Below are 110695 nucleotides of genomic sequence, written 5' to 3' on the forward strand. Positions count from 1 at the left end.
GTCAGGGTGGACCCGTCGACGGTCAGCTTGCGCGCGCCGGTCAGCGCGGCCACACCGAGGCGCTCGGCGATCATGTGCGGCATGACCTGGACCCGACCGTCGGTCGACTCGGCGCCGCAGATCACCAGGTCGGCGTTGAGTTGACCGAGGGCGGCGGCGAGCACCTTCGAGGTCGCCACGGCGCAGGACCCGTGCAGGGCGTCGTCCACGACGTGCACCGCCGCGTCCGGCCCCATCGACAGCGCCTTGCGGATCGACTCGGCCGCCCGGTCCGGACCCATGGTCAGGACCGTCACCTCGCCGCCGTGCGCCTCCTTGATCTTCAACGCCTCCTCGATGGCGTACTCGTCCATCTCGTTGATGACGTTGTTCGCCGAACCGCGGTCGACGGTGTTGTCGTCAGGACGCAGGTTGCGGTCCGCGCCCGAATCGGGCACCTGCTTGACGAGTACGACGATGTTCATCGCGCTTCGACGACCCCTCCTGTTGGTGTGGCGATCGCTCGCCAGGTCACGGGCGCAGCCTCCCGCGAAACTTAACGATCGGTCAACCACGGGCTGCTGTGCACTTGCCCACGCGCCAATGTTACCCACAAGTAGCATCGGCTTCCGGGGGCCTCAGGGTGACACAGCTCACGGCGCGCCCGGCCTCCGGGGCGCGCCGCGCAGGCTCAGGCCGGCTCGGCCAGCGCGCCCCGGATCCGGTCGATCACCTCGGCCTCGGCCGGCGTCACCCCCCGGTGCGCCCGCGCCACCCGGTCGGCGGCGGCCAGCACCAGCGACCGGTACGCCGCCACGTCCCCCGGCGACTTCGCGCGCAGGATCTCCACCGCCCGGCCCAGCGCCGGCAGCACCACCGCCTCGACCTCCAGGGCCGAGTCCCGGGGCAGCCTCGGCAGCGGGCCGGTCGTCAGCGCCTCCTTCACCGGGCCGCTCGCCCCGGCCATCGCCCCGGACGCGGCGAAGCTCTCCCGCAGCATCGCGAACATGCCCGGGTCGGCGTTCGACACCAGGAAGACCGCGCCGAACGCGCCCGTCTTCAGGGTGAGTCGTTCCTCGTCCGTCAGCGGCTGCCCCATGGTCACGGAGTGTAGATGTAGGGCGTGGTGGTGGTGACCGGGACGAGGCCCAGCCGCTGGAGGATCGGCCGGCTGTCCTCGGAGGCGTCCACCTGCAACAGGGTCCGGCCCCGCTGGGCGGCCAGCCGCGCCCGGTAGCCGACCAACGCCCGGTAGATGCCCCGGCGACGCCACTGCTTCAGCGTCGAGCCGCCCCACAGCGTCGCGAAGCCGGTGCCCGCCACGTAGCGCACCCAGCCGGCGCTGACCACGGTCTCCCCCGCCTCGGCGACCACCACCGTGATCGCCTGCGGGTCGGCGGCGATCTCCTTCGCCAGGCCCTCGACGAGGTGGCCCCGGGACTCGCCCCAGACCTCCTCCTCCATGACCGCGATGCGCTCCAGGTCGGCGCGGGCGGTGACCTCGCGCAGGCGTACCCCCTCGGGGACCACCGGGAGCGTGGCCGCCAGCGGCGCGACCGGGCCGACCACGACGGTCTCCCGCTCCTGCGGCACGAACCCGGCGGCCCGCAGCCGGTCCGGCAGGTCGGCGGGCTCGTCGTGGCCGTGCAGCTTCCACTCCACCGACTCGCCCCGCGCCCGGAAGAACTCCACCTGGCGACCGATCAGCTCGTCCAGCGCCGCCCCGGCCAGGCCGCCCAGGTCGCGGTACGTCAGGAAGCCCCCGTGGTCCAGGCCGAGGACGCGCACCAGCGGCCCGTCCCGCTCCACCGTCACGCCCTCGGGCAGCGGGTCCGGGGCCCACGCCTTGAGCTGGTTGTCGTACGCCTCGCGCAGCGTCGTCGCATCAAGATCAGTCATCCGTCCAACCTATGCCCTGGACAAAGCGGATAATCGGCGTCGTGTGGGAGACGGTGCGGCGGTGGTTCGACCCGCGGGAGCTGCGGTCGGTGGGCAGCACGCCCGACTACCGCTTCTCCCTGGCCAACGAGCGCACGTTCCTGGCCTGGCTGCGCACCGGGCTGGCCCTGGTGGCCGGCGGGCTGGCCGCCGCCCAGTTCCTCCCGCCGCTGCCGCTGGCGCACCTGCGCGAGGCGATCGCCGTCGCGCTGCTGCTGCTCGGCGGCACCGTCGCCGTGCGGGCCGTGGACCACTGGGCCCGCACCGAACGCGCCATCCGGCTCGGCGAGGAGCTGCCGGCGTCCCGCTTCCCCGCCGTGCTCGCCCTCGCCGTGGGGCTGGGCGCGGCGCTGCTGGTGATCGCGGTGCTGGCCCGCGCGGTCGGCGGCCGGTGACGGTCGGCCCGGACCCGGCCGGCGACCCGGGGCTGCAACCCGAACGCACCCGCCTCGCCTGGCGGCGCAGCCTGCTCGCGTTCACCGTCGTCACCGTGCTGACCGTCCGGCTGGCGCTCACCGGGGACGCCACCGGGGCGGTGCTGGCCGGCGCGGCGGTCGCCGGCTGGGCGGCGGCCCTCGCCCTGTGCTGGGGCCGGGCCGTCGGGTCGGGCCCGGTCCGCGCCACCTCCCGCACCATGCCGGCGCTCGCCCTCGCCGCCGCCTGGCAGGCCACGCTGGGCGTGCTGCTGACCCTGCGCGGACTGGGGTGACGGGCGCGGGTGCGCCATGATGGGGAGATGGCCCGCCTGTACGTCCTGCTCTTCCTGGTCCAGATCGCCCTCGCGGTCTGCGCGCTGATCAGCTGCCTCTCCGCCGAGGAGGGGGCGATCCGCGGGTTGCCCCGGATCGCCTGGGTGCTGATCATCCTGTTCTTCCCGCTGGTCGGCTCGATCGCCTGGTTCCTCGCCGGGCGGCACCGCCCCGCCGGCGGGCCGGGCACGCCCCGGTCGGCCCCCGGCGGCCCCCGCCGGCCGCTCGCCCCGGACGACGACCCGGAGTTCCTCGACTCCCTGGCCCAACGCACCCGGCGGCAGGACGCCGAGCTGTTCCGCCGCTGGGAGGAGGACCTGCGTCGGCGCGAGGACGACCTGCGCCGCCGCGAGGGCGACCCGCCCCGGGAGGAGAACCGCCCCGAGGTGTGACCGGGCCGCCCCCGGCAGGCGTCAGACGCGACGCCGCAGCGCCCGGACCGCCAACGGCGCGAAGACGGCGGCGAGCACGACGGCCCAGATCATCGCCTGGGTCGCCGGGCGGACCACCGGCCCGCCCACCAACAGGCCACGCAGGGCGTCGGCCAGGATCGTCACCGGGTTGACCTCGACCCAGTGCTGGAGCCAGCCCGGCATCCGGTCGGTGGGGACGAAGACGTTGCTGGTGAAGGTGAGCGGGAAGATCACCATGAACCCGAAGATCTGCACCTTGTCGGGCTCGCTGACCAGCACCCCGACCAGCACCGAGATCCACGCCGCGGCCAGCGAGAACGCGAGCAGCAGGGCGAACGCGCCGAGCAGCCCGAGCACCCCGTTGCCGAGCCGGAAGCCGAGGATCGCCCCTACGCCGATCAGCAGCGACACCGACCATGCCTGCTTGACGGTGTCGGCGAGGATCCGCCCGGCCAGCGGGGCCCAGCGGGCGATCGGCAGGGCGCGCAGCCGGTCGAACACCCCCTTGGTGAGGTCGTTGTTGAGCCCGAAACCGGTGGTCATCGTGGCGAACAGGGCGTTCTGCACGATGATGCCGGGCAGGGCGAACGTCAGGTACTCCCCCGGCGAGCCGGAGATCGCCGTGCCGAAGACGTACGTGAAGAGCAGCACGAACATCACCGGCTGGATGCTGAGGTCGAGCAGCTCCATCGGGTTGTGCTTGATCTGCACCAGGCTGCGCCAGGCCAGGGTGAGGGTGTGCCGCAGCCCGGCGCCGACGCCGAGGCGGCGGGCCGGGGCGAGCGGGGCGGTGGCGGTGGCGGCGGTCATGCCGGCGTCCTCTCCAGGTCGGCCCCGGACGGGGTGCCGGCCGACGCGTCGGGCTCGGCGCGGTGGCCGGTGAGGTGCAGGAAGACCTCGTCGAGGCTGGCGCCTCGCAGGGCCAGCTCGGCCACGGGGATCTCGGCGTCGTCGAGGCGGCGGACCACGGCGGGCAGCACCCCGGGGTCGTTGACCGCGACGGTGACGGTGTTCTGGGCGACCTCCGGGCTGGCGGCGGCGGCCTCCCCCGCGATGGCCACCACGGTCGCCAGGTCGGCCGGGTCCACCGGGCGGATCGCGAGGACCTGCCCGCCGGTCTTGGCCTTCAGCTCCTCCGGGGTGCCCTGCGCGATCACCCGGCCGTGGTCGACCACGGCGATCTCGCTGGCCAACTGGTCGGCCTCCTCCAGGTACTGCGTGGTCAGCAGCACGGTCACCCCGTCGGTGACCAGGCCGCGCACCGTGTCCCACAGGTCGTTGCGGCTGCGCGGGTCGAGCCCGGTGGTCGGCTCGTCGAGGAAGAGCACCTGCGGGCGGCCGACCAGGCTGGCGGCCAGGTCGAGGCGGCGGCGCATGCCGCCGGAGTAGGTCTTCGCCGCCCGGTCGGCGGCGTCGGCGAGCTGGAACCGGTCGAGCAGCTCCCGGGCCCGGGCCCGGGAGTCGGCCCGGGAGAACCCGAGCAGCCGGCCGATGAGCAGCAGGTTCTCCGTGCCGGTGAGCGCCTCGTCGACCGAGGCGTACTGGCCGGTGAGGCCGATGAGCTGGCGCACCCGGTGGGCGTCGCGGCGGACGTCGTACCCGCCGACGGTGGCGTGGCCGGAGTCGGCGTCGAGCAGGGTGGCGAGCACCCGCACGGTGGTGGTCTTCCCGGCCCCGTTGGGCCCGAGCAGCCCGTACACGGTCCCGCTGGGGACCGCGAGGTCGACTCCGGCGAGGGCCGTGGTGGCGCCGAAGCGTCGCACCAGGCCCTCCGCCCGGATCGCGTACGTCATGGAAACTCCCGTCGTCTGTGCATGTGTCACGCCACCCTGGCCGACGGCACTGACAAACTGCCGAGCCTCGGTTGACGTTACGACGGCAGACGGCGGGAGTCGCCCGAATTTAGCGGCCGGCGCTCAGGCCAGGTTCGACGAGCGGGGGTACGCGTCGGCCGGGTCGGTGAGCACGTTGACCAGGTACGGCACGCCGGAGGCGAAGGCCCGCTCCAGGGCCGGGGCGAGGTCGGCGGCCTTCTCGACCGTCTCGCCCGCCCCGCCGAGGGCCTCGACCACCCTGTCGTAGCGCAGGCCGGGCTGGAGGTCGGCGGCGACGTCGTAGCCGTACATGGCGCGCATCGGGTGCTTCTCCAGCCCCCAGATGCCATTGTTGCCGACCACGATCACGACGGGGAGCCGCTGGCGCACCAGGGACTCCACGTCCATCAGCGAGAAGCCGGCCGCGCCGTCGCCCATCAGCACGCAGACCTGCCGGTCCGGGTGGCTGACCCGGGCCCCCATCGCGTAGCCCATCCCGGTGCCGAGGCAGCCGTACGGGCCCGGGTCGAGCCAGGTGCCGGGCTGCGCGGGCTCCAGGTACTTGCCCGCGTACGAGACGAAGTCGCCGCCGTCGCCGATGGTGATGGCGTCGGGGGCGAGCACCCGGCGCAGCTCGCCGTAGACGCGGGCCGGGCGGATCGGGTCGGTCTCGGCGGCCATCGCCTCGGCGTCGCGGGCCTTGGCGGCGTCCTCGGCCTCGCGCAGCCGCGCGATCCAGTCGTCGTGGTCGGCCCGGTCGCCGGGGTGCTCGGCGAACGCGGTGAGGATCAGCCGCAGGTCGCCGGCGGGCGAGGCGGCCGGGGTGACGTGGGTGGCGCGCTGGCTGGGCGCGTCCACCACGTGCACGACCCGGGCGTCGCCGAAGTCGCCGAAGGCGAGCCGGAAGTCCAGCGGGGTGCCGACCACGACGACGACGTCGGCGCCGGACAGGGCGGCCCGGCGGGCCTTGGCGAAGGCCAGCGGATGCGACGGGGGCAGCGCGCCGCGCCCCATGCCGTTGGTGAACACGGGCACCCGCAGCGCCTCGGCGGCGGCGCGCAGGGCGTCGACGGCGTCCCCGGCGTACACGTCGGAGCCGGCGATGATCACCGGGCGGTGCGCGGCGGCGATCAGCCCGGCGGCCCGGGCCACCTCCTCCGGGTCGGCCTCGATCGGGGCGGGCGCGACCGCCTCGGGCAGCTCGGCGTCGCCGACGGAGAAGATCGCCTCCAGCGGGAAGTCGAGGAAGACCGGGCCCCGGTGCGGGGTGAGCGCGGTGGTCAGCGCCGCGCTGACCGCGCGCGGGATGTCGTCGACGCCGAACACCGTCTCGGCGTGCTTGGTGACGGGGGCGACCAGCGGCAGGTGGTCCATCTCCTGGAGGCTGCCGGAGCCCCAGCGGAACTGCGGGGCCCTGCCGCCGAGCACCAGCACCGGGGAGGCGTTGAAGAAGGCGCTGGTCAGGCCGGAGACGCCGTTGGTGACGCCGGGGCCGGCGGTGAGCACGGCGAGGCCGGGGCGGCGGTTGAGCTTGGCCACCGCCTCGGCCGCGAACACCGCCGACTGCTCGTGCCGCACGTCGTAGAGCGGGAAGCCGGCGGTGTGCGCCGCGTCGTAGAGCGGGAAGACGTGCCCGCCGGAGAGGGTGAACATCTCGCGTACGCCGTGCGCGCGCAGCGCCGCGAGGGCCAACTGTCCGCCGTGACCCTCGACCCGCTCCGTCATCGCCGCTCCCCTCGCCGTGGCCGGAGTCACACGCTACTGGCCGGTAGGCGAAATGTGAACCTGGCTCGGATCAGCGGCCGGTGAAGTCGGGCTTGCGCTTCTCGACGAAGGCGGCCATGCCCTCGCGCCGGTCGTCGGTGGCGAACAGCGCCGCGAAGAGCTGGGTCTCCCAGGCCAGGCCCGAGGTGAGGTCCATGTCCAGGCCGGCGTCGACCGCCAGCTTCGCCGCCCGCAGCGCCTGCGCCGGCCCGTTCAGGTACGGGGTGACCAGCTCGACGGCGGCGGCGTACACGTCGGCGGCCGGCACGACCCGGTCGGCCAGGCCGATCCGCAGCGCCTCCTGGGCGTCCACCATCCGGCCCGACATGATCAGGTCCTTCGCGCGGGCCGGGCCGACGAGCCGGGCCAGCCGCTGGGTGCCGCCCGCGCCGGGGATGACGCCCAGCTTGATCTCCGGCTGGCCGAGCTTCGCGTCCTCGGCCACCACCCGCCAGTCGCAGGCCAGCGCCAGCTCACAGCCGCCGCCGAGGGCGTACCCGGTGATCGCGGCGACCACCGGCTTGGGGATCCGGGCGAACGCGCCGAGCGCGCTGGACAGGTCCGCCGCCCGCTCCGCCATGTCCACGTAGGACATGACGGCCATCTCCTTGATGTCCGCGCCGGCCGCGAAGACCTTCTCGCCGCCGTACACGATGACGGCGCGGACCCCGGGGTCGGCGGTGGCCTCCGCAGCGGCGGCGCGCAACTCCTCCTGGACCTGCTTGTTCAGCGCGTTCATCGGCGGCCGGTCCAACCGGATGGTGCCGATGCCGTCCCTGGTCTCCAGCCGCACGAACTCGCTCACGCTGCCCTCACTTCCTCGTCGAAGTCGCGTGCCAACACTACGGCCCAGATCGTTGGGGCAGATAGTCTGATGTCCGCCCCGCCCCACCGGAGGCCGCCATGGTCACGTACTACGACGACAGGTCGGTGCAGGTCACCTCCACGGCCGTACGGGTGGACGGCCGGACGTACCCGCTGGCCGAGATCAGCATGGTCTGGCACCTGCGCGGCAGCCGGTCCTGGCGGGTGCTCGCCGGCCGGGGCGCGATCGGCGCGGCGCTCGCCGGCCCGCTGGTCGCCGCCGCGCTGGGGGTGGCGCTCGCGCTGTGGCTGCACCGCTCGCTGACCGTCACGATCGCCATCGTGGGGGCGTCCGTGCTGGTCGGGCTCGCCGTCGGTCCGGTCGCCGACTTCCTCTTCGAGCACCTGGACCGCTCGTACGCCCGGGGCAGCCGCCAGTTGGAGCTGTGGGCCCGTTGGCGGGGCCAGCCGGTGCGGCTGGTGCAGACGGGCGACGCGCTGCGCTTCGGGCAGATCTACCGGGCGGTGCAGCGGGCGGTGGAGGCCGGGCTGGCAAGCCAGGCAAGCCAGGCAGGGCAGGCGGGGCAGGCGGGGCAGGCAGGGCCGGTTCGGTCGGACCGGTAGCCGCTCGCCTGGGAACGTCGTCCGGTCCCGCGCCGCCCCGGACCCCGCCCCTCGCCAGGGGCTTGCGCCGCGGTATGGAGCTGATGTCGTAGATGGATCAGGCCGGTCCCGGCCACGGGTCCGGCCACCGGCCCTCGCCCTGGCCCTGGCCCTCGGGTCCCGACCTCGGGTCAGGCCCTCGGCGACATCGGGACCGGCCCGGGCGATGTCGTGAACGACTCAGCTCCATACGGCGCCGGACGTCCCTCGCGGCTGGGCGAGCGCGCCCCGCGGCGGTTAGGCTTGGTGATGGCCATCTATTACCAGGACGACGCGGTGCAGGTGACCTCCGAGTCGATCCGGGTGGGCGGCCACACCATCCTGCTCGCCGACGTCACCTATGTCTGGCACGCGCGCGGGCGCACCACCCTCGCCGTGCGTGGGCGCGTGATCGGCCGGGGCGTGCTGGTGCTCCTGCTGTCGCTGCCGCCGCTGGTGGCGCTGGTCTGCGTGGTGTCGCTCGCCTGGTCGGCGCAGGACCGGGGCAACTGGACCCTCGCCCTGATCATCCTGGCCGCCTGCGCGGTCGGGGCGCTGGCCCTGGTCCCGTTCCTGGAGGTGCCGCTCGGCTGGCTCGACCGCTCGTACGAGCGGGGCAACCGGGTCAACGAGCTGTGGGTGCAGCACCACGGCCGGGAGGTGATGCTGCTGAGCACGCCGGACGCGCTGCGGTTCGGGCAGATCTACCGCGCCGTGCAGCGGGCCGTGGAGCAGCAGGGCGACCGGGGCTGACCGGGGCTGACCGGGCGGCGCTGGCCCACCCGACGCACACTGGAGGCATGGTGATCCCCCTCCCCCGGCCGTCCGCCGTCGTCGGCCTCACCCGCTCCGCCCTCGACCAGGCGCTCGGCTCGGCGGCCTCCGTCGCCGCCCTCCCAGCCCGCGCCTTCGCGGTGCTCGACGGGGTGGAGGCCCTGCTGGCCCGGATCAACGGGGTGGTGGACCGGATCGAGGGGACGCTGGACCGCACCGACCGGGTGCTCGACAGCGCCACCGAGGTCGCCGCCGCCGCTGCCGTGGTGGTCGCCGAGGCCGACGCGGTGGCCCGGCACGCGGCCGGGACGGTGACCGCCGTCGCCGAGACCGCGACGGCCGCCGCCGGCACCGTGACCGCCGCCGCCGAGGCGGCCGGCACCGCCGCCGAGCTGCTGGCCGCGTACGAGCCGGCGCTGCGCCGGGGCGCGCCGATGGCGGCCCGGTTCGTCGAGCAGCTCAGCCACGAGGAGGTGACCGCCGCCATCCGCCTCGTCGACGAGCTGCCCAAGCTCAAGGAGCACCTGACCGCCGACATCCTGCCGATCCTGGCGACGCTGGACCGGGTGGGCCCCGACCTGCACGACCTGCTCGACGTCACCCGGGACCTGAAGCTCGCCGTGGCCGGCATCCCCGGCCTCGGCATGCTCCGCCGCCGGGGCGAGAAGCTGACCGACGAGTGAGCCGGCCCGCCGGGTGAGGCCGGCGGTCAGCTCAGGCCGGCGGGGCGTAGAGCTGGTCGATCTCGGCCCGGCTGGGCAGGGCCACGGACGCGCCGAGCCGGCGTACGCAGGCCGCGCCGGCCGCCGCCGCCCAGTGCACCGCCGCCCGCAGGTCCCGCCCCTCGCCCCAGGCCACCGCGAGCGCGGCCGTGAACGCGTCCCCGGCGGCGGTCGAGTCGACCACCTCGACCCGCACCGCCGGGACGTGGGCCGGCGCGGCGTCGCGTTCGACGTACCAGGCGCCCTCGCCGCCGAGGGTCAGCACCGCGCGGGGCACCAGCGCGAGCAGGGCGCCCGGGTCGTCGCGCCCGACGCCGGTGAGCGTGCGCGCCTCGTTCTCGTTGACCACCAGCAGGTCCACGGCGTCGAGCAGCTCCGCCGGCACGTGCCGGGCGGGCGCGGCGTTGAGGATCACCCGGGTGCCGGCGGCCCGGGCGGCCAGGGCCGCCTCGGTCACCGTCGCGACGGGGATCTCCAGCTGGGCGACCAGGACGTCCGCGTCGCGTACGGCGGCCAGCTCGCCCTCGGTGAGGCCGGTGAACGCGGCGTTCGCGCCGGGGGTGACCAGGATGGCGTTCTCGCCGTCGGCGCTGACCATGACCAGGGCGACGCCGGACGCCCCGTAGACCACCCGGAGGTGGCCGGTGTCGACGCCCGCCGCCGTGATCCGGGCCCGCAGGGTCACCCCGAACGCGTCGGAGCCGATCGCGCCGAGGAAGGCGCAGGACGCGCCGGCCCGCACTGCGGCGACCGCCTGGTTGGCCCCCTTGCCGCCGGGCACCATGACGAAGTCGCTGCCGAGCACCGTCTCGCCGGGGCGGGGCAGGGCCCCTGCGGTGGCCACCAGGTCCATGTTGGCGCTGCCCACGACGGCGACGCGGGTCTGCCGCACGGTTGCCTCCCTTGCTCCGGCCGATGCGGGCCGCTGCGGGCTCGCGCCTCAGGCGGCGCGGGCCGTCCAGCGGTCGCCGTGGCGCTCGACAGTCAGCGGCAGGCCGAAGGTCTTGGCGAGATTGTCGGCGGTGAGGGTGTCGCCGAGCAGCCCCTGGGCCACCGCGACGCCCTCGCGCAGCAGCAGCGCGTGGGTGAACCCGGGCGGGATCTCCTCGACGTGGTGGGTGACCAGGACCAGCGCCGGGGCGTCGGGGTCGTACGCCAGCTCGGCCAGCCGGGCCACCAGGTCCTCGCGCCCGCCCAGGTCGAGCCCGGCGGCCGGCTCGTCGAGCAGCAGCAGCTCGGGGTCGGTCATCAGCGCGCGGGCGATCTGCACCCGCTTACGCTCCCCCTCGGACAGGGTGCCGAAGGGGCGGTCGGCGAGGTGCCCGACGCCGAGCTGACCGAGCAGGGCGCGGGCCCGCGCCTCGTCGCCGGGGTCGTAGCTCTCCCGCCACCGCCCGACCACCGACCAGGCGGCGGTGACCACCACGTCGGTGACCCGCTCCTCGGCGGGCACCTGCCCGGCGAGGGCGGCGGTGGACAGGCCGATGCGGGTGCGCAGCTCGTTGATGTCGGTGCGGCCGATGCGCTCGCCCAGCACGTGGGCGACGCCGGTCGTCGGGTGCAGCCGGCCGGCGGCCAGGTTCAGCAGGGTGGTCTTGCCGGCTCCGTTGGGGCCCAGCACGACCCAGCGCTCGTCCAGCTCGACCCGCCAGTGCACGTCGTGCAGCAGCGCGGTGCCGGACCGGCGTACGCCGACGCCGTCCAGGCTGACCACCAGATCCGCGTCCACGGGGCTGGCGGGGGCGGCGGCGGGGGCGCCGGGGATCAGGTCACCAGTCACCCGCCCATCCAACCACGCACCGCCACACCGCCCCCCACGGGCGGCGTCCACACCCTAGGGTGGGGCGCCGTGTCGTTGGTCACCGCACGGGGGAGGCGCGGATGTCACACCGGGAGCACGTCGGATGAGCGCGGTCATCGAGATCGAGGGGCTGCGCAAGGCGTTCCACGGCCCGTACCGGAGCCGGCACGTCGCCGTGGACGGCTTCGACCTGCTGGTGGGGCGGGGTGAGGTGCACGGCTTCCTCGGGCCGAACGGCTCGGGCAAGACCACCACCCTGCGCGCCCTGCTCGGCCTGGTCCGCGCCGACTCCGGCCGGATGCGGCTGTTCGGCGAGGACGTCCCGCGCGCGCAGGCGCGGGTGGCCGCCCGGGTCGGCGCGATCGTGGAGACCCCGCAGTTCTTCGGCAACTTCACCGGGCACCGCACGCTGCGGCTGCTCGCCCTGGCCGGCGGGGTGCCGACCCGGCGGGTGGACGAGGTGCTGGCGCAGGTGGGGCTGCTCGACCGGAGCGAGGACGACGTGCGGGGCTACTCGCTGGGCATGCGGCAGCGGCTCGCGGTGGCCTCGGCGCTGCTCAAGGAGCCGGAGTTGCTGATTCTCGACGAGCCGGCGAACGGGCTGGACCCGGCCGGCATCCGGGAGATGCGGGACCTGATGCGGTCGCTGGCCGACGCGGGGGTGACCGTCCTGGTGTCCAGCCACATCCTCGGCGAGATCCAGCTGATCTGCGACCACGTGACGATCGTCTCGGCGGGGCGGCGGGTGGCCTCCGGCCCGGTCGCGGAGGTCCTGGCCGGCCACGACCAGCACGAGTGGCTGGTCCGGGTGCCGGAGCCCGACCGGGCGGCGGAGCTGCTGCGCGCCGCCGACCTGGCGGTGGACGAGCGCCCCGATCACCTGGTGGTCGGCGGGGTGTCCGACGCCGGCGAGGTCAGCCGGCTGCTCGGCGAGCAGGGGCTGTGGGTACGCGAACTGGTCCCGCTGCGGCCGGACCTGGAGAGCGTCTTCTTGGAGCTTACCGACGGCGGCGCGCACGACGGGGAGGCGGGGGCATGAACCTGGTCCGGGCCGAGTGGGAACGGCTGGCGGCGCGCCGGTTCGTGCGGCTCATGCTGGCGCTGCTGGTGCTGGCGTTCGCGATCACGGCGGCGACCACGCTGGTGGGTTCGCACCGGCCGTCGTTCACCGAGATCGCCTCGGCGCGGCACAGCGCCATCGCGGATCGGCAGGCGTTGGAGGAGACGTTCCAGCAGTGCTTGGCGGCCGTACGCGGGACGCTGCCGCCGGAGGAGGCCCAGGACTACCCGCCGGACTGTTCGGTGTTCGACCCGGGGCAGCGCGACCGGCTGCCGGTGGCCGCCGACTATCTCCACGGGGTGTTCACCTTCGCCGACCAGGCCCGGCCGCTGCTCTACCTCCTCGTCTTGTTCCTGGTGCTGTTCGGGTTCCTGGTGGGTGCGTCGTACATCGGGGCGGACCTGTCCACCGGCGGGGTGGTGAACCTGTTGATCTGGCGGCCCCGGCGGCTCGCCGTGCTCGGCGCGAAGCTGGGCACCCTGCTGGGTGCGCTGACGCTGCTGTCGGTGCTGGCGTCGGCGGCGTACCTGGGGGTGTTCTGGCTGATCGGGCAGGGCGCCGGGCTGCCCGGGGAGACGGGCGGCGACTTCTGGCCGACGCTGGCGCTGGTCTGGCTGCGCGGGCTGGTGCTGGTGCTGCTCGTCGCGACGGCCGGCTTCGCCCTGGCCACGCTGGGCCGGCGGACGGCGGCGGCGCTCGGCGCGGTGACCGCGTACGCGGTGGTGTGGGAGCTGGGCCTTCGGGTGGTGGTGGAGGTGGTGAGCCTGCCGCGCGGCGAGGACTGGATGCTCTCCACGTATCTCGACGCCTGGCTGACGGGCCAGGCCCGGCTCTCCGACGCGACCGCCTGTCGGGGGATGAGCAGCTACTGCGACGGCAGCTACCAGATCGGCTGGGGGCTCGGGTTGGCGGTGCTGCTGGCGGTCGTCGGCGCGCTGACGGCGGCGGCGTTCGGCGCGTTCCGCCGCCGCGACCTCGGCTGAGCCGCCCACCAGGCGCGGCACCTGACCTGAGCCGCCCACCAGGCGCGGCAACTCCTTGCAGCCCATCGCCCGGTGGTGAAGAATTCCTTCACATGAGCCGCGCGGGGTCAGCCCACGGTGCTGCCGAAGACCTCGTCGCGCACCGCGTCCAGGGCCGTGCGCAGGGCGCCGTGCAGGATCGGTTCCTCGGTCAGCCCGGTCGGCACCACCCGGGGGCGCACCAGGGTGATCGCGGCCACCTCGTGCTGCACCCGCTCGGCCAGCGCCGCACCGCCGGCCTGGCCGACCTCGCCCGCGAGCACCACCAGCGGCGGGTCGAGCACCACGCAGGTGCTCGCCACGCCCAGGGCCAACCGGCGGGCCAGCTCGTCGAGCAGCGGGCCGCCCGTGGTGCCGGCGGCGATGGCCGCGCGCACCGCGTCCGCCGCCGACTCGGCCGGCAGCCCGTGCTCCCGGGCCACGGCGAGCACCGCGTCCGCCCCGGCGAGCTGCTGGAACGCCGGCTTGGCCCGGCGCGACACGTCGCGCGGGATGGGCACGCCGGGCACCGGCAGGTAGCCGATCTCGCCGGCCGCGCCGCTGCTGCCGTGGTGCAGCCGGCCGCCGAGCATGATCGCCAGGCCGATGCCCGCGCCCACCCAGACCAGCACGAAGTCGCGGTTCTCCCGGGCCGCCCCCGACTGCGCCTCGGCCACGGCGGCCAGGTTGACGTCGTTCTCGAAGACCACCGGGGTGGCCAGGTCCTCGCGCAGCGCGGCGAGCAGGCCCCGGTGCCAGCGCGGCAGGTTGAACGCGAACGTGATGTCGCCGCTGGCCGGGTCGACCAGGCCGGGGGTGCCCAGCACCACCCGGCGCACGCTGGACAGCTCCGCGCCGGCGCCGCTCGCCGCCTGCACGACGGCGTTGTGCACCACCCCGACCGGGTCGTCGGTGTCCCGGGTGGACTGCTCCACCCGGGACACGACCGTCCCGGTGATGTCCGCGCAGGCGGCCACCACCCGCTCGGCGCCGACGTCCACCCCGACCACGTACGCCGAGCCCGGCCGGACGGCGTACAACTGGGCGTTCGGGCCCCGCCCGCCGGCCTGCTCGCCGACCCGGGCGACCAGGCCACGCTCCTCCAGCCGCTCCACGAGCTGGGAGGCGGTGACCTTGGACAGCCCGGTCAGCTCGCCGAGCCGCGCCCGGGTCAGCGGCCCCTGCTCCAGCAGCAGCTCCAGCGCCGCGCGGTCGTTGAGCGCCCGCAACAGGCGGGGGGTGCCGGGCAGCCGGGTCGCACTCATGCCACGTCCTCAATTTTTCGTAAACTTTGCTAACCAAACCGACACGCGGGTGACCGTAGCGTAACGGCCACCCCGAACCTGGGTACTCGGACGACCCGGCACCAGCCGCCGCCTCCGGTACGACGGCCGCGTCCGACCGGGCACGGCAGAGGGGAGACCTCCGTGGGGACCGATCCTGGACTGCGCCGGCTCGCGCTGGGCACGCTGCTCGCCGCGTACCCGGGGCCGGTCCCGCCGGACTGGGCCGTCGACCTGGTCGCCGAGGGGCTCGCCGGGCACACCCTGTTCGGCACGAACGTGCACGACCCGGCCCAGGTGGCGGCGAGCACCGCCGCGTTGCGCGCCGCCCGCCCCGACGTGCTGGTCGCCATCGACGAGGAGGGCGGGGACGTGACCCGCCTCGCCCACGCGACCGGCAGCCCGTACCCGGGCAACGCCGCCCTCGGCGCGGTCGACGACCCGGCGCTGACCGGGCGGGTGTACGCGGCCATCGGCGGCGAGCTGGCCGCCCTGGGGATCACCGTGGACCTCGCCCCGACCGTGGACGTGAACACCGCCGACGAGAACCCGGTGATCGGCACCCGCTCCTTCGGCGCGGACCCGGCCCTGGTGGCCGTCCACTCGGCCGCCGCCGTCGCCGGCCTCCAGTCGGCCGGCGTGGCCGCCTGCGCCAAGCACTTCCCCGGGCACGGCGCGACGGTCGCCGACAGCCACCACGAGCTGCCCACCGTCGACGCGTCCCCGGCGGTGCTGCGCGAGCGCGACCTGCCCCCGTTCGCGGCGGTCGTCGACGCCGGGGTCCTGTCGATCATGACCGCGCACATCCGGGTGCCCGCGCTCACCGGCGACGGCCCGGCCACCTTCAGCCGCCCGGTCCTGGTCGACCTGCTCCGCCGCGAGCTGGGCTTCACCGGGGCGGTGATCACCGACGCGCTGGAGATGAAGGGCGCGGCGCTGGCCGCCGGCGGCGTCGGCCCGGCCGCCGTCCTGGCGCTGGCCGCCGGGGCGGACCTGCTCTGCATCGGCGCGCGGGTGGACGCCGGCCTGGTCGAGCGGGTCGCCGCCGAGATCGTCGCCGCGATCGGCGACGGCCGGCTGGACCGGGCCCGGGTCGAGCAGGCCGCCGGCCGGGCCGCCGCGCTCGCCGCCGCTTCGCAGGCCGCCGCGGTCGCCGCCGCGGCCCGGGCCGCCGGCACGCCGGGCCCCGCCCCCACCGACCTGGGGTACGCCGCCGCGGGGCGCGCCGTCCGCGTGGAGGGCGACGTCAGCGGGCTGGGCCGGCCCCTCGTCGTGCGGCTGGACGCCGCGACCACGATCGCGCAGGGGCGGGTGCCGTGGGGCCTCGGCCCGCACCTGACCGGGCCGGAGGAGATCCGGGTGGTGGCCGCCGAGGCGGACGCGGCGGCCCTGCGCGCCCTCGCCGGTGACCGGCCGATCGTGCTGGTCGGCCGGCACCTGCACCGGCTGCCGGGCGGCGCGGCGCTGGTGGACGCGCTGGCCGCCGCGCACCCGGTGGTCGTGGTCGAGATGGGCTGGCCGGGGCGGTGGCGGCCGGCGGGGGCGTGCGCCTTCGTCACCACGTACGGCGCGAGCCACGCCAACGGCCGCGCGGCGGCCCGGGCGCTCGGCCTGACCGCCTGACAGACCTGCCGCCGGCGGTCCCGAGGTCAATCGTCCAGCGCCACCGCATACCGGATCGCCATGAGGTCGGAACGCATGACGATGCGGGTCAGCTCCAAGGGCATGCCGTCGACGTCCGATGCGGTCTGCAGAACGACCATCACCGGTACGCCCGGGGGAAGTCCCAGTACGACTGATTCCTCCCGCGTGGGAAACCGGGTGGTGACCTGTTCTCTGACGCGCGCCGTCCGGTGCCCGAGATCCTCCGACGTGCCCACGATCTTGAGAGGTAGGTACGTCTGGCTGAGTTGCACCGGCTCGCCGTCGGCGTAGTACCGGTTCTCCAGACAGAGGACCTGGTCCTCTGCCTCCAGCGACAAAGATCGAGCAATGTCGGTAGGCGCCGATCGAACGAATGCGGCACCGCACTCGACGTGTGCCGTGCGCCCCTGGGCGGCGGCTTCCCGCTGAAACAGGGACGGGCCGGCTCGCCGTGGACAGCGTACGGCACCGAGACGCACGAGCGGCGGCCGACCACGTACGAAGATCTCATGGAGCCTGCTCGCGAGCTGCGCCAACTCGGACGCGTTGGCGGCTCCCCACCGCGCTGCTTGGCCCTCCCCCGGCGGCTGCTCTCGGAGAGCGCGCCCACGTCCCGGTTGCTTGATCTTGGGCCGTTCGGTCACCAGCCCCGCAAGCCGGCCATCGGCGCGTAGTCCCTTGTCGAGATCCTTGGCGACGTGCATGGTGGGTTGCTTTATGCCGGTCTCGATGTCCCACAGGTAGGTGTGTGAGTAGTGGACCACCCTCGCCAACCTGCGGAACGACAGCCCCTGCTCCTGCCGGAGTTGCCGCATGACAAGGGGGAAGCTCGGGTCGACAACGATCATCTGGCCCTCTCTCGATCAAGCGGAGATTCGACCTCGTCGGCGACGGGCCTGGTTTCGGGGCGCTTCATCAGCGCCACCCCGCCGAGGACGAGGAGCGCGCCAACGACCATTGACACGGTCACCTGCTCGGCGGCGACCAGAACGCCGAGGACCACAGCGACCACCGGCAGGAGGTACGTGGTGGCGGACGCGACGGTCGGCCCCTCGTCGCCGATGAGCCGGTAGTTCAACACGTAGGCCACGCCTGTGCCGAGGATGCCCAGCACCACCAGGCTGACCACCGCGTCGAGTCGCCAGTGGGGTGCCGTCAGCCCGCCGAGTGGCAGCGCCAGGCCCATGAGCGCCGTCCCGGCCGCGAGTTGCGCGGCGGACAGCACGATCGGCGACAGGCCGCTCCCCGTGAGAAACCTGCCCATGTAGACGTAGGAGACGCCGTAGCTTGCGGACGCGGAGAGGATCGCCAGCCCACCCGGGCCGGCAAGCCCTCCGACCGACTCCCCCGGGACGAGGATGACCAGAGTTCCGATGAAGCCGAGGGTCAACCCCGCACCCCGCCGCCAGGTGACGGTGCGATCAGTTCCCGCCAGGAAGGCAACCAACGCCGTCCAAAGCGGGGTCGTCGCGTTGAGCACACCGGCCAGATGAGAATCGACCGTGCGCTCGCCGACGCCGAAGAGGGTGTAGGGAATCGCGTTGGCGACCAGTGCCGCCACGGACAGGTGCCCCCACGTCGCGCGTTCGACCGGGAACCGAAGACCTCGATGCAGCGCCAGGGGGATGAGGACAAGTGAGCCGAGGGCGAGACGCACGAACACGATCTGCACCGGAGAGAAACCCCGCAGCGCCAACTTGATCCACAGGAATCCGGACCCCCACAGCAACGCGAGTGCCGCCAGCCGAGCCATGCTGCTGCGACTCATCGCACGCCTCTCGTCAGTCCTCGACCGGCATCTCGTAGTCCAGGCCATTCAGGTCGCCACGCAAAACGAACCGGGTGACCTCGAAGGGCCTTTCCCGCTCGTCGAAGCTCGTGTGCAGCACCTCGATGACCGGCACACCGGGAGGCATGCCCAGACCGGTGAACTCCTCGTGGTACGGCATCCTGGCCGAGACCTCCTCCCGGATGCGCGTGATCCGGTAGCCGAGTTCCTCGAACCTGGCGTAGATGCTGCCCTTGCCGAGTGCCCGTGCCGAGGCGAGCGGTGAGTCACCGGCGACATCGACGGGGATGTAGGTGATCCCCACCTGAACCGTGTCGTCATCGGCGAAGTACCAGTTTTCCCGGCGGATCACCACTGCCGTGTCCGGGTCGAGTCCGAGCCGCTGGGCGACGTCCGCCGGTGGCCGGTCACGGTTGACCGACCGGCACTCGGTCCTGGGAGTGCGGCCCTGCTTTGTGACTTCGATACGGAACGGCGACAGCCCGGTCTCGTCGCGCAGGCGTCGCGAGTAACGGTCGACGCCGAGCCGCACGAGCGGCTTCGGGGAGCGGACGAAGACGCCCCGCCCGTGCTGCGCGACAGCCAAGCCCTCGGCTTGCAGGATTCCCACCGCCTCCCGGGCGGTGTTGCGCGCCGTGCCGTACCGGGCCGCAAGCTCGCGCTCGGACGGCAGCTTGTCACCGGGAGCCAGCTCACCGGCCCTGATGCTGGAACGCAGGTCATCGGCCATGCGTCGGCTGGGGGGCCGCTTGTCGGCAGCCACGTGTTCGTCCATGATCCGCCCGCCTCGAGGAGTGGCATCGACACCTCACTCTATCCGAACTGGCTCAAGCCAGCACCCGTCCAGCCGTCCGCCATGCCCACCCATCTGGCTCAAGCCAGCACGCGGCAGCGTGACCATCAGCAACTTGAACGCGTTCAAGATGTGCCCTACGCTGAGGGCGACCTGAATTTGAACGTGTTCAAGAAAGGTGCCGGGATGGACGTCAAGGTCTGGATGTACCTGGTCTACCTCGCGGTCAGCATCGGCCTGACCGTCTGGGTGGCGCGGTCGCTGTCCCGCAACGGGCTGGTCTTCCTGGAGGAGGTCTTCGCCGACGAGCGGCTGGCCCGCGCCGTGAACAGCCTCCTGGTCGTCGGCTTCTACCTGCTCAACCTCGGCTACGTCACGGTGGCGATGCGGCACCGCGACCCGGTCACCGGCACCAGCCAGGCGATGGAGGAGCTGTCCCTGAAGGTGGGGCTGGTGCTGCTGGTGCTCGGCGCGCTGCACTTCTTCAACGTGTTCGCGCTCGGCCGCTACCGCCGGGGCCGGCTGCGCCAGCTCGCCACCCACCCCCCGGTGGCACCCGTCGGCCGGCTCGCCCCGCTGCCCGCCCAGCCCGGCCCACACGCGCCGCACCCCGCCGGCCCGCACCCCGCCGGCCCGCACCCCGCCGGCCCGCACCCCGCCGGCCCGCACCCCGCCACGCCGCCGGCCGGGCCGCACGGTGGCGCGCCGGGTGCCGGCCCGGTTCCGCCGGCCCGATGAGCGGACGCTCTCCCGTCCCGACGGGCGACGCCGGTCCCACCGCGCACGGGGGCGGTGGGATCGGCGGCCTCACCGTCCTCTACGACGCGCACTGCCCGCTGTGCCGGGCCGCCCGGCGCTGGCTGGCCACGCGCGCCCAGCTCGTACCCCTGGAGTTCGTGCCGGCCGGGTCGGTCGAGGCCCGGCGGCGCTTCCCGGGCCTCGACCACGACGCCACGCTGCGCGACCTGACCGTGGTGGCCGACACCGGCGAGGTGTACGCGGGCGATGGGGCCTGGTTCGCCTGCCTGTGGGCGCTGGCCGACCACCGGGCCACGGCCGAGCGGCTGGCCCGGCCCCACCTGATGCCGCTGGCCCGGCGGGTGGTGGCCGCCGCCTCGTCGGTCCGTGGGCTGGTCCGCGAAGAGTGGGACGGACCGGCCGGCCCCGACCCGGGATACGGTGACGACGATGACCGAGCAGACTGCGCCGACGACCGCTGCGGGCGAGGCGGCGACCGTCCGGGGTGAGCAGACGCGGCGGCTGATCCTGGACACCGCGCTGCGGATGTTCCGGGAACGCGGCTACGCCCGCACCACGATGCGGGCCATCGCCCAGGAGGCGGGCGTCGCGGTCGGCAACACCTACTACTACTTCGGCTCCAAGGACCACCTGATCCAGGAGTTCTACGCGGGCACGCAGGTGGAGCACCGGGCCGCCGCGGCGGCGGTGCTGACGCGGGAGACCGGGTTCGGGCAGCGGCTGGCCGGGGTGATGCACGCCGGCATCGACGTGCTCACCCCGTACCACGATTTCGCCGGGAGCTTCTTCAAGACCGCGGCCGAGCCGACGTCGCCGCTGAGCCCGTTCTCCGCCGAGTCCGCCGCGCCCCGGCAGGCGTCGGTGGCGCTGTTCCGCGAGGTGCTCGACGGCTCGACCGCGAAGGTCGACCCCGAGCTGCGCCCGGAGCTGCCCGAGCTGCTCTGGCTGGCGTACCTGGGGGTGGTCCTCTACTGGGTGCACGACCGCTCCCCGGGGCAGGCGAAGACCCGGCGGCTCATCGACGGGGCGGTGCCACTGGTCGACCGCCTCGTCGGCCTGTCCCGGCTGCGGGTGCTGCGGCCGGCCACCCGCCAGGCGATCACCCTGATCCGCACGCTGCGTCACTGACCCCTCCGGCGGCAGGTTTCGCTCATCCACAGGTCAAGTCCACTAGACGACACCCCCGACCCGCCGGCACCCCTTGCCCATCGCCAATCTCGCTACGTAGCGTCATGGGCGGAACGGCGGCCGGCGGAGCGACCGGCCGCCCCACGGGGAGGGCCTGGGGGGAAGCCGCGCGGATCGTGGGTCCGGCCCGGGATCCACGATCCGCGCCGCGCCCTACCGTCCCAACTTGCCACCTTTTATGGATAGCTGTCGTTGATTCGACAGCTTTTCGGCATCGACGCGAGAGCCGGCCTTTGGCATGCTTTGCGTCATTGACACGCTCTGATCCATCGGTTCCCGATCCTTCCCGTCGCGGGATCCCGCTGGTTTCCGGCGGGCGGAAGGAAGGGGCCCCGGCCCGCCAGGCTTTGGCATCGTCCTGCCCGCCTGCCGGTCCGTCCCGTCCGGCAAGACAGACCGAAGGGAGCCATCGTGCGTCACGTCCGCAGGGTGCTTGCACTCGTCCTGTCCACGGTGACCATGAGCGGCGCATTCGTTGTCGCCCTCGCATCACCCTCGCAGGCCGCCGTGTCCTGTTCCGGGACTGTCACCTACAGCGAGAGCTACGGTCCCGGCGAATTGACGATCTTCTACAACACCTCCAACGGCGGCACGAACAGCGCCTGCTTTTACCACAAGGGCGCGGCGTACGGCGTCGCCGCACCGACCTACGTACGCGCGTACCGATGCACGCAGCAGTCCGGCGAGGGGCAGCCGTGCACGGTGGCGGCCAGTTCCAGCGAGGACTTCGGAAACTACGCCTACTACGCCGGGCCGCGAGGCGTCACGGGCACCGCGAACTACTGCGTCGCCGCGGTCGGCTACGTCGACTGGCAGGGCTACCGGTACACGATCAGCAGCGGGCGACAGGGCTGTTGACCCGGCTGGGCTGGCCGGTGACCCCGGCCGGGGCCGGGGACGCCCGCCTACGGCGGATAGACCCCGTACGACCGCCAGCCCCGGTCCGCGAAGCCGGCGGCCTCCGCCACCCGCGCCGACGCGGTGTTGGCCGGGTCGTGCCGGTACGTCGGCACGGCCCCCTCGTCGAGCACCCGCCGGGCCGCCTGGGCCACCAGCCGCCGGGCCAGCCCCCGGCCCCGGGCGGCCCGCACGGTGCCGACGGCCAGCTCGTGGCCGTGCGCGTCGTGCCGCTTGATCGCCACGCCGGCCAGGTACCGCCCGTCGGCATCCCGCACCACCAGCACGTCGCGGTCGAACAGCCCCAGCCAGCGGGGCAGCCCCGGCGCGGTCGGCGCGGTCCACTCCCCCACCTCGGGCAGCGGGGCCGGGGCCAGGGTCCACCGGAACACATCGTCGTTGGACACCCAGCGCGGATGGGCCACGGCGACCGGCAGGCCGGCGAGCAGCCGCCGCTGCGACCGGGCGGCGAGGGCCCGGACCGCCGGGACGTGCCGGGGCGCGACCGAGAGCACCGTCCCGCGCCCGTCGCCGACCGCGATCGCCGGGCGGAGCCGGCCGTCCCAGGCCGGCAGGTCACGCCGGTACGAACCGACCACCTGCCGCCCGGGGCCCGGCGGCCACTGCCCGAGCCAGGTCACCAGGTGCAGGTACAGCCGCCGGTCGCCCACCGGTCGCCTCCCTCCGCCGCGCCCGCCGGGAGGCGCCGACATGATCACGGTACGCCGCCGGGCCGGCGATCGTGCGCGGGTTGGTCGGCGCCCGGGGCGGACGGGTAGACGTACGCGACACCGCCGGTGGCCGGCGGTTCGTCACACTGCCGGTGGCGGGAACCTGAGGCGCTCCGACCACGTCATATCTATTTTCATACATGTACAACTTTCTCTGGGACGGTATGGTCATGCCGAATCTGCCTGAGGACCGACACGAGCAGGACGCCAAGCGGCGCTGGCGGGGGGCACGCGGGTGGTTCCCGGCGCAGCCGGCATACCGGGAGGCCCGCAACGTGCGCGGCGTGCGGCCGGCGCTGTCCTGGGCGGAGCTGAACCGGCTGCCGGCCGGCGTCTCCACCCGGCGCGGCCTCACGGCCCGCTGAGCCGACCCGACCCCGAGCCGCGTGGGCTCAGAGCTGCGCGGCGATGGCCTTCGCGCTGTCCACATCCGGGCCGGGCAGCGGGACGAAGATCGTCCGACGGTAGTACTCCAGCTCGCGGATGCTCTCCCGGATGTCGGCCAGCGCCCGGTGGGCCAGCCCCTTGCGCGGCTGCCCGAAGTAGACCCGCGGATACCAGCGCCGGCACAGCTCCTTGATGGAGGAGACGTCGATCATCCGGTAGTGCAGGTGGGCGTCGAGGCGCGGCATGTCCCGGGCGATGAAGCCCCGGTCGGTGGCGATCGAGTTGCCGCACAGCGGGGCGGAGCGGGCGTCCTTCACGTGGCTGGTGACGTAGTCGAGCACCAGGTCCTCGGCCTCGGCGAGGGTCACGGCGGAGCGCCGGACCTCCTCGGTCAGCCCGGACTTGGCGTGCATGGTCCGGACGATCTCCGGCATCGCCTCCAGCGCCGCCTCGTCGGCGTGGATCACCACGTCGACCCCGTCGCCGAGCACGTTGAGGTCGGGGTCGGTGACCAGCGCGGCGACCTCGATCAGGGCGTCCCTGCCGAGGTCCAGCCCGGTCATCTCACAGTCGATCCAGACGAGAAGATCAGCCACGCGCACAGCCTACGCGCAGCCCACGCCCTCGCGCCTCGGCACCGTACGCGGGACGGACCGCTAGGGTTTCCCCGTGCCAGCTGAACCGATCGCGCCACCCTCCGTGACCGCCGCCGAGCCGGGCGGCCGCCGGGTCCGCCGGCTGGTCACGGTGCTGGCCCTGGCGGCCGTGCTGCCGGCGCTGTACCTGCCGGGCCTCAAGCACGACTTCCTCGATCTCAAGATCTACATGCGGGCGATGGACTGGTGGGCCGCCGGCCACCCGCTCTACGACTACGTGCAGCCGGACCGGGTGCAGGGCGAGCTGTACTTCACCTACCCGCCGGTGAGCGCGCTGCTGCTGCGCCCGTTCGCGCTGCTGCCGCTGGGGCTGACGATCACGGTCTTCACGGCCCTCACCGCGCTCGGCGTGGTGGTGACCACCCGGTGGCTGCTCACCCCGGTCGTCGCCCGGCACGGCCTGCCCCGGGTGTTCACCCTCACCGTCGGGGTGCTGCTGGTCTTCGCCGTGGAGAGCACCCGGGAGACGATCACCTTCGGCCAGATCAACATGCTGCTGGTCGTGCTGATCCTGGCCGACCTGCTGTTCGCCGTGCCGCAGGGGCGGCGCTGGGCGGGCGTGGGCGTGGGGCTGGCCACCGCGCTGAAGCTCTACCCCGGCATCTTCATCGTCTACCTGCTGGCCACGCGACGGTGGCGGGACGCGGCCGTGGCCTCGGCGACCGCCGCCGGCGCCACGCTGCTCGCGGCGGCCGTGGCCCCGGCCGACTCGTGGCGGTTCTTCACCCACGAGCTGTGGGCGACCGACCGGGTGGGACGCACCGACTACACCGGCAACCAGTCGCTGTTCGGGCTGCTCAGCCGGCTCACCGCGCCCGCCGAACCGAGCCGGGTGCTGTGGCTCGCGCTGGCCCTGCTGGTCGCCGGGTACGGGCTGTGGCGGGCGGCCCGCGCCGCCCGCGCCGGGGACGCGCTGACCGGCCTGACGCTGACCGGCCTGGTCGGCGCGCTGGTCAGCCCGATCACCTGGACCCACCACATCTACTGGTTCGTGCCGGCGGTGGTGTTGCTGGCCGACGCGGCGCTCGGCACGGACCCGACGACGCCGGCGGGGGCCCGGCGGCGACGGTGGCTGGCCGGCCTGGCCGCCGGCACCGGCGCGCTGATCGTCTACGGGGTGGTGTCGTTCCACGACTGGGGGGTGGCCCCGGTGCCCACCGACTCGCCCGGGGAGTTCCTGGCGCGCAACGCGTACGTGCTGCTGAGCCTGCTGCTGGTGGTGACCCTGCCCGTCACCCGCCCCGGCCCGGCACCCGCCCACCGGGGCGAAAAATCGCGCCAAATGGACAGTTCTCCCGAGTAGCGTTGTTACCGGCTAATCTTACCCATACCTCGGGCATCCCCCGTGGCACCGATCCCCCGGTGCAGGCGGCCCTCCGTGTCGGCAGCACGGAGGGCCGCTCGGGCTCGGTGCAAGGAAGGGCCCCCTGTTAACGCCTACGGTAGAGAAGGGTTCCCTACTCACACCGAGGCGGCGGCTCGACCGGCGGGCGGCGGGCCTGGCGCACCAGAATGCGAATCCGATCGCAGGCGTGGCGGGCGATCCCCGGCCGGCGGCAAGGGCCGAGTGATCGAGGGGGCCGCTCAGCGGTGGTTCGATGCTGCGGTCAAGACGCCGGACGCGCGCAGCGCGGCGATACGATCGCGAAGCTGACCGCCGGTCAGGCGCTTGGCCGCTGCCGCCTCCGGCGTCTCGCTGGCGGCTCCACACTGCCACCAGGCTTGCCCGCGCGGACCGTGCGAGGGATCAGCGCCGACACGTCCACTGGCCCCATGGCTAGAAGCCCCGCTCTGAATACCGTTGCCCGGCGGCCACGTGGCGCAGCGCCTCGGCGACGTACGGCACCACGTTGGCGGGCAGATCGGCCAGATCGTAGAAGTCCCAGCCTGCGCACTTGTCCGGCTCGGTGTTGGTGATCTCGCCGGACCAGGATCGGGCCTCGAAGAACAGGGCGACGCGGCCAGAGTTGGTGCGGTGGTGCATGAGATGCACCAGCCGCAGTTCGTCGGCCTTGATGAGAACGCCGATCTCTTCTTCGGCCTCCCGTGCCGCGCCCGTGCTGGCGGACTCGTCGTCTTCAAGGTGCCCGGAGGGCAGGCCGAGCTGTCCGTCCGCCCAGCCGGTGTTCTGGCGCTCGCCGAGCAGGATGCGGCTGTGCCCGTCGCGCAGGATGAGGTGCAGGTCGACACACGCCTGGTACCGGCCCATGAGTAGCTCCCTGTCGTTCGTGTCGGGGCTTCGTTCTGGTGGTGACGCGGGTTGCATTCTTCGCCGCGTACGCAGGCTGGTCAGGTCGCCGGGCCCGTGGGTACATCGGCTTTCCAGAGGCGGCACACAGGCCCGATGTCCGGTTCGACCGCGCACGAGGCCGAATCCACGTCCGTGCTCCAACCCGCCGCAACAGCTCGCCAGATGTACCGACGCTGGGGCTGGCAACCCGTAGCGATCTGACCGGACCTGACGGTGCAGGTCAGGGGCCATGTTTCGGGCAGCACATGCACGCCGATACAAGATACCCATCGAGCACGTCGATCAAGAGAGTTGTGGTCAGGAACGCCGGTCAGGAGCGCGGGCGGACGCTGGGCGCGGCGGGGCGGAGGCGGGGCGGCGGGTCGATGCGTACCGGACGGGTGGTGGCTTCCGGCGCGACCGGCGGCCAGGCCGACGGGCCCGGCAGAGGTGACGACGCCGGCCCGGACAACGACGCCGGCCCGGACGACGAAGCCGGCCCGGACGACGGGGCCAGCCCGGACGACGGGGCCAGCCCGGACGATGCCGAGCGAGCCGACGACGGCGGCGGGGTCAGGTCCGCGAGGGTGGCCGGGCGGCGGGCCGGCGCCGGCCCCAGCGCGGGCCGGGGACGCCCGGCCGACGCCCCCACGGCGACCAGTTGCCGTTCGGCGGGGACGGCCGGGGCGGGCGCGGGGCGCGCGCCCAGCCCGCTGAGCGAGGTCACCCCGAGCCGGCCGGCGAGCACCGGGACCTGGTCCGGCTCGACCACGAAGACCACCTCGCGCGGTCGCGCCGGGCGAAGGAGCAACGCGGCGGAGGCCACCAGCACGACCCCGAGGACGGCCAGCAGCCAGGCGGCCACCGGGAACCAGCCGGCCGCTGCGTTCGCCTGGAGGGCCACCGCCCCGAATCCGACGCTGAACCCGCCGGCCGCGTCGGCGTGCCGGGACAGGACGCCGAGCACGCCTGCGGCCAGCATCGCCGAGATACCGATGGTGAGCAGCAGCATGCCGGCGAGCGCGCGAGCGATTCGCATCCGTGTCGTTCCCTTCCGTGGCCTGAGTACCCGGCCGACCTTACCGGCGCAAAAGGAGCAATCGGCCCGATATCAGCAGCAACGGCGTACGACGGGGGCCGGAAACGGGCCGGCCCGCCGGTGGGACCGGCGGGCCGACGGGCGGAATCCCGGGATGATCAGCTCGTCGCCGCCGGCCCCCGCCGGGTACGGGCGAACGCGAGCCCGCCGAGGACCAGCCCGGCCAGCCCGGCGACCAGCCCCGCGACGCCGAACGCGAGGCCCGCCCCGCCCTCGGAGCCTTCGTCGTCGTCCGCCGCCACGGGGGCGGGCGAGGCCGGGGCCGAGGCCCCCTCCGACGGGGCGGCGGCGGTCAGGGTGAGCACCGGGGCCGGCTTCTCCGGCTCCTCGGCCCCGGCGGTGGGCTCCTCGATCCAGCGCACCACCGTGCCGTCGGAGTAGGTCTGGAGCGCCTTGAACACCATCGTGTCGACCTGCGGCAGGGGCCCCATCGACACCGGGAACTCCTGGAACTGGCCCGGCTTCACCGCCGCGTCCCCGGCCGCCGTCCAGGTGATCTTGGCAACCGCCTCGGTGACCTCGCTGCCGTGCACCTGCACCGGCGGGTCGACCTTGCGCTTCTCCACCGCCACCGTCCAGCCCGGCACCGGCATCGTCGACACCGAACCGACCGGGGCGTTCTCCGGCAGCACCACCTCGACCTTCGTCGTCGAGGTCTCGTCGCTCTCGTTCGGCACCCGGAACGCGAACCGGCCGTAGCCGCCCTGCGTCGCCTCCTTCGGGTTGACCGAGACGTGGGCCGAGGCGGGCGCGGCCACGGCGAGCACCACGGCGGCGACGCCGAGGGCCAGGGCGGCGGCGGTTACGGAACGCCGGTGACGGAGCATGGGGACTACCTTTCGTTAACGGATCGGCACGGTGGCGCTCACCGTGGCCTGGTCGATGTCCGAGATGCGGACGGTGAAGCGGAACTGCCAGTCCCCCGAGGCCGGCAGGTTGATTTCCCCGGACGCGTGGTTGTCGGTCAGCGGCAGCAGCGGGATCTCGATCGGCTCGATCCCCGCCGACGGCAGCGCGGCGGTCGCCTTCCACTCGGCCACCGGCTGCGGCCGGTTGTCCGACGTGTACGCGTACAGGTGCATCGAGTTGTTGCCCCGCCGGGCCGGGTCCAGCTCCACCTGGAGGGAGTAGAGCGGGCTCGACAGCGTGGTGGTGAAGAAGTTGTCCGCCGTGCCGGCCACCTCGGCGGCGCTGCGGGCCGGCGGGGTCTGCACCAGGGTCGCCGTCACGCCGAGCACCACGGCCGTGATCGCCAGCTCGACCCAGACCGCCCGGCGCACCGGGGTCGGGTGGGCCGCGGCGGTGCGCCGCCGCACCAGCGCCCGGGAGTACGCGGCCACGCCGATCACCAGCGCGAACAGCACGATCTTGGCCAGCACCAGCCGCCCGTACGTGGTGTCGACCAGGGCCGCCGGGGTGGCCACCTCGATCAGCGCCTGCACGGTGCCGGCGAGCAGCAGCGCCGCGACCGACAGCGCCGCCCAGCGCGACCAGACGGGCAGGATCGCGCCCAGCTCCCGCTCGTCGGCCAGGCGCAGCAGGAAGCCGCCGAGCATCACCAGCCCGCCCAGCCACACGGCCATGCTGCCCAGGTGCACCGCGTCGACCACCACCGACACCGCCGGCGCGGGCGAGGCCGCCGGGTGCCCGGCCAGCGGCCAGGTGAACAGCGCCGCCCCGCCGAGGATCGCCAGGATGATCGCGTCGGTGCGCCCCACCGGCCCGGCGAACAGCGGGCGGAGCAGGAACGCCGCCGCCGCGAGCAGGCCGAGCCGGACCAGGTGCGCCGTGCCGTACGTGCCGCCGAGCACGTCGCCGAGGCCCGCGCCGGTCACGTCGAACAGCCCGCCGCCGGCGGTGTAGGGCACCTGGAGCCACAGCTCGGCCAGCGTGGCGAACGCCAGCACGCCGAGCCCTGCCCAGGCGAGCCGGGCCGGGCCCCGCCGGTCGAGCCGGCGCGGCCACAGCGCGCCGAGCACCAGCGCGGGGCCGACCAGCAGGAGCAGGCCGGCGTAGCCCAGGTACTTGGCGACCTTGACGCCGGTCTCCACCACCGGGTCGGCCCGGGTGTCCGTCCCGCTGTCCGTCGGCGGGGTCGATGGCGCGCCCACCGACCAGGTGAACGCGCCGGAGATCGGGTGGTTGTCCGCCGAGATCACCCGGTAACTGATCAGGTACGTCCCGCGCCCCGCCGACGGGTCCACCGGGATGGTCACCACGGTGTCGGAGAACGCCGGCTCGCCCCGGTCGGCCCGCGCCCCGTCCGGGGCGATCACCCGGATCTTCCCGGCCACCTTGCGCACCGGCTCGCTGAACGTCAGCACCACCTCGGACGGCGCGCTCGGCACCACGGCGGAGGCGGCCGGGCTGCTGCTCACCAGCACCGCGTGGGCGCTCGCGGGGGTGGCCGGGGCCAGCAGCAGGGCGACGACGGTGACCAGCAGTCCGGCGAGCGCGCCGAGGCGCGCGAGCCGGCGGGGGGGCCGGAGGTTGGCAGCAGTCATGCCGGCCATGCTCGCCGATGAACGGGCCGATCGGCGAGCCCGTCCCGCCCGCGCGCCGCCGAGGACGCCTGCGGGTCCTCGCCGTCGGGCCGCGCCGACAGCGCCACGCCGTCGTCGTCGCAAGTCATAAGCGGGTGGTCGGGCAGCGCACCGGAAAAGTTCCCGGAGTGTGCCAGGTCATTGGAAGGGCCGAAGGACCCTGCCGGCCGCCGGCACGCCGCGTACCGTGGTCTGACGTGATCCCCGCGCCGCGCGAGCCCGCCGCCGACGGTCCCACCGACCCGGCGCGTGGTCGTGCCCCCGACCCGGTGGCCGGGCGCGAGCCCGACCCGGCGACCGGCTGGGCGCTGGCCGCCCGCGACGGCGACCCGGCCGCCCAGGCGGCGTTCGTCCGGGCCACCCAGGCCGACGTGTGGCGGTTCGCCGCCGCGCTCGTCGACCCCGACACCGCCGACGACCTCACCCAGGAGACCTATCTGCGGGCGTTCCGGGCGCTGCCCGCCTTCGCGGGGCGGTCCAGCGCCCGCACCTGGCTGCTCGGCATCGCCCGCCGCGCCTGCGCCGACCACCTGCGCGTCGTGGTCCGCCGGCGGCGGCTCGCCCAGCGGCTGGCGAGCCACGCCCACACCGACCTTCCGCACCCGGACCCCGCCGGGCAGCTCGGCGTCGCCGACCTGGTGCGCCGGCTGCCCGCCGAGCGGCGGGGGGCGTTCGTGCTCACCCAGCTGCTCGGCCTGTCGTACGCCGAGGCCGCCGCCGTGGAGGGGGTGCCGGTCGGCACCATCCGTTCCCGGGTGGCCCGGGCCCGCCACGACCTGGTCGAGTCGGCCGGCGACGCGCTGGCCGGATGACCGGAGACGCCAGGCATGACCGGGAACTCCCGCGCGACGGGGAACCGCAGCCGGGGCCGGGACGACCAATGACCGTGACCGCATCGCACACCGGGGGCGCCCGCTGGGCCGCCCTCCGGCCCTGGCTCGGCGTCGCCGCCCGGCTCGGCCTGGCCGCCGTCTGGCTGGTCGCCGGCGGGGCCAAGGTCGGTGACCTGGCCGCCTCCGGGCGCGCCGTCAACGCCTACCAGGTCATGCCGTACGACGTCGCGACCGTGATCGGCGCGGCGCTGCCCTTCGTCGAGCTGGCCCTCGGGGCGCTGCTGCTGGTCGGCCTGGCCACCCGCCTGGCGGCCGGGATCTCGGCGGCCCTGCTGGTGGTCTTCGTCGCCGGCATCGCCTCGGCCTGGTCGCGCGGCCTGGCCATCGACTGCGGCTGCTTCGGCAGCGGCGGGCAGCTCGCCGCCGGGCAGACGCCGAGCTACCTCCCGGAGATCCTCCGGGACCTGGGATTCCTGGCCCTGGCCGGGTTCCTGCTGACCTGGCCCCGCACCCCCGTCTCCGTCGACGGCTGGCTCGCGGGCCCACCGGTGGAGGACGATGATGAGTAGTCGCAAGGGGCAGCGCAACGCCGCCCGCGTGGTCCGCGAGCAGCTCGCCCGGGAGCGCCGGCGCAAGCGCACCCTCTGGACGTCGCTGGTGGCGGTCGCCGTCCTGGTCATCGCCGGCGGGATCGGCTGGGCCGTCTGGTCCAGCCAGCGCTCCGACACCTTCACCGCCCCGCCGGGCGCGACCGAGGCCGGCACCGGCATCGCGTACGGGACGGGCCCGGTCACCATCGACCTGTACGAGGACTTTCTCTGCCCCGCCTGCAACCAGTTCCAGCAGACCAGCGGCGCGACGATCGACCAGCTCGTCAGCGAGGGCAAGGCGCGGGTGGTGTTCCACCCCGTGGCCTACCTCAACCGGTTCTCCACGACCGAATACTCCACCCGCTCCTCCGCCGCCTCCGGCTGCGCCGCGAAGGGCGGCAAGTTCCAGGAGTACGCGAAGGCGCTGTTCGCCAAGCAGCCGCCCGAGGGCGGCGCGGGGCTGAGCGACGACGAGCTGGTCGACATCGGGGCGGGCGTCGGGCTGAACCGGGACGACTTCGCCTCCTGCGTCTCCGACGGGACGTACAAGGCGTGGACCGAGCACGTCACCGACGACGCGAGCCGGGCGGGCGTCACCGGCACGCCCACCGTCAAGGTCAACGGCACGGAGGTCGCCGACCGGTCGCCCGCGGGCCTCACCGCGGCGGTGGCGGCGGCCGGCAAGTGACCCCCGCCCCGCCCCGCCGCACCGGGCCGGGCCGCCCGGCCGGGCCGGCCGTCGTCGCCCGGCTCGTCGGCGTGCTCGCCGGGCTGGCCGCCGTCCTCGCCACGGCGACGCCGGCCGCCGCGCACGGCGGGGAGTCGCCCGACGGCACGGACTACCGGGCCGAGGTGACCGGCGTCGCGCCGGCCCGGCCCGGGCTGACCGCCCGCGTCGTGGAGGGCGGGGCGCGGCTGGAGCTGGTCAACCGCACCGGGCGGCCGATCGAGGTGATCGGCTACACCGGCGAGCCGTACCTGCGCGTCGGGCCGGACGGGGTCTACGAGAACGCCCGCTCCCCGGCGACGTACCTCAACCGGACCCTCGCCGGGGACACGGCCCTGCCCGCCCAGGCGGACCCGGCCGCCGCACCGGACTGGCGGCGCGTCGGCGACGGGCCGACGGCCCGCTGGCACGACCGGCGGGCCCGCTGGCAGGAGTCGGCCCCGCCGGCCGTGGTGCGCGCCGACCCGACCCGTGAGCAGCGGGTCCGGGACTGGGCGGTGCCGCTGCGCGACGGCGTCGAGCCGGTGGAGATCCGGGGCACCCTCGACTGGGTGCCGCCGCCCGACGCCTACCCCTGGTGGGTGGCGGCCACGCTCGGCTTCCTGCTCGTCGGCTCGGCCGGGCTGCTGGCGGCCGGCACCCCGCTCGGGGCGCGGGCGCTGGCCGTGGCCGGCGCGGCGCTGGCCGTGGGCGGGGTCGCCGCGGTCGTGTTCACCGTGGGGCGGGAGCTGGACGCGGGCGCCACGGGCGTCGGCGGGGTGCTGCTGGGCCTGCTCGGCGGGCAGATCTGGGCGCTGCTCACCGGCCTCGGCGCGCTCGCGGCGGGCGGGTACGCGCTGGCCCGCCGCCCGGCCGCCGACTTCGCCCTCGCGCTGGCCGGTGCGTGCCTCGCCCTGTTCGCCGGGGTCACCAACGTCGCCGTCCTCGCCCGCTCGGTGCCCCCGCTGCCCTGGCCCGGCGGGCTGGCCCGCGCCCTGCTCGTGCTGATCCTGGCCACGGGGGCCGGCGCCACGGCGGCGGGCCTGCTCCGCCTCCGCGCCGCCGCCCACCCGGGGAGTCCCCGCCCCGCCCCCGGCGTGACGGAGGCGGTCAGGGGGTGAAGCCGTAGGGCAGCTCCAGGCGGTGCGCCGCCAGCAGCTCCCGGTCGGCCAGCAGCTCCCGGGTGTCGGCGTCGGCGACGATGCGCCCGCCGTCGAGGATCACCGAGCGGTCGCACAGCTCCAGCGCGTACGGCAGGTCGTGCGTGACCATCAGCAGGGTCACCGGCAGGCCGCGCAGGATCTCGGCCAGCTCCCGGCGGGCCGCCGGGTCGAGGTTGGACGACGGCTCGTCCAGCACCAGGATCTCCGGGTGCATGGCCAGCACGGTGGCCACCGCCACCCGGCGGCGCTGCCCGAACGACAGGTGGTGCGGGGCCCGGTCGCGGTGCTCGCCCATCCCCACCGCCGCGAGGGCCTCGTCGACCCGGGCGGCCAGCTCGGCCCCGCGCAGCCCCAGGTTGGCCGGGCCGAACGCCACGTCCTCGGCGACCGTGGGCAGGAAGAGCTGGTCGTCCGGGTCCTGGAAGACGATCCCGACCCGGCGGCGGATCTCCGCGAGGGTGTCCCGGTCGCGGCTCACCGGCAGCCCGCCGACGCTCACCGAGCCCTCGGCGGCGGTGAGGATGCCGTTGAGGTGCAGCACCAGGGTCGTCTTGCCCGCGCCGTTGGGCCCGAGCAGCGCCACCCGTTCGCCGCGCGCCACGGTCAGGTCCACGCCGTGCAGGGCGACGTGCCCGTCCGGGTACGCGTACCGGACGCCGCGCACGTCCAGGGAGGGGGGAGCCGGGTTCTGCACGTCCCCGATCATGTCAGGGCGACGGCGGTCGCGGCGATCCCGGCCGCGACCAGCGGCACCGTCGCCCCGACCAGCCACTGCCCCGCGCTCGCCGCGCCCGCGCCCTGCCACACCGCCGGCATCCGGCCGGAGTAGCCGCGCGACAGCATCGCCAGGTAGACCCGCTCGCCGCGCTCGAACGCGCGCAGGAACAGCGCGCCGACCCCGGCGGCGAAGCCGCGCAGCTGCCACAGGAAGCGCGGGTCGTCGCCCCGGGAGACCCGGGCCACCCGCATCCGGCGGGCCTCGCCGACCAGCACGTCCAGGTAGCGGAGCATGAACGTGGCGATCTGGGTGACGATCTGCGGGCAGCGCAGCCGGTCCAGGCCGACGATCAGGTCCCGCGTCGTCGTGGTCGCGGCCAGCAGGAGCGACGCGAGCACGCCGAGCGTGCCCTTGGCCAGGATGTTCCAGCCGCCGAGCAGCCCGTCGACGGACAGGGCCAGCCCCGCCACCTCGACCCGCTCGCCCGCGCCGAGGAACGGCAGCGCGACGGCGAAGAGCACGAACGGCAGCTCGATCGCCGCGCGGCCCAACAGCCAGCCCGGCCCGACCCGGGCCAGCGCGGCCACGGCGGCGACCAGCAGGGCGTACCCGCCGAACGCCCAGAACGCCGTGCGGGGGGTGGCCACCACCGCGAGGGTGAACAGCACCATCGCGGCGATCTTCACCTCCGGCGGCAGGCGGTGCACCGGGGAGGTCGACTCCCGGTAGAGCACGTGCGCGTGACCGGCCCCCATCGTCGGGTCGCCTACCGGGACCGGGTCGCGGGCGACGCGTCGCCGGCCGGGCTCCCGACGGCCCGGTCGTCCGGCTGGTCGGCGGCCGGCTCGCCGCCGGTCGGCGGCTGCGGGCCACGTCGACGCAGCAGCCAGAAGACGCCGCCGCCCACGGCGAAGGTGAGCAGCACGCCGAGCACCCCGGACAGGCCGGTGGAGAGGAAGTCGTTGTCGAGGCCGCGGACGCCGTAGTCGGCGAGCGGGCTGTTGGCCAGCTCGTGGTCGCGCTCCTGCTGGGCGGGGCAGCTCCCGCCCGTGATCTCCCCCTCGGCGTCGACCGTGCAGCCCTTGAGCAGCGACGAGTCCAGCCCGTCGGGATGCGCCGAGGCGTAGTTGCTGACCACGCCGGCCAGCAGCAGGGCGACCAGCAGCCCGCCGACGACGAAACCCCAGGGACGCTTGCTCATCGGGCACCTCCGGCGACCGGGACGACGGGAGCCGGCGCGGCCGGCTTGAGGGCGCGCAGCGCGTACACCAGATCGGGGCGCACCTTCGCGACGGTGACCACCGTGGTCGCGGTGATCAGGCCCTCGCCGATGCCGATCAGCAGGTGGACGCCGGCCATCGTGCCGGCCAGGCCGGCGAGGTTGCCGCCCAGGTCGGTGGTGCCGCCCAGCCAGTACTGGAGCACGAAGCCCTGGGACGCCACCACGACGCTGACCAGCGCCGAGACGAAGGCCGTCACGGCGAGGCCGGTCGGGGTGCGCGGCAGCACCCGCAGCAGCAGGGCGATCAGCAGGTACGCCGCCGCGGTGCCGAGGACCGCCATGTTGGTGACGTTCAGGCCGAGCATCGCCACCCCGCCGTCGCCGAAGACCAGCGCCTGCACGACCAGCACGACCGCCACGCAGAGCGCGCCGACCCACGGGCCGACCAGCAGCGCGGCGAGCGCGCCGCCGAGCAGGTGGCCGCTCACCCCGGCGGTGAAGATCGGGAAGTTGAGCATCTGCACGGCGAAGATGAACGCGGCGACCAGCCCGGCCATCGGGGCGAGCCGGTCGTCGAGGTCGCGCCGGCCGCGCAGCACGCAGAGGGTCAGCACGGCCAGGGCGAACGCGGCGAAGACGGCGGCGACCGGGCCGTTCACGATGCCGTTGGAAATGTGCATCGCCAGGGTTTCCACTCGACCTCCCGGTGGCCCGGCGGGAGCGTCCACGCCGGCTCGGCCCAGCCTATTGGCCGTGGCATGCTGTTGCCAATCCCTGGCAACAAGGCCGCGGCTTTGATGACTGGCCCGGCCGGGGCCGTCGCGCGGGGCCGGGGGCCGGGCGGGGGCCGGGCCGGGCCGGGCCACACCCGCCATGTCGGCGACACGGGCCCATCACCGGCCCGGGATCCCGCGATGTCGGCGACATGGCGGGCGGCGTCGGCCCGGCGGCCCGGCGCGGCGGCCCGGCGCGGCAGCCCGGCGCGGCAGCCCGGCGCGGCAGCCCGGCGCGGCAGCCCGGCGCGGCAGCCCGGCGCGGCAGCCCGGCGCGGCAGCCCGGGGCGGCGGTAGGGTTCGGCCATGACCGCGCCAGCCCGCCTCAGCCCCGGTGACCCCGCGCCCGAGTTCAGCCTGCCGACCGACACCGGCGAGACCCTCAACCTGGCCGACCTGCGCGGCCGGACGGTGATCCTGTACGCCTACCCCGCCGCGATGACCCCCGGCTGCACCAAGCAGGCGTGCGACTTCCGCGACTCGCTCGCCTCGCTCCGGTCCGCCGGCTACGAGGTGGTCGGCATCTCCCCGGACAAGCCGGAGAAGCTGGCGAAGTTCCGCGAGCGGGACGCCATCACCTTCCCGCTGGTCGCCGACACCGACCGGGCGGTGCTCACCGCCTACGGCGCGTACGGCGAGAAGCAGTCCTACGGGCGCACGGTGACCGGCGTGATCCGGTCCACCTTCGTCATCGACCCCGACGGCAAGATCGAGCGGGCGCTCTACAACGTCAAGGCCACCGGCCACGTCGCCAAGCTGCGCCGCGACCTCGGCCTCGACTGAGCGACAGGCTCGGCTGAGCGACAGGCTCGGCTGAGCGACCAGCTCGGCTGAGCGACCAGCCGCACGGCGTGCGGGTCGCCCAGCCGGGCGGCCCAGCGGTCGCGCCACGACGGCAAGCAGCGAGATGCCCGGGGCGTCGCCCGCCGCCGATACTTTCCTGGTAGCGATCAGACTACGGCCGGTCACGCCGGGGATCGCGGGCCCCGCCGTGCGTGGGCACCGGGACGAAGCGGCTGCCGGTATCCGCGCGGGAAGGGGCAGCTGTGGACTACGCCGAAATCGTGCACCTGGTGAACACCGATCCGGTGGCCCAGACGTTGCTGGAGTCGCCGGTCGCGATGCGGCTCGGCTACGTGGGCCTGGACGGCCACCCGCGCACGGTGCCGGTCGCGTACCTGTGGAACGGCGAGGCGTTCCAGTTCGCCAGCCCGACCACCGCGTACAAGGTGCGGGCGATCGCGGCGCACCCGCAGGTCTCCTTCAGCGTCGACACGTACTCGGCGGAGGTGCGGCGCAAGGTCGCGGCGCAGCTCGGCCCGACCGTCTCCGACTACACCCCCGTCGTCATGCTGGTGCGTGGCACGGCGTCGATCGAGGTCCACCCAGGGGTGCCGGACGTGCACGTCAAGGCGTCCTGGCGGATGTTCGCGGACAAGAGCCTGGCCCCGGGCTGGGAGCAGCAGAAGCGCGCGCACACGACCGACATGGCGGTGATCACCATCAGGCCGACCCACATCACGCTGTGCGACTTCGTGACCCGCTTCCCGCCGCCGGTCGAGATCAACGCGCCCGCCCACGACCCCGCCCACGGCGGGAGCGGCGGCGCGCCGGTGCCGGTCAACTGATCCGGGCCCGGATCCGGGCGGTCCGCCTGCCGGACGGTGCTAACACGAGGGACGCCGAACCCTCTAGACTCCTCGGGCAGGCGGGAGTGGTGGAATTGGGTAGACACGCAGGATTTAGGTTCCTGTGTCCGTGAGGACGTGGGGGTTCGAGTCCCCTCTCCCGCACCACGGGTTCCAGCGCGCACACCATCGCGGTCGACGGGCCGGTCGAGCCTCCGGCCGGTCCCGTCGCATCCCGCCGCCCTCCGGCGCCGGCCTCCCGATGCCAGCCTCCCGCGGGTTGCCGAACCGACACCGGCAGCCCATATTGATAGATGGCGATGCGTCGACGAGGCCGGTCGCCGCTACCCGTCGCACGCCCTGGGAGGCTTCGATGTCGCGATCGATCTTCATCACCGTACGGCTGGCGGTCGGGCTGGTCACCGCGCTGGCGTTGACGCTGGTCGGCGGCCAGCCGGCCGCCGCGTCCGGCACCGCCACCACGGCGGCCACCTGGCGGCTGACGGACATCGGGCAGCGCATCTGCATCCCCGCCGGCCAGTCCTGGTGGACGTACTTCTGGATCACCATCGACGGGCAGTGGTCGACGCCCATCGAGGTCGGCGCGCGGAACCTGCCCGCCGGCACGACCACGAGCCTGCCGCAGGCGCCGATCCCGCCCGGGTCGAGCAACGGCAACACCGCGCTCACCATGATCGCGATGACCCTGCCGCCGCTTTCGTACGGGGTCCATCAGCCGGAGCTGACGGCGTCGGACGGGGTGCAGACGCAGAGCGTCCCTGTCACGATCAAGGTCCAGGAGAGCTGGGGCTGCGCCTGATCCCGGCGGGATCGCGGGCACCCGGCGCGGCTGTTGCGCCGGTCACGATCGTGCGCCCGCCGGGTGGCGGCGGGGCCAGGATGACGGGGTGAGCCTGCGCTTCGTCCTCGACCCCGACCCCACCGCCGAACTGCGCGAACAGATCGTCGCCCTGTGGGTGGACGTCACCAACGCCGGCGGCGCGGTCGGCTTCGTGCCGCCGGTCACCGCGGCCGACGTCCGACCCGTCGCCGAGGCGGCGTTCGCCGGCATCGTCGACGGCCCGGACCGGCTGCTCGTCGGCTACGACGGCGACCGCCCGCTGGCCGTGCTGGTCTTCGCCGACAACCGGTTCGACCTCAAGGCGCACTGGTGCGTGCTGAAACGGGTGATGGTGCACCCCGGCACGCAGGGCCTGGGGTACGGGTCGGCGCTGATGCGGGAGGCGGAACGGCTCGGCCGGAAGCTGGGCCGCGAGGCGCTGCACGTGACCGTGCGGGGCGGGTTGGGGCTGGAGCGGTTCTACGCGCGGCTCGGGTACCGGGAGGTGGGCCGGCTGCCCGGCGCGCTGCGGGTCGCCCCGGGCGACGACCGCGACGAGATCCTCATGTGGCTCGACCTCACCGCCGGCGGCCCCGCTCACGAGAAGGCGGCGCGGTAGTCCGATCAATGGCCGGTTGCGGTGCGATCGCGTCGGCGTGTCGCGTAGCGGAGCCGGCCAAACATCCCGGCGCGGCCAGGTGGGGACGCCGACGAGACTCCGGTTCAGTTGCGGCAGCCGGCGGGCGCTCCGGCGGCGAGCGGCACGACGGGCGCGTCCGGGGCCGACGGGCTGGACGAGGCCGGGGCGGCCGACGGCGACGGGCGGGGGGACGTCGCGCGGGGCGACGGCGAGGCGCTGGGCCGGGGCGACGCGGAGCGCGCGGCCGGCCGGCCACCGCCGGCCGCCGCGCCGCCGTACATCCTGACCGTGCCGCGCTGGACCTGCCCGGGCGTCAGCCGGACGCCACCGGCGGTGACGCGGTGGCCGTAGACGTCGGTGACCCGGATCGAGAACGGGCCGGGGCCGACGCCGGACTCGACCAGCCAGTAGTTGTAGTCCTGCCGGTCGGCGGCGCGCCACCCGCCCGAGCCGCCCTGCCGCACCTGGACGGCGCGCAGCGGGTTGCCGTGGTCGGCGACCAGCACGGCGAACCAGTACCGCGACGCGCCCTCCTTGATCCGGAACGCGAGCGGTCCCGGCAGCGGCGGGTCGACCACCGCGCGGTAGCTGACGGAGACGATGCCCTGCGCCGGGTCGGCGATCCGCGCGAATGCCTCGCGGGAGAGGTCCAGGTGCCCGGGCGCGCACTCGGGGCACTGGTCCATGACGAGGACCCGGACGGTGCCCTTCGGGCCCGTCACGTCGAGGTGGCCGCCGCAGGCCGCGCCGGCGGCGTACTCCGCCGGGCCGAGCGCCACGTAGAGCCGGTTCGCCGGGGCGCTCGGGTAGGAGCAGTTGCCACCGGCGCCCTTGGAGTCGTAGAAGGTGGCCTTGCCCTTGTGGACGGTCCCACCGACCGGCGGCGCGGCGGCGGCCGGCGCGGCGAGGGGGCCGGCGGCGGGCGGGGCCGCGCAGGTGGGGGTGGCGCCGGCGCGCAGCGCGAGGGTCAGGCCGAGGACGCCGGCGAGGACGGCCACCCCGCCGGCGGCGAGCCAGCGGGACCGGCCGGGGCGGCGGGCGCGGCGGCGGCCGGGGCCGCCCGCGGGTTGGGGGGCGTCCGGGGGCACGCTTGCGTCGGTCACGCCGGTCGATGCTGCCGGACCCCCGACGGCGGGGACAAGCCGGCTAAGCCAAAGCTAAGACGCCGGGCGTCACCAGGCGGCCCCGATGCCGTCGCCCGGATACCAGTGCCGGGCCGGGGTCTCCCGGTACGCCAGGAACCGCCGGCCGGTGCGTTCGGCGTGCTCGGCGAGGACGTTGGTGCTGGTGACGTTGTCGGTGAGCAGCAACGCGCCGGGGGCGAGCCTCGGCTCGACGGCGTCGAACTCGCGCTTCTCGTGGGCGCGGCTGTGGTCGCTGTCGTGCAGGAAGAGGTCGACGGGCCGGTCGAGCGCGCCGATCGAGGCGACGGAGTCGCCGACCACCAGGTCGACGACCCCGGACCAGGGTGCGGTGCGGGCCAGGTAGCCGGCCTCGGGGTTGATGTCCAGCGAGGTGACCCGGCCGGGGTGGCCCTCGGCGGCGTTGCGCAGCAGGGCCGCCGCCAGCACGCAGCTGCCCAGCCCCTTGTCGACGCCGGTCTCGACGACGTGCGCGGGGCGGCGGGCGCGGACCATCGCGTACCAGCCGATCCGGCGGGCGTAGCGGACCTGGCGGTCGGCCAGGCCCCGGCGGGACGCCTCGGCGGTGGCCCGTTCGATGTGCCGGCGCAGCTCGTCGTCGCCCTCGATCTCGGCGAACCAGCCGCGCACCCGGGCCACCGGCACGTCGCAGACGACGCTGACGAACCAGGACAGGTGGTGCCGGCTCAGCGTGGTCAGCTCGTACGTGTAGTTGTGGTGCTCCCGGGAGGTGACCAGCCAGCGGGCGGAGGCGCGCAGCACCTTGGCGTCGTGCCGGGCCACCCGCGCGAGCCGCCTGGGGAAGGCGGCGACCGGGGCGAGGCGGGTGCGGGCGATGGCCCGCCGGAGCTTCGTCGCGTCCACGGGTGGGTTCTATCAGGTCCAGGGAAACAACGGGTGGCGAACTTCACGCCCGCCCGGCCCCGGCCCGGCCGGTACGGGCACGTGCGGGGCCCGGCGCGTCGATAGCATCGCCGCCATGTCTCGTCCCGAGCAGGTCGCCGCACCGACCCAGGACGGCCCGTCCGGCCCGTCCGCCGCAGCGTCCACGCCGGAGGGCTCCGGGGCACCGCCGAAGCGCCGCCGGTGGGGGCGGATCGCGCTGGTGGCGCTGCTCGCCGTGGTGCTGCTGGGCGCGGGCGGCGCGGTCGCCGGGGCGCTGTGGCTGCGGTCGGTGGAGCGGGGCGTCGACCGGGTCGACGCGTTCGCCGAGGTGCCGGAGCAGGAGCGGCCGGCGGCGGTGGCCCGGGGCGCGCTGAACATCATGGTCCTGGGCAGCGACTCGCGGGACCCGGACGGCACCCAGGGGTCGCGCACCGACACGATCATCGTGGCGCACCTGCCGAAGGACCGGTCGAGCGCCGAGCTGATCTCGATCCCCCGGGACACCTGGGTCCCGGTCCCCCGCTCCGCCGACGGCCGGCACGGCGGCCGGCAGGCGAAGATCAACGCCGCGTACGCCTGGGGCGGCGTCCCGCTGATGGTGCGGACGGTGGAGCAGTTCACCGGCGTCCGCATCGACCACGTGGTGCTTGTCGACTTCGCGGGCTTCCAGGAGATCATCGACGCCCTCGGCGGGGTCGAGATCACGTCGGAGAAGACGTTCACCTCGATCCATCCCCCGTTCCGCACCTTCCGGCAGGGGCCGCAGCTCATGGACGGCGAAACGGCGCTGGACTACGCCCGGCAGCGCAAGCAGTTCGCCGACGGCGACTTCGCCCGGATCCGGCACCAGCAGCAGGTCATCAAGGCGATCCTCGACCGGGCCGCGTCCGGCGGCATCCTCGCCAACCCCAGCCGGCTCAACGCGTTCGTGCGGGCCACGTCGGACTCGGTCTCCGTCGACCGGGGCATGTCGCTGCTGGACATGGCGACCCAGCTACGCGGGCTGCGCGGCGGCAACCTGTTCTTCTTCACCTCGCCCAGCCGGGGCACGGGCACCGTCGGCAGCGAGAGCGTGGTCTTCGCCGACGAGCGTCGGGCGCGCACCCTCTACGACGCCGTCCGCCGCGACGCCGTCAAGGAGATCCTCGCCGCCGGCTCGTGACCGCGGCGTGGCCGCCCCGCCGAGCACGCCCGAGCACGCCCGCGCGGGGTCAGCCGCCGGTGCGTCGCCGGGCCGCCAGCTCGTCGAGCAGCGCCGCGTGGGCCGGCTTCGGCCGGAAGTCGGCGTCGAAGAGGCAGGCCGCGCCGAAGCCGCGGTGGTAGCCGGGGATCCAGCTACGGGCGTCGGTGAACCCCCACACGGTGACCGACGCGCAGGCCGCCACGTCCAGGCAGGCGCGCAGCACCTCCCGGTAGACGGCCGCCTGGCGGCGCAGCCCCTCCCCCGTCGCCGGGAGCCGCACCCGCACGTCCAGCTCGGTGACGGCGACGCGCACGCCCAGCGCGGCGAAGCGGCGCAGGTTGCCCCGGACGTCCTCGGGCGGGCGCTCGGCGTCCAGGTGCCCCTGGAAGCCCACCCCGTCGACCGGTACGCCGTCGGCGCGCAGCCGCCGCACCAGCTCCAGCAGCGCGTCGGCCTTCGCGGTCCGCCCCTCGGTGCCGTACTCGTTGACGAACAGCCTGGCGTCGGGGTCGGCCTGCCGGGCCCAGCGGAACGCGTCGGCGACGTAGCCGGGGCCGAGCTTGCGCAGCCAGAGGGTGTCGCGCAGGGAGCCGTCCTCGGCGAGCACCTCGTTGACCACGTCCCAGGCCCACACCCGGCCCCGGTAGTGCGCGACGACGGCGGTCACGTGCCGGCGCAGCACCTCCCGCAGCCGCTGCGCCGGCCAGTCCGGGGAGACCCAGTCCGGCACGTCGTTGTGCCAGACCAGGGTGTGGCCGTAGACGGCCTGGCCGTTGCGGCGGGCCAGGTCGACGATCTGGTCGCCGCCGGCCCACGCGTAGACGCCGGGCGAGGGCTCCAGGTTGCTCCACTTCATCGCGTTCTCGGCGGTGACCGCGTTGAACTCGGCGGCGAGGACCCCCGGGTAGGCGGCGTCGAGGTTCAGGCCCCTCGGGTCGACGGCCGTGCCGATCAGCGTCCCGGCCGGGGCGAGGCCGCGCAGCGTGCCGGCCGCCGACGGGGTGTAGGCGGGCGCGGCCCGGGCGGCCTGGCCCGGGTCACCGGCGCGGCCGGTGCCGACGGCGGCCATGCCGGCGAGCAGGACGGTGGCGACGACCAGCGCCGCCGCCACCAGCAGGCCGGCGGCGGTGAGCGGGCGTGGCCGGGTCACCGCCGCAACGGGCCCGGGTCGGGTGCGCGGGCCGGCCACGGCACGATCGAGGCTCCGGCCGCCGTCACCCACGGGCCCAGGGCGCCGCCGTGAAGTTGCGCCGGGCGCGCTCGGCGTAGATCGCGCGGGGCAGCTCCGGCACGTCCTCGGTGGTGAGCAGGCCGGCCAGCGTGCGGGTCACCGCCGCCGCGTCGCCGGGCATCCGGGGCGTGCGCAGCGCCGCCGGCTGCCCGATCTCGTCGAGGAAGTCGTCGCACTTCTGCTGGTACGGCACGAGGGTGAACGGTACCCCCGCCAGGTACGCGAAGACGGCCCCGTGCAGCCGCATGTGCAGCCCGAGGTCGCAGCGCTTCATCTCGTTCCAGCAGGCCCGCACGCCGTCGCGGGCGGTGACGACCCGCACGTCGCAGTGCCCCGCGACGGCGGCCCGCAACCGCTCGCCGACCCGCTCGTCGCCGTGCAGCGGGTGGGTGTTGAACACGAACACGGTGACGTCGACGGGCTCGGCGCGCACCAGCGCGCGTACGCCCTCTATCAGGGTGTCCTCGCGGCGGCGCACGTCGGCGTCGGCGGCCTCGTGGTCGACGCCGAGCAGGGTCACGCCGAGGCGGGCCCGGCCGGTGGGGCGCGGCCGGCGCGGCGGGACCGGCTCGCCGAGCGCCTCGGGCAGCAGGCCGGCGAGGTCACCGGCGGGCACCAGCACGCCCGGGTAGCCGGCCCGTTCGAGGACCTCGGCGGAGGCGATGTCGCGTACCCCGATGAAGGCGACCCGGCGCAGGACGCGCAGCAACCGGCGCTCGGAGGCGGCGGAGACGAACGGGCCGACGGAGACCCCGACGGCGGCCATCGGATGCCCGGACACCCCGGAGAACAGCGAGAAGACCTTCTTCTCGCTCAGCGGGCCCATCTCGCGGAACACGGAGCCGCCGCCGAAGACCAGCATGGTGGAGCGGCGCAGCAGGGCGGCCTTGTTGAGCACCCAGCCGGCCCGGTCGGCGGTGCCGCGCGAGCGGTACCAGCGCGGGTCCATGCCGGTGCGCTCCGGCGGCAGGTCCACCATGGGCGGCGCGGCGAAGACGGGCTCCTCGGCGCCCCAGTAGACCCGCGTCGCCCAGTCCATGACGACGCAGAACGCGTTGTCGCCGACGTTCTCCATGCCGTAGTAGCCGACGACCAGGGGCCGGCGGGCCACGGCGGCCGGCGCGGGACGGGTGGGGGCCGGTTCAGGACGCACGGGGAGCCTCCCTGCTCAAGCGCCTGCGCAGGTCGCGCCAGGTGGGCAGCGGGGCGTCGCCCACGACGCCCCGCCGGGCGGCGACCCAGAGCAGGCAGCAGAGTATCGCCTCCGCCAGCACCGTCGCCCCGGCGGCACCGCGCACGCCCCACACCGGGACGGCCACCGCCAGCGCCGCCAGCAGCGCCACCGCGCCCACGGCCTGGTATACCACCTTGCGGCGCAGCAGCCCGCCGCTGGTCAGCAGCGCGGCCACGGCTGCGCCGCCGAACCGGAACGGCACCGCCAGCGCCAGCACCGCCAGCACCGGCGCGGCGTCACGGTATTCCGCGCCGAACACCAGCGGCAGGGCCAGCAGGCCGCCGAGGGCCACCGCCGCCGCGACGACCACGCCGAGCACGACCATCCCGGCGCTGCCCCAGCGGTACGCCAGCAGCACCGCCTCGGCGTCCGAGCCGGCCCAGCGGTGCAGCTTGCCCAGCAGATACTGCTGGTAGACGACCCGGGGCACCAGGTAGACGGCGGTGAGCACGGCCATCGGCACGGCGAGCAGGGCCGCCTCCGCCCCGCCGAGCAGCTCGGCGGCGAGCACCGTGCCGAAGTGGATGCCGAGCAGGTAGCAGACGTTGCCGAGCACGTACGGGGTGGCCGCCCCCAGCAGCTCGCCCGGCCGGGGGCCGACGTCGACGCCGCCGGCGGGGGCCGGGTGGGCGGCGGGGGCCGGGTGGCCCTCCAGCGGCATCGCGCCGCGCCGGAACTCGCGGGACGCCAGCAGGCAGGCGGCGACCGTCGCCACGGCGACGACCGCGTACCCGGCCGCCGCGGCGACGACCGACAGCCCGGCCGCCCAGACCGCCACGGTGACCAGCACCCGGCCCAGGTGGGGGGCCAACTGGAGGGCGGACAGGCCCCGGTAGTCGCCGCGCAGTTGCCGCACCGACCCGGTCAGCGCCAGCGCCGCCTGGGCCACCACGACTGTGGCGAGCAGGGCCCGCACCGCCGCCGCCGTGGTGTCGGGCAGCTCGGCGGCGCTCCAGGCCAGCACGCCGAGCAGCAGCGCCGCGCAGGCCGCGCAGGCCAGCCGCAGCGACGGCCCCACCCAGCGGTACGCCCGCGTGCCCTCCTGCCCGAACACCTGCAACCACAGCTCGGAGACGCCGAACACGGCCAGCGGCGCGGTCAGCGACACCACGGCCAGCACGGCGGTGAACGAGCCGAAGTCCTCCCGGGTGAGCGTGCGGGCGAGCAGCACCTGGCTGCCGAACGCGGCGACGGTGACGCCGGCCTGGCTCAGCCCCAACAGGCCGACCTGGGCCAGCATGGTGGCCGCCCGCCCGCGCTGCGGTGCCGCGCCGCGCCCGGTGTCAACGGCCGAGGCTGACAAGCCACTTGCCCGTCTCGCTGAGGGTGCGCAGCGCCTTGATGCCCAGCGCCACGCCGGGCGCCCGCGACGGGCGGTACATGTCGACCAGCCGGAACCAGAAGACCAGCCCGCCGAGGCGGCCCCGGGTGATGTTGCCGTCGTGCCGGCGGAAGCGGACCACCGGGTGGGGCAGGTGCCGGGGGTGCACGCCGGCGCGCAGCGCCCGCAGCACCAGCTCCACGTCCTCGAAGAGCCGGAAGCTCTCGTCGTACCCGCCGATGCGCTCCAGCACCCGCCGGTCGATCGTGGTGCCGGAGTGCTTGAACGGCAGCCGGGGCCGGGTCAGCACCCCCAGCAGCATGGCGCGCGCCGAAGTGTATTCGGGCAGCCGGATGCGCCGGGAGGCGTCGCCGCGCACCTCGTGGTAGTCGACGTAGACCCAGCCGCCGCCGGTGGTGGTCAGCAGGTCGTGCAGCCGGCCCAGCGCGTCGACGGAGAGCTCGTCGTCGGAGTCCAGCACGGTGATGTACCGGCCGGTCGCGGCGCGCAGGGCGACGTTGCGGGCCCGGGCGATGCCGCTCGGCGGCAGGCTGAGCACCCGGACCCGCCGGTCGGCGGACACGCCCGCCTCCGCCAGCACCCGGGTGACCGGCACGGCCGAGCCGTCGTCGACGACGACCAGCTCGAAGTCCCGGTGATGGTTGGCGAGCACGCTGCGCACCGCGTCGACCAGCAGTTCGGCGCGGTCGCGGACCACGATGCAGACCGAGAACGTCGGCACCACGGCCGCGTCGTCGCCCGCGTGCGGGGTGCCGTCCGCGTCGTGCTCACCCTGGACGGACGCCGGCAGTGGATGCCCCATCGAGCCGCCCCTCCTCCCGTTCGACATCGGCCGTGACCGTGGCGTCGCCCGGCGACGCGCCCGGCGCGCCGGCCAGCGACAGGATCACCAGCTGCCCGAAGAGGAACAGCCACATGAAGTACGGGTACGCCATCGGCTTCTGCGTGAGCCCGAAGAGCACGAAGACCGCGTAGAGCACGCCGAGCGCCCAGCGCTGCGCCGGATCGGCGCACCGCCGCCGGACGACGACGTAGAGGCCGGCGACGATCCCGACGACCGCGACGAGGCCGACGACGCCCCAGACGACGAGGATGCGCAGCAGGTCGTTGTGCATGTCCCACGGCTCGTAGCCGAACCCGAAGAGCCAGACGTCCGGCGTGGACCGGTGCAGGACGCGGGCGACGTCGTTCCAGATCGCGCCCCGGCCGTGCATGAACGTGTCGGAGCGTACGTCGAGCGAGCCGACCTCGGTCAGCGCCACCCCGGCGCGTTCCCGGACGGCGTCGCCCGCGAGCGCGGCGGCGACCCCGCCGGCCGCGACCAGGCCCGCGGCCACGGCCACGACCCGTCGTCGGCCGACGCCGGTGCCCAGCGCGGCCCGCAGGGCCCCCAGCCGCCGCGCCTCGAAGGCCAACACGATCACCAGCAGGCAGCCGATGGTGAGCCGGTGCAGCGACACCACGCCGGTGGCCACGAAGAGGCCGATCAGCGCGTACCGGCGCAGCGGCGTCAGGCGCAGCCGGCCGCCGGCCACCCGCAGCCGGTCGCCGAGCACGTAGCAGAGGAAGACCGAGAACATCAGCAGCCGCCCGAGCGACATCGGGTGGTAGTAGCCCCCCGACGCCCGGCCGATCTTCTGGCCGGGCAGCTCGAAGTAGAACGAGTAGGGCACGACGCCGGCGACCTGGAGCCAGGCCAGCGCGCAGTGGACGACCGCGCCGGCCAGCACGACGGCGGCCACCACGGCCAGGCGGCGGGCGGGGAACCGGGCCGGGCGCATCAGCATCGCCCCGATCAGCGCCACCGGGGCGAAGCTGACCAGCAGGCGCACCGCCTCGGCGGGGATCGCCGAGGCGGGGTCGAGCCGTGGGCCGTAGATGGGGTAGCGGCGGATGTCGAACAGGGCCAGCAGGTCGGCGCGCGGCCCGGCCGCCAGGTAGCTGAACCCGGAGACGACCAGCAGCAGGGCGAGGGCGAGCAGCATCGCCAGCACGGGGCGTGGCGGCAGCCGGCGGGCCGCGAGCACCGCCGCCGCGAGGGCCGCCACCATGCACGCCGCCCCGACGGCGCTGAGCAGGACGCCCAGGTCGACCCCGCCGCCCGCGTCCCGCTCGCCGATGTCGAGCAGGGGCTTGACCGCGATCAGCGCCAGCGCGGCGGTGGCGAGGTGGCCGGCGGCCCGGTCGAGCCGCTCCGGCATGCCGCCCGCGATCCAGGTGCCGGGGGCGGTGAGCGGCGCGGGACTGTCCACCTTGTCCAACCGTCGGTAAGGAGCGAAACACCAGGACGATACCAACGCGGGGCCCCGCCCGCTGACCCCGAGACCGTTCGGCGGGGCGCGCGGGCGAGGCGACCCCGCCTTGCCGGCACGGCGTCCCGTCCGGCAAGCTGGTCAGCCGTGTCGAGCCCCCTGCCCCGCCCCGGCCCGATCGGTGTGGTGATCGCCGCCCACGACGAGGCGAACGTCATCGGCGGCTGCCTGGACGCGCTGCTCGCCGACGCGGGCGTCGACGCCGGCGTCGAGCTGGACATCGTCGTGGTGGCCAACGGCTGCACCGACGACACGGCGCGGGTGGCCGCCGCGCGGCCCGGCGTACGGGTGGTGGAGCTGGCCGAGGCGGGCAAGGCGGGCGCGCTGAACGCCGGGGACGCGGTGGTGCGCGGCTTCCCCCGGTTCTATCTGGACGCCGACGTGGTCCTCGGCCCCGGCGCGCTGCGCGCGATGGCCGCCGCGCTGACCGCGCCGGTGGACCCGCCGCTGGCCGTGACGCCCCGCCGGGAGATGGTCACCGCCGGCCGGCCGCTGCTCGTGCGCGCCTACTACGCGATCAACACCCGGTTGCCGATCTTCGCGGACGCGCTGTTCGGCCGGGGCGTGCTGGGCGTGTCGGCGGCGGGGCGGGAGCGCTTCGACCGGTTCCCGGCCGAGATCGCCGACGATCTCTTCCTGGACTCCCGGTTCGCCTCGGCCGAGAAGCGCGAGGTGTCGGCGGTGGCGTCGGTCGTGCAGACCCCCCGGACGCTGCGGGACCTGGTCCGCACGCTGGCCCGGGTGCGGGCCGGCAACGCCATGCTGCGCGCCTCGCACCCCGGGATCCGCCCGTCGGCCCCGTCGTCCTGGCTGCGGGACGTGGTGCTGCCCCGCCCCTGGCTCGCGCCGGCCGCGGTGGTCTACGTGGCCGTCACGCTCGCCGCCGCGCTGCGCGCCCGCCGTCACCCTCGGGGCGCGTGGGGCCGCGACGCCTCAACCCGCTGACCGCACCGGGAAGGGCTGGGGTCAGCGGCGCGGTCGACGCCTCGCCAGCAGCACCACGCCGATCGCGAGCGCGGCGAGCAGCGCGCCGCCGAGCCCCGAGAAGAGCACCGTGGGCAGGTTGGACTGCTCCGGCGCCGCCGCCGTGAGCTGCTGCCGGTCGGCGGCGCTCTGCCGGTACGCCTCGGCGAGCTCGTTGCCGTTGCCGCCCCGGGCGACGGCGTCCAGTTGGGACACCGCCGTGGCGTCCCGCCCGGTGAAGTACGCGTCGAGCCCGCGCCGGTAGAGCCGGTCGGCGTCGCCGAGCGTGGGCGTGACCCCGGCCTCGGCCAGCAGCTCCCGGGCGGCGGTGACCGGCACGACGGCCCGGTTGGCCCCGCCCGCCCCGGACCGGTCGTTGGTGAGCACGCCGACGACCCGGCCGGCCGGGTCGAGCGCGACGCCGCCGTGGGAGTAGATGCCGATGTCGTCGCCGATCCGGAACAGCGGCACCGGGCCCTGGCCGGTGTCGGTGGCGGTGACCTGCACGGTCTTCGAGCGCAGCGTGTAGGTGGCGTCGCGGAAGTCGGCGTCGACGGTGTGGTAGCCGGCGACCACCACCGCGCCGCCCGGCGTCAGCGCCGCGGCGTCGCCCAGCTCGACTCCGGGCAGGTCGGGCCGGGCGACCTTGACCAGGGCGAGGTCCCCGGCGTCGGCGGCGCGGGTGCGGAGCACCTCGCCGGCGATCGCGGGGGTGCCGGTGAGCCCGCCGGTGGCCTGGTTGAGCTGCACGAAGACCTGGCTGGACGGGGGACGGTCCGGCTCCTTGCCGGTGAACCGGGTGCCGGCCGTCCGCGACCGGACCCAGCCGTCGAGCGCGCCCGAGGTGAGCTTCTTCCCGGCGACGAGGATCCGGCCGAGGGTGTAGAGGGCCCGTTCCCGGGCGACCGGCTCGTCGGGTGCGACGCACTGGCCGTTGGTGAGCACGTGCCCGGCGGGGTCGACCACGAAGCCGCTGCACCGCCGCTGGAACGTGACGGGCGTCGGGTTGAGCAGCGCCCCGGTCCGCCCGTCGCGCAGGTATCCGTTGAAGACGGCCTCGACGAAGACGAGCCCCGGCGCGGCGGTGGCGAGCGCCCGTTCCTGGGCGCTGTAGGGGGCCGCCTGGCTCCACGGGCGGAAGCCGGCGGCGGGGGTGACGGTCGGGAACGCCCCGGCGGGGCCGGCCGGCGGCGGCGCGTCCGGGCCCCGGGTGACGGCCCAGGCCGCGAGCCCGCCGCCCGCGGCGAGCACGACCAGGGCCAGCGCCGCGACGCCGAGCCGCAGCCCGGTGCGCGGGCGGGGCGGCGGGGACGGCTGGATGCGCCGGGCGGGCGACGCGAAGGGGTCGTGTGGCGGCCCGGGGTCGGCCGGCCCGGGGTGGGCGGCCAGCGGGTCCGCCGGTGCGGTCGCGACGACCGGCGAACCGGTGGCGTGCGCCGCCCAGACCGGCGGCGCCCCCGAGCTGGGCGCCCCGGAGGCCGGCACGCCGGAGCTGGGCATCCCCGAGCTGGGTGCGCCCGAGATCGGGACACCAGAGGTTGGCTGGCCGGAGGCGGGCACGGCCGAGCTGGGCACGCCCGAGGTCGGCGTGGCCGGCGCGGCCGGCGTGACCGGGCTGGTGGCCGACGTTGCCCGGGCGGCCGGGTCGCCGACGGGCTCCAGGTGGGGCGAGCGCAGCGGCATGCCGAGCAGCCCGAAGAGCTTGTCGGCGGCGTTCTCCACCTCGGCCGGGTAGGCCACCCAGGGGCGGGCGGCGGCGAAGTCGGCGTTGACGTAGCGGGGGCCGCCCGGGGTCTGCGCGAGGGTGTCCGCCGCGTTGGTGAACGCCTCCCGCCAGGGCTGGTCGGCGGCGGCGGCGCCCTCCAGCACGGCGACGGTCATCAGCCGGTCCTGGCCGTCCACCGCCCACCAGACGCTGCCGACCTGACACACGCCCGACGCCTCGGTGAACCTGTACGGACCATCCGGCTGCATGCCCCACTCCTCTGTTCACCCGCCGTGCGGATAGTACCGAGGCGGCACGACGCGGGAGGCCGTCACGGGTTGCCTCTGAAAATCTTCATGCATAGGGTCAGGCCATGAATGAAGGAGGCACGGCTGGGGCGTCCGCCGCCCGGGTGCTCGACCTCTTCCAGGGCGTCCGGCTCACCCCGACGCAGCGGCGCATCGCGCACAGCCTGGTACAGCACGCCGCCGCCGCGGCGTACCTGTCGGCGGCCGAGGTGGCCGAGCTGGCCGGCGTCAGCCAACCGTCGGTGACCCGGTTCGCCGTCGCGCTCGGCCACGACGGCTACCCGGCGCTGCGCCGGCGGCTGCGCGAGCTGACCGGGGCCGCCGCCACCGGCGAGCCCTCCGGCGGCAACGAGCTGCAACGCGCCGTGCACACCGAGATGGCCAACCTGGAGCGGCTGGCCGGCGAGCTGGCCGACACCGGCCGGGTCGCCGCCGTCGGCAAGCTGCTCGCCGCGAGCCGCCCCCTGCCGGTGCTCGGGCTGCGGGCCGCCGCGCCGCTGGCCGCGTACTTCGCGTTCTTCGCCGCGAAGGTGCACCCCGACGTGCGGGTGCTCGACGACGGCGGCAGCCTGCTCGCCGACCGCCTGGAGCAGGCCGCGGCGGCCGGCGCGACCGCCCTGCTGGCCTTCGTGCTGCCCCGCTACCCCCGGGAGACCCTCGACGCGCTGGCCGAGGCGCGGGCCGCCGGGCTGACGGTGGTGGCGATCACCGACTCGCCGGTCAGCCCCGCGACCGAGCACGCCGAGGTGGTGCTCCCGGCCGCCGTCGGCACCGACCTCGTATTCGACCTGCACACCGCACCGATGACCCTGGCGATGGTGGTCCTGTCGGCCATCTGCGACGCCGCCCCCGCCGAGACCCAGCGCCGGCTGGAGGCGTTCGAGTCCTCCGCCGCCCGCCGCCAGTTGTTCCTCGGCTGAGAGGAGAGACGAGATGCCCCAGCCCGTCCGCGCCGCCCGGGGGGCCGCGCTCACCGCCCGGGGGTGGCCGCAGGAGGCCGCCCTGCGGATGCTGATGAACAACCTCGACCCGGAGGTGGCCGAGCGCCCCGACGACCTGGTCGTCTACGGCGGCACCGGGCGGGCGGCCCGGGACTGGCCGTCGTACCACGCGCTGGTGCGCACGCTCACCGACCTGCGCGACGACGAGACGATGCTGGTGCAGTCCGGCCGCCCGGTCGGGGTCCTGCGCACCCACGAGTGGGCCCCCCGGGTGCTGCTGGCCAACTCCAACCTGGTCGGCGACTGGGCCACCTGGCCGGAGTTCCGCCGCCTGGAGTCGCTCGGCCTGACCATGTACGGCCAGATGACCGCCGGTTCGTGGATCTACATCGGCACCCAGGGCATCCTCCAGGGCACGTACGAGACGTTCGCGGCCGTCGCCGCGAAGCTCGCCGGCGCCCGCGGCGACGGGCAGCAGCACGGAGGCGGCACGCTCGCCGGCACGCTGACGCTCACCGCCGGCTGCGGCGGGATGGGCGGGGCGCAGCCCCTCGCGGTCACCATGAACGGCGGCGTGTGCCTGATCGTCGACGTCGACCGGTCCCGGCTGGACCGCCGGGTGCGCGACCGCTACCTCGACGAGGTCGCCGACTCCCTCGACGACGCCGTGGAGCGGGCGCTCGCCGCGAAGCGGGACCGCCGGGCGCTGTCGGTCGGCGTCGTCGGCAACGCGGCCACGGTCTTCCCCGAGCTGCTGCGCAGGGGCGTGGCGGTCGACGTCGTCACCGACCAGACCAGCGCGCACGACCCGCTGTCGTACGTGCCGGAGGGGGTGGAGCTGGCCGACGCGCCGGACTACGCGAGGGCGAAGCCCGCCGAGTTCACCGACCGGGCGCGGGAGTCGATGGCCAGGCACGTCGAGGCGATGGTCGGCTTCCTCGACGCCGGCGCGGAGGTCTTCGACTACGGCAACTCGATCCGGGGCGAGGCGCGCCTCGGCGGGTACGAGCGGGCGTTCGACTTCCCCGGCTTCGTGCCGGCCTACATCCGGCCGCTGTTCTGCGAGGGCAAGGGCCCGTTCCGGTGGGCGGCGCTCTCCGGCGACCCGGCCGACATCGCCGCCACCGACCGGGCGATCCTCGACCTGTTCCCGGAAAACGAGTCGCTGGCCCGCTGGATCCGGCTGGCCGGCGAGCGGGTCGCGTTCCAGGGCCTGCCGGCGCGGATCTGCTGGCTCGGCTACGGCGAGCGGGACCGGGCCGGGGCGCGGTTCAACGAGATGGTCGCCTCCGGCGAGCTCTCCGCCCCGGTGGTGATCGGCCGGGACCACCTCGACTGCGGCAGCGTCGCCAGCCCCTACCGGGAGACCGAGGCGATGGCCGACGGCTCCGACGCCATCGCCGACTGGCCGCTGCTCAACGCGCTGGTCAACACGGCCAGCGGGGCGTCCTGGGTGTCCATCCACCACGGCGGCGGGGTGGGCATCGGCCGGTCCATCCACGCCGGCCAGGTCTGCGTCGCCGACGGCACCGCGCTGGCCGGGCAGAAGATCGAGCGGGTGCTCGCCAACGACCCGGCGATGGGCGTCATCCGGCACGTCGACGCCGGCTACGACGCCGCCCGCGAGGTCGCCGCCCGCACCGGCGTCCGCGTCCCGATGCAAGGAGGGGCCCCTTGTTAACGCATTCTGTAGGTGAAGGGCCCCTTCCTAACAACGACCACAGCAGCCAGCGCCGGTTCCGCGAGCTGTGGGACGAGATCGCCCCGATCGGGCGCGACGCCGGCAGCGGCGGCTACCTGCGGTTCGCGTTCACCGGGCCCGAGCTGGCGCTGCGCGACTGGTTCCGGGCGCAGGCCGACCGCCGGGGCATGCCGGTCACCGTCGACGGCAACGGCAACCTCTTCGCCCGCTGGGGCGAGCCCGACGCGCCCGGGGCGGTGCTGACCGGCAGCCACTTTGACTCGGTGCCGCACGGCGGCGCGTACGACGGCCCGCTCGGCATCGTCAGCGCGTTCCTCGCCGTGGACGAGCTGCGCGCCGCCGGCGTCGCCCCGTCCCGGCCCCTGGTGGTGGCCGCGTTCGCCGAGGAGGAGGGGGCCCGGTTCGGCGTACCCTGCCTGGGGTCGAGGCTGCTCACCGGCGCGCTCGACGCCGACCGCGCGGCCGGGCTGCGCGACGCCGACGGGGTGCGCCTGGCCGAGGCGCTGGGCGACCGGCCGGCGGGCCCCCGACCGGACCTGCTCGCCGGCTGGTCGTGCTTCGTGGAGCTGCACGTCGAGCAGGGCCGCGCGCTGGTCGACCAGGGCGCGCCCGTCGCGGTCGCCAGCGCCATCTGGCCACACGGCCGCTGGCGCTTCGACTTCCACGGCGAGGGCAACCACGCCGGTACGACCCGGATGGCCGACCGCCGCGACCCCATGCTCACGTACGCGTTCACGGTGCTCGCGGCCAACAAGGAGGCCCGGCTGCGCGGCGCGCACGCCACGATGGGCCGGGTCCGGGTCGAGCCGAACGCCACCAACGCGATCCCGGCGCGGGTGACCGGCTGGCTGGACGCCCGCGCCGCCGACCCGGAGACCGTCGCCGGCCTGGTCGAGGCGGTGCGCGCGAAGGCCGCCGAGCGGGCCGGGCGCGACGGCACGGAGGTAACCGTGACCGAGGAGTCAACGACGCCGCTGGTCGGCTTCGCCGGCGACCTCGGCGGGCGGCTCGCCGCGCTGCTCGACGCGCCGGTGCTGCCCACCGGGGCGGGCCACGACGCCGGGGTCCTCGCCGGGCGGCTGCCCACGGCGATGCTGTTCGTGCGCAACCCGACCGGGGTGTCGCACTCCCCCGCCGAGGCGGCCACCGACGCCGACTGCGCCGCCGGGGTGACCGCCCTGGCCCGGGTGCTGGCGGAGCTGACGTGCCGATGACCGGAGCTGACGCGCCGATGACCGGGGAGCCGCGCCGATGACCGTCACCCGCTGGCTCGCCGAGCACGCGTGGCTGCCCGACCGGCCCGGGCCCACCGCCGACGTGCTGATCGAGGCCGACGGCGGCCGGATCACCGCCGTCACCCCGCTGTCGGCCGGCGGCGCGCCCACCGCCGGGGTCGAGGTGCTGGCCGACGCCGTACGGCTGCCCGGGCTGACCCTGCCCGGCCTGGCCAACGCCCACTCGCACGCGTTCCACCGCGCCCTGCGCGGGCGCACCCAGGGCGCGGACGGCGGGCGGGGCGACTTCTGGAGCTGGCGCGACCGGATGTACGAGGTGGCCGCCCGCCTCGACCCGGACAGCTACCTGGCCCTGGCCCGCGCCGCGTACGCCGAGATGGCCCTCGCCGGGATCACCTGCGTCGGCGAGTTCCACTACCTGCACCACGGCCCCGACGGCACCCGCTACGCCGACCCGAACGCGATGGGCGCGGCCCTGGTCGAGGCCGCCGCCCAGGCCGGCATCCGGATCACCCTGCTCGACACGCTCTACCTGACCGCCACCGTCGACGGCGCGCCGCTCGCCGGGCCGCAGCGGCGCTTCGGCGACGGCGACGTCGACGGGTGGTCCGACCGGCACGACCGGCTGACCGCCGCGCAACAAGGCCGGCCGCACGCCTTGATCGGGGCCGCGCTGCACTCGGTGCGGGCGGTGCCGGCCGACCAGATCGCCCCCTTCGCCGCCCGCAACGAGGGGGCGCCGCTGCACGTGCACCTCTCCGAGCAGCCGGCCGAGAACGACGCCTGCCGGGCCGCGTACGGCTGCACGCCGGCCCGGCTGCTGGCCGACCGGGGGGCGCTCACCCCGGCCACGACCGCCGTGCACGCGACCCACCTGACCAGCGCCGACGTGACGCTGCTCGGCGAGGCCGGCGTCGGCGTCTGCCTCTGCCCCACCACCGAGCGGGACCTGGCCGACGGGATCGGGCCGGCGCGGCGGCTCGCCGACGCGGGCGTTCCGTTGAGCCTGGGCAGCGACAGCCACGCCGTCGTCGACCCGTTCGAGGAGGCGCGGGCGGTGGAGCTGGACGAGCGGCTGCGCACCCGCCGCCGGGGGCACTTCGCCCCGGCGGAGCTGCTGGCCGCCGCGACCGCCGCCGGGCACGCCGCGCTGGGCTGGGCCGACGCCGGCCGGCTCGCCGTCGGGGCCCGCGCCGACCTGGTGACCCTGCGGCTGGACAGCGCCCGCACCGCCGGGGTGCCGCCGGAGGGCGCGTTCTTCGCGGCGACCGCCGCCGACGTCGCCTCGGTGGTCGTCGACGGCCGGCAGGTCGTCGCCGACGGGCGGCACCTGACCGTGGACGTGCCCGCCGCGCTGCGCGCCGCGATCGGGGCGGTGACCCGGTGATCGGCAGCCTGCTGGTCGACGACATCGGCGAGCTGGTCACCAACGTGGCCGGCACCGGCGACGGCAGCCCGCTGGGCCTGCGCCGCGACGCCGCCGTGCTGATCGAGGACGGGCGGGTCGCCTGGGTCGGGCCGGCGCGCTACGCGCCCGCCGCCGACCGCCGCATCGACGCGCAGGGCGGCGCGGTCCTGCCGGGCTTCGTGGACAGCCACGCCCACCTGGTCTTCGCCGGGGACCGGGCCGCCGAGTTCGCCGCCCGGATGGCCGGCGAGCCGTACACCGGCGGGGGCATCCGCACCACGGTCGGCGCGACCCGCGCCGCCACCGACGGCCAACTGCGCGACACCGTGCGCCGGCTGGTCGGCGAGGCGATGCGGCAGGGCACCACCACGATCGAGACCAAGAGCGGGTACGGCCTCACCGTCGCCGACGAGGCCCGGTCCCTGCGGATCGCCGCCGAGGTGACCGGCGAGACGACGTTCCTCGGCGCGCACGTCGTCCCCGCCGAGTACGCCGGCCGCCCCGACGACTACGTGGGCCTGGTCTGCGGGCCGATGCTCGCCGCCGCCGCGCCGTACGCCCGCTGGGTCGACGTGTTCTGCGAGCAGGGCGCGTTCGACGCCGACCACGCGCGGGCGATCCTCACCGTCGGGCAGGCCGCCGGGCTCGGGGTGCGGCTGCACGCCAACCAGCTCGGCCCGGGGCCCGGGGTGCGGCTCGGGGTGGAGCTGGGCGCGGCCAGCGTCGACCACTGCACCCACCTGTCCGACGCCGACGTCGACGCGCTCGCCGGCTCGCCGACCGTGGCCACGCTGCTGCCGGGGGCGGAGTTCTCCACGCGGTCGCCGTACCCGGACGCGCGGCGGCTGCTCGACGCGGGCGTGACCGTGGCGCTGGCCACAGACTGCAACCCCGGGTCGTCGTACACCTCGTCTATGCCGTTCTGCGTCGCGCTCGCCGTACGCGAGATGCGGATGACCCCGGCGGAGGCCGTGTGGGCCGCGACCGCCGGGGGCGCGCGGGCGCTGCGCCGCGACGACGTCGGGGTGCTGCGGTCCGGCGCGCGGGCCGACCTCATCGTCCTCGACGCCCCCTCCCACCTGCACCTGGCCTACCGGCCCGGTGTCCCCCTGATCCGCCAGGTCCTGCACAACGGAGTGCCGCAATGTCGATCGTGACCGTCCAGCCCACCGGGATCTCCCCCGCCGACGTGCTCGCCGTGGCACGCGGCGGCGCGCAGGTCGTCCTCGACCCCTCCACCGTGGCGGCGATGGCCACCAGCCGCTCCATCGTGGACGGCATCGAGGCCGCCGGCCGCCCCGTCTACGGCGTCTCCACCGGGTTCGGGGCGCTGGCCAACACGTTCGTCGCGCCCGATCGGCGGGCCGAGTTGCAGCACGCGCTGATCCGCTCGCACGCCGCCGGGGTGGGCGCGCCGATGCCGGGCGAGGTGGTCCGGGCGATGATGCTGCTGCGGGTGCGCTCGCTGGCGCTGGGCCGCTCCGGGGTGCGCCCGCTGGTCGCGCAGGCCCTGGTGGACCTGCTCAACGCCGACGTCACCCCGTGGGTGCCGGAGCACGGCTCGCTCGGCGCGTCCGGCGACCTGGCCCCGCTCGCGCACTGCGCGCTGGTGCTGCTCGGCGAGGGCTGGGTGCTCGGCCCGGCCGGCGAACGGCTGCCCGCCGCCGACGCCCTCGACGCGGCCGGGCTGGCCCCGGTCGAGCTGGCCGCGAAGGAGGGGCTGGCCCTGATCAACGGCACCGACGGCATGCTCGGCATGCTGCTGCTGGCGATCCGCGACGCGGCCCACCTGTTCACCATGGCCGACGTGACCGCCGCGCTGGCCATCGAGGCGATGCTCGGCTCGGAGCGGCCGTTCCTGCCGGAGCTGCACGCGATCCGGCCGCACCCCGGCCAGTCCGTGTCGGCCGCGAACATCCACCGGCTGCTCCAGGGCTCCGCCGTGATGGACTCGCACCGCGACGACCTGGCGCACGCCGTGCAGGACGCGTACTCGATGCGCTGCGCGCCGCAGGTAGCCGGGGCGGCCCGCGACACCCTGGACTTCGTCCGCGCGGTGGCCGACCGGGAGCTGGTGTCCGTGGTGGACAACCCGGTGGTGCTGCCCGACGGCCGGGTCGAGTCGACAGGCAACTTCCACGGCGCGCCGCTCGGCTTCGCCGCCGACTTCCTGGCCATCGCCGCCGCCGAGGTGGGGGCCATCGCCGAGCGGCGGGTGGACCGGCTGCTCGACGTCACCCGCAACCGGGACCTGCCGGCGTTCCTCTCCCCCGACGCCGGGGTCAACTCGGGGCTGATGATCGCCCAGTACACGGCCGCCGGGATCGTCGCGGAGAACCGCCGGCTCGCCGCGCCCGCCTCGGTGGACTCGCTGCCGACCAGCGGCATGCAGGAGGACCACGTGTCGATGGGCTGGGCGGCCACCAGGAAGCTGCGCACCGTGCTGGACAACCTGACCAGCCTGCTCGCCGTGGAGCTGCTGGCCGCCGTGCGGGGCCTCCAGCTCCGCGCCCCGCTCACGCCGTCCCCGGCCGGGCGGGCCGCCCTCGCGGCGCTCGGCGGGGCCGCCGGCCAGCCGGGGCCGGACGTCTTCCTCGCCCCGCTGATGGAGGCCGCCCGCGCCGTGGTGGCCGGGCCGCAGCTGCGGGCGGCGATCGAGCGGGAGACCGGCCCGCTGGGCTGAGCGTCCGCTGAGCTGAGCGTCCGCTGAGCTGAGCGTCCGCGTCCCGCCCGGCCGCCCGGCCCGGCGTCCCGCCCGGTCGCCCCGCCCCGCGCCGCCTCGCGCCGCGCCGCCTCAGCTCCCGAGGACCGCCACGCCGATCAGCACCGGCACCGCCGCCACGGTGGACAGCAGCACCGCGTCCCGGGCCAGCACGACGGCCCGGTCGTAGCGGACCGCGTAGACGAAGACGTTCTGCGCGGTCGGCAGCGCGGCCGTGACCGTGCAGGCCAGGACCGTCGGCTGCGGCAGCCCCAGCGCGTGCCGCGCCACGAGGTACGCGACGACGGGCTGGGCCACGGTCTTCAGCGCGACGGCCAGCCACACGTCCCGTCGGGTGTCCCCGGAGCCGGGCCGGGGCGCGCCGTGCAGCGACAGCCCGTACGCCAGCAGGGCGGTGGGCACGGCCATCGCCGCCACCAGCTCCACCGGCCGCAGCACCGGCTGCGGCGGGAGCCAGCCGGTCAGGTTGACGGCCAGGCCCAGGGCGCACGCCACCGTGACCGGGTTGGCCAGCGGGGCGGCCACCGACCGGGCCAGCGACCGCCGCCCGCCCTCCGTCGTGTCCAGCACGGCGAAGGCGACCGGCGCCATCACGACGAGCTGGAACATGATGACCGGCGCGATGAACGACGCGTCGCCGAGGACGTAGACGGCGACGGGGATGCCGATGTTCGCCCCGTTCACGTACGACGACGCGAGCGCCCCGATCGTGGCCTCCGCCGCCGGACGCCGCCACAGCAGGCGCGCGACCAGCACGAACACCGTCGCCACGACGGCGGTGCCCGCGACCGTGACGACCAGGGCCGCCGAGAAGACCTCGCGCAGGTCGGCGTGGGCGACCGTGTCGAACAGCAGCGCCGGCGTCGCGACGAAGAACGCCACCCGGGACAGCACGGTGGACGCCCCCGGCCCGAGCACGCCGAGGCGGCCCACCAGGTAGCCGACGCCGATGACGGCGCCGATGACGGCGAACCCCGTCAGCACACCAGGCACGTCGCCACCCGGCCGGCCGCCGCCCGCCCCGCCGTCAGGCCGCCGGCGGCAGCACCTTCGCGACCAGCTTCGCCAGCTCGCGCAGCGCCTTGCCCCGGTGGCTGATCGCGTCCTTCTCCTGCGGGGTCAGCTCCGCGTTGGTGCGGTCCTGGCCGTCGCCGAGGAAGATCGGGTCGTACCCGAAGCCACCCTCGCCGCGCGGCGCGCGCAGCAGCCGGCCGGCCTGGCGGCCGTCGACCAGGTGCTCCTTGCCGCCGGGCAGCACCAGGGCCACCGTGCAGACGAAGGACGCGCCCCGGTGCTCGTCGGGCAGGTCGGCGATCTGGTCCAGCACCAGCTCCAGGTTGGCCCGGTCGTCGCCGTGCTTGCCGGACCAGCGGGCGCTGAACACCCCCGGCATGCCGTTCAGCGCGTCCACGGCGAGGCCGGAGTCGTCGGCGATGGTCGGCAGGCCCGTGCGCCGGCAGCCCTCCCGCGCCTTGATCAGCGCGTTCTCGCCGAAGGTCAGGCCGGTCTCGGGCAGCTCCGGGTATTCCTCGACGTCGTCGAGGCCGAGCAGGGCGACCCGGTGCGCGCCGAGCGCGCCGTCGAGGATCCGCTGGAGCTCGACGAGCTTCTTGCGGTTACGGGTGGCGAGCAGGAGCTTCTTCACGCTGTACCGCCTTTGTTCGCGACTGCGGGGCTCGCAAGCTCACTCCTCGCGCTCACGGGAACAGTGCCTTCCGCTGGGCCTCGGCCAACTCCGCGCAGCCGGCGACGGCCAGGTCGAGCAGGGCGTCGAGCTGGTCGCGGGCGAAGACGCCCGACTCGCCCGTGCCCTGCACCTCGACGAACTCGCCGTCGCCGGTGCAGACCACGTTCATGTCGACCTCGGCGGCCACGTCCTCTTCGTAGCAGAGGTCCAGCCGGGCCTCGCCGGCGATCACGCCGACACTCACCGCCGCCACGGAGCGGTGCATCACCTTCTCCGGCCTGCCGGCCAGCGCCTTGCGGGCGGCCAGCCAGGTCACCGCGTCGTGCAGCGCCACGTACGCGCCGGTGATGGCCGCGGTGCGGGTGCCGCCGTCGGCCTGGAGCACGTCGCAGTCGAGGACGACGGAGTTCTCGCCGAGGGCCTTGAGGTCGATGGCGGCCCGCAGGCTGCGGCCGATCAGCCGGGAGATCTCGTGGGTGCGCCCGCCGACCTTGCCCCGGACGCTCTCCCGGTCGGAGCGGGTGTTCGTGGCGCGGGGCAGCATCGCGTACTCGGCGGTCACCCAGCCGAGCCCGGAACCCTTGCGCCAGCGGGGCACCCCCTCGGTGACGCTGGCGGTGCACAGCACCCGCGTCCCGCCGAACTCGACGAGCACGGAGCCCTCGGGGTGGGTGCTCCAGCCCCGGCTCAGGGTCACCGGTCGGAGTTGGTCGGGCCGCCGCCCGTCAGGTCGCGCCATCCCTGCACCCTATTCGGTGCGGCGGACGGGGCCGCCGCGGGTCCCGCCGTCGCCGCGCGCACGGGTTAGGAAGGGCCCCCTGTACAACAGAATGCGATAACAAGGGGCCCTTCCTTACCGGGTCAGACGTCGTAGCAGGCGCCCGCGCGGACCACTTCCAGCGGCCCGTCGTACGCCGTGCCGGCCGCCTCGACGGTGAGCGCCTCGCTGCCCCACGCGGCGACCAGATGGGTCAGCAGCAGCCGGCCCACGCCGGCCTTGGTGGCCGCCTCGCCGGCCTCCCGGCCGGTCAGGTGCAGGTCCGGTGGGTTCTCCACCCCGTCGAGGTAGCTGGCCTCGCAGAGGAAGACGTCGGCGTCCTGGGCCAGCCGCAGCAGCGCCTCGCAGGGCGCGGTGTCGGAGGAGTAGCAGAGCACCCGGCCGTCGTGCTCCAGCCGCACGCCGTACGTCTCGATCGGGTGGTTCATCCGGTCGACGGTGACGGTGAACGGGCCGATCGGGAAGGTGCCGGGCTGGAGGCCGTAGAACTGGTAGACGTCCTCGACGGTGCTGTCCTCCTGGCCGTAGGCCAGGGCGAGCCGGTCCGGCGCGCCGGAGGGGGCGTACACGGGCAGGGCCGGGTACGGGCCGTCCGGGGCGTAGCGCCGCACCACCACGTACGAGGCGGCGTCGAGCATGTGGTCGCAGTGCAGGTGGGTGAGGAGGATGGCGTCCGGGGCGGTCAGCCCGGCGTAGCGCTGGAGGGTGGAGAGCGCGCCCGAGCCGAAGTCGACAAGCAGCCGGAAACCCTCGGCCTCGACCAGGTAGGCCGAGCACGGGGAGTCGGGCCCGGGGAAGCTCCCGGCACAGCCGAGGACGGTCAGTCTCATGGAGTCGTCCCGCTGTCACGTATCGTAGTCGTCACGTCGGCCGCCGCTCCGTCGATGATCTTTACCGACGCGTACGACACGCTGCGCAGCCTACGCTGACGCACCCCGGGGCAAGAATCATCTGCTGGAAGTTGTCACGAACGTGACACCCTCGGCCCGTCTCCGGGTCAGCGACGACGAACGGGCCGCGCCGGTCACCCGGTCACGGCCCGTCAGCGTCGTCACGCCCAGAGCTGCCCGTCCAGGGCCTCCTCGGCGTCGGCGAGGGTGCCGCCGTACGCGCCGGTGCTCAGGTATTTCCAGCCGCCGTCGCAGACCACGAACGCGACGTCGGCGCGGCGGCCGTCGCGGACCGCCTCGTGCGCCACCGCGAGGGCGGCGTGCAGGATCGCCCCGGTGGAGAAGCCCGCGAAGATCCCCTCCACCTCGACGAGCTGCCGGGTGCGCAGCACGGCGTCCCGGGTGCCGACCGAGAACCGCCGGGTCAGCACCGTGGCGTCGTAGAGCTCCGGGACGTACCCCTCGTCGATGTTGCGCAGCCCGTAGACCAGCTCGCCGTAGCGCGGCTCGGCGGCGACGATCTGGATGCCGTCGACCTTCTCCCGCAGGTAGCGACCGGTGCCCATGAGCGTGCCGGTGGTGCCGAGCCCGGCCACGAAGTGGGTGATCGTGGGCAGGTCCTCCAGCAGCTCCGGGCCGGTGGTCTCGAAGTGCGCCCGGGCGTTCGCCTCGTTGCCGTACTGGTAGAGCATCACCCAGTCGGGGTGCTCGGCGGAGATCTGCTTGGCGGTGGCGACGGCCTGGTTCGAGCCGCCGGCGGCCGGCGAAAAGATGATCTCCGCGCCGTACATCCGGAGCAGCTGGACCCGCTCGGTCGAGACGTTCTCCGGCATGACGCAGACCAGCCGGTATCCCCGCAGCTTGGCCACCATGGCCAGGGAGATGCCGGTGTTGCCGCTGGTCGGCTCCAGGATCGTGTCGCCGGGGCGCAGCCTGCCGTCGGACTCCGCCCGGCGGACCATGAACAGGGCCGCCCGGTCCTTGATGCTGCCGGTCGGGTTCCGGTCCTCCAGCTTCGCCCACAGCCGCACCGGCGGCGCCCCCTCGGGCACCACCGGCGACAACCTCGGCAGCCCCACCAGGGGCGTGCCGCCGCAGGCGTCCAGCAGGCTGTCGTAGCGCGCCATCGCCGGCCGCCTCAGCGGACGACGGCGCGCGCGGTCACCGGAGGCGAAGCCACCGCCGCCACGGAGGCGGCGCCGTGCGAGGCGATCGCCGCCGCCGCCGCGAAGCCGAACGCGCCGCCGGCCACGGCCGGCAGGATGGTGACGCTGTCGCCGTCGTTGAGCTTGGCGTCGAGCGCGCCGAGGAAGCGGACGTCCTCGTCGTTGACGTAGACGTTGACGAACCGGTGCAGCGCGCCGGCGTCGGTGACCAGGCGGGCCCGCAGGCCGCCGTGCCGGGAGTCCAGGTCGGTCAGCAGGTCGCCCAGGGTGTCGCCGGCGCCCTCGACGACCTTCGCGCCGCCGGTGTACGTGCGCAGGATGGTGGGGATGCGAACCTCGATGGCCATGGTGTCGTACTCCTTGTTCGGGTGTGCGGTCTGCACGGTGACGGGAAGAGAAGGAATGTCGCGGGGCCGCTGGGTCAGCGGTCGGAACACTCGTAGTCGACCGTCGCCGGGCTCTGCCCGAACATGTAGGACTGGACGGCGTGCGGGTCCACGGCGGCGTCCACGATCTCCACCGGCTCCTCGGTCACCACGCCGTCGACGATCCGGAAGGAGCGGATCTCCTCGGTGTCGGGCTCGCGGGTGGAGACGAGCAGGTAGTGCGCCCCCGGCTCGCCGGCGAAGGAGATGTCGGTGCGGGAGGGGTATGCCTCCGTGGCGGTGTGCGAGTGGTAGATCACCACGGGCTCCTCGTCACGGTCGTCCATCTCCCGCCACACCCGCAGGTGCTCCATCGAGTCGAACTCGTAGAACGTCATGGAGCGGGCGGCGTTCTCCATGGGGATGTGCCGGGTCGGGGTGTCGCTGCCGGCGGGACCGGCGACCACGCCGCACGCCTCGTCCGGGTGGTCCCGACGCGCGTGGGCGACGATCGCGTCGATGATCGACCGGTCGATGCTCAGCACGCCGCCCAGCCTAGCCCCTCGCCGACGCCCGCAGCGAGGTGGCGCGGGTCACGGTCAGTCGATCATGGCGTTGAGCAGGGATTCCTGGAGATAGCCGAGATAGGCGTAGACCGAAAGCTGGAACACCCGGCTCGACGACGGGTCGGCGGCGACCGCCTCGTCCAGCTCCGCGCCCAGGTCCGTGCCGTCCTTGATCTCCAGCCGGACGCCCATCGCCAGGCGGGCGTCGTTGAGGGCCCGCAGCCACGCCTCGGCCGCCTCGGCGTCGAGCTGCACCTCGCCCCCGGCGGAGTCGGGCAGCGCGGCGAGGATCGCGCCGGCCTGGTCGATCTTGCCGGTCTTCAGGTCACCCTCGGTGTACTTGCGGAACTCCGCCGTGCCCGCCGCGTCGTCCGGGTAGACCTCCGGGAAGAGCCGGCCGACCACCGGGTCGGTGTGGTCGAAGCCCTCGGTGAGCAGCCCCACCACCTCGGAGGCCACCTTGCGCAGCACCCGGACCTCGTCCACGGCCAGCGTGGCGACGTACCGCTCGCCCCGGCGACGGAACATGCTCACGACCGCTCCACCGTGGCCCACAGCCCGTACGCGTGCAGCTGCGCCGCGTCGTGCTCCATCCGCTCCCGGGCCCCGCTGGAGACCACCGCCCGCCCCTTGTGGTGCACGTCCAGCATGAGCTTCTCGGCCCTCTCCCGGCTGTAGCCGAACAGCTTCTGGAAGACCCAGGTCACGTACGACATCAGGTTGACCGGGTCGTCCCACACGATCGTCACCCACGGCCGGTCGGAGACCGGCACCTCTTCGGTGTCCGGGGTCTCGACCGGCGCAACCTGCGGAGCCGCCATGCCCCCCATCGTGCCACCGGTCCCGCCGAAGCGATGAACCGGAACGCCGGACGGGCCCGGATCGGCCGCCGGGCCGGCGCATCGGGCCGGCCCGGCCGGGCGTCGCCGCCGCGCGGCGGGCCCGCCGTCAGGCGAGCAGGATGCCGTGGTCGAGCGCATCGGCCAGCACCGTGCCGAGCGAGAGGCGGACCGCCTCGAACCGCCGGGACACCTCCTGGGCCAGCTCCAGCTCGACCTCGCGCAGCGCCCGCTGCGCCCAGGCCCGGGCACCGCCCGGGTCGTCGTTGCCGGGACCGCGCCAGCGCTGCCAGCACCCGCCGGAGAGCGCCACGGCGACCGGCGGGAGCACCTCGAAGCGCTCCGCGCCCGGATAGCCGCGCAGCGCGTCGGCCGCGCCGGGGCCGGTCAGCTCCGCCACCCCGGCGGTGCTGGTGACCAGCAGCACCCGGTCGAGACGCCGGCCCGCCGAATGGTCGTCGAGCCCGAACCGCACCGCCTCGACGATCCGCCGCCGTACGCCGTCGGGGACCGGGCCGCCGAGGACCCGCTCGGCGGCGTCGTCGCAGATGCCCCGCACGGCCCGGTCGCACTGGGCCGTGGCGAGCAGGCAGAGCGCCTCCAGCTCCCGGTCGAGCAGCTGCGGCAGCCCCGCGCAGCCGACCCCGAAGACGATCTCCTGCACCACCCGCAGGTGCGTGTCGGCCAACTCCAGGGCGACGTCCTGCCGGATCCGCTGGGCGCAGGAGCGGGCCTGCCGCTCGAGCTGCCCGGCCCAGTCGGTCGCCTCCGCGCCGGGCAGCACCGGCACCCGGTCGTGCGCGCCGGGCGGCTCCGGCGGCTGCGCGCTCCCCCGGCGCAGCATCTCGTCGGCGGCCCACCCCACGATGGCCCGGCGCAGCGCCTCGGTGTCGTCCGGGCGGGCCGGGTACCACCGCGCCCGGGTCAGCCCGGGCACGACGGCGAGCAGCGCGGCGCGGTGCGCGGCGACCGCCACCACGGCCGGATCCACCGGCTCGGGCGGGTCCGGCGGCGCGGCCGGCTCGGGCGGATCAGCCAGCTCGGGCGGCGCGGCCCAGCCCGACAGCCCCGGGGTGACGACGAAGAAGACCTCGACCGGCGAGGCGGCGACCTCGGCCAGCAGGCGCAGCTCGGCGGCGGTGAACGCCTGGTCGGCGGCGATCACGAAGAGCAGCGCCCCGGCCCGGCCGACCGCGTCGAGCAGCAGCCGCCCGCCGGCGAGGCCGAGGGTCCCGCTGTCGGGCGTGTCGACCACGGCGAAGCGCCGCAGCAGCGGCTCGGCGACGGTCAGCTCGACCCGGCGCGGCGGCCGGGCCAGCGCCGGGCCCGCCGCCGAGCCGTCCGGCGCGTACGCGTGGGGCTGCCGGTAGCCCGGCACGTACGCGGCCCGCGTCGACACCCGGGCGTGGTCGACCAACAGCCAGCTCCCGGGCGGCACCGCGAGCCGCTCCGGGGCGAGCTCCAGCAGGGCGGCGAGCACCTCCCGGCGCGCGGCGCCGGACGGGCCGGCAGCGACCACGGCGATGGGCTCGCCCGCCGACGGCTCGGTCACCCCGAGCCGGGTGGGCAGCGGGGCGCAGCGCGGCGGGGCGGCGGGACCGCCCGGCTCGTCGGGCACGTCGACCCCGGGGAGAGGGCCCGGCTTCATCAGCGGCCTCCCGGTGCGGGCGGCCGCGTCGGACCCGGCCGCGTGATCATCCGGCGGGGGCAGCCGGATGCGGGAAGACTACGTCTTTGGGACAGCTCGCCCACGCCCGCCTGATACTCACCGGTAATCGACCGGTTACTCAACTTCGCCGCGTGACGCCGCCCGCGCCGACGGATGGCGGTCGATATGCTGCCCGGATGAGTCGGTGGGACTTCGTCGGCCGCCGCGCCGAGCTCGACCGTCTGCTGGCCGCGGCGACCGGGGTGGAGGAACGCGGGCTCTTCCTCAGCGGCTCCACCGGGGTCGGCAAGAGCCGGCTGCTGCGCGAGGCGCTCGCCGCCGTCCCCACCGACGGGCACGCCGTCTGGTCGGTGTCGGCCAGCGCCACCACCGCCGCCCTGCCCTTCGGCGGCATGGTCCAGGTGCTGCCCGCCGAGCCGCCGCAGGGGCTCTCCCCCGCCGGTGTGCTGCGCTGGGCGGTGGACCAGTTGCACCACCAGGCCGCCGGGCGTCGCATCGTGCTGGCCGTCGACGACGCGCACCTGCTCGACCCGCCCTCGGCGGCGCTGGTGCACCTGGCCGCCCGCGCCGAGAACACCACCGTGGTCGGCACCCTGCGCGACGGCGAGCAACTGCCGCTGCCCATCCGGGCACTGTGGACGGACGGCCTGGTCGACCACGTGGAGCTGACCCCGCTGGGGCGCTCCGACATCGCCGGGTTGCTCGCCGCCATCCTCGGCGGCCCCGTCGACGCGGGCTCCGCCGACCGGCTGTGGCGGCTCTCCGGCGGCAACCCGCTGCTGCTGCGCGAACTCGTCATGGCCGCGCCCGCCGACGAGCTGACCCGCACGTACGGCGTCTGGCGGTGGACCGGCCGGCCGGCGCTGGCCCCCAGCCTCACCGACCTCATCGACACCCGCATCGGCCGGCTCACGCCGCAGGTGCGGGCGGTGCTGGAGCTGGTCGCCTTCGGCGAGCCGCTCGGGCTGCACCTGCTCGGCCAGGCGGTGGAGCCGGTCGACGTGGAGACCGCCGAGGAGCGCGGGCTGATCGCGGTGGAGCACAACGACCGCCGGACCGACGTGCGGCTGGCGCACCCGCTCTACGGGGAGGTGATGCGCCGTCGCTGCCCCGTCAGCCGCACCCGCCGCCTACAGGCCCGCCTGGCCGAGCTGCTGGAGGCGGTGGGCGCCCGCCGCCGCGACGACCTGCTGCGGGTGGCGGTCTGGCGGCTCGACTCCGGCACCGCGCAGGACCCGGCGCTGCTGCTCGGCGCCGCCGCGCAGGCGTTCGCCCGTTACGACGTACCGCTGGCGACCCGGCTGGCCCGGGCGGCGCTGGACGCCGACGGCGGCTTCGACGCCGCGGAGCTGCTGGCCACCCTCCTGATGTTCGCCGACCGGCCGGAGGAGGCGCTCGCGATGCTCGACTCCGTCGCGCCGGAGGCGACGGGGCACGGAAGGTGCGTCCGGTGGCTGACCGTCCGCGGGATGGTCAGCTACTGGGGCCTCAGCCGGGAGTCCACCGTCGACGAGCTCGCGGCGCGCGGCGCGGAGCTGACCGACGCCGCCGGCCGGGCCCGGGTGCACGCCTTCGAGGCGATCATGCGGCTGCACCGGCTGGACACGGCGCGGGCGGTGCGGCTGGCCCAGGCGGTGCTGGACCGCCCGGCCGCCGGCGTGGCCGCCCGCGAGCTGGCCCGCTGCACCCTCGCCCACCTTCAGGCCGCGCAGGGGCAGTTCGCCCGCAGCGGCGCGGCCATCGGGCAGGTGCAGGCCGAGGCGGCCCGCTGGCGCGGCGACATGCCCTACCTCCAGCTCGCGCTGGAGCTGGCCCGGGGCACCCGGCTCGCGCTCGCCGGCGACCTGGCCGGCATCGACGCCATCGTGGCCGACGAGTTCGCCGACCTGGCCGGGGCGGGCGACTTCCGGCTCGGCACCGGCTACCTGGCCATCCTGCGGGCCTACGCGGCGCGGCTGCGCGGCGCCAGCGGCACGGCGCTGAAGACGGCCCTGGAGGCGTGCGCGGTGCTCGCCACCAGCCGCGTGTACGCGGGCCTGGCGCACGCCGAGCGGGCGCAGGCGGCGGCGCTGCGGGGCGACGCCGCGCACGCCGCCGAGGCGATGGCCGAGGCGGACCGCACCCACGCCCCCGGGATGGCGGTGCTCTATCCCTGGCTGGAGCAGGCCCGGGGCGCGGTGCTCGCCGTGGGCGGCGACGTGGCCGGCGCGACCAAGCACCTCGCCGACCTCGCCGACCGGCTCCGCGACGACGGGCTCGCCGGCCACGAGCTGCTCGTCCTGCACGACCTGGTGCGGTTGGACGCCGCCGCCACGCCCGTGGGGCCGACCTGCACCGACGGCGGCCGGCGGACGGTCGCCCAGCGGCTGGCCGAGCTCTGCGAACGGGTCGACGGCCCGCTGCCGCCGCTGCTGGCCCGGTACGCCCGGGCCGCCGTCGCCGGCCCGGCCGACGATCTGCTCGCGGTCGCCGACGGCCTCGCCGCGCTGGACCTGCGGGTCTGGGCCGCCGAGGCGGCCGCGACGGCGGTGCACCGGCTGCGCGGGGGCCGCTCCGGCGCGGCGGTCGCCGCGCACGAACGCCTCGGCGAGCTGCTCGGGCGGTGTGACCAGGTCGACACCCCCGCGCTGCGGCTCGGGGAGCCCGCCCTGACCGAACGGGAGTGGGAGGTCGCCCGGCTCGCCGCCGAGGGCGTCGCCAGCCGCGCCATCGGCGAGCGGCTCTTCCTGTCCAGCCGCACCGTGGACAACCACCTGCACCGGATCTACCACAAGCTCGGCGTGACCGGCCGGGCCGACCTGCGTTCCGCCCTGCGCTGGCTCCCCGGCCCCGACGGCGGGCGGCCCCGCTCCGGCCCGGACGGCGGGCGGCCCCGCTCCGGCCCCGACGACGGGCGCTCCTTCCCGGGCCAGGAGGGCGGGCCGGGAAGGTGAACTCTAGGCTGGGCGGGTGAGCACCTTTCGCCCCGCGCTGCTGACCGACCACTACGAGCTGACCATGGTCAGCGCCGCCCTGGCCGACGGCACCGCGGACCGCCCGTGCGTCTTCGAGGTCTTCAGCCGCCGGCTGCCCACCGGCCGCCGCTACGGGGTGGTGGCCGGCACCGCCCGGCTGATCGACATGATCCGCGACTTCCGGTTCTCCGCCGACGAGGTCGACTTCCTGCGCCGCGCCGGCGTCGTCGACGACGCCGGCGCGCAGTGGCTGGCCGGCTACCGCTTCACCGGCGACATCGACGGATACGCCGAGGGCGAGCTGTTCTTCCCCGGCTCGCCGATCCTCACCGTCTCCGGGGGCTTCGCCGAGTGCGTGGTGCTGGAGACGCTGGTGCTGTCGGTGCTCAACCACGACTGCGCGGTCGCCGCTGCCGCCGCCCGGATGGTCACCGCCGCCCGGGGCCGCGCGCTGATCGAGATGGGCTCCCGGCGGGCCCACGAGGAGGCGGCCGTCGCGGCGGCGCGAGCCGCGTACCTGGCCGGGTTCCGGTTCACCTCCAACCTGGCCGCCGGCCAGCGGTACGGCATCCCGACCGCCGGCACCGCCGCGCACGCGTTCACCCTGCTGCACGACGACGAACGGGCCGCGTTCGCCTCGCAGGTCGCCACGCTGGGCAAGGACACCACGCTGCTGGTCGACACGTACGACATCAGCCAGGGCATCCGCAACGCCATCGCGGTGGCCGGGCCGGAGCTGCGGGCCGTCCGGATCGACTCCGGCGACCTCGCGGTGATCGCCCAGCAGTCCCGCGAGCTGCTCGACTCGCTCGGCGCCACCGAGACGAAGATCATCGTCTCCGGCGACCTCGACGAGTACGCCATCGCGGCGCTCGCCGCCGAGCCCGTCGACATGTACGGGGCGGGCACGGCCGTCGTCACCGGCTCCGGCGCGCCCACCGCCGGGCTGGTCTACAAGCTGGTCGAGGTGGCGGGGCGGCCGGTGGTCAAGCGCTCCGAGCACAAGGCCACCATCGGCGGCCGGAAGGTCGCGGTGCGCAGGCACAAGCCGACCGGCACGGCGACCGAGGAGGTCATCGTCCCGCAGGGGGTGCCGGACCGGCAGCCGCACGACCGGCTCCTCCAGCGGACGTACGTGGCCGGCGGCGAGCCGGTCGACCCGCCGACGCTGGACGAGTCCCGGGAGCACCTGCGGCAGTGCCTCATCTCGATCCCGTGGGAGGGCCTCAAGCTCTCCGCCGGCGACCCGGCGGTCCCGGTGACCGTCGTCCCCGCCGGCTGACCGCCCGCCACCGACCTACCGCGAAGGAGCACCCCCGGCATGGCGAACGCGCTGATCATCGTCGACGTGCAGAACGACTTCTGCGAGGGCGGCTCCCTCGCGGTGGCCGGCGGCGCCGGCGTCGCGGCGGGCATCTCCCGGCTGCTCGCCGCCGAGCCCGACCGCTGGGACCACGTGGTGGCGACGAAGGACTACCACGTGGACCCCGGCGCGCACTTCGGCAACCCGCCCGACTACATCGACTCCTGGCCCGCCCACTGCGTCGTCGGCACGCCCGGCTCGGAGTTCCACCCCGAGCTGGCCACCGGCCGGATCGAGGCGATCTTCCACAAGGGCGAGCACGCGGCGGCATACTCCGGCTTCGAGGGGCACGCCGCGGACGGCGAGCACCTCGCCGACTGGCTGCGCGCCCGCGGGGTCGACCGGGTCGACGTGGTCGGGGTCGCCACCGACCACTGCGTACGGGCCACCGCCCTGGACGCCGCCCGGGAGGGGTTCGCCACCACCGTCCTGCTCGACCTCACCGCCGCCGTGGCGCCCGAGACGCTGGACGTGGCCCTGCGGGCGATGGAGGGCGCCGGGGTGGCGATGACCGGCACGCCGGTGATCACGGCCACCTGAGCGGGTAAACCGCTGGCGGGTGTCACACCCCCGGCCGAGGATGTCGGACGGAGGTGCCCACCGTCGTGAACATGTCGCCCTACCGCCAGGCGCTCGCCCTGCCCGGCCTTCGGTCGCTGCTGCTGGTGTCCGTGCTCGCCCGCGTCCCGCTCACCGCGACCGGGGTGACCATCACCTTCCACGTGGTGCTCGACCTCGGCCGGGGCTACGGCGCGGCCGGCCTGGTCGGTGCGGCGATGACCGTCGGCGCGGCGCTCGGCGGCCCGCTGCTCGGCCGGCTCGTCGACCGGCGCGGCCTGCGGCCGGTGCTCGTGCTGACCACCGTCGCCGAGGCGATCTTCTGGTCCACCGCGCCGGCGCTGCCGTACCCGGTGCTGCTGCCAGCCGCGTTCGTCGCCGGCCTGCTCGCCCTGCCGATCTTCTCGGTGATCCGGCAGTCCATCGCCGCGCTCGCGCCGCCCGAGCACCGCCGCCCGGCGTACGCGCTGGACTCGATGTCGGTGGAGCTGTCCTTCATGGTCGGCCCCGCCCTCGCCGTGGCGATGTCCACCGCCGTGTCCGCCCGGGTCACCCTCTACGCGGTCGGCGCGGGCATCGTCGCCGCCGGCGTCACCCTCTGGCTGCTCGACCCGCCCACCCGCGCCGCCGACGAACCCGCCCCGCAGGGGCGGCGGGTGCCCCGCCGGGAGTGGCTGACCCGCCGGCTGGTCGCCGTCCTCGCCGTGAGCCTCGCCACGACCCTGGTGCTCGGGGGCACCGACGTCGCGGTGGTCGCCGTCCTGCGCGCCGGCGGCGAGGTCGGCTGGACCGGGGCGGTGCTCGCCGCGTGGGCGGTCGCGTCGCTGGTCGGCGGCTTCGCGTACGGCGCGGTCAGCCGGCCGGTCTCGCCCCTGGCCCTGGTCACCGTGCTCAGCCTGTGCACCATCCCCGTCGGGCTCGGCGGCGCGCACTGGTGGCTGCTCTGCCTCGCCCTCGTCCCGGCCGGGATGCTCTGCGCGCCGACGCTCGCCGCGACGGCCGACACGGTCAGCCGGCTCGTCCCCGCCGAGGTGCGGGGCGAGGCGATGGGTCTGCACGGCTCGGCGGTGACCGTCGGCATCGCCCTCGGCGCGCCCCTGGCCGGCGCCGTCATCGACGCCTCCGCCCCGCCGTGGGGCTTCGTGGTCACCGGCGCGATCGGGCTGCTGGTCGCCGCCGCCGTGCTCCCCGCCGAGCTGCGCCGCCCCACCGCCCCGACCCCGGCCACCCCGCCCGCTGCCGCCCCGCCCGCTGCCGCCCCGCCCGCTGCCGCCCCGGTTACCGCGTCGCACCCGACCACACCGGCCCCCGCCGACGCGGGCTCCACCACCCCGGCCTCCGCTGCCGCCGGCGTCACCGGCTGACCCGCTGCGGGCGGTTACACGGCGTGCCCGGTGGGGACGGTTGCGCGGCGGACCTGCTGCGCGCGGTTACACGGCGTGCCCGGAGGGGACGGTTGCGCGGCGGACCTGCTGAGGGCGGTTGCACAGCGTGCGCGGTGAAGGCCGTCGCGCAGCTGATCTGCTGTGCGCGGTTACACGGCGTGCCCGGTGAGGGCAGTTGCGCGGCTGACCTGCTGCGCGCGGTTGCGCGGTGGGGGCCGGGGCCGACCGTGCCCGGCTCCGGGCGGTCAGGCTTGATCCCTCCGCCGGTCACGGTCGGCCCCGGCCGTCGGTGTTCACCCGGATCACGGGCCGCGAAGGCCCACCGCCCACCGCGGCCCCGCGCCTGATCCCCCGCCATGTCGCCGACATAGCGGTATCCAGCCCCGTCCAACCCCGCCACGTCGCCGACACGGCGGGGGATCAGGGATGACCGACCCGCTACGCGGCAGGTCGGTCATCCCTGGTGATCAAGAGGAAAGCGTCAAAGTTGATCTCGACGATGACGCAAATCTCTTGATCACCGGAGTGGGGCTGGTTGGTTCTCGCCCCTTGGAGGGGGGCGAGTCGGCGCGTGCGGCCGGCAGGCCGCGCCTCGCCCGGACGGCTGCGCGCCTCGCCCGGAGGGCTGCGCGGGTGCCCGCCCCGCCCGCTCGCCCCGCACGGCCGTGCGCCTCGCCCGCTCGCCCCGCATGGCCGTACGCCTCGCCCGCTCGCCCCGCACGGGTGCGCGCCTCGTCCTGCATGGCTGCGCGGCTGCGTGGCTCGCGCGCACGCCCCGGTCGCATGGCTGCACGCCCGGCAGCACGGCTGCACGCCCGGCAGCACGCCCGGCCGTAAGGGCGGCCGGCGTAGACGGCGACGGGCGCCGCGCCCTCGGTGGGGTGCGGCGCCCGTCGTACGGGTTGACCGGCGGGTCAGCGGTGGTCGACGTTGCCCGCGGTGTCCTCCTGGTAGCTGGCGCCGTTGTCGGACTCGCTCGTCAGCGGCTTGGAGCCGCCCTCGGGCGGGCCGGCGAGGCTCTGGCCGGCGGCCAGCTCGGGGAACTTCGCGTCGAACGCGGGGCGCTCGGAGCGGATCCGGGGCATCCGGTCGAAGTTGCGCAGCGGGGGCGGCGAGCTGGTCGCCCACTCCAGCGAGTTGCCGTGGCCCCACGGGTCGTCGACCTCGACCACCGGGCCGGTCTTGTACGACTTCCAGCAGTTCCAGATGAAGGGCAGGGTCGAGATGCCGGTGATGAACGCCCCGATCGTGGAGATCATGTTGAGCGTGGTGAAGCCGTCGTCGGGCAGGTAGTCGGCGTACCGGCGGGGCATGCCCTCGTTGCCCAGCCAGTGCTGCACCAGGAACGTGGTGTGGAAGCCGATCATCGTGAGCCAGAAGTGGATCTTGCCCAGCCGCTCGTCGAGCATCCGGCCGAACATCTTCGGGAACCAGAAGTAGATGCCGGCGAAGACGGCGAACACGATCGTGCCGAACAGCACGTAGTGGAAGTGCGCCACCACGAAGTAGGAGTCGTGCAGGTGGAAGTCCAGCGGCGGGCTGGCCAGGATCACGCCGGTGAGGCCGCCGAAGAGGAAGGTCACCAGGAAGCCGATGGCGAAGAGCATCGGCGTCTCGAAGGTGATCTGCCCCCGCCACATGGTGCCGATCCAGTTGAAGAACTTCATGCCGGTCGGCACGGCGATCAGGTAGCTCAGGAAGCTGAAGAACGGCAGCAGCACCTGGCCGGTGGCGAACATGTGGTGCGCCCACACGCTCATCGACAGCGCGGCGATGGCGATGGTCGCGGCGACCAGCCCCTTGTAGCCGAAGATCGGCTTGCGGGAGAAGACCGGGATGACCTCGGTGATGATGCCGAAGAACGGCAGCGCGATGATGTACACCTCGGGGTGGCCGAAGAACCAGAAGAGGTGCTGCCACAGCATGGGGCCGCCGGTGGCCGGGTCGTAGACGTGCGCGCCGAGCAGCCGGTCCGCGGCGAGCGCGAAGAGCGCGGCGGCCAGCAGCGGGAAGACCAGGATCGCCAGCAGGCTGGTGACCAGCATGTTCCAGGTGAAGATCGGCATCCGGAACATCGTCATGCCGGGGGCGCGCAGGGTCAGGATCGTGGTGATCAGGTTGACCGCGCCGAGGATGGTGCCCAGACCGGAGACGGCCAGGCCGACGACCCACATGTTCGCGCCGACGCCCGGCGAGTGCTCGGCGGTGCTCAGCGGGGTGTAGGCGGTCCAACCGAAGTCGGCGGCGCCGCCCGGGGTGAGGAAACCGGCGGTCGCCATCGTGCCGCCGAACAGGTAGAGCCAGTACGCGAAGGCGTTCAGCCGCGGGAACGACACGTCCGGGGCGCCGATCTGCAGCGGCACCACGTAGTTCGCGAAGGCGAACACGATCGGCGTCGCGAAGAACAGCAGCATGATCGTGCCGTGCATCGTGAACAGCTGGTTGTACTGCTCCGGCGACAGGAACTGCAACCCGGGGCGGGCCAGCTCGGCCCGCATGATCAGCGCCATCAGGCCACCGATCATGAAGAACGCGAACGCGGTGACCATGTACATGATCCCGATCTGCTTCGCGTCCGTGGTGCGCAGCAGCCGCGCGAGTGCCGACCCCTTGACCGGCTCTCGGACCGGCCAGGGCCGGGTCACGACCGGCTTGGGTGCGACGGTGGTCACGAGTGGCCTCCGGTTCTGGGTTGTCCCGCTCGGCACGCCCTGGTTATCTGCGAGCCGTCATCCGCAAGGAGGATAGTCCCCGGCAGGTGGGGGTGCCGCGTGGGGTGGCCGGCTACGATCACGCCCCGCCCGGTCGCGCTCGCCCGGCGCGGCCGGCGGCCCCGGGGCCGGGTGGGCCGCGCCGGGGGCCGGCAGTCCGCCCGCCGGGAGCGCCGACGGCCCCGCTCACACCGGCTTGACCAGCAGCCCGTAGTGCGCGCCGAAGATCTCCGCCCCGCGCCGCCGCAGGAACGGGTCGCGCAGGGCCGGCGGCACGTCGCGGGTGCGGTTGCGGTCCCGGGTCCGGTCCCGCACCCACTGGGTACGCGGGCGACGGCGGCTCTCGTACGCGACCAGGGCCGCCTCGACGGTGTCGGTGGTGGTCAGCGACTCGGCCAGCACCACGGCGTCCTCCAGCGCCATGGCGGTGCCCTGGGACAGGGTGGGCGCGGTCGCGTGCGCGGCGTCGCCGACGAGCAGCACCCGCCCCCGGGACCACCGGCCCAGCTCGACCTCCTCGGTGACGCCGACGTGCACCTGCTCCAGCGCGTCGAGCACCTCGGGCACCGGGCCGGCGTACGCGCCGAACAGCTCGGCCAGCCGCGCGAGGGGGTCGGCGGGGGCGGTGACGCCCACCTCGTCGGCGCAGCAGTAGAGCCGGCCGGCCCCGAGCGGCACGACGAGGAAGCCGGCCTGCTGGCCGAGCAGCGCGGTCCACTCGTCGACCGGCGGGCCGCCCCGGACGATGCCCTGGTAGACGACGTGCCCGGCCGGGCGGGGCGCCCCGCCGAGCGCGGCCAGGGCGCGCACGGTCGAGCGGGGACCGTCGGCGCCGATCACCAGGTCGTACTCGGCGGTGACGCCGTCGGCGAAGGTGATGCCGACGGCGGCCGGCAGCAGCTCGATCTCCCGCACCTCGACGCCGTGGCGGACCTCGCCGCCGGCACCGGTGAGCAGCACCCGGTGCAGCTCCGACCAGGGCAGGGCGCGGCATTCGCCGACGTCCGCCCAGAGCGAGCACAGGTCGACCTCGCAGAGCGGGTCGCCGGCGGCGTCGAGGAAGCACTGCCGGCGGATGATCTGCCCGAGGGGGCGCACCGGGCCGTCGAGGTCGAGCCCGCGCAGGGCGCGGGCCGCGTTGCCGGGCAGGTAGAGACCGGTGTCGATGAGGGCCGACGCGGGCAGGCGCTCGGTGACGTCGGGCCGCAGACCCGCCCTCCGCAGTGCCCGGGCCACGGCCAGACCGGCGATGCCCGCGCCGACGACGAGGATGCGCAGGGGGGAGCCACCCATCGTGGTGTACGCCTCCGGGGGGTAGCGGCACGCGTTGGAGGCAAGACACTACTCGGTGCGATCGACCCACGCCAGAGCCGTTCGTCTCGGGCGGGTCACCCCTCGACGGGTTGCGTCGATCGCCGCGGGACGCCCGACGGGCCGGCCGGGCGGGCAGAAAAGTTGTTCCACAGGCCGAACGTGGTTCGAACGGTGGGCCAATCCATCGATGGACGCTAAAGTGTTGGGGTGACGGCGGGCGACGCGCACCGGGCGGTGAAGTCGGCCGGCCGCGCCCTGGACGTGCTGGAGGCGCTCGCGGCGGCCGGCGGCCCGCGCCCGCTTGGCGAGCTGAGCCGGGCGCTCGGCATCCCCAAGAGCAGCCTGCATGCGCTCCTGCGCACCCTGCTGGCCCGGGGCTGGGTGGAGACGGACGACGGCGGCGGCCGGTTCGCGCTCGGCCTGCGAGCCCTTGAGGTCGGTGCGGCATACCTGGGCCGCGACGGGGCGACGGGCCTGCTGGGCGGCGTGCTCGACCGGCTGGCGGCCCGGTTCGCCGAGACCGCGCAGCTGTTCCGGCTCGACGGCGGGTCGGTGGTGCTGTTGGCCCGGCGGGAGTCGCCGCACGCGCTGCGCGCGTACCACCCGGTCGGCTGCCGCCTGCCGGCGCACGCCACGGCGGCGGGCCGGGCGCTGCTCGCGCAGCGGCCGGACGACGCGGTGGACCGGCTGCTGAGCTGGCCGCTGCCGGCCCGGACGGAGAGCACGGCGACCGGGCCGGCGTGGCTGCGCGCCGAGCTGGCGGCGGTGCGCGAGCGAGGCTGGGCGGCGGAGGCGCAGGAGTGCGACCCGGGGCTGGCGGCGGTCGCGGTGGCGGTGCCGCTGCGGCGGCCGGCGACGGAGGCGATCGCGCTCTGCGCGCCGGTCGCCCGGCTGGGGCCGCAGACCCGGGCGCGGATGGCCGCCGCACTGGTCGAGGCAGCCGGGCGGGTGGGCGAGGGACGCCTTCTGCTGGCCGGTGATTCGTGGCCGCCGTTCGACGGGTCGAACGGCGATCCCGCGCCAACTTAACCGCTTCATTTGCGCAACGGTTTCAAACATGTAAATGTGTCGGCGGAGCGTGGGAGCGCTCCCGCACCCACCTCCACACCGCAGCACCCCCGACCCGTCCCGAGCGTTCCGCCGTCGCAGCAAGGAGCATCATGAAGCGTCCACTCCGCGCCCTCGCGGCCGCCGGCCTCCTCGCGGCCGCCTCGATCGTCGCCGTCGCCCTCGGCGGCACCGCCTCCGCCGACACCCAGATCTGCGAGCAGTACGGCTCGACGGTCATCGGCGGCAGGTACGTCGTGCAGAACAACCGCTGGGGCACCACCGCCCAGCAGTGCATCAACGCCACCAGCACGGGCTTCGAGATCACCACCCTCAACGGCAGCAGCCCGACCAACGGCGCGCCCACCGCGTACCCGTCGATCTTCGTCGGCTGCCACTACACGAACTGCTCGCCCGGCACCAACCTGCCGGTGCAGGTCAGCCAGATCAGCAGCGCCCCCGGCAGCATCAACTACCGCTACGTCAGCGGGGCCATCTACAACGCCTCGTACGACATCTGGCTCGACCCGAGCCCGAAGCGGGACGGGGTGAACCAGATGGAGATCATGATCTGGCTCAACCGGCAGGGCCCGATCCAGCCGATCGGCTCCCCCGTGGGCAACGCCAACATCGCCGGACGCACCTGGGAGGTCTGGCGCGGCAACAACGGCGGCAACAACGTGATCTCCTACGTCGCGTCGTCGGCGATCCCCAGCCTGAGCTTCGACGTGCTGCACTTCATCAACGACACGCGCAACCGCGGGGCGATCACCAACTCCTGGTACCTGACCAGCATCCAGGCCGGCTTCGAGCCCTGGCAGGGCGGCGCCGGGCTGGCCGTGACGAACTTCTCGCAGAGCGTCAACACCGGCGGCACCCCGCCCACCACCAACCCGACCCCGCCTCCGGGCGTCGGCGGCTGCGCGGTGAAGTACACGGCGAACTCGTGGAACAACGGCTTCACCGCCGACGTGCAGATCACCAACACGGGCACGGCGACGCTCAACGGCTGGACGCTGAACTACAACCTGCCGGGCGGCCAGCAGATCACCAGCTCGTGGAACGCCACCGTGTCCCAGAGCGGCTCGGCCGTGACGGCCCGCAACATCAGCCACAACGGCACGCTCGCCCCGGGCGGCACGGCCACCTTCGGCTACCAGGGCACGCTGAGCGGCGCGTACTCGTCGCCGAGCAGCTTCACCCTCAACGGCATGACCTGCACCCGCTCCTAGCCACCGCACGCACGGCGGGGGCGGCCCGGTCCCGGGCCGCCCCCGCGCCGCGGGTCGAGCCCCGCCGCCGCGTGGACGTCAGCCGCCGAGGGCGTCGATGTCGCGCATCTCCTCGGCGGTCAGCGAGAAGCCCCAGATGTCGGCGTTGGCGCGGATCCGCTCCGGGGTGACCGACTTCGGGATCACCACGATCCCGTGGTCGACGTGCCAGCGCAGCACCACCTGGGCCGGCGACACGTCGTGCGCGGCGGCGATCCGGGTCAGCACCGGGTCGGACAGGTCGGTGGTCTTGAACGGGCTGTAGCCCTCCAGCACCACGCCCCGGTCCCGGTGCTCGGCGTGCCGCCGCCGGTCGTACAGCGAAGGGCCCCAGCGGATCTGGTTGACCGCCGGGACCTCCCCGGTGGCCTGGATCAGCTCGTCGAGCTGCGCGGTGCCGTAGTTGCTCACCCCGACGGCGCGGGTCAGGCCCTCGTCCCGCGCGGCGATCAGCTCCCGCCACACCGGGATGCTGTCCGACGCCGCCGACGGCGGCCAGTGGACCAGCCAGAGGTCGACGTGGTCGAGGCCGAGGGCGCGCAGGCTGGACTCGATCGTCTCGCGCTCGCGACCCACCCGGTCGGGCGGCAGCTTCGTGGTGACGAAGACGTCCTCCCGGCGCAGGCCGCTGTCGCGGACCGCCCGGCCCACCTCCGCCTCGTTGCCGTACATGGTGGCGGTGTCGACGTGCCGGTAGCCGGCGTCGAGGGCCGCGAGCACCGCCGCGTGCCCGGCCTCGCCGGTGGCCTGCCAGGTGCCGAAGCCGAGCAGCGGCATCCGCACGTCGCCGGGGAGCAGGGCCGTGGGCTGGTCGAGGGTGTCCATGGCCGCTGTCGTACCCCTGATCGCGCCGGCCATGCCCGCCGCGGCACGCGCGGTGTCCCGCACCGGCCTGCGCGCCCGCCCGGTCCGACGGAGAATGCGGGGGTGGCCGACCGCCTGGAGGAGTACCGCCGCCGGCGGGACGCGAAGCGGACCCCCGAGCCGGTGCCGCAGCGTCCCCCGCGCCGCCGGGGCGGCGGCGACGGGCGGCGGGCCCGGTTCGTGATCCAGCAGCACCACGCCCGCCGGCTGCACTGGGACCTGCGGCTGGAGCACGAGGGCGTGCTCGCCTCCTGGGCGGTGCCGCGCGGCCTGCCCCGGGAGCCGGGCCGCAACCACCTGGCCGTGCACACCGAGGACCACCCGATGGAATACCTCGACTTCCACGGCGAGATCCCGGCCGGCGAGTACGGCGGCGGCAAGATGATCATCCACGACGCCGGGACGTACCGCAGCGAGAAGTGGCGCGACGACGAGGTGGTCGTCGTGCTCGACGGGCGGCGCACCAGCGGCCGGTACGTGCTGTTCGCCACGGGCGGGCGGGACTGGCTGGTCCGCCGCACCGACCCCGCGCCGCCGGGCTGGAGCAGCATGCCCGAGCTGGTCCGCCCCATGCGCCCCACCCGGGCCGCCGGGCTCCCGCGCGACGCCGCCGAGTGGGGGTACGAGCCCCGCTGGGACGGCGTGCGGGCGGCGGCGTACGTCTCCGGCGGCCGGCTGCGGCTGCGCGACGACTCGGGCGCGGACGTCGCCGGGGCGTACCCGTGGCTGCGGGAGCTGGCCGAGGAGCTGGCGCCGACGGAGGCGGTCCTCGACGGCGTGCTGGTCGACATCGACCGGCGCGGGCGGGTCCGGCCGGCTCGGCCCGGCGGCGGCCGGCGCTCCGACCCGGCGGGCCAGTACCTGCTGTTCGACCTGCTCTGGCTGGAGGGCGCGCCGAGCGCCGAGCTGCCGTACGCGCGCCGCCGCGAACTGCTCGACGGCCTGGCCCTGGTCGGCGCGCGCTGGCAGACCCCGCCGTGGTTTCCCGGCGCCGGGGTCGAGGCCCTGCGGGCGGCCCGCGAGCAGGGGCTGCCCGGGGTGGTGGCCAAGCGCCTGGACTCGGCCTACGAGCCGGGGCGGCGCAGCCGGCGCTGGCTGAGCATCGACGTCACCACCGAGGCGACGTGAGCGCCGCGGGCCGACAGCGGGAGAACGCATCGTGTACCTGACGCACCTGGAGTGCCCGCGCTGCGGGCGGGCGCACCCGGCCACGGAGCCGCAGAACCTGTGCGCCTGCGGCTCGCCCCTGCTGGCCCGCTACGACCTCGCGGCCGTGGCCGCCGCGGTCACCCCGGAGCGGTTCACGCTGCGCCCGGCCGACCTGTGGCGCTACCGGGAGCTGCTGCCCGTGGCCGACCCCCGGCACGTCACCACGCTGGGCGAGGGCTGGACGCCGCTGCTGCGCGCCCCGACGTACGGGGCCCGGATCGGCATCCCCGACCTGATCGTGAAGGACGAGGGGCTCACCCCGACCGGGTCGTTCAAGGCGCGCGGCGCGGCGGTCGGCGTGAGCCGGGCCCGGGAGCTGGGCGTACGGCGGGTCGCCCTGCCCACCAACGGCAACGCGGGCGCGGCCTGGGCGACGTACGCGGCCCGCGCCGGCCTCGCGTCGACCATCGTGATGCCGCTGGACGCGCCGGCCATCTGCCGGCGGGAGGTGCTGGCCGCCGGGGGCGACCTGCGGCTGGTCGACGGGCTGATCGGCGACGCCGGCCGGCACGTGGCCGCGCTCGTGGCGTCGGCCGGCGGCGCGGTCTTCGACGCCGGCACGTTGCGCGAGCCCTACCGGCTGGAGGGCAAGAAGACCATGGGGTACGAGATCGTCGAGCAGCTCGGCTGGCAGGTGCCGGACGTGATCGTCTACCCGACGGGCGGCGGGGTGGGGCTGATCGGCATCCACAAGGCGATGCAGGAGCTGCACGGGCTGGGCTGGATCACCGACCGGCCGCCCCGGCTGGTGGCCGTGCAGTCGACCGGCTGCGCGCCGATCGTGCGCGCCTTCGCCGCCGGGGAGGATCGGGCACGGCCGTGGGCCGACGCGCGCACCGTCGCGTACGGCATCACCGTGCCGGCGCCGCTCGGCGACGAGCTGATCCTCGGCGCGCTGCGGGCCAGCGCCGGCACCGCGATCGCGGTGGACGACGCGGAGCTGCTGGCCGACCTGCGGCGTTTCGGCGTCGACGAGGGGCTGCTGCTCTGCCCGGAGGGGGCGGCCTGCCTGACCGCCGCCCGGCACCTGCGCGAGGGCGGCTGGATCCGGGCCGGGGAGCGGGTGGTGGTGCTCAACACGGGCGCCGGGCTGAAGTACCCGGAGACGGTGGACGTCTCGGCGGCCCCGGTCGTGGCCTGACCGGCCGGGCGCAGCGCGCCGGGTCAGGTCGTGGCCGGGTCGGTCAGCCGCCACGCGGCGTTGACCAGCCCGATGTGCGACAGCGCCTGCGGCGTGTTGCCGAGGTGGGCGCCGGTGCCCGGGTCGATCTGCTCGGGCAGCAGCCCCACGTCGTTGGCGTGCCCGAGAACCCGCTCGAACAACCGCCGGGCCCGAGCCCGCTCGCCGGCCAGCACCAGGCACTCCACCAGCCAGAACGAGCACAGCAGGAAGCCGGCGGGGTCGGCGGACCAGCGCCGCACCAGGCCGTTGCCGGCGCCCAGCCCGCGCTCGACCGCCTCGATCGTGGCGCGCATCCGGGGATCGGTCGCGTCGACGAAGCGCACCACCGGCAGCAGCAGCACCGAGGCGTCCAGCTCCGGCGAGCCGAAGGCTCCCGTGTACGCGCCGACCCGCTCGTTCCAGCCCTCCCGGAGCACGGTCGCGCGGATCTCGTCGCGGGTCGCCGCCCAGCGGCGCGGGTCGGCCCGCCCGCCGAGCCGTGGGGCCAGCGCCACCGCCTGGTCCAGCGCCACCCAGCAGAGCACCTTGGACGACAGGTAGTGCCGGTCCGCGTCCCGGGTCTCCCACATCCCCCGGTCCGGCAGCCGCCACGTCGCGGCCACCTGGTCGGCGAGGCCGACCACCATCTCCGCCAGCTCGCCGGCGAGCGGGTCACCGAGCTGTTCGTGCAGCCGCCAGACCGCCGAGATCACCTCGCCCGGCACGTCGAGCTGCCGCTGCCGCCAGGCGTCGTTGCCGACGCGGACGGGCCGGCTGTCGGCGTATCCCCGCAGGTGGGTGCAGTCGTGCTCGGAGAGGTCCCGCTCACCCTCCAGCCCGAACAGCACGGGCACCGGCGCGTCGCCGACGCGGCCGATCGAGCGGGCCACCCAGGCGAACAGCCGGGACGCCTCCTCCGGGCAGGCCGCCACCCAGAGGGCGCGCATCGTCGCCGCGAAGTCGCGCAGCCAGGAGAACCGGTAGTCGTAGTTGCGGTCGCCGCCGATGCGTTCCGGCAACGACGTGGTCAGGGCCGCGGCGACCGCGCCGCTGCGGGCGTACGTGAGGCCGGTGAGCACCACCGCGCTGTGCCGGACCTGCGGGGCGTACTCGCCGTCGTAGTGGTGGGACTCGCGGAACGCCTGCCATGCCCGGGTCGTGTCGGCAAGCGCGGCGACCGGGTCGAGGCGCACCGGCGGGTCGCCGTACGCCGGGGCGTACGCGAGGGTGAAGCCGAAGGTTTGACCGGCCTCGACCGCGAATTCCTGCCGGGCCCGGTCGCGGTCCGCGCGCAGGGCGGGCCCGGTGCCGGCCAGCACCAGCACCGTCGGGCCGGCGGCGGCCAGCACGCTGCCGTCGGCCTGCTCGTGCAGGTACGGCGTGAGCAGGCCGTGCTCCGGCCGCGGGGCGAGGTCCAGGCCCATCCGGACCCGACCGGTGAGCCCCTCGACGACCCGCAGCAGCACGGCCGGGGAGTTCATGCCCAGTTGGTGGCCCCGCGCGCCGGCCTCGGCGGCGAGCGCGTCGGTGACCGCGACGCTGCCGGAGGGGGTGTGGTGGACGGTGCGCAGCACCAGCGTGTCCGGCCGGTACGCCCGCTCGACCCGCGACGGCGCGAGCGGGGCGAGCCGCCAGTGCCCGGCCGCCGGGTCCAGCACCCGGGCGAGGACGGCGGAGCCGTCGAACCGGTCCGGGCACCACCAGTCGACCGAGCCGTCCCGGCCCACCAGCGCACCGGAGCGGCAGTCGGACAGGAACGCGTAGTCGGAGATGGGCGGCTGTTCCACCCGGCCGGGGTACCCGCGCCGGGCCGGATCAGGCGGCGGAACCGGATCAGGCGGCCGGCGCGGACGGGGCGGCGGGGCCGGCCCGGCGTGCGGGCGGCCCGGCCCTCCCCCGGCGGGGCTCAGGAGGTGGGCGGCTCGTCCTCGCCGGCCGCCTCCGCCGCGTCGGCCTCCTCCTTGGTGTGGTGGACGGCCTGGTCGGCGTGCTCGGGTGGGCCGTAGACGGTGTAGAGCACCAGCGGGTTGGGTCCGGTGTTGACGAAGTTGTGCTTCGTGCCGGCCGGCACCACCACCAGGTCGCCCTGGGCGACCTCCTTCTTCTCCCCGGCGACCCGGGCCTCGCCGGTGCCGCTGACGAAGGTGAGGATCTGGTCGATGCCCTCGTGGACCTCCTCGCCGATCTCGCCGCCCGGCGGGATCGTCATGATCACCAGTTGGGTGTGCCCGCCGGTCCACAGCACCCGCCGGAAGTCCGGGCTCTTCTCGGCGACGGTCGCGATCGTGAAATGCTCCATGGCCCGCACATACCCGGTTCCGCCCCGCGTCACGCCGGGAACGACGGATCGTGGACTTTCCCACTGATCCGAGGTTTGGACCCGGCCGGACGGGGCATCGACTCCTCGACCGACGCACCCGGTCGGTCGAGCCAGGTCCCCGCCGGCGTACCGCCGTAGGGCTGCGGTGGCGGGAGACGGCCGGAGCGCGGCGACGTTACGACCCCCGGGTCGCGGCGGCGCCGTGCGCTCCTGCCCGGGGCCGGCGGCCGGACGCACGGCGCGCCGGCCCGCGCCCGCCGACCGGCCCGCGCCCGCCGACCGGCCCGGCTCAACGGTCGCGGTGCAGCCAGGCCAGCAGGTCCGGCGGGGCGAGGGCGGCGGTCCGCGCCCGGTAGCGGGCCAGCGTCGCCTCGTCGAGCAGCTCCCGCCCCTGCCCGGAACGGCCACGCCGGAAGAAGGCGTTGCGGTCCTTCAGCACCCCCGCCGGATCCGGCACCAGCAGGTCCGCCCGCTCGCGCATCCGGTCGAAGGTGGCCGCCTCGACCAGCTCCGGCCAGCGCGCCTCGGGCACCTCGACGCCGAGCCGCCCGGCCAGGGCGCGCATCTGCCCCGCCAGGTCGGCCACCAGGTCGTCGTAGTGCACGAGGGTCACGTTGGGCCGGTCGCGGCGGCCCCAGGCGTCGCCCAGGTGCCACAACACCCCCTGGAGCGAGTCCAGCTCCGCGCGCGGGTCGACCTCGCGGTCCACCCAGCGCCGCAACGACTCCACCAACGGGGTACGCGGGGCGCGCGGCCCCGTCGGGGCGGGCCGGCCGGTCAGCTCCGCCAGCCGCGCCCGGTCGAGGTTGCCGCTCTGGTGCCAGAGCGAGACCGCCATGTCCAGCGGGTGCCGGGCCACCACCACGTAGTGCGCCCGGTCGTCCAGGGGCACCCCGTCGAGCGGGGTGTGGGTCTTGACGAACCGGCGGTGCGGCTGGGCGGCGAGCCGGGCGTACACCTCGTCGCGGGGCTCGGCCAGCCAGTCCAGCCAGGGCGAGAGCCGCGACAGCGGGGCCGGCGGGTCGGGCGCGCCGAACACCAGCAGGGCGCAGATCATCTGCATCCAGGTGGTGCCGCTCTTGGACCGGGTGCTGATGACGATGTCGCCGTCGCGGAACGGGAATCCGGCCCAGCGGGCGCTGTCCTCTTCGGACGATCGGTAACGGAAGGGCACGTCGGGCATCCGGGGATCGTACGAGCGCCCCTGGCCGGACGCCCGGCATTTGTCGCAGGCCCTGTGGCGGGCGCCGACGCCTCGCTACATTGAAGTATGGCGTCCGCCCACGGGGGCCGGGCGGCGGAACCGGTCTACCATCCCATTCTCGCCTGCCGCCGCGGCGAGCTGGAGGCGCTCCGCCACCTCGACAGCGCCGCGACCGCCCTGATCGCCCCGGTCCTCGACGTGTCCATCGTGGACCGCGCCCTCGCGGAGGCGTTCGCCCGGCTCCCGCCCGGGCTGCTGCCGGTGGTCGACGTGACCGCCCTGCCCGACGGGCCCGACGCCGAGCTGGCCCGGTGGAACGTGCCGCTGGTGCCGGCGGCCGGGCTCGCGGACAGCGACGCGCGGCTGGCCGCGCACGGCGTGGCGGCCCGGGCGTACGCCGGGAGGTTGGTGGTGCGGCTGCGGGCCCGCAGCGACCGGTCCGGCCCGGACGCGACGACGGCCGCGGTGGAACGGATCTGGCGGCTCACCCGGCTCGTGCCCGAGCAGTGCGAACTCCTCGTCGACGCCGGGGACGTCTGCTGCCCGGCGGACGTGCGGCTGGCCGAGCCGCGCGTCCGGCGGCTCGTGGACTGGGCGCGGCGGCACGCCTGGCGGACGGTGACGGTGGCGGCCGGTGGACTGCCACCGACGTTGTCCGGATTCCCCACCGACGAGCCGGTCCGGCTCGAACGCTGGGACTGGCTGCTCTGGCGTCGGCTGGCCGACCTCGGCGTCCGGTACGGCGACTACGCGGTCGGCTGCGCGGTGCCCGGCGGCGAGGCGCCCTCCGACCGCCTGCCCACGGTCCGCTACGCCACCGACCACGCATGGTGGCTCTACCGCTGGTCGCGGCGGGGCGGCCGGGGCGACGAGCGGGTGGCCGACCTGTGCCGGACGCTGGTGTCGGCGGCGCACTGGCCGGCGGCCGGGGCGGCCTTCTCGTGGGGAGACCACGAGATCCTGCGTCGGGCCCGGCGGGTGGCCGGGGCCGGCTCGACGACGAACTGGGCGGCCTGGAGCACCTCGCACCACCTGGCCCACGTGCTGCACCAGCTCCGGCACGGCGGCGAACGCCACCCCACCGCACGGCCCGCCCGCGCGACGGGCCGGCGCGGCGAGGGGCCCGCTACTTTTCGGTGAAGCCGAACTGCACGACCCCCTCGTCGTCCACGGTGGCGTCGACCGAGGTGTCGGTGAGCAGGTCGGCGGCGTCGGAGTCGAGGAAGATCCGGGCGCCCTGGTGGTCGACCACCTGGTCGCCCTGCACGGGCTCGGGCACCAGCTCGATGCTGAGCGAGCCCGCGTCGGCGTCGGCGGCGATGCGCAGGCCGCCGCCCTCGGCGACGTCCTCCTGGGCGGCCAGGTCGCGGATCACCAGCACGGCGTTGTCGGTCATGGTGAGCATGGGGCACTCCTCGTGGATTCTCGGTCGCTGTCGGTGCAGACCGGGCTCAGCCCGCGGACGATCACACGGGGGAGCTCGGGTGACGGCAGGGCCGTCACCGGGCGGAACGGGGCTGCTCGGAACGCGCCCCTGCACCCACCGTGCCCGCTGCGGTCGCATCCGTCAAATGGAACGAGTTCGATCAGACCGTGCGGCCGAACCGGCTCCGAGCTGCCCGGATGCTCCCTACGCTGGAGCACATGGACGACGCGAGGCGGTACGCGGCCGAATTCGTCGGCACCCTGCTGCTGGTCTTCTTCGGCGTGGGCAGCGCGGTCTTCGCCCGCGTCCAGGGCGGCGTGGTGGTGGTCGCGCTGACCTTCGGCTTCATCGTGCTGGCGCTGGTCTACACCATCGGCCCGCTCTCGGGCTGCCACGTCAACCCGGCGGTGACCCTGGGGGTGCTGCTGTCGGGAAAGATCTCCCCGGTCGGCGCGGTGGCGTACTGGATCACGCAGTTCGCCGGGGCCACGGTGGCCGCCCTGCTCCTGTGGGGGCTGACCCGGTGGGGCGGCGTGGTGGACCAGACCGGCGCGCTCGGCGCCAACGGCTACGGCGCGCACATCAACCTGGGCGGCACGGCGGTGCTGGAGACGGTGCTGACCTTCCTGTTCGTCCTCGTCGTGCTGGTGGTGACCAGCCGGGCCGAGCATGCCGGGTTCGCGGGGCTGGCGATCGGGCTGGCCCTCGCGGCCTGCATCGCCGTCGGCCTGACCCTCGACGGCGCCTCGGTCAACCCGGCCCGGTCGTTCGGCCCGGCGGTGTTCGAGGGCGGCGCGGCCCTGCGGCAGCTCTGGGTGTTCGTCGTCTTCCCGCTGCTCGGCGCCGCGCTGGCCGCCCTCGCGGCCCCGCTCGTCGTGCGCCGCAACCCGCACTACCGCGCCGAACCGGAGGAGCCCACCGGCCCCGCGGCCAGCACCGCCTGACGCGGCCGGCGGGCGCGCCCGAACCCCGACCACCTGCCGATTCGGCACTAACCTTCGCCCGATGGGGTTGGCCGGCAGAATCCTCCATGGCAGCATCAGCGCATGCAGCGTTGCGCCACGGGCCCCGAGCGGGTGCAGGCGTCACCTGTCGGAACGGCCCGGGCCCCTTCCGGGTGCGGAGGAAGGGGCCCGGGCCCACGGGCGTCCGACGGGTCGGCGGACGCGTCAGGCACCCGGCCGGTCCGGCGGGCGGACCGTGGCGGCCGGGTCGCCGCGCTCGATCAGCAGGTCTATCTCGGCGGCCCGCAGGCCGCGCAGGGCGAGCACCCGCCGGCCCCAGCGGTGCAGCCGGCAGGGGTGCGGGCTGGCGTCGTTACGGCAGACCGTGCCGCCGGACCAGCGTCGGGGCGCGTGCACCACGACCGCCCGCACCGCGAACTGGGCGTCCTCCCCCGTGACGTACGGCGGCAGCGGAATGTCCCACAGCCCGTCCCCGGACTCCTCGCGGGCAGCGGGAACGGCGGCGGCACGGGCGGCACGGGCGGCGGCGCGGGCGGCGGTGCTGCTCATCGGGCAAGCCTCCACAAAGGACGGACGGACCAGGTCAGCGGACAACCTACGACCGTCGAGAGGCGGCACGACGGACAAACTGTCCCGACCCGCGGCAGGCCCCGACCGCCCGGAACCGGCTCAGCGCAGCGCCACGGCCTGCAGGTTGACGTTGCCGCACCCGCCGAAGGTGGCCTCGACCGTCCAGGTGAGCAGCAGCTTCTCCCCCTTCGGGGCCCGGAACCGCACGGTGAACTCGACGGTGTGCGTGGTGTGCGGGTCCTCCAGCCGGCGGACCGTGGTGGCGCCACCGGTGGACAGCCGCGCCTCCAGCCGGCCCCGCGCCATCCACAGGCCGGCGTACAGGCGCACGGTGCGGGCCTCGCCCCCGCCGTTCACGGCGAGCGCGAAGCCGCTGCCGACGCCGCAGGCGGAGACGCCGGTCGTCGTCGCCGTGGACGACGTCACGGGGGAACCGTCGCGCCAACTGAACGTCTCCGGGCTGACGTCGTGGCCGACCCGGTCGCCGTGGCCGCCCTCGTCGGCGATCTCCCCCGAGCCGCCGCGCTTGCGGACCGTCGAGCCGGCGCCCCGCAGTCCCCAGTGGACCCAGTCCCGGGCGCCCGCCGCGGTCAGGTCGACATCGGCCGGCACGTCGGCCTGGGCGACGTCGAGCTGGACCGCCGCCGGCTGCGGCGCCACCGGGCTCGACGGCGACGGCGGCGGGGCGGTCGGGGTCCGCTGCCGGGGGCGCAGGCCGGGCGTGGCCGCGTCGGCCGGCGAGCCCGGCCGGTCCACCACCGGGAACCCGCCGCTGGGCCGGCCGGCGGGGGCCGGCAGCACCGCCTCGTCGTCCGGCCCGGCGACCGGATCGTCCGGGGCGGCGGCGTACGCCCCGAGGGCGACGAGACAGGCGAGCACCACCAGGCCCTCGACCGCCCACCGCCGGCGCTGCCGGGCCCGCGCCAGCCGGCGCTGCTCCAAGCGCGTCCGGCAGTCGGCCAGTTCCCCGGCCCGGTGCAGCGGGCCGGTCGTCCCCCGCCCACCAGGGCCGACGTCCCGCGTGAGGTCTTCCTGCGCCACCTGGCCTCCACTCCCCACCCGGTGTCCCGGTCCCGGCGACCGCCGCGCACCGGCGTGAGCCGTATCACGTTGGCACCACCCCCGGCCCGACGCCAGGGGTGTCCCGCCGGGCGTTTCCACTTCGTTACCGTCCGGTAGGGAACCGGCGCGCGACCAGCCCACCGGCGACCGGGCGGGCTGCGCCACGGCACCGGCTCGCCGGACGGGCGCGGGAACGTCGGCGGGGGTCAGCCGGGCGGGCGCCGACGTCGCGGCGAGACAGGCAGGGCGCACCGCGACGCGCCGAGGCGGTGGTGCGCCGCCGGCTGCGCTGAGCGTACTGGAGGTCACGTTAAGCGCGAAAGCGGCGAAGTCCACGAACCGGGGCGGGCCCCGGCCGGGCAGCCGGTCAGCCCACCTGGAAGCCGAGGGCCCGCGCCAGCAGCACCGCCTGCTCGGCGTCGATCAGCGCGCCGGCCCGCTGCACCGTCGTCGGATCCAGCGCCGACAGGTCGCTGCCCCGCAGGTCGGCGCGCAGCAGGCGGGCGCCGTGCAGCTGGGCGCCGGAGAGGTCGACGCCGGTGACCGTGGCGGCGGTCAGGTCGACGCCGGTCAGGTCGGCCTCGCGCATCCGGACGTCGGTCAGGCGCACCCCGCGCAGGTCTGCGCCGGGCAGCGCCACGAACGACCAGTCGCCGCCGTCGACCCGCAACGGCCGCAGGTCGCACTGCTCGAAGCTGCTGCCGACCAGCTTGCAGCCGGTGAACTCGGCCTCGAACAGGTTGCACCGCTTGAAGACGCAGCGGGTGAAGGCCGAGTCGGCGTGGCGGGAGGCGTTGAACGCCACGTTGCCGAAGACGCACTCGGTGAAGACCGCGCCCCGGCTGACCGCCTCGGTCAGGTCGACGTGAAAGAACTCGCAGCGCACGAAGCACCGGTCGGCCAGGTCCTCGGCGTACCAGTCGTCGTGGCGGAAGGTCGCGTCCTCGGTGGGCTCCGGCACCCGGCCAGCCTAACGGCGGCCACCGACGTCTTCCGCGCACCGCGTACCGGCTAGTAGGTTCGGTGGGTGAGCCTGGTCCCCCGCACCGACCCCGACCGCATCGGCTTCGATCCCGCGCGGCTCGCGCGCATCGACGAGCACTTCGGCAGGTACGTCGACGACGGCCGCCTCGCCGGCTGGCAGATCGTCGTCACCCGCCGGGGCGAGATCGCCCACTCCGCCACCTACGGCATGCGCGACCGGGAGGCCGGCCTGCCCGTCGAGCCGGACACCATCTGGCGCGTCTACTCGATGACCAAGCCGATCACCTCCGTGGCGGCGATGATGCTGTGGGAGGAGGGCCGCTTCGAGCTCACCGACCCGATCGGCCGCTGGCTGCCCGAGTTCGCCGACGTCCGGGTCTACGACAAGGGGCCGGTGACCAAGCCGTACACGGTGCCGGCGGTCGAGCCGATCCGGATCTGGCACCTGCTGACCCACATGTCCGGCCTGACGTACGGCTTCGCCCAGGTCTCCGTCGTCGACGGCCTGTACCGGGCGGCCGGCTTCGACCTCGGCGTGCCCGCCGGGGCCGACCTGGCCGCCGCCAGCCGGGGGCTGGCCCGGCTGCCGCTGCTGTTCCAGCCCGGCGCCGGCTGGAACTACGGGGTCTCCACCGACGTGCTCGGCCGGCTGATCGAGGTCGTCTCCGGGCAGCGGCTCGACGAGTTCCTCGCCGCACGGATCTTCCGGCCGCTGGGCATGGCCGACACCGGCTGGTGGGTCGAGGAGGCCGACGCCAAGCGGCTCGCCGCGCTCTACTTCCCGCACCCCGCGACCGGGCAGGCCATCCGGGCCGACGCGCTCGGCCGGCTCGCGCTGGCCGCGCCCGACTTCCTCTCCGGGGGCGGCGGGCTGGTCTCCACCGCCGCCGACTACCACCGGTTCACCCAGTGCCTGCTGCGCGGCGGGGAACTGGACGGCGTACGCCTGCTCGGGCCCCGCACGGTGCGCTTCATGACCCGCAACCACCTGCCCGACGGCCGCGACCTGGCCTCATACTCGCCGGCCGGCTTCGCCGAGACCGTTCTCGACGGCATCGGCTTCGGCCTCGGCTTCGCCGTGGTCCAGGACCCGGTCCCGTCCCGGGTGCCGAGCAGCGTCGGCGAATACTACTGGGGCGGGATGGCCAGCACCGCGTTCTGGGTCGACCCGGTGGAGGAGGTCACGGCGATGCTGTTCACCCAGCTCATGCCGTCGAGCACCCACCCGCTGCGGCCCCAGCTGCGCCAGCTCGTCTACTCCGCCCTGGTCGACTGAACCGAGCCGGGCCGGTGGTCCCGCCGCCGGCCGGGATCGCCGGAACGACGCCGCCGGGCCCGGCGGGCTCCTAGCCTGGGGCCATGAGCAACGTCGTGGTGTTCGGCGCCGGGGGCACGGCGGGTTCGCGGATCACCGCCGAGGCGGTCGCCCGGGGCCACCGGGTGACCGCGGCCGTGCGCCGCCCCGAGGCGACCGGCTACCTGCCGTCCGGGGTCGACCTGGTCACCGGGGACGTCACCTCGGCGCACAGCGTGCGGGAGCTGGCCCCGGCCGCCGACGTCATGGTCGTCGCCGTGGGCGGCGACGAAGGCCGGGCGCTGTGGCGGGACGCGGCCGAGAACCTCGTCACGGTGCTGCGGGACGTGCCGAACCCGCCCCGGATCATCCACGTCGGCGGCGGGGCGACCCTGCTGACGCCGGGCGGCACCCCGTACCTGGAGGAGCCGGACTTCCCCGAGGAGTACCGGGACTCCGCCCTGGGCCAGGCCGATGCCCTGGCCTGGTACCGCTCGGCGGCCGACGGGGTGCGGTGGACGTACGTCTCCCCGCCGCCGCTGGAGTTCCACCCCGGTGAGCGCACCGGCCGCTACCGCACCGGCCTCGACGAGCCGGTCACCGACGAGCGGGGACGCGCGGCGCTGAGCTACGAGGACCTGGCCGTCGCCGTCGTCGACGAGATCGAGAACCCGCGCTTCGAGAACATGCGCTTCACCGCCGGCTACTGAGCGGGGCCCCGTGCGCACCGCTCAGTCGGCGAGGCGGGCCGGGAAGCCACCGGTGGCGATCGGGCCCCAGCCGTCGATGGTGACCCGGATGAGCGACTTGCCCTGCCGGACCATCGCCGCCCGGTACTCGTCCCAGTCGGGGTGCTCGCCGGAGATGCTGCGGAAGTATTCGACCAGGGGCTCCAGCGCCTCGGGCAGGTCGAGCACCTCGGCGGTGCCGTCCACCTGCACCCAGGGCCCGTCCCAGTCGTCGGAGAGGACGCAGGCCGACACGCGCGGGTCCCGCCGGATGTTGCGGGCCTTGGCCCGTTCGGGATAGGTGGAGATCACCAGCCGGCCCTCGGGGTCCACGCCGCAGGCCACCGGGGAGGACTGGGGCCGGCCGTCGGACCGGGTGGTCATCAGCAGGACCCGGTGCCGGGGACGGACGAAGTCGAGCAGGGCGGCCCGGTCGACCCGGGTGCTGCTCGCGATGCTGCGTGCCATACCCGTTTCTACCAGCAGCACCGTCAGCGGGGCCGGGCGGTGCCGCGCCCCGCCGTGGGCTGGGCGGGCACCCGGGGCCGGACCGTGGGCCGCCAGGCCCGGCCGTTGGCGTAGATCACCCGGAAGCCCAGGTACGCCGCCAGCGGCGCCCAGTGCGCCGAGCCCATCCGCAGCTCGGCGGCGTTGTGCCGCTGCCCGTTGGCCAGCACGTCGAGCAGCACCGTCTCGAACGCCGCCGACTCCACCCAGTCGACCTCCCGGGTGAACCCGCAGATCAGCGCCGCGCCGGTCTCGTCGAGGAAGTCGCGCAGCGCGGCGTCGGACGCCCGCAGCACCGAGCAGCTGCCGAAGTAGAGCCGGCGGCCGTCGCAACGGCCGGCCATCCGCTCGGCGACGTCGGAGAGGTCGACCGAGTCCCAGTCGGTGAGGCAGAGGCGGCTCGGCTCGCCGTGCATGGCGAAGAAGCCCACCCGGTAGTCGGCGTACTGCTTGAGCAGCCAGCGGTCGAGGAAGTAGAACAGCTCGTCGCGGGTCGCCGCGTCCTTGTGGATGAACCGGATCTTGCCCAGCCGTTCGAGGAGTTCCAGGGTCGGCAGGACGGACCCGCGTTCGTTAAGGTCGCGGTGCCACTGCCCCTCGACACAGAAGACACCACCGCGCGCCACCAGCCACCTCCCCGAGCCCCCGCTGACGTTACCGCCAGCCGCCGCCACCTCGGGGATCACCCTCCGTGCGGGCCGGCTGCGAGCCCGCCGCCCCGTCCCGTCGTCGCGTCGTCGCGTCGTCGCGGCGCAAGATCGCGCTCGATCACGGACCGAGTGGCCTCGCGGGGCGCAGGAGGCCACTCGATCCGTGATCGAGCAGGACCTTGCCCGGACCGCGCCGGCCCGGTCGCGGGATGTCACCCACGACCGGGCCGGCGGGGCACGCTCGCCCGTCAGCTCGCCCGTGGCCAGCGCGGCGCGGCGACGCCGGGCGGCGGCGCCGGCCGGCCGGGAAGGCCGGGCCGGACCACGGGCCGCCCGGTGGGCACGGCGACCCGCCCGGGAGGCGTCGGCAGCCGTCCCGGCGGAGCAGGCATCCGTCCGCCGGCCGCGGAGACCCGGCCCGGCGGCATGGGCGTCCGCCCGGCCGGGTTGGCGGCCCGCCCCGGGGGTGTCGGGCCGCGCCCGGACTGCGCAGCCGCCGGGTGGGCGGCGGGCCGGTCGGCGCGCGACGGACCGGTCGCCGTGAACGGGAACGGCACGTGCACGAACGGGTTCCCGTGCCGGATCAGGGCGTCGATCTGACGCCCGTTGAGGCCGTGGGCCTCCAGCACCCGCCGGCCCCACCGGTGCAGCCGGCAGGGATACGACGCGCCGTCGTTACGGCACAGCGGCCCCGACGGCCACTCCTCCGCGGTGTGCACCACCACCGCCCGGACCGCGAGCCGGACGTCCTCGGGTGTCAGGGACGCCGGGACCGGCACCTCACCCAGCACTTGGTCGATGGGATCCGTCGACTGCTCACCAACTCGCACGGCAGGCCTCCCGCAGCTCGGCAGCGGTGCGGCCGACCCGCCGCACCACATCCTCGCGCAGTGGTACGGCGCGCAGCGGCGAGGAGTTCAATCGCGGTAGGCGGTCACCCGACCAAGGTCATGACGGGCTCGTGGCGGTATCCGGGGCGGATGATCACGCCAGGTCGCCGACCTGGAGTCGATCAAGCACTCGGCCGTGGGCAGGGGTTTCACCCCCGTAAAGTTCCCCGGCGCTCTCCCGCTGTTCACGCCAGCGCCGATAGCATCGCTGACCATGAATACAAAGAGCGTCACCCGCTCGCGATCCGGGCGGTTGATCACGGCGTTCGCACTGGCCGTCACGGTGCTGACACCCGTCGTGGCGAGCACCACCGCGTCGGCGGCCACCACGCTGACCGTGGCACAGGCGCTGGCCGCCCAGGACGGGCGCACGGCCACCGTCACCGGGTTCGTCATCGGCCAGCCGACGGCGACGACCACGGTGATCACCTCCGGCTACACGGCGGACACGGCGATCGCCATCGCCGACACCGCCGCCGAGACCAGCACGAGCAGGATGCTCTACGTCCAGGTGACGGCCGCGTACCGCAGCGCCTTCGGGCTGCTGACCAACCCGGGGCTGCGCGGCAGGCAGGTCACCGCCACCGGGGCGCTGACCGCGTACTTCAGCCACGGCGGGCTGAAGAACCCGACCGCGCTGAGCCTCGGCGGCGGCACCCCGAGCCCGTCGCCGACGCCCACCGCGTCGCCCCACCCGTCGCCCAGCCCGACCGGCAGCGGCCCGTACGACTCGACGTACTACGCCAGCGCCGTCGGCAAGACCGGCAGCGCGCTGCGCAGCTCGCTGCACGCCATCATCAGGACGCAGACGAAGCTCAACTACGACCAGGTGTGGGAGGCGCTGAAGGACACCGACCAGGATCCGGCCAACGCCAACAACGTGCTGCTGCTCTACAGCGGCCGGTCGCAGAGCAAGGCCAGCAACGGCGGCGGGGCGAACGACTGGAACCGCGAGCACGTCTGGGCCAAGTCGCACGGCGACTTCGGCACCGCCACCGGCCCCGGCACCGACGTGCACCACCTGCGCCCCGAGGACGTCTCGGTCAACTCGACGCGCGGCAACAAGGACTTCGACACCGGCGGCAGCGGCGTGTCCGAGTGCGCCGGCTGCTACTCCGACGCCGACTCGTTCGAGCCGCGCAACGCGGTCAAGGGTGACGTCGCCCGGATGATCATGTATATGGCGATCCGGTACGAGGGCGACGACGGCTGGCCGAACCTGGAGATCAACAACTCGGTGTCCAACGGCACGTCCCCGTACCACGGGAAGCTGTCGGTGCTGCTCGCCTGGAACCTGGCCGACCCGCCGGACGCCTTCGAGAAGCGCCGCAACCAGGTCATCTACGATCGCTGGCAGGGCAACCGCAACCCGTTCGTCGACCACCCGGAGTGGGCCACCGCCATCTGGGGCTGACCCCGCCCGGGGCCACCCGGTTGTCGCGGATCACCCCGTCCCGGTCGTGCGGAGACGACCGGGACGGGGTAGGACCAACCGGGTGGCACGGCCCGGGCCGCGCGGCCCCCGCGCGGCCCGGGCCCCTGACGATGGGAGAGACGGCCGACATGGCGAACACGGTTCCCGACATCGCGCTCAACGACGGCAACACCATCCCCCAGCTCGGCTTCGGGGTCTACCAGATCCCGCCGCAGGACACCGCCGAGGCCGTCGGCCGGGCCCTGGAGATCGGCTACCGGCACATCGACACCGCCGAGATGTACGGCAACGAGGCCGAGGTGGGCCAGGCGGTGCGCGCCTCCGGCCTGGACCGGGGCGAGGTCTTCGTCACCAGCAAGCTGAACAACAGCTTCCACCGGCCCGACGACGCCCGCCGCGCGTTCGACTCCACGCTCGCCGCGCTGAAGATGGACCACATCGACCTGTTCCTGATCCACTGGCCGCTGCCCACCCTCTACGACGGCGACTTCGTCTCCACCTGGAAGGTCCTGGAGGAGTTCCGGCGCGACGGCCGGGCCCGCTCGATCGGCGTGTCGAACTTCCAGGTGCCGCACCTGGAGCGGCTGGCCGCCGAGGCCGACGTGGTGCCCGCGGTCAACCAGATCGAGGTGCATCCCTACCTCGGCAACGAGGAGGTGCGCGCGTACGGCCACGCGCACAACATCCTCACCCAGGCGTGGTCGCCGATCGCCCAGGGCGCGGTGCTCGACGATCCGACCCTCGTCGACATCGCCGAGGAACTCGGGCGCACCGTCGCCCAGGTGGTGCTGCGCTGGCACGTGCAGCGCGGCGACATCGTCTTCCCCAAGTCGGTCGACCCGAAGCGGATGGCGGAGAACTTCCAGATCTTCGACTTCGAGCTGGACGACGCGACGATGGAGCGGATCACCAGCCTGGACCGGGGCGAGGCCGGCCGGCAGGGCCCCAACCCGGACACCTTCGACTACGTGCCCGCCTGAGCGGGCGACCCCGGCGGCGGGCTGCTACGGCAGGCCCGCCGCCGGCGCGTCCGCGGCGGGCCGCCAGCGGTCGAAGGTGTCCGGCAGGTGGATGCGGTCGGCGGGCACCCCGGCGGCGAGCAGCCGCAGCCGCGCGCCGGCCACCATCGGCGGCGGCCCGCACAGGTGCACCTCCTGGTCACCCGAGAGGTGGCGCAGGGCGACGGTGAGCGCGTCGCCCCGCTCGGCGGGGCCGGCCGCCGGGTCGTGGGAGTACGCGGGCACCACGGTCAGCCACTCGTGGGCGGCCTCCAGCTCCGCCAGGGTGGCCCGGTCGTACAGGTCGGCCGGGGTGCGGGCCCCGGCGACCAGGGTCACCCGCCGGCCGTCGGGGGCGGCGGCGAGCTGCTCGACGAGGGCGCGCAGCGGCGCCAGCCCGGTGCCGCCGGCGGCCAGCCGGCCCAGCGTGGCGAAGACCACGGTGTGGTCCCGCTCGGGCAGCCGCCCGGGGAGGCGGTCACTCACGGTGTCCAGGAAGTTGGCGGCGGCCCGGTCGACGGCGGCGGCGGTCGCCGCCCAGGACGGCCCGAGGTCGGCGCTCACCGCCCGGATCGTCTCCGCCACCCTGACCGTCGGCCCCGCACGCAGCTCCGTCGTCTCCACGGCCATGGGTACGGACGGTGACCATCGACGGTTCATCCCGTTGACCGAGGGTGACGTGTCGATGACTCCTACGGCCGCCGACGGGCCTGCCACTCGCGGGCCAGGATCGCGAAGACGAGCCGGTCGGCCCACTCCCCCCGGAACCGGTAGCTCTCGACGTGGCGGGCCTCCTGGCGCATGCCGAGCCGGGCCATCAGCCGGGCGGACGCCTCGTTGCGGGCGTGGCACCGCGCGTAGACCCGGTGCAGCCCGAACCCGTCGAAGCCCCAGTCCAGCAGGGCCGTGGCGGCCTCCGCGGCCAGCCCGCGCCCCTGGTGGTCGGGGTGCAGGACGTACCCGAGCTCGGCCGTGCGGTCGGCCGCGCTGCGCCAGACCAGCTCGACGGTCCCGATCACCCGCGCGGCGGCGACCACGGCCAGGGTGAGGCAGTCGCCCTCGGCGCGCAGCGCGTCCTCGCCCGTCATGGCGGCCACCGAGGCCCGCGCCTGCGCGCGGGTGCGCGGCCCGGCGTCGAGCATCCAGCGGGTGACGTCGGGCCGGCTCTGGTAGGCGTGCACGTCGTCGAGGTCGTCCGGCGTGACCGGGCGCAGGGCCAGCCGCGGGGTGCGGATCGGATAGGTCGGACGGAACATCGGCCGATCGTAGGGGCCTCGGCGCGGTCCCGCCGCCCCTGGACGCTCGGCCGGCCGCATCGGGCCGGTCGGCCATATCCATCGACAACCATCGAGCAATAGGCTGGCGGTCATGCGTGCCCGCCGCGTCACCGCCGCAGCCGCCGTCGCCGGCCTGCTGAGCCTGCTCGCCGTCACCGCCGCCCGCGCCGACGACGGCCCGGCCCTCACCACGCCCGGCGCGCCGGTCGTCGTGGCCAACGAGCCGCACCAGCTCACCCTCGCCTGGGCGCCGTCGGCGTGGGTGGGCGAGCCGGGCGGCACCGAACCCATCACGTACGAGGTGCTGATGCCGCTGGGCCCCAACACGTACCGGGGTCTGGGCAGCACGCAGACGCCCTCGATCACGCTGACCGCCCTGCCGCCGGGCACCGAGTACCGGGTCGCCATCCAGGCCCACACCCTCGGCGGATACTCCGGCACGTCGGCGGCCACCGACCTGCGCACCGCGTACGGCCGGGCGAAGGTCAGCTACCTCAACCTCGACTGGGCCCCGACGGACAACCAGGTCAGCTTCGTCACCCAGGTCGTCAACACCGGCGCGCAGCCGCTCGACCTGCGCACCGTCCGGGTCGACTACCACCTGACCTTCGAGGGCGGCAACACGTCCCTGGTGACGCAGTGCGACTGGGCGGCGCTGGGCTGCGACCGGATCCAACGGCAGCTCTTCTACTACCTGCCGCCCGCGCCGCCGCCCCCGCCCCCGGGCAGCAGCCCCACGCCGGTCCCCACCGCAACGCGGTACCCGGTGCCGGGAACGCCCGTGCCCGGCCACGTCCGGCTCACCTTCACCGGCGGCACCCTCGCCCCCGGCGAGTCGAGCGGGCCGATCCAGCTCCGGTTCCACCAGCAGAACTGGACCGCCATCGACGAGCGGGACGACCCGAGTTGGCGGGCCGCCACCGGGGCCTGGGCCGACAACAGCCGGATCACCCTCGACGTCGACGGCGTCCGCGAGTTCGGCGACCAGTACGCCGGCTGAACCCGGCGGGAACTACCTTTAAGTAGGTTGGCGGGCCGCTGCGCGTATGCCCCTGATTCGCCCCGCCCTGAGGTAGCTTCTACTCCGCGCGCGACACCCTTCTTGGACGACGCAATCCCGATCGTCCACATTCACTTTCCCTCGTGAAGGGCCCGACGGCGGACATGGGCGAACCCCTCGAACCTTACGTACCCGACCCCACGCTCAGGGCGGCGCTGGAGGACTTCGGGCAGCAGTGCGACCGGGAGATCAGCGTCCCGCCGCAGACGCGCCTCGACCGGGGCTACGGAGGCGGCACACTCTTCGTCGCGAGGCTCGGCGAGCCGGCGCCGCCGGGCCGGGAGCCCGCCCGGAAGGTCTTCGTCAAGGTCCTGCCGGCCCGCTCGCGGCACCGGGAGGTGCGGGGCCAACAGCGGCCGAGGGCCGCCCTGGGCGACTTCGCCCGGCAGCACCTGGCCGAGCAGATCTTCCCGCCGATCGACCTGCGCGACGGCCGGCGGCTGATGTTCCAGGAACCGACCAGCGACTTCCAGGAGACGACCGACGACGACGCCCGGGTGCGGGGCCTGGACGAGCTGGACGGCGAGGACCTGCTCGCCGCGTTCCGGGCCGTGCTGGAGGCGGTGCTGCACGAGTGGAACGGCGTCGTGCCGGCCCCCGGAAGGACCGGCCCGCCGACCCGGGAGACCACCCTCGGCCCGTACCTCGAACGGGAGCTGCGGGCCGCCGGCGCGTGGGAGAAGATTCATCACGCGATGAGCATCTTCGGGTTCCACAGTGACGCCGAGTCGCTGATCATCGACTCGCGGCCCCTGCCGAACCCGCTGCGGGCCGTCGGCCCCACGTCGCCGCACCACCGCCAGCCGGTCCGCTTCCATGCCGGCTTCGCCCACGGTGACCTGCACGGCGGCAACGTGCTCGTGCCCTGCGGGGCCGACGGCCGGCCGCGCCCCGAGCGGTTCTCGCTGGTCGGGTTGAGCGCCGTCGACGCGGAGGCCCCGCTGACCCGCGACGTCGCCGCCCTGCTGCTGGCCACCGTGCTCCGGTACGTCCCGAGCCTCAGCCGGGACGAGTCCGAGGCGCTGATCGACTATCTGGTCCACCCTCAGCGGGGACGGCCGGGCACGCTGGCCGGGCCCGTGGCGGAGCTCGTCCGGATCGCCGACGAGGTGGGCGCCGCGTACGCCCAGCCGCTCGCGGGGCCGGCGACCTGGCGCAGGCAGGCCCGCCTCTCCCTGATCGCCCAGGCCCTGACCTGCACCACCTTCGAGGACCTGCGGCCCGACCGGGGCCTGTGGTGCCTCCGGCTGGCGGCCCGCGCCATGCAGGCCCACCTCGACGAGAACCCTGTCGGGTACGCCGCCGCGGCGGCACCGCCCGCTGATCCGGCCGCTCCGGTCACCGCCGTGGGCAGGTGGCCGGTGAGCCCGCCGAACGCCGTTGCTCCCGCCGTCCCGGCGGCGCGGACGGGAGCGTCAGCGCGCCATTTGCTTCTGTGGTGCGCGCTCGCGGCAGCGCTGCTAGCCCTGGCAGGCGTCACAGCATGGGCGCTCGCCCCGGGCCACACCTGATAGATCTTGGAAGCGAACGGCCCCTCCAGGGGCCCAGAACTTCCAAGATCTACCCCAACCTCCCGTGCAGGTGGTCGAGGATCGCCTGGTTGGCCTGCCAGCCGTCGGGGAACTTCACCGGCACGTCGAGGTGCACCGGCTCGGTCGACGGGTGCGCGTCAAGCAGCTCCACGATGCCCGCCCGCGCCACCACCACGCACGCGTGCCGGTGCCGGGACGTCAGCACGCACAGCCGCCCCGACTCCAGGTGGAACGCGGTCGCGTCCCGCCGGCCCGACAGCGGGTGCAGCACGATCGTCACGTCGTACTCGCGGCCCTGGAGCCGGTTGGCGGTGTCCACGGTGACGTCCGCCCCGGCCGCGCCCAGGTGCGCGCGGATGGCCGCGACCTGGTCGCGGTGCGCGGCCCCGACGGCGATCCGGTCGGCGGTGACCGGCGCGCCGGCCGGCGCGTGCTCGGAGACGGCGACCGCGCCGCGCGCCAGCACCCGCAGCGCCAGCGCGGCGCACGCGGCGGCGGCCTCCGAGTCGGTACGCGGGGTGTGCCGCTCCGGCAGCTCGTACAGCGCCCAGCCCGTCGCCGCCGCCAGCTCCACCGCCGCGTCGACGGCGTCCCCCGGCCCGGCGTCGGTGAACGCGAGCACCCGGTCGTCGCGGCCGGTGCCCGCCCGGAACCCGGTGAACGGGTAGAACGCCGCCGCGACCACCGGCGCCGCCGACGCGGGCAGCCGCCACGACACCGGCAGCCGGTGCACCGGCAACTGCGGGTTGTGCCGCAGCAGCACCGCCACCGCCGACTGCATCGGATCCCAGGTCAGGCCCGTCCAGCGCACGGTCTCGACCGTGGAGAACGGGTCGAGCTGCCCGGGATCCCCCACGAACAACGCCCGCTCGAACCTGCCGGCCACGCGCAACAATGCGTCAGACCGCATCTGGTACGCCTCGTCGACGATCGCCCACGGCCAGCAGCCCTCGGTGACCATGGCCCACTTGGCGGCCGTACCGATGACGACGGCCGGCTCGCCGAGGTCGGCGACCTTCGCGGCCACCCGGACCGTCGGGTGGCCCTTCACCCGGTCGGTCGGCCTGTACTCCGTGGCGGAGAGCCGGCCGATGCGCAGCCCGGGGGCCCTGCGGGCGAGCCGGTCGATGAGGTCGTCGACCTGCTCGTTGGTCTGCGCGACGATGATCAGCGGCTCGCCGGCGGCGGCCAGCTCGACCGCGGCGCGGACGACGAGGGTCGACTTGCCGGCGCCGGGCGGCGAGTCGACGACGACGCCCCGGTGGTCACCGGAACGCAGGTCATCCAGCACCGCCGTGACGACCCGCTCCGCCTCGACGGACGGCGGCACCTCCAGCCCGAGCATCGACTCTCCCCCCTGGTCACCGGAGATTACGCCCGGTCAGGCCGCGCAGGAACGCCAACCCCTCGACGGCGAGGGCGTCGGGGCCGGCGGCGAGGGGCCGCCACACGGACATCGGCACGGCCAGTGCCTCGGCGGTGAACGACTCGATGCTCACCTGGCCGCAGTAGCCGATGCCGGTCAGCGCGTCGAACATCCCCGGCCAGTCGAGGTGGTCGCCGCCGGGCGTCCCCCGGTCGTTGCCGCACACCTGGACGTGCGCGAGGTGGTCGCCGGCCAGCCGGATGGCGGCCGGCAGGTCGCGTTCCTCGATGTTCAGGTGGAAGGTGTCCAGGGCGAGGCCCAGGCCGGGGACGCCGTCCACCACCTCCAGCGCCTGCTCGACGGTGTTGATCAGGCTCGTCTCGAACCGGTTGAGCGGTTCGAGGGCGATCGTCACGCCCTGCCCGGCGGCCTCGTCGGCCAGCGGCCGGAGCCGCGCCACGAGGCGGGCGGTGGCGGCCCGCCGGGCGTCCGCGTCGAGCAGCCACCGCCGGCCGGCCGGGGCGTAGAGCGGGCCCGCCACCACGGCGGCGCCCACCCGGCCCGCGACCTGCACGCAGTGCCGCACGAACTCCTCCGTACGCCGCACGACCTCCTCGTCGTCGGCGAGCAGGTCGTGCCCGGGCAGCAGGCCGGCGCAGACGGCGGGAGCCAGCTCCAGCCCGGCGAGCAGGTCGGCCGCCGACGCGGGATCCCAGTCGCCGGGCGCCTGGACGGTCAGCTCGACGGCGTCGAAGCCCCACGCCCTGATCCGTGGGGCCAGCCGGGCAAGCGCCTCGTCGGTCAGCGGCGCCACCCACGCCCACGTGTTGATGCCGATCCGCATCCAAACCCTCTCGCCGCAAGATCAACGGGACTCGTCGACTGTAGAGCGTCGCCGCCCAACCACACGCCCAGCCCGCCCCCGCCCTCGCCCCGGTGCTGGCCCCGGTGCTGCACCGGGCCCGCCTCGCCTCGCCTCGGTGATCAAGAGGTTTGCGTCATCGTCGAGATCAACTCTGACACTTTTCTCTTGATCACCGAGGCGGAAGACGCAGCCGGCGGGCTGCCGTCACCAAGGGGCGCGGGGGCTGGCCGCAGACGTACCCCTGATAGTGCGATTGGTGGTGGTGGCGCAGGGCGGGTGAGGGTGAACGCGTTGCTGCCCTGCGACCGCACCGACAGCGGGCCGCCGCTGGAGCCACCGCCCATCACGCACTCGACGCCCCACTGGCCGGGCGGCGCCGGCCAATCCTCGGTCGCCTGCTGCTTCACCGCTGGGCCCGTGTAGAGGGCAAGGCGTTCACCGGTGTACTCGGGCAGCCCTTGGCGGGCCTTGTCCGAGCTGGACCGGGGTAGCCGAACTGGTGCACCACCCGCGCGCCGGGCACGTCGTAACGGCCACGGCGTGGGTGGCGACGGAACCGGGCCTGGCGGCGAAACCGGGCTTGGCGTCGGGACCGGTTTCGCGGCCATGAGCTGCTGAGCGGTACCGGCCAGCGTGGCCGCGACGAGCACGGTGACCGCGCCCGCGACGCCGACTCGGCCGAGCCAGCCGGGAATTGGCTTCGATGTCGTCGCGCGAAGCGTAGGAGCGAAATGTCAGAAAGTCGCGGTGCGGCCCTTCCCTCCCCGACGGCCCGAGCGCCCCGGAGCAGCAACGCATTCTTGGACAGTTGTCGTCGCCAGCGGACAGTCGCCAGCGGACGACAACTGTCCAAGGTCCAGCAGAGGGCGGTCAGCGGACCGGGTCGTGGGTACCCCGGGGCACGTGCGGCTTGCAGCGGCGCAGCCGCTCGGCGGCCATCCGCCCGCCCACGGCCAGGCCGTGCCGCTCGACGGCGGCCAACCCGTACGCGCTGCACGTGGGGGTGTAGCGGCACTGGCCCGGCCAGCGGTGCGACAGCCACCGCCGGTAGCCGAGGATCGCGGCCCGGCCGGCCCGGTCGACGACCGGCGCGCGGGTCGCCCCGGCGGCCACCGAGCCGAGGGTGAGCAGGAACGAGAAGAGCCCGAAGTCGCAGCAGTCCGGGCCGTCGCAGTCGCAGTCGGTGCAGGAGTCCCCGCCGCGCCGCTTCTTCTTGCGGTGGCGGTCCCGCTTGAGGTTGAGCATGCCGACGATGGTGCGACACGCGCGCCACCTGACCGAACGGAGGAGTCAGGTCCAGACGGTACGGCGCAGGCCGTCGTGGGCGGCGCAGACGTCGGCCCGCCCGCCGGTGAGGGTGAGCGCGCCGTCGCGGCACTGCACCAGGTACCCCGTCCCGGCCCAGAAGTCCTGCCCGCAGTCGAAGTAGTCGCACACCCGCACGTCGGGCCGGCGGATGCGGGAGCCGCCGCAGTAGTCGTACCCGAAGGGGTTGGCCGGCGCGCCGCAGAGCGGGTCGCGCTTCGCGGCCGGCGGGCCGGCGGACGGTGCGCCCTGCCGCCGCGGCTTCGACGCCGGCGTCGAGGCGGCGCGGGCGGTGGGGAGCACGGCCGACCCGGGGGTGGGCGCGGCGGTGGCGGCGGCGGCGACGTCCGAGCCGGGCCGCACCGGCGGGTCCGACTCGAACAGCGCCGCGGGCACCAGCAGCGCCGCGGCGGCGGCCACCGCGACGGTACGCCGGCCGCCGGGCACGAGGGAGGTGATCCGGGCCTGGGCGGGGGTGGCGATGGCGGGGCGGAACGGCCGGGTCTGGTCGTGTTCGGCGATCAGCTCGTCGAGCTGGGCGAGCACCGCGCCCCGCTGCTCGATGGCCTCGGCGAATGCCAGGGTGAGGGTGAACCGGAACTCGGCGGCGGCGTCGGCGGGCAGCAGCAGGCCGGAGGTGCGCCGCCGGTCGAGGACCTGGATCAGCGTGACCGGCGCCGCCGGGTCGTGGGCCAGGCCGGTCATCCTCCCGTACGCCCAGTCGCGCCGGCCCCGCCCGCCGAGCAGGACGAGGCGGCGGTCGGTGAGCACGGCGAGGCCGGCGTCGGTGACCTTGACCCCGTCGGGGCGTCGGTGGTGCAGCGCGGACCGGCCGGGGTCGACGCACAGGTCGGGGGCGGGGAGCACGGCGGTGTGCCGCAGCTCGACCAGTTGCACGGCGGGCAGCGCCCAGAACACCCGCTCGCCGGGGGCGAGCTCCAGGGGCAGGCCGGCTCCGGCGGTGGCCTGCCGGCCGAAGTCGGCCGCCGCCGCGCGCAGCCGCCGCAGCTCGTCGTCGCGTCGCCGCCAGGCCCGCTCGGCGTCGCGGTACGTCCGCTGCCGCCGCTCGTTCTGCCGGTGCGCCCACCGGTACCGCCACGTGGAAGCCGTCGAAGGCCGCCAGGTGGAACCCGTCGAATCAGTCTTCGCCACGCCGACTCCTTCGCCGCGCGAGCCACCAACCGGGGTGTCACCCGGATCAACGGCGCCGACGAACCCGACGTACCCGCCGAAACGGGCTAATCACCCGATCGGTGGAACAAACCGCACCGTAGGCGGATGGCAGCGCGCCGGTTCACGTTCCCCGCCGCGAACACGTTCCCCGCCGCGAACCGTGTGGGGAGGTGGATCACTGGGTATCGCCTTCCACAGCCGGGCGCGGCGGGCGTGCCGGCCCCGCCGACGCCGAGGAGGAGCCGTGGCCGACCCGGACCAGCACCCGCGCGTGGTGATCGGGGTCGACATCGGCACCACCAGCACGAAGAGCGTCGCGTACGACACCGACGGGCGGCAGCTCGCCAGCCACTCGGTGGGGTACCCGCTGGACGAGCCGAGCCCCGGCTACGCCGAGCAGGACCCGCTGCTGATCTTCGACGCGGTCGTGGAGACGGTCCGCGCGGTGGTGGCCGAGCTGCCCGGCCCGGTCGCGGGGCTGTCGTTCAGCACCGCGATGCACAGCCTGATCGGGCTGGACGCCGACGGCCAGCCGCTCACCCCGTCGGTGACGTGGGCGGACTCCCGCGCCAGCCGGCAGGCCGAACGGCTGCGCGCCGCCCGGTCGGGGCTGGCGCTGCACCGGCGCACCGGGACCCCGGTGCACCCGATGGCGCCGCTGCCGAAGCTGGTCTGGTTCGCCGAGCAGGAGCCGAAGCTGTTCGAGCGGGTCGCGCACTGGGTCGGCATCAAGGACTACGTGCTGCTGCGGCTGTGCGAGACGCTGGTCACCGACCACTCGGTGGCGTCCGCCAGCGGCCTGATGGACATCCAGACCCGGGCCTGGGACGCCGAGGCGCTGCGGATCGCGGGAATCACCGAGGAGCAGTTGCCGCAGCTCGTGGCGACCACCAGGGTCCTGCCGGGGCTCACCGCCGAGTGCGCCGCCGCCACCGGGCTGCCGGCGGACACCCCGATCGTGGTCGGCGCCGGTGACGGGCCGCTGGCCAACCTGGGGCTCGGCGCGGTGCGCCCGGGCGTGGTGGCCTGCTCGATCGGCACCAGCGGGGCGATGCGGGTGATGGTCGAGCGCCCCGCCGTGGACCCGCTCGGCGGGGTGTTCTGCTATGCGCTGACCGAGGACCGTTGGGTGGTCGGGGGCGCGATCAACAACGGCGGGATCGTCCTGCAGTGGGCCGGCGACGCGCTCGCCCCCGAGCTGGGCGAGGACTCCGAGGAGGAGCTGCTCGCGCTGGCCGCCCGCGCCCCCGCCGGCTCCGGCGGGCTGATCATGCTGCCGTACCTGCTCAGCGAGCGCGCGCCGCACTGGAGCGCGCTGCCGCGCGGGGCGTACGTGGGGCTGACCCACGGCCACCGCCGCGAGCACCTGGTCCGGGCGGCGCTGGAGGGGGTCTGCCAGCAGCTCGCCCTGGTGCTGGCGTCGGTGCGGGCCGCCGGCAACGAGGTGCGGGAGGTGCGGGCCAGCGGCGGGTTCGCCCGCAGCCCGCTGTGGCGGCAGCTGCTCGCCGACGCCCTCGGCATGCCGGTGCGTTTCCCCGCCGGGCACGAGGGGTCGAGCTTCGGCGCGGCGCTGCTGGGCATGCAGGCCCTCGGCCTGATCGCGTCCGTCGACGTCGCCGCCGACCTGGTCCGCATCGACGAGACGGTACGCCCCGACCCGGCCGCCGCCGCCACGTACGCCGCGCTGCTCCCGCTGCACGCGGAGCTGTACGACGCGCTCGTTCCGACGTTCACGTCCCTGCGGCGGCTGGCCCCGAGCCTCCCGCCGGAGCCACCCCCCACCGCCTCACCCATGTGATCGCCCGTGCCGCTGCCGGCGCGGACGCCGTCCGAAGGTCGTGATAACCGTGGTCACACTGCTCGCCGCACCGGCGGAACCCCTCACCGACGCCGGTGACGCCCAACTGATCGTCGCGGCCGTGCTGGGCATCGCCGCGGTGGTGGTCCTGATCGCCTGGGGCAAGGTCCATCCGTTCCTGGCGCTGATCCTCGGCGCGGCCGTGCTCGGCGTCACCGCCGGGGTGGGGGCCGAGGCGATCGTCACCTCGTTCAGCGGCGGCGTCGGCTCCACCGTCGGCGGGGTCGGCCTGCTGATCGCCCTGGGGGCGATGATCGGCGGCCTGCTCGCCGAGTCCGGCGGCGCGGACGGCATCGTCTCCCGCATCGTCGACCGGGTCTCCGGCCCGGCCCTGCCGTGGGCGATGGCCGGGGTGGCCGCCCTGATCGGCCTGCCGCTGTTCTTCGAGGTCGGCGTGGTGTTGCTGGTGCCGATCGTGCTGCTGGTCGCGAAGCGTACCGGCGTGTCGCTGATGAAGGTCGGCATCCCGGCGCTGGCCGGCCTGTCGGTGCTGCACGGCCTGGTCCCGCCGCACCCGGGGCCGCTGGTGGCGATCTCGTCGCTCAACGCCGACCTGGGCCTCACGCTGGGGCTGGGCCTGCTGGTCGCCATCCCGACGGTGATCGTCGCCGGGCCGGTCTTCGGCAACATGATCTCCCGGTACGTGCCCGCGACCATCCCCGAGGCGCTGTTGCCGACCCGCACGCCGGCCGCCGTCGGCGGGGCGGAGCGGGGAGCGGCCGGGCGGGGGGCGGCCGAGCGGGGGGCGGCCGAGCGGGGGGCGGCCGAGCGGCGGCAGGCCGACGTGGACGGCGAGCTGCTCACCGAGGACGACCTGGTCAACCCGGGCACCGGCCGGCCCGGCGCGCCGGTGGACGACACGGGCACCGAGACCGCCCGGCGGGCACCGAAGTTCTGGCCGGCGGTGATCACCGTGCTGCTGCCGGTGGTGCTGATGCTGCTGCGCGCCATCGGCGAGCTGACCCTGGCCGAGGGCACCGCCGGCCGCCGGGTCCTCGACATCGTCGGCACCCCGATCGTGGCGCTGCTGGCCGGGGTGATCGTGGCCATGTTCACCCTCGGCTTCCAGGCCGGGTTCAGCCGCAAGCAGGTCTCGTCGGTGCTCGGCGGATCGCTGCCGCCGATCGCGGGCATCCTGCTGATCGTCGCGGCCGGCGGCGGCTTCAAGCAGGTGCTGGTGGACGCCGGGGTGGGCAACCTGGTGGCCGACGCGGCCAAGGACGCCAGCCTGTCGCCGCTGCTGCTGGGCTGGCTGGTCGCCGTCGGCATCCGGGTCGCCACGGGCTCGGCGACGGTCGCCACGATCACCGCCGCCGGCATCGTCGCCCCGCTCGCCGCGACCATGGACCGCCCGGGGGTGGCCCTGCTGGCCCTGGCGATCGGCTGCGGGTCGCTGTTCTTCTCGCACGTGAACGACGCCGGGTTCTGGCTGGTGAAGGAGTACTTCGGGCTGACCGTCGGGCAGACCATCAAGAGCTGGTCGGTGCTGGAGACGATCATCTCGGTGGTCGGCTTCGCGGGCGTGCTGCTGCTCGACCTGCTGCTGTGAGTTGCTGCTGTGAGCTGCTGTGGTGAGCTGCTGCGGCGGGCGACTTGCTGCCGCCGGATGGCCTGCTCGCGGGGTGTCGGCCGGAGGCGGGATGGTTGTCGCGCTCCCTGGGGAGCTGATGTCGTGGACGACTCGGGCCGGATGGCCTGGCCGGCGCGGCGCTCCCCCGGCCGGATGGCCTGGCCGGCGCGACGCTCCCCCGGCCGGATGGCCTGGACGACGCAGCGCTCCCCGGGAGGACGCCTCGGGCGCGCCGGGCGCCCGGCCGTGATGTCGCAGACGACTCAGCTCCATAGGGGCCGGAAGGACCGGTGCCGGCGAGCCGGTGCTGTAGGTCCGGTGCCGGACCGCCACCGCGGGCCGGCCGTCGGCACGGGCCGGAAGAGCACACAGGCCGGGAGACCACGCGGGCCGGGAAAGCACACGGGCCGGGAGAGCACGCGGGCCGGGAGAACACACGGGCCGGGCGGGGTCAGGCCCGGTTGCGGGCCGCCGGAGTGAGGGCGGCGTGCAGGCCGGCGAGGCCGGTGGGGCGGCCGTACCGCCAGCCCTGGCCGTGCACGCAGCCGATCGCGGTGACCGCCTCGTGCTGCTGGTCGGTCTCCACCCCCTCGGCCACCACCGTCAGGTCGAACGCGTCGGCGAGCCGGGTCACCATCTCGACCGTGGCGTACGCGCGGGCGTCCTCGCCGAGCCGGGCCACGAACGACCGGTCGATCTTCAGCTCCGTGGCGGGGATGCGGTGCAGGTAGCTCAGCGACGAGTATCCGGTGCCGAAGTCGTCGATGGCGATGCGGATGCCCAGGTCGCGGAGCTGGCGCAGCCGGTCCAGGACCGCGTCGCTGCCCTCGATGAGGGCCGACTCGGTCAGCTCCAGGGTGAGCGCGCGGGGGGCGAGGCCGGCGCCGGCGGTGGCCGCGGTGACGGTGGCGATCAGGTCGGGCCGCCGCAGGTGGGCGGCGGCGATGTTGACCGCGACGGTGGCGTCCGGG

General features: G+C 75.1%; 110 protein-coding genes and 1 tRNA gene (1 of these 111 cut by a window edge). 50 read left to right on the forward strand and 61 right to left on the reverse strand.

What is annotated here, in order from left to right:
- The 3 genes from ACFYWL_RS12895 to ACFYWL_RS12905 all read right to left on the reverse strand — a co-directional run.
- Positions 1 to 464: electron transfer flavoprotein subunit beta/FixA family protein (locus tag ACFYWL_RS12895; RefSeq protein ID WP_386971355.1), on the reverse strand; the 464-nt coding region annotated here is incomplete at its 3' end.
- A 206-nt stretch (positions 465 to 670) separates the two neighbouring features.
- Positions 671 to 1084, reverse strand: coding sequence for a hypothetical protein (locus ACFYWL_RS12900; protein ID WP_198956474.1), 414 nt, complete (start codon positions 1082 to 1084; stop codon positions 671 to 673).
- The gene (locus ACFYWL_RS12905) at positions 1081 to 1878 is read right to left on the reverse strand and encodes a GNAT family N-acetyltransferase (protein ID WP_386971359.1); all 798 of its coding nucleotides are present in this window, start codon (positions 1876 to 1878) and stop codon (positions 1081 to 1083) included. The genes ACFYWL_RS12900 and ACFYWL_RS12905 overlap by 4 nt, the downstream gene beginning before the upstream one ends.
- 11 nt (positions 1879 to 1889) lie before the next feature.
- Here ACFYWL_RS12905 and ACFYWL_RS12910 point away from each other — a divergent pair, with 11 nt between their 5' ends.
- The 3 genes from ACFYWL_RS12910 to ACFYWL_RS12920 are packed head-to-tail and all read left to right on the forward strand — an operon-like array spanning position 1890 to position 3058.
- Positions 1890 to 2312 (forward strand): YidH family protein, encoded by a 423-nt coding sequence (locus tag ACFYWL_RS12910; RefSeq protein ID WP_386971362.1) that lies wholly within the window; start codon positions 1890 to 1892, stop codon positions 2310 to 2312.
- Positions 2309 to 2626, forward strand: a complete 318-nt coding sequence (locus ACFYWL_RS12915; RefSeq protein ID WP_386971364.1) for a DUF202 domain-containing protein — start codon at positions 2309 to 2311, stop codon at positions 2624 to 2626. Before ACFYWL_RS12910 ends, ACFYWL_RS12915 begins: the two co-directional genes overlap by 4 nt.
- 27 nt (positions 2627 to 2653) lie before the next feature.
- Positions 2654 to 3058 (forward strand): PLD nuclease N-terminal domain-containing protein, encoded by a 405-nt coding sequence (locus tag ACFYWL_RS12920; protein ID WP_386971366.1) that lies wholly within the window; start codon positions 2654 to 2656, stop codon positions 3056 to 3058.
- Positions 3059 to 3079: 21 nt separating this feature from the next.
- Here the strand turns inward: ACFYWL_RS12920 and ACFYWL_RS12925 are convergent, their stop codons facing one another.
- The 4 genes from ACFYWL_RS12925 to ACFYWL_RS12940 all read right to left on the reverse strand — a co-directional run bounded on the left by ACFYWL_RS12925 (position 3080) and on the right by ACFYWL_RS12940 (position 7462).
- Positions 3080 to 3889 (reverse strand): ABC transporter permease, encoded by an 810-nt coding sequence (locus ACFYWL_RS12925; RefSeq protein WP_386971369.1) that lies wholly within the window; start codon positions 3887 to 3889, stop codon positions 3080 to 3082.
- A complete protein-coding gene (locus ACFYWL_RS12930) occupies positions 3886 to 4872 on the reverse strand; it encodes an ATP-binding cassette domain-containing protein (RefSeq protein WP_386971372.1) in 987 nt (328 codons plus the stop codon). Before ACFYWL_RS12930 ends, ACFYWL_RS12925 begins: the two co-directional genes overlap by 4 nt.
- A gap of 123 nt (positions 4873 to 4995) precedes the next feature.
- Positions 4996 to 6618, reverse strand: a complete 1623-nt coding sequence (locus ACFYWL_RS12935; RefSeq protein ID WP_386971374.1) for an acetolactate synthase — start codon at positions 6616 to 6618, stop codon at positions 4996 to 4998.
- Between the two features lie 70 nt (positions 6619 to 6688).
- On the reverse strand, positions 6689 to 7462 hold the full coding sequence (locus tag ACFYWL_RS12940; protein WP_386971377.1) for an enoyl-CoA hydratase-related protein: 774 nt from the start codon (positions 7460 to 7462) through the stop codon (positions 6689 to 6691).
- A 98-nt stretch (positions 7463 to 7560) separates the two neighbouring features.
- Between ACFYWL_RS12940 and ACFYWL_RS12945 the strand changes: the two genes are divergently transcribed.
- The 3 genes from ACFYWL_RS12945 (at position 7561) to ACFYWL_RS12955 (ending at position 9560) form a co-directional block, all read left to right on the forward strand.
- Positions 7561 to 8085 carry a DUF6232 family protein gene (locus tag ACFYWL_RS12945; protein WP_386971380.1) on the forward strand — a complete coding sequence of 175 codons (525 nt, stop codon included), beginning with the start codon at positions 7561 to 7563 and terminating at the stop codon, positions 8083 to 8085.
- 288 nt (positions 8086 to 8373) lie between these two features.
- Positions 8374 to 8856 carry a DUF6232 family protein gene (locus ACFYWL_RS12950; protein ID WP_278132748.1) on the forward strand — a complete coding sequence of 161 codons (483 nt, stop codon included), beginning with the start codon at positions 8374 to 8376 and terminating at the stop codon, positions 8854 to 8856.
- Between the two features lie 47 nt (positions 8857 to 8903).
- Positions 8904 to 9560, forward strand: coding sequence for a hypothetical protein (locus tag ACFYWL_RS12955; protein ID WP_386971382.1), 657 nt, complete (start codon positions 8904 to 8906; stop codon positions 9558 to 9560).
- A 31-nt stretch (positions 9561 to 9591) separates the two neighbouring features.
- On the opposite strand, the gene ACFYWL_RS12960 is transcribed toward ACFYWL_RS12955, so the two are convergent.
- Positions 9592 to 10491: a ribokinase gene (locus ACFYWL_RS12960; protein ID WP_386971385.1), complete on the reverse strand. Its 900-nt coding sequence runs from the start codon at positions 10489 to 10491 to the stop codon at positions 9592 to 9594.
- A 48-nt stretch (positions 10492 to 10539) separates the two neighbouring features.
- The gene (locus ACFYWL_RS12965; RefSeq protein ID WP_386971389.1) at positions 10540 to 11379 is read right to left on the reverse strand and encodes an ABC transporter ATP-binding protein; all 840 of its coding nucleotides are present in this window, start codon (positions 11377 to 11379) and stop codon (positions 10540 to 10542) included.
- 124 nt (positions 11380 to 11503) lie between these two features.
- On the opposite strand from ACFYWL_RS12965, the gene ACFYWL_RS12970 reads away from it, so the two are divergent.
- Together ACFYWL_RS12970 and ACFYWL_RS12975 are read left to right on the forward strand one after the other, a co-directional pair.
- Entirely contained in the window at positions 11504 to 12439 is a 936-nt protein-coding gene (locus ACFYWL_RS12970) for an ABC transporter ATP-binding protein (RefSeq protein ID WP_386971392.1), read from the forward strand.
- Positions 12436 to 13443, forward strand: a complete 1008-nt coding sequence (locus ACFYWL_RS12975; RefSeq protein ID WP_386971395.1) for an ABC transporter permease subunit — start codon at positions 12436 to 12438, stop codon at positions 13441 to 13443. The genes ACFYWL_RS12970 and ACFYWL_RS12975 overlap by 4 nt, the downstream gene beginning before the upstream one ends.
- A 107-nt stretch (positions 13444 to 13550) precedes the next feature.
- Here ACFYWL_RS12975 and ACFYWL_RS12980 read toward each other — a convergent pair whose 3' ends face one another.
- Positions 13551 to 14726, reverse strand: coding sequence for an ROK family protein (locus ACFYWL_RS12980; RefSeq protein ID WP_386971397.1), 1176 nt, complete (start codon positions 14724 to 14726; stop codon positions 13551 to 13553).
- A gap of 162 nt (positions 14727 to 14888) precedes the next feature.
- On the opposite strand from ACFYWL_RS12980, the gene ACFYWL_RS12985 reads away from it, so the two are divergent.
- Positions 14889 to 16367 carry a glycoside hydrolase family 3 N-terminal domain-containing protein gene (locus ACFYWL_RS12985; RefSeq protein WP_386971400.1) on the forward strand — a complete coding sequence of 493 codons (1479 nt, stop codon included), beginning with the start codon at positions 14889 to 14891 and terminating at the stop codon, positions 16365 to 16367.
- 26 nt (positions 16368 to 16393) lie between these two features.
- Here the strand turns inward: ACFYWL_RS12985 and ACFYWL_RS12990 are convergent, their stop codons facing one another.
- The 3 genes from ACFYWL_RS12990 to ACFYWL_RS13000 are packed head-to-tail and all read right to left on the reverse strand — an operon-like array spanning position 16394 to position 18952.
- Positions 16394 to 17236 (reverse strand): UTRA domain-containing protein, encoded by an 843-nt coding sequence (locus tag ACFYWL_RS12990; RefSeq protein ID WP_386971403.1) that lies wholly within the window; start codon positions 17234 to 17236, stop codon positions 16394 to 16396.
- Entirely contained in the window at positions 17233 to 18156 is a 924-nt protein-coding gene (locus ACFYWL_RS12995) for a DMT family transporter (protein ID WP_386971405.1), read from the reverse strand. The genes ACFYWL_RS12990 and ACFYWL_RS12995 overlap by 4 nt, the downstream gene beginning before the upstream one ends.
- A 13-nt stretch (positions 18157 to 18169) precedes the next feature.
- Positions 18170 to 18952 carry a GntR family transcriptional regulator gene (locus ACFYWL_RS13000; RefSeq protein WP_386971408.1) on the reverse strand — a complete coding sequence of 261 codons (783 nt, stop codon included), beginning with the start codon at positions 18950 to 18952 and terminating at the stop codon, positions 18170 to 18172.
- Positions 18953 to 19156: 204 nt separating this feature from the next.
- On the opposite strand from ACFYWL_RS13000, the gene ACFYWL_RS13005 reads away from it, so the two are divergent.
- The 4 genes from ACFYWL_RS13005 to ACFYWL_RS13020 all read left to right on the forward strand — a co-directional run bounded on the left by ACFYWL_RS13005 (position 19157) and on the right by ACFYWL_RS13020 (position 21775).
- Complete coding sequence (locus ACFYWL_RS13005) at positions 19157 to 19708, forward strand: hypothetical protein (protein ID WP_386971411.1); 552 nt, start codon at positions 19157 to 19159, stop codon at positions 19706 to 19708.
- The gene (locus tag ACFYWL_RS13010) at positions 19705 to 20217 is read left to right on the forward strand and encodes a thiol-disulfide oxidoreductase DCC family protein (RefSeq protein WP_386971414.1); all 513 of its coding nucleotides are present in this window, start codon (positions 19705 to 19707) and stop codon (positions 20215 to 20217) included. Before ACFYWL_RS13005 ends, ACFYWL_RS13010 begins: the two co-directional genes overlap by 4 nt.
- Positions 20159 to 20857, forward strand: coding sequence for a TetR family transcriptional regulator (locus ACFYWL_RS13015; protein ID WP_386971416.1), 699 nt, complete (start codon positions 20159 to 20161; stop codon positions 20855 to 20857). The genes ACFYWL_RS13010 and ACFYWL_RS13015 overlap by 59 nt, the downstream gene beginning before the upstream one ends.
- Positions 20858 to 21475: 618 nt before the next feature.
- Entirely contained in the window at positions 21476 to 21775 is a 300-nt protein-coding gene (locus tag ACFYWL_RS13020) for a hypothetical protein (protein WP_386971419.1), read from the forward strand.
- A gap of 47 nt (positions 21776 to 21822) precedes the next feature.
- Here the strand turns inward: ACFYWL_RS13020 and ACFYWL_RS13025 are convergent, their stop codons facing one another.
- A complete protein-coding gene (locus ACFYWL_RS13025) occupies positions 21823 to 22485 on the reverse strand; it encodes a GNAT family N-acetyltransferase (RefSeq protein WP_386971421.1) in 663 nt (220 codons plus the stop codon).
- Between the two features lie 230 nt (positions 22486 to 22715).
- Here ACFYWL_RS13025 and ACFYWL_RS13030 point away from each other — a divergent pair, with 230 nt between their 5' ends.
- A complete protein-coding gene (locus ACFYWL_RS13030; RefSeq protein WP_386971424.1) occupies positions 22716 to 22910 on the forward strand; it encodes a DNA repair protein in 195 nt (64 codons plus the stop codon).
- Between the two features lie 27 nt (positions 22911 to 22937).
- On the opposite strand, the gene orn is transcribed toward ACFYWL_RS13030, so the two are convergent.
- Positions 22938 to 23534, reverse strand: a complete 597-nt coding sequence (gene orn, locus ACFYWL_RS13035; protein WP_386971426.1) for an oligoribonuclease — start codon at positions 23532 to 23534, stop codon at positions 22938 to 22940.
- 67 nt (positions 23535 to 23601) lie between these two features.
- On the opposite strand from orn, the gene ACFYWL_RS13040 reads away from it, so the two are divergent.
- On the forward strand, positions 23602 to 24891 hold the full coding sequence (locus ACFYWL_RS13040; protein WP_386971428.1) for a glycosyltransferase family 87 protein: 1290 nt from the start codon (positions 23602 to 23604) through the stop codon (positions 24889 to 24891).
- A 474-nt stretch (positions 24892 to 25365) separates the two neighbouring features.
- On the opposite strand, the gene ACFYWL_RS13045 is transcribed toward ACFYWL_RS13040, so the two are convergent.
- The 4 genes from ACFYWL_RS13045 to ACFYWL_RS13060 all read right to left on the reverse strand — a co-directional run bounded on the left by ACFYWL_RS13045 (position 25366) and on the right by ACFYWL_RS13060 (position 29430).
- The gene (locus ACFYWL_RS13045) at positions 25366 to 25797 is read right to left on the reverse strand and encodes an NUDIX domain-containing protein (protein ID WP_386971430.1); all 432 of its coding nucleotides are present in this window, start codon (positions 25795 to 25797) and stop codon (positions 25366 to 25368) included.
- Between the two features lie 352 nt (positions 25798 to 26149).
- The gene (locus ACFYWL_RS13050) at positions 26150 to 26857 is read right to left on the reverse strand and encodes a hypothetical protein (RefSeq protein WP_386971433.1); all 708 of its coding nucleotides are present in this window, start codon (positions 26855 to 26857) and stop codon (positions 26150 to 26152) included.
- 158 nt (positions 26858 to 27015) lie between these two features.
- Positions 27016 to 27744 (reverse strand): YcnI family protein, encoded by a 729-nt coding sequence (locus tag ACFYWL_RS13055; protein ID WP_386971436.1) that lies wholly within the window; start codon positions 27742 to 27744, stop codon positions 27016 to 27018.
- A gap of 15 nt (positions 27745 to 27759) precedes the next feature.
- Complete coding sequence (locus ACFYWL_RS13060) at positions 27760 to 29430, reverse strand: copper resistance CopC/CopD family protein (RefSeq protein ID WP_386971438.1); 1671 nt, start codon at positions 29428 to 29430, stop codon at positions 27760 to 27762.
- Positions 29431 to 29657: 227 nt separating this feature from the next.
- On the opposite strand from ACFYWL_RS13060, the gene ACFYWL_RS13065 reads away from it, so the two are divergent.
- From ACFYWL_RS13065 to ACFYWL_RS13080, 4 genes are all read left to right on the forward strand, one after another.
- The gene (locus ACFYWL_RS13065) at positions 29658 to 30272 is read left to right on the forward strand and encodes a sigma-70 family RNA polymerase sigma factor (RefSeq protein WP_386971440.1); all 615 of its coding nucleotides are present in this window, start codon (positions 29658 to 29660) and stop codon (positions 30270 to 30272) included.
- Between the two features lie 68 nt (positions 30273 to 30340).
- Complete coding sequence (locus ACFYWL_RS13070; RefSeq protein WP_386971442.1) at positions 30341 to 30862, forward strand: MauE/DoxX family redox-associated membrane protein; 522 nt, start codon at positions 30341 to 30343, stop codon at positions 30860 to 30862.
- Positions 30855 to 31571, forward strand: coding sequence for a DsbA family protein (locus tag ACFYWL_RS13075; RefSeq protein ID WP_386971445.1), 717 nt, complete (start codon positions 30855 to 30857; stop codon positions 31569 to 31571). The genes ACFYWL_RS13070 and ACFYWL_RS13075 overlap by 8 nt, the downstream gene beginning before the upstream one ends.
- Positions 31568 to 32710 (forward strand): hypothetical protein, encoded by a 1143-nt coding sequence (locus tag ACFYWL_RS13080; RefSeq protein WP_386971448.1) that lies wholly within the window; start codon positions 31568 to 31570, stop codon positions 32708 to 32710. The genes ACFYWL_RS13075 and ACFYWL_RS13080 overlap by 4 nt, the downstream gene beginning before the upstream one ends.
- Here ACFYWL_RS13080 and ACFYWL_RS13085 read toward each other — a convergent pair.
- From ACFYWL_RS13085 to ACFYWL_RS13100, 4 genes are read right to left on the reverse strand one after another with little or no spacing between them, the layout of a single operon-like run.
- On the reverse strand, positions 32700 to 33458 hold the full coding sequence (locus tag ACFYWL_RS13085) for an energy-coupling factor ABC transporter ATP-binding protein (protein WP_386971451.1): 759 nt from the start codon (positions 33456 to 33458) through the stop codon (positions 32700 to 32702). The two genes, ACFYWL_RS13080 and ACFYWL_RS13085, sit on opposite strands and share 11 nt — an antisense overlap.
- Positions 33455 to 34225, reverse strand: coding sequence for a cobalt ECF transporter T component CbiQ (cbiQ, locus tag ACFYWL_RS13090; protein WP_386971454.1), 771 nt, complete (start codon positions 34223 to 34225; stop codon positions 33455 to 33457). Before cbiQ ends, ACFYWL_RS13085 begins: the two co-directional genes overlap by 4 nt.
- Before the next feature lie 11 nt (positions 34226 to 34236).
- Positions 34237 to 34671: a PDGLE domain-containing protein gene (locus ACFYWL_RS13095; protein WP_386971457.1), complete on the reverse strand. Its 435-nt coding sequence runs from the start codon at positions 34669 to 34671 to the stop codon at positions 34237 to 34239.
- Complete coding sequence (locus ACFYWL_RS13100) at positions 34668 to 35387, reverse strand: energy-coupling factor ABC transporter permease (RefSeq protein WP_386971460.1); 720 nt, start codon at positions 35385 to 35387, stop codon at positions 34668 to 34670. Before ACFYWL_RS13100 ends, ACFYWL_RS13095 begins: the two co-directional genes overlap by 4 nt.
- A 384-nt stretch (positions 35388 to 35771) precedes the next feature.
- Here ACFYWL_RS13100 and bcp point away from each other — a divergent pair, with 384 nt between their 5' ends.
- From bcp to ACFYWL_RS13125, 5 genes are all read left to right on the forward strand, one after another.
- Entirely contained in the window at positions 35772 to 36248 is a 477-nt protein-coding gene (gene bcp / locus ACFYWL_RS13105) for a thioredoxin-dependent thiol peroxidase (RefSeq protein ID WP_386971463.1), read from the forward strand.
- A gap of 263 nt (positions 36249 to 36511) precedes the next feature.
- A complete protein-coding gene (locus tag ACFYWL_RS13110; RefSeq protein ID WP_386971466.1) occupies positions 36512 to 37093 on the forward strand; it encodes a pyridoxamine 5'-phosphate oxidase family protein in 582 nt (193 codons plus the stop codon).
- An 80-nt stretch (positions 37094 to 37173) separates the two neighbouring features.
- Positions 37174 to 37261: transfer RNA gene (locus ACFYWL_RS13115), tRNA-Leu, on the forward strand.
- 205 nt (positions 37262 to 37466) lie between these two features.
- Positions 37467 to 37913: a DUF5980 family protein gene (locus tag ACFYWL_RS13120; RefSeq protein WP_386971469.1), complete on the forward strand. Its 447-nt coding sequence runs from the start codon at positions 37467 to 37469 to the stop codon at positions 37911 to 37913.
- A gap of 88 nt (positions 37914 to 38001) precedes the next feature.
- Positions 38002 to 38553: a GNAT family N-acetyltransferase gene (locus ACFYWL_RS13125; protein ID WP_386971472.1), complete on the forward strand. Its 552-nt coding sequence runs from the start codon at positions 38002 to 38004 to the stop codon at positions 38551 to 38553.
- A 104-nt stretch (positions 38554 to 38657) separates the two neighbouring features.
- On the opposite strand, the gene ACFYWL_RS13130 is transcribed toward ACFYWL_RS13125, so the two are convergent.
- Both ACFYWL_RS13130 and ACFYWL_RS13135 read right to left on the reverse strand, forming a co-directional pair.
- Positions 38658 to 39677 carry an expansin EXLX1 family cellulose-binding protein gene (locus ACFYWL_RS13130; protein ID WP_386971475.1) on the reverse strand — a complete coding sequence of 340 codons (1020 nt, stop codon included), beginning with the start codon at positions 39675 to 39677 and terminating at the stop codon, positions 38658 to 38660.
- Between the two features lie 69 nt (positions 39678 to 39746).
- Positions 39747 to 40580, reverse strand: coding sequence for a class I SAM-dependent methyltransferase (locus ACFYWL_RS13135; RefSeq protein WP_386971478.1), 834 nt, complete (start codon positions 40578 to 40580; stop codon positions 39747 to 39749).
- Positions 40581 to 40695: 115 nt separating this feature from the next.
- Here ACFYWL_RS13135 and ACFYWL_RS13140 point away from each other — a divergent pair, with 115 nt between their 5' ends.
- Entirely contained in the window at positions 40696 to 41763 is a 1068-nt protein-coding gene (locus ACFYWL_RS13140; protein ID WP_386971481.1) for an LCP family protein, read from the forward strand.
- A gap of 49 nt (positions 41764 to 41812) precedes the next feature.
- Here ACFYWL_RS13140 and ACFYWL_RS13145 read toward each other — a convergent pair whose 3' ends face one another.
- The 5 genes from ACFYWL_RS13145 to ACFYWL_RS13165 all read right to left on the reverse strand — a co-directional run bounded on the left by ACFYWL_RS13145 (position 41813) and on the right by ACFYWL_RS13165 (position 47843).
- The gene (locus tag ACFYWL_RS13145; protein ID WP_386971484.1) at positions 41813 to 42934 is read right to left on the reverse strand and encodes an endo-1,4-beta-xylanase; all 1122 of its coding nucleotides are present in this window, start codon (positions 42932 to 42934) and stop codon (positions 41813 to 41815) included.
- Between the two features lie 64 nt (positions 42935 to 42998).
- On the reverse strand, positions 42999 to 44168 hold the full coding sequence (locus ACFYWL_RS13150) for a polysaccharide pyruvyl transferase family protein (RefSeq protein WP_386971487.1): 1170 nt from the start codon (positions 44166 to 44168) through the stop codon (positions 42999 to 43001).
- Positions 44158 to 45489 (reverse strand): lipopolysaccharide biosynthesis protein, encoded by a 1332-nt coding sequence (locus ACFYWL_RS13155; protein ID WP_386971490.1) that lies wholly within the window; start codon positions 45487 to 45489, stop codon positions 44158 to 44160. Before ACFYWL_RS13155 ends, ACFYWL_RS13150 begins: the two co-directional genes overlap by 11 nt.
- Positions 45490 to 45532: 43 nt before the next feature.
- On the reverse strand, positions 45533 to 46393 hold the full coding sequence (locus tag ACFYWL_RS13160; RefSeq protein ID WP_386971493.1) for a glycosyltransferase family 2 protein: 861 nt from the start codon (positions 46391 to 46393) through the stop codon (positions 45533 to 45535).
- Positions 46359 to 47843: a hypothetical protein gene (locus tag ACFYWL_RS13165; protein ID WP_386971496.1), complete on the reverse strand. Its 1485-nt coding sequence runs from the start codon at positions 47841 to 47843 to the stop codon at positions 46359 to 46361. The genes ACFYWL_RS13160 and ACFYWL_RS13165 overlap by 35 nt, the downstream gene beginning before the upstream one ends.
- Positions 47844 to 47990: 147 nt before the next feature.
- On the opposite strand from ACFYWL_RS13165, the gene ACFYWL_RS13170 reads away from it, so the two are divergent.
- Positions 47991 to 48848 carry a glycosyltransferase gene (locus ACFYWL_RS13170; RefSeq protein ID WP_386971499.1) on the forward strand — a complete coding sequence of 286 codons (858 nt, stop codon included), beginning with the start codon at positions 47991 to 47993 and terminating at the stop codon, positions 48846 to 48848.
- 21 nt (positions 48849 to 48869) lie between these two features.
- Here the strand turns inward: ACFYWL_RS13170 and ACFYWL_RS13175 are convergent, their stop codons facing one another.
- The gene (locus tag ACFYWL_RS13175) at positions 48870 to 50840 is read right to left on the reverse strand and encodes a trypsin-like peptidase domain-containing protein (RefSeq protein WP_386971502.1); all 1971 of its coding nucleotides are present in this window, start codon (positions 50838 to 50840) and stop codon (positions 48870 to 48872) included.
- Positions 50841 to 50944: 104 nt separating this feature from the next.
- Here ACFYWL_RS13175 and ACFYWL_RS13180 point away from each other — a divergent pair, with 104 nt between their 5' ends.
- The 6 genes from ACFYWL_RS13180 to hutH are packed head-to-tail and all read left to right on the forward strand — an operon-like array spanning position 50945 to position 58848.
- Entirely contained in the window at positions 50945 to 51799 is an 855-nt protein-coding gene (locus ACFYWL_RS13180) for a MurR/RpiR family transcriptional regulator (protein WP_386971505.1), read from the forward strand.
- A 13-nt stretch (positions 51800 to 51812) separates the two neighbouring features.
- On the forward strand, positions 51813 to 53501 hold the full coding sequence (gene hutU / locus ACFYWL_RS13185) for a urocanate hydratase (protein WP_386971508.1): 1689 nt from the start codon (positions 51813 to 51815) through the stop codon (positions 53499 to 53501).
- Positions 53495 to 54736: an allantoate amidohydrolase gene (locus ACFYWL_RS13190; RefSeq protein WP_386971511.1), complete on the forward strand. Its 1242-nt coding sequence runs from the start codon at positions 53495 to 53497 to the stop codon at positions 54734 to 54736. Before hutU ends, ACFYWL_RS13190 begins: the two co-directional genes overlap by 7 nt.
- Positions 54737 to 54773: 37 nt before the next feature.
- Positions 54774 to 56144 (forward strand): formimidoylglutamate deiminase, encoded by a 1371-nt coding sequence (locus ACFYWL_RS13195; protein WP_386971514.1) that lies wholly within the window; start codon positions 54774 to 54776, stop codon positions 56142 to 56144.
- The gene (hutI, locus tag ACFYWL_RS13200) at positions 56144 to 57322 is read left to right on the forward strand and encodes an imidazolonepropionase (protein ID WP_386972003.1); all 1179 of its coding nucleotides are present in this window, start codon (positions 56144 to 56146) and stop codon (positions 57320 to 57322) included. The genes ACFYWL_RS13195 and hutI overlap by 1 nt, the downstream gene beginning before the upstream one ends.
- Positions 57310 to 58848 carry a histidine ammonia-lyase gene (gene hutH, locus ACFYWL_RS13205; protein WP_386971517.1) on the forward strand — a complete coding sequence of 513 codons (1539 nt, stop codon included), beginning with the start codon at positions 57310 to 57312 and terminating at the stop codon, positions 58846 to 58848. The genes hutI and hutH overlap by 13 nt, the downstream gene beginning before the upstream one ends.
- Before the next feature lie 111 nt (positions 58849 to 58959).
- On the opposite strand, the gene ACFYWL_RS13210 is transcribed toward hutH, so the two are convergent.
- From ACFYWL_RS13210 to ACFYWL_RS13255, 10 genes are all read right to left on the reverse strand, one after another.
- Positions 58960 to 59880, reverse strand: coding sequence for an AEC family transporter (locus ACFYWL_RS13210; protein WP_386971520.1), 921 nt, complete (start codon positions 59878 to 59880; stop codon positions 58960 to 58962).
- A gap of 34 nt (positions 59881 to 59914) precedes the next feature.
- Positions 59915 to 60532, reverse strand: coding sequence for an RdgB/HAM1 family non-canonical purine NTP pyrophosphatase (rdgB, locus tag ACFYWL_RS13215; RefSeq protein ID WP_386971522.1), 618 nt, complete (start codon positions 60530 to 60532; stop codon positions 59915 to 59917).
- A gap of 52 nt (positions 60533 to 60584) precedes the next feature.
- Complete coding sequence (gene rph, locus ACFYWL_RS13220) at positions 60585 to 61313, reverse strand: ribonuclease PH (protein WP_386971525.1); 729 nt, start codon at positions 61311 to 61313, stop codon at positions 60585 to 60587.
- A 122-nt stretch (positions 61314 to 61435) separates the two neighbouring features.
- Positions 61436 to 62182: an MBL fold metallo-hydrolase gene (locus ACFYWL_RS13225; RefSeq protein ID WP_386971528.1), complete on the reverse strand. Its 747-nt coding sequence runs from the start codon at positions 62180 to 62182 to the stop codon at positions 61436 to 61438.
- A 221-nt stretch (positions 62183 to 62403) separates the two neighbouring features.
- Complete coding sequence (locus ACFYWL_RS13230) at positions 62404 to 63369, reverse strand: PLP-dependent cysteine synthase family protein (protein ID WP_074473646.1); 966 nt, start codon at positions 63367 to 63369, stop codon at positions 62404 to 62406.
- An 11-nt stretch (positions 63370 to 63380) separates the two neighbouring features.
- On the reverse strand, positions 63381 to 63755 hold the full coding sequence (locus ACFYWL_RS13235) for a MoaD family protein (protein ID WP_386972005.1): 375 nt from the start codon (positions 63753 to 63755) through the stop codon (positions 63381 to 63383).
- A 74-nt stretch (positions 63756 to 63829) separates the two neighbouring features.
- Positions 63830 to 64318: a Mov34/MPN/PAD-1 family protein gene (locus tag ACFYWL_RS13240; RefSeq protein ID WP_043962172.1), complete on the reverse strand. Its 489-nt coding sequence runs from the start codon at positions 64316 to 64318 to the stop codon at positions 63830 to 63832.
- Positions 64319 to 64372: 54 nt separating this feature from the next.
- Positions 64373 to 64867, reverse strand: coding sequence for a DUF2017 domain-containing protein (locus ACFYWL_RS13245; RefSeq protein WP_386972007.1), 495 nt, complete (start codon positions 64865 to 64867; stop codon positions 64373 to 64375).
- A gap of 2 nt (positions 64868 to 64869) precedes the next feature.
- Positions 64870 to 65160 carry an ATP-dependent Clp protease adapter ClpS gene (gene clpS / locus ACFYWL_RS13250; protein WP_043962170.1) on the reverse strand — a complete coding sequence of 97 codons (291 nt, stop codon included), beginning with the start codon at positions 65158 to 65160 and terminating at the stop codon, positions 64870 to 64872.
- Between the two features lie 127 nt (positions 65161 to 65287).
- A complete protein-coding gene (locus ACFYWL_RS13255; protein ID WP_386971533.1) occupies positions 65288 to 66826 on the reverse strand; it encodes a hypothetical protein in 1539 nt (512 codons plus the stop codon).
- Positions 66827 to 67023: 197 nt separating this feature from the next.
- Here ACFYWL_RS13255 and ACFYWL_RS13260 point away from each other — a divergent pair, with 197 nt between their 5' ends.
- From ACFYWL_RS13260 to ACFYWL_RS13275, 4 genes are all read left to right on the forward strand, one after another.
- Positions 67024 to 69780 (forward strand): LuxR C-terminal-related transcriptional regulator, encoded by a 2757-nt coding sequence (locus tag ACFYWL_RS13260; protein WP_386971536.1) that lies wholly within the window; start codon positions 67024 to 67026, stop codon positions 69778 to 69780.
- A gap of 16 nt (positions 69781 to 69796) precedes the next feature.
- Positions 69797 to 71083, forward strand: coding sequence for a nicotinate phosphoribosyltransferase (locus tag ACFYWL_RS13265; RefSeq protein WP_386971539.1), 1287 nt, complete (start codon positions 69797 to 69799; stop codon positions 71081 to 71083).
- Between the two features lie 39 nt (positions 71084 to 71122).
- Entirely contained in the window at positions 71123 to 71704 is a 582-nt protein-coding gene (locus ACFYWL_RS13270; protein ID WP_386971542.1) for an isochorismatase family protein, read from the forward strand.
- Between the two features lie 71 nt (positions 71705 to 71775).
- Complete coding sequence (locus ACFYWL_RS13275; protein WP_386972009.1) at positions 71776 to 73086, forward strand: MFS transporter; 1311 nt, start codon at positions 71776 to 71778, stop codon at positions 73084 to 73086.
- Between the two features lie 935 nt (positions 73087 to 74021).
- On the opposite strand, the gene ctaD is transcribed toward ACFYWL_RS13275, so the two are convergent.
- Together ctaD and ACFYWL_RS13285 are read right to left on the reverse strand one after the other, a co-directional pair.
- Positions 74022 to 75779: a cytochrome c oxidase subunit I gene (gene ctaD / locus ACFYWL_RS13280; RefSeq protein WP_386971545.1), complete on the reverse strand. Its 1758-nt coding sequence runs from the start codon at positions 75777 to 75779 to the stop codon at positions 74022 to 74024.
- A 225-nt stretch (positions 75780 to 76004) separates the two neighbouring features.
- Positions 76005 to 77111, reverse strand: coding sequence for an FAD-dependent monooxygenase (locus tag ACFYWL_RS13285; RefSeq protein ID WP_386971547.1), 1107 nt, complete (start codon positions 77109 to 77111; stop codon positions 76005 to 76007).
- Positions 77112 to 77339: 228 nt separating this feature from the next.
- On the opposite strand from ACFYWL_RS13285, the gene ACFYWL_RS13290 reads away from it, so the two are divergent.
- Positions 77340 to 78161, forward strand: a complete 822-nt coding sequence (locus ACFYWL_RS13290; protein ID WP_386971551.1) for an IclR family transcriptional regulator — start codon at positions 77340 to 77342, stop codon at positions 78159 to 78161.
- Positions 78162 to 78292: 131 nt separating this feature from the next.
- Positions 78293 to 79411: a cellulose binding domain-containing protein gene (locus ACFYWL_RS13295; RefSeq protein WP_386971554.1), complete on the forward strand. Its 1119-nt coding sequence runs from the start codon at positions 78293 to 78295 to the stop codon at positions 79409 to 79411.
- Between the two features lie 78 nt (positions 79412 to 79489).
- Here ACFYWL_RS13295 and ACFYWL_RS13300 read toward each other — a convergent pair whose 3' ends face one another.
- Positions 79490 to 80275, reverse strand: a complete 786-nt coding sequence (locus ACFYWL_RS13300) for an aldo/keto reductase (RefSeq protein WP_386971557.1) — start codon at positions 80273 to 80275, stop codon at positions 79490 to 79492.
- A gap of 102 nt (positions 80276 to 80377) precedes the next feature.
- Here ACFYWL_RS13300 and ACFYWL_RS13305 point away from each other — a divergent pair, with 102 nt between their 5' ends.
- Both ACFYWL_RS13305 and ACFYWL_RS13310 read left to right on the forward strand, forming a co-directional pair.
- Positions 80378 to 81442 (forward strand): DNA polymerase ligase N-terminal domain-containing protein, encoded by a 1065-nt coding sequence (locus ACFYWL_RS13305; RefSeq protein WP_386971560.1) that lies wholly within the window; start codon positions 80378 to 80380, stop codon positions 81440 to 81442.
- Between the two features lie 31 nt (positions 81443 to 81473).
- Complete coding sequence (locus tag ACFYWL_RS13310; protein ID WP_386971563.1) at positions 81474 to 82664, forward strand: threonine synthase; 1191 nt, start codon at positions 81474 to 81476, stop codon at positions 82662 to 82664.
- A 23-nt stretch (positions 82665 to 82687) separates the two neighbouring features.
- On the opposite strand, the gene ACFYWL_RS13315 is transcribed toward ACFYWL_RS13310, so the two are convergent.
- The 3 genes from ACFYWL_RS13315 to ACFYWL_RS13325 all read right to left on the reverse strand — a co-directional run bounded on the left by ACFYWL_RS13315 (position 82688) and on the right by ACFYWL_RS13325 (position 86188).
- Positions 82688 to 84472 carry a glycoside hydrolase family 15 protein gene (locus ACFYWL_RS13315; RefSeq protein ID WP_386971565.1) on the reverse strand — a complete coding sequence of 595 codons (1785 nt, stop codon included), beginning with the start codon at positions 84470 to 84472 and terminating at the stop codon, positions 82688 to 82690.
- 119 nt (positions 84473 to 84591) lie between these two features.
- Complete coding sequence (locus tag ACFYWL_RS13320) at positions 84592 to 84984, reverse strand: cupin domain-containing protein (RefSeq protein WP_386971568.1); 393 nt, start codon at positions 84982 to 84984, stop codon at positions 84592 to 84594.
- Positions 84985 to 85294: 310 nt separating this feature from the next.
- Positions 85295 to 86188, reverse strand: a complete 894-nt coding sequence (locus ACFYWL_RS13325) for a sulfotransferase domain-containing protein (RefSeq protein WP_386971571.1) — start codon at positions 86186 to 86188, stop codon at positions 85295 to 85297.
- An 87-nt stretch (positions 86189 to 86275) separates the two neighbouring features.
- Here ACFYWL_RS13325 and ACFYWL_RS13330 point away from each other — a divergent pair, with 87 nt between their 5' ends.
- Positions 86276 to 87349 (forward strand): hypothetical protein, encoded by a 1074-nt coding sequence (locus tag ACFYWL_RS13330; protein WP_386971574.1) that lies wholly within the window; start codon positions 86276 to 86278, stop codon positions 87347 to 87349.
- On the opposite strand, the gene ACFYWL_RS13335 is transcribed toward ACFYWL_RS13330, so the two are convergent.
- Entirely contained in the window at positions 87336 to 87614 is a 279-nt protein-coding gene (locus ACFYWL_RS13335; RefSeq protein WP_386971576.1) for an adhesin, read from the reverse strand. The genes ACFYWL_RS13330 and ACFYWL_RS13335 overlap by 14 nt on opposite strands.
- Positions 87615 to 87853: 239 nt before the next feature.
- Here ACFYWL_RS13335 and ACFYWL_RS13340 point away from each other — a divergent pair, with 239 nt between their 5' ends.
- Positions 87854 to 88579: an MIP/aquaporin family protein gene (locus ACFYWL_RS13340; RefSeq protein WP_386971578.1), complete on the forward strand. Its 726-nt coding sequence runs from the start codon at positions 87854 to 87856 to the stop codon at positions 88577 to 88579.
- 225 nt (positions 88580 to 88804) lie between these two features.
- Here the strand turns inward: ACFYWL_RS13340 and ACFYWL_RS13345 are convergent, their stop codons facing one another.
- From ACFYWL_RS13345 to ACFYWL_RS13355, 3 genes are all read right to left on the reverse strand, one after another.
- Positions 88805 to 89149: a hypothetical protein gene (locus tag ACFYWL_RS13345; protein WP_386971580.1), complete on the reverse strand. Its 345-nt coding sequence runs from the start codon at positions 89147 to 89149 to the stop codon at positions 88805 to 88807.
- Between the two features lie 120 nt (positions 89150 to 89269).
- Positions 89270 to 90211: a hypothetical protein gene (locus ACFYWL_RS13350; protein WP_386971582.1), complete on the reverse strand. Its 942-nt coding sequence runs from the start codon at positions 90209 to 90211 to the stop codon at positions 89270 to 89272.
- Between the two features lie 388 nt (positions 90212 to 90599).
- Entirely contained in the window at positions 90600 to 91193 is a 594-nt protein-coding gene (locus ACFYWL_RS13355; RefSeq protein ID WP_386971584.1) for a pentapeptide repeat-containing protein, read from the reverse strand.
- Between the two features lie 66 nt (positions 91194 to 91259).
- Between ACFYWL_RS13355 and ACFYWL_RS13360 the strand changes: the two genes are divergently transcribed.
- A complete protein-coding gene (locus ACFYWL_RS13360) occupies positions 91260 to 92492 on the forward strand; it encodes a serine hydrolase domain-containing protein (protein WP_386971586.1) in 1233 nt (410 codons plus the stop codon).
- An 83-nt stretch (positions 92493 to 92575) separates the two neighbouring features.
- The gene (locus ACFYWL_RS13365; protein ID WP_386971589.1) at positions 92576 to 93220 is read left to right on the forward strand and encodes an NAD(P)-dependent oxidoreductase; all 645 of its coding nucleotides are present in this window, start codon (positions 92576 to 92578) and stop codon (positions 93218 to 93220) included.
- A 21-nt stretch (positions 93221 to 93241) separates the two neighbouring features.
- On the opposite strand, the gene ACFYWL_RS13370 is transcribed toward ACFYWL_RS13365, so the two are convergent.
- The 3 genes from ACFYWL_RS13370 to ACFYWL_RS13380 form a co-directional block, all read right to left on the reverse strand.
- Positions 93242 to 93706 (reverse strand): PPOX class F420-dependent oxidoreductase, encoded by a 465-nt coding sequence (locus tag ACFYWL_RS13370; RefSeq protein WP_386971592.1) that lies wholly within the window; start codon positions 93704 to 93706, stop codon positions 93242 to 93244.
- Between the two features lie 23 nt (positions 93707 to 93729).
- Complete coding sequence (locus ACFYWL_RS13375) at positions 93730 to 94371, reverse strand: DUF6642 family protein (RefSeq protein ID WP_386971594.1); 642 nt, start codon at positions 94369 to 94371, stop codon at positions 93730 to 93732.
- Between the two features lie 272 nt (positions 94372 to 94643).
- Positions 94644 to 95186, reverse strand: coding sequence for a hypothetical protein (locus ACFYWL_RS13380; RefSeq protein WP_386971597.1), 543 nt, complete (start codon positions 95184 to 95186; stop codon positions 94644 to 94646).
- Between the two features lie 313 nt (positions 95187 to 95499).
- Here ACFYWL_RS13380 and ACFYWL_RS13385 point away from each other — a divergent pair, with 313 nt between their 5' ends.
- Complete coding sequence (locus ACFYWL_RS13385) at positions 95500 to 96699, forward strand: endonuclease (RefSeq protein WP_386971600.1); 1200 nt, start codon at positions 95500 to 95502, stop codon at positions 96697 to 96699.
- 149 nt (positions 96700 to 96848) lie between these two features.
- Complete coding sequence (locus tag ACFYWL_RS13390; protein ID WP_386971603.1) at positions 96849 to 97700, forward strand: aldo/keto reductase; 852 nt, start codon at positions 96849 to 96851, stop codon at positions 97698 to 97700.
- Between the two features lie 24 nt (positions 97701 to 97724).
- On the opposite strand, the gene ACFYWL_RS13395 is transcribed toward ACFYWL_RS13390, so the two are convergent.
- Both ACFYWL_RS13395 and ACFYWL_RS13400 read right to left on the reverse strand, forming a co-directional pair.
- Entirely contained in the window at positions 97725 to 98348 is a 624-nt protein-coding gene (locus tag ACFYWL_RS13395; RefSeq protein ID WP_386971606.1) for a hypothetical protein, read from the reverse strand.
- A gap of 62 nt (positions 98349 to 98410) precedes the next feature.
- On the reverse strand, positions 98411 to 98974 hold the full coding sequence (locus ACFYWL_RS13400) for a GNAT family N-acetyltransferase (protein WP_386971609.1): 564 nt from the start codon (positions 98972 to 98974) through the stop codon (positions 98411 to 98413).
- Positions 98975 to 99086: 112 nt separating this feature from the next.
- Here ACFYWL_RS13400 and ACFYWL_RS13405 point away from each other — a divergent pair, with 112 nt between their 5' ends.
- Together ACFYWL_RS13405 and ACFYWL_RS13410 are read left to right on the forward strand one after the other, a co-directional pair.
- Complete coding sequence (locus ACFYWL_RS13405) at positions 99087 to 99995, forward strand: cellulose binding domain-containing protein (protein ID WP_386971612.1); 909 nt, start codon at positions 99087 to 99089, stop codon at positions 99993 to 99995.
- 143 nt (positions 99996 to 100138) lie between these two features.
- Entirely contained in the window at positions 100139 to 101566 is a 1428-nt protein-coding gene (locus ACFYWL_RS13410) for a hypothetical protein (protein WP_386971615.1), read from the forward strand.
- Between the two features lie 49 nt (positions 101567 to 101615).
- Here the strand turns inward: ACFYWL_RS13410 and ACFYWL_RS13415 are convergent, their stop codons facing one another.
- From ACFYWL_RS13415 to ACFYWL_RS13430, 4 genes are all read right to left on the reverse strand, one after another.
- Positions 101616 to 102932, reverse strand: coding sequence for an AAA domain-containing protein (locus tag ACFYWL_RS13415; RefSeq protein ID WP_386971617.1), 1317 nt, complete (start codon positions 102930 to 102932; stop codon positions 101616 to 101618).
- Between the two features lie 16 nt (positions 102933 to 102948).
- A complete protein-coding gene (locus tag ACFYWL_RS13420) occupies positions 102949 to 103797 on the reverse strand; it encodes a sugar phosphate isomerase/epimerase family protein (RefSeq protein ID WP_386971620.1) in 849 nt (282 codons plus the stop codon).
- An 891-nt stretch (positions 103798 to 104688) separates the two neighbouring features.
- Positions 104689 to 105063, reverse strand: coding sequence for a membrane protein insertion efficiency factor YidD (gene yidD / locus ACFYWL_RS13425; RefSeq protein ID WP_386971623.1), 375 nt, complete (start codon positions 105061 to 105063; stop codon positions 104689 to 104691).
- A gap of 45 nt (positions 105064 to 105108) precedes the next feature.
- Complete coding sequence (locus tag ACFYWL_RS13430; RefSeq protein ID WP_386971626.1) at positions 105109 to 106275, reverse strand: hypothetical protein; 1167 nt, start codon at positions 106273 to 106275, stop codon at positions 105109 to 105111.
- A 265-nt stretch (positions 106276 to 106540) separates the two neighbouring features.
- Here ACFYWL_RS13430 and ACFYWL_RS13435 point away from each other — a divergent pair, with 265 nt between their 5' ends.
- Both ACFYWL_RS13435 and ACFYWL_RS13440 read left to right on the forward strand, forming a co-directional pair.
- Positions 106541 to 108094 (forward strand): gluconokinase, encoded by a 1554-nt coding sequence (locus ACFYWL_RS13435; RefSeq protein ID WP_386971629.1) that lies wholly within the window; start codon positions 106541 to 106543, stop codon positions 108092 to 108094.
- A 49-nt stretch (positions 108095 to 108143) separates the two neighbouring features.
- A complete protein-coding gene (locus ACFYWL_RS13440; protein ID WP_386971632.1) occupies positions 108144 to 109703 on the forward strand; it encodes an SLC13 family permease in 1560 nt (519 codons plus the stop codon).
- 472 nt (positions 109704 to 110175) lie between these two features.
- Here the strand turns inward: ACFYWL_RS13440 and ACFYWL_RS13445 are convergent, their stop codons facing one another.
- Positions 110176 to 110695, reverse strand: the end of a protein-coding gene (locus ACFYWL_RS13445; protein ID WP_386971635.1) for a putative bifunctional diguanylate cyclase/phosphodiesterase. It continues 1775 nt past the right edge of the window; only the last 520 of its 2295 coding nucleotides appear in the window; its start codon lies off the right edge, out of view — the gene reads right to left on this strand; it ends in the stop codon at positions 110176 to 110178.

The sequence above is a fragment of the Micromonospora sp. NPDC002575 genome (assembly GCF_042889525.1).
Lineage (GTDB): Bacteria > Actinomycetota > Actinomycetes > Mycobacteriales > Micromonosporaceae > Micromonospora > Micromonospora carbonacea.

What these genes read in the sequence shown, in the direction of transcription:
- ACFYWL_RS12905 (WP_386971359.1), bottom strand. Translation starts at nt 1,878, where the DNA reads ATGACTGATCTTGATGCGACGACGCTGCGCGAGGCGTACGACAACCAG.
- ACFYWL_RS12910 (WP_386971362.1), top strand. Translation starts at nt 1,890, where the DNA reads ATGCCCTGGACAAAGCGGATAATCGGCGTCGTGTGGGAGACGGTGCGG.
- ACFYWL_RS12920 (WP_386971366.1), top strand. Translation starts at nt 2,654, where the DNA reads ATGGCCCGCCTGTACGTCCTGCTCTTCCTGGTCCAGATCGCCCTCGCG.
- ACFYWL_RS12925 (WP_386971369.1), bottom strand. Translation starts at nt 3,889, where the DNA reads ATGACCGCCGCCACCGCCACCGCCCCGCTCGCCCCGGCCCGCCGCCTC.
- ACFYWL_RS12930 (WP_386971372.1), bottom strand. Translation starts at nt 4,872, where the DNA reads ATGACGTACGCGATCCGGGCGGAGGGCCTGGTGCGACGCTTCGGCGCC.
- ACFYWL_RS12935 (WP_386971374.1), bottom strand. Translation starts at nt 6,618, where the DNA reads ATGACGGAGCGGGTCGAGGGTCACGGCGGACAGTTGGCCCTCGCGGCG.
- ACFYWL_RS12945 (WP_386971380.1), top strand. Translation starts at nt 7,561, where the DNA reads ATGGTCACGTACTACGACGACAGGTCGGTGCAGGTCACCTCCACGGCC.
- ACFYWL_RS12950 (WP_278132748.1), top strand. Translation starts at nt 8,374, where the DNA reads ATGGCCATCTATTACCAGGACGACGCGGTGCAGGTGACCTCCGAGTCG.
- ACFYWL_RS12955 (WP_386971382.1), top strand. Translation starts at nt 8,904, where the DNA reads ATGGTGATCCCCCTCCCCCGGCCGTCCGCCGTCGTCGGCCTCACCCGC.
- ACFYWL_RS12970 (WP_386971392.1), top strand. Translation starts at nt 11,504, where the DNA reads ATGAGCGCGGTCATCGAGATCGAGGGGCTGCGCAAGGCGTTCCACGGC.
- ACFYWL_RS12975 (WP_386971395.1), top strand. Translation starts at nt 12,436, where the DNA reads ATGAACCTGGTCCGGGCCGAGTGGGAACGGCTGGCGGCGCGCCGGTTC.
- ACFYWL_RS12980 (WP_386971397.1), bottom strand. Translation starts at nt 14,726, where the DNA reads ATGAGTGCGACCCGGCTGCCCGGCACCCCCCGCCTGTTGCGGGCGCTC.
- ACFYWL_RS12990 (WP_386971403.1), bottom strand. Translation starts at nt 17,236, where the DNA reads ATGATCGTTGTCGACCCGAGCTTCCCCCTTGTCATGCGGCAACTCCGG.
- ACFYWL_RS12995 (WP_386971405.1), bottom strand. Translation starts at nt 18,156, where the DNA reads ATGAGTCGCAGCAGCATGGCTCGGCTGGCGGCACTCGCGTTGCTGTGG.
- ACFYWL_RS13000 (WP_386971408.1), bottom strand. Translation starts at nt 18,952, where the DNA reads ATGGACGAACACGTGGCTGCCGACAAGCGGCCCCCCAGCCGACGCATG.
- ACFYWL_RS13005 (WP_386971411.1), top strand. Translation starts at nt 19,157, where the DNA reads ATGGACGTCAAGGTCTGGATGTACCTGGTCTACCTCGCGGTCAGCATC.
- ACFYWL_RS13010 (WP_386971414.1), top strand. Translation starts at nt 19,705, where the DNA reads ATGAGCGGACGCTCTCCCGTCCCGACGGGCGACGCCGGTCCCACCGCG.
- ACFYWL_RS13015 (WP_386971416.1), top strand. Translation starts at nt 20,159, where the DNA reads ATGACCGAGCAGACTGCGCCGACGACCGCTGCGGGCGAGGCGGCGACC.
- ACFYWL_RS13030 (WP_386971424.1), top strand. Translation starts at nt 22,716, where the DNA reads ATGCCGAATCTGCCTGAGGACCGACACGAGCAGGACGCCAAGCGGCGC.
- ACFYWL_RS13045 (WP_386971430.1), bottom strand. Translation starts at nt 25,797, where the DNA reads ATGGGCCGGTACCAGGCGTGTGTCGACCTGCACCTCATCCTGCGCGAC.
- ACFYWL_RS13050 (WP_386971433.1), bottom strand. Translation starts at nt 26,857, where the DNA reads ATGCGAATCGCTCGCGCGCTCGCCGGCATGCTGCTGCTCACCATCGGT.
- ACFYWL_RS13055 (WP_386971436.1), bottom strand. Translation starts at nt 27,744, where the DNA reads ATGCTCCGTCACCGGCGTTCCGTAACCGCCGCCGCCCTGGCCCTCGGC.
- ACFYWL_RS13060 (WP_386971438.1), bottom strand. Translation starts at nt 29,430, where the DNA reads ATGGCCGGCATGACTGCTGCCAACCTCCGGCCCCCCCGCCGGCTCGCG.
- ACFYWL_RS13070 (WP_386971442.1), top strand. Translation starts at nt 30,341, where the DNA reads ATGACCGTGACCGCATCGCACACCGGGGGCGCCCGCTGGGCCGCCCTC.
- ACFYWL_RS13075 (WP_386971445.1), top strand. Translation starts at nt 30,855, where the DNA reads ATGAGTAGTCGCAAGGGGCAGCGCAACGCCGCCCGCGTGGTCCGCGAG.
- ACFYWL_RS13085 (WP_386971451.1), bottom strand. Translation starts at nt 33,458, where the DNA reads ATGATCGGGGACGTGCAGAACCCGGCTCCCCCCTCCCTGGACGTGCGC.
- cbiQ (WP_386971454.1), bottom strand. Translation starts at nt 34,225, where the DNA reads ATGGGGGCCGGTCACGCGCACGTGCTCTACCGGGAGTCGACCTCCCCG.
- ACFYWL_RS13095 (WP_386971457.1), bottom strand. Translation starts at nt 34,671, where the DNA reads ATGAGCAAGCGTCCCTGGGGTTTCGTCGTCGGCGGGCTGCTGGTCGCC.
- bcp (WP_386971463.1), top strand. Translation starts at nt 35,772, where the DNA reads ATGACCGCGCCAGCCCGCCTCAGCCCCGGTGACCCCGCGCCCGAGTTC.
- ACFYWL_RS13120 (WP_386971469.1), top strand. Translation starts at nt 37,467, where the DNA reads ATGTCGCGATCGATCTTCATCACCGTACGGCTGGCGGTCGGGCTGGTC.
- ACFYWL_RS13140 (WP_386971481.1), top strand. Translation starts at nt 40,696, where the DNA reads ATGTCTCGTCCCGAGCAGGTCGCCGCACCGACCCAGGACGGCCCGTCC.
- ACFYWL_RS13155 (WP_386971490.1), bottom strand. Translation starts at nt 45,489, where the DNA reads ATGCTGGCCCAGGTCGGCCTGTTGGGGCTGAGCCAGGCCGGCGTCACC.
- ACFYWL_RS13160 (WP_386971493.1), bottom strand. Translation starts at nt 46,393, where the DNA reads ATGGGGCATCCACTGCCGGCGTCCGTCCAGGGTGAGCACGACGCGGAC.
- ACFYWL_RS13175 (WP_386971502.1), bottom strand. Translation starts at nt 50,840, where the DNA reads ATGCAGCCGGATGGTCCGTACAGGTTCACCGAGGCGTCGGGCGTGTGT.
- ACFYWL_RS13180 (WP_386971505.1), top strand. Translation starts at nt 50,945, where the DNA reads ATGAATGAAGGAGGCACGGCTGGGGCGTCCGCCGCCCGGGTGCTCGAC.
- hutU (WP_386971508.1), top strand. Translation starts at nt 51,813, where the DNA reads ATGCCCCAGCCCGTCCGCGCCGCCCGGGGGGCCGCGCTCACCGCCCGG.
- ACFYWL_RS13195 (WP_386971514.1), top strand. Translation starts at nt 54,774, where the DNA reads ATGACCGTCACCCGCTGGCTCGCCGAGCACGCGTGGCTGCCCGACCGG.
- hutH (WP_386971517.1), top strand. Translation starts at nt 57,310, where the DNA reads ATGTCGATCGTGACCGTCCAGCCCACCGGGATCTCCCCCGCCGACGTG.
- rph (WP_386971525.1), bottom strand. Translation starts at nt 61,313, where the DNA reads ATGGCGCGACCTGACGGGCGGCGGCCCGACCAACTCCGACCGGTGACC.
- ACFYWL_RS13225 (WP_386971528.1), bottom strand. Translation starts at nt 62,182, where the DNA reads ATGAGACTGACCGTCCTCGGCTGTGCCGGGAGCTTCCCCGGGCCCGAC.
- ACFYWL_RS13230 (WP_074473646.1), bottom strand. Translation starts at nt 63,369, where the DNA reads ATGGCGCGCTACGACAGCCTGCTGGACGCCTGCGGCGGCACGCCCCTG.
- ACFYWL_RS13235 (WP_386972005.1), bottom strand. Translation starts at nt 63,755, where the DNA reads ATGGCCATCGAGGTTCGCATCCCCACCATCCTGCGCACGTACACCGGC.
- ACFYWL_RS13245 (WP_386972007.1), bottom strand. Translation starts at nt 64,867, where the DNA reads ATGTTCCGTCGCCGGGGCGAGCGGTACGTCGCCACGCTGGCCGTGGAC.
- clpS (WP_043962170.1), bottom strand. Translation starts at nt 65,160, where the DNA reads ATGGCGGCTCCGCAGGTTGCGCCGGTCGAGACCCCGGACACCGAAGAG.
- ACFYWL_RS13255 (WP_386971533.1), bottom strand. Translation starts at nt 66,826, where the DNA reads ATGAAGCCGGGCCCTCTCCCCGGGGTCGACGTGCCCGACGAGCCGGGC.
- ACFYWL_RS13260 (WP_386971536.1), top strand. Translation starts at nt 67,024, where the DNA reads ATGAGTCGGTGGGACTTCGTCGGCCGCCGCGCCGAGCTCGACCGTCTG.
- ACFYWL_RS13270 (WP_386971542.1), top strand. Translation starts at nt 71,123, where the DNA reads ATGGCGAACGCGCTGATCATCGTCGACGTGCAGAACGACTTCTGCGAG.
- ACFYWL_RS13275 (WP_386972009.1), top strand. Translation starts at nt 71,776, where the DNA reads ATGTCGCCCTACCGCCAGGCGCTCGCCCTGCCCGGCCTTCGGTCGCTG.
- ACFYWL_RS13285 (WP_386971547.1), bottom strand. Translation starts at nt 77,111, where the DNA reads ATGGGTGGCTCCCCCCTGCGCATCCTCGTCGTCGGCGCGGGCATCGCC.
- ACFYWL_RS13295 (WP_386971554.1), top strand. Translation starts at nt 78,293, where the DNA reads ATGAAGCGTCCACTCCGCGCCCTCGCGGCCGCCGGCCTCCTCGCGGCC.
- ACFYWL_RS13300 (WP_386971557.1), bottom strand. Translation starts at nt 80,275, where the DNA reads ATGGACACCCTCGACCAGCCCACGGCCCTGCTCCCCGGCGACGTGCGG.
- ACFYWL_RS13320 (WP_386971568.1), bottom strand. Translation starts at nt 84,984, where the DNA reads ATGGAGCATTTCACGATCGCGACCGTCGCCGAGAAGAGCCCGGACTTC.
- ACFYWL_RS13325 (WP_386971571.1), bottom strand. Translation starts at nt 86,188, where the DNA reads ATGCCCGACGTGCCCTTCCGTTACCGATCGTCCGAAGAGGACAGCGCC.
- ACFYWL_RS13330 (WP_386971574.1), top strand. Translation starts at nt 86,276, where the DNA reads ATGGCGTCCGCCCACGGGGGCCGGGCGGCGGAACCGGTCTACCATCCC.
- ACFYWL_RS13335 (WP_386971576.1), bottom strand. Translation starts at nt 87,614, where the DNA reads ATGCTCACCATGACCGACAACGCCGTGCTGGTGATCCGCGACCTGGCC.
- ACFYWL_RS13340 (WP_386971578.1), top strand. Translation starts at nt 87,854, where the DNA reads ATGGACGACGCGAGGCGGTACGCGGCCGAATTCGTCGGCACCCTGCTG.
- ACFYWL_RS13345 (WP_386971580.1), bottom strand. Translation starts at nt 89,149, where the DNA reads ATGAGCAGCACCGCCGCCCGCGCCGCCGCCCGTGCCGCCCGTGCCGCC.
- ACFYWL_RS13365 (WP_386971589.1), top strand. Translation starts at nt 92,576, where the DNA reads ATGAGCAACGTCGTGGTGTTCGGCGCCGGGGGCACGGCGGGTTCGCGG.
- ACFYWL_RS13370 (WP_386971592.1), bottom strand. Translation starts at nt 93,706, where the DNA reads ATGGCACGCAGCATCGCGAGCAGCACCCGGGTCGACCGGGCCGCCCTG.
- ACFYWL_RS13385 (WP_386971600.1), top strand. Translation starts at nt 95,500, where the DNA reads ATGAATACAAAGAGCGTCACCCGCTCGCGATCCGGGCGGTTGATCACG.
- ACFYWL_RS13390 (WP_386971603.1), top strand. Translation starts at nt 96,849, where the DNA reads ATGGCGAACACGGTTCCCGACATCGCGCTCAACGACGGCAACACCATC.
- ACFYWL_RS13395 (WP_386971606.1), bottom strand. Translation starts at nt 98,348, where the DNA reads ATGGCCGTGGAGACGACGGAGCTGCGTGCGGGGCCGACGGTCAGGGTG.
- ACFYWL_RS13400 (WP_386971609.1), bottom strand. Translation starts at nt 98,974, where the DNA reads ATGTTCCGTCCGACCTATCCGATCCGCACCCCGCGGCTGGCCCTGCGC.
- ACFYWL_RS13405 (WP_386971612.1), top strand. Translation starts at nt 99,087, where the DNA reads ATGCGTGCCCGCCGCGTCACCGCCGCAGCCGCCGTCGCCGGCCTGCTG.
- ACFYWL_RS13415 (WP_386971617.1), bottom strand. Translation starts at nt 102,932, where the DNA reads ATGCTCGGGCTGGAGGTGCCGCCGTCCGTCGAGGCGGAGCGGGTCGTC.
- ACFYWL_RS13420 (WP_386971620.1), bottom strand. Translation starts at nt 103,797, where the DNA reads ATGCGGATCGGCATCAACACGTGGGCGTGGGTGGCGCCGCTGACCGAC.
- yidD (WP_386971623.1), bottom strand. Translation starts at nt 105,063, where the DNA reads ATGCTCAACCTCAAGCGGGACCGCCACCGCAAGAAGAAGCGGCGCGGC.